Annotated in this window: 92 protein-coding genes and 2 pseudogenes (2 of these 94 only partly in view); 53 read left to right on the top strand and 41 right to left on the bottom strand. The window is 69.7% G+C overall.

Annotated elements, in window-relative coordinates; all coding sequences use genetic code 11:
* A protein-coding gene (locus RHM57_RS18515) for a hypothetical protein (RefSeq protein WP_322189127.1) crosses the window boundary here: on the top strand, positions 1-1,312 show its 3' portion. 1,121 nt of this gene lie to the left of the window's left edge; 1,312 of the gene's 2,433 nt are visible here — the last part of the coding sequence; its start codon lies off the left edge, out of view; it ends in the stop codon at positions 1,310-1,312.
* Between the two features lie 179 nt (positions 1,313-1,491).
* On the opposite strand, the gene RHM57_RS18520 is transcribed toward RHM57_RS18515, so the two are convergent.
* The 3 genes from RHM57_RS18520 to RHM57_RS18530 are packed head-to-tail and all read right to left on the bottom strand — an operon-like array spanning position 1,492 to position 4,307.
* Positions 1,492-2,292 (bottom strand): HAD-IIA family hydrolase, encoded by an 801-nt coding sequence (locus RHM57_RS18520; protein ID WP_134446205.1) that lies wholly within the window; start codon positions 2,290-2,292, stop codon positions 1,492-1,494.
* A gap of 52 nt (positions 2,293-2,344) precedes the next feature.
* The gene (locus RHM57_RS18525) at positions 2,345-3,034 is read right to left on the bottom strand and encodes a metal-dependent transcriptional regulator (RefSeq protein WP_134561951.1); all 690 of its coding nucleotides are present in this window, start codon (positions 3,032-3,034) and stop codon (positions 2,345-2,347) included.
* Positions 3,035-3,044: 10 nt separating this feature from the next.
* Positions 3,045-4,307 (bottom strand): Nramp family divalent metal transporter, encoded by a 1,263-nt coding sequence (locus RHM57_RS18530; RefSeq protein ID WP_322189130.1) that lies wholly within the window; start codon positions 4,305-4,307, stop codon positions 3,045-3,047.
* Positions 4,308-4,394: 87 nt separating this feature from the next.
* Here RHM57_RS18530 and RHM57_RS18535 point away from each other — a divergent pair, with 87 nt between their 5' ends.
* The 4 genes from RHM57_RS18535 (at position 4,395) to RHM57_RS18550 (ending at position 15,316) form a co-directional block, all read left to right on the top strand.
* Complete coding sequence (locus tag RHM57_RS18535) at positions 4,395-5,039, top strand: TrmH family RNA methyltransferase (RefSeq protein WP_322189132.1); 645 nt, start codon at positions 4,395-4,397, stop codon at positions 5,037-5,039.
* Between the two features lie 223 nt (positions 5,040-5,262).
* The gene (locus RHM57_RS18540) at positions 5,263-13,629 is read left to right on the top strand and encodes an isopeptide-forming domain-containing fimbrial protein (protein WP_322189134.1); all 8,367 of its coding nucleotides are present in this window, start codon (positions 5,263-5,265) and stop codon (positions 13,627-13,629) included.
* Between the two features lie 16 nt (positions 13,630-13,645).
* Positions 13,646-14,014, top strand: a complete 369-nt coding sequence (locus tag RHM57_RS18545) for a DUF4440 domain-containing protein (protein WP_134559075.1) — start codon at positions 13,646-13,648, stop codon at positions 14,012-14,014.
* 177 nt (positions 14,015-14,191) lie between these two features.
* Positions 14,192-15,316, top strand: a complete 1,125-nt coding sequence (locus RHM57_RS18550; protein ID WP_322189136.1) for a Vms1/Ankzf1 family peptidyl-tRNA hydrolase — start codon at positions 14,192-14,194, stop codon at positions 15,314-15,316.
* A gap of 17 nt (positions 15,317-15,333) precedes the next feature.
* Here RHM57_RS18550 and RHM57_RS18555 read toward each other — a convergent pair whose 3' ends face one another.
* Together RHM57_RS18555 and RHM57_RS18560 are read right to left on the bottom strand one after the other, a co-directional pair.
* Positions 15,334-17,523: a YhgE/Pip domain-containing protein gene (locus tag RHM57_RS18555; protein WP_241980933.1), complete on the bottom strand. Its 2,190-nt coding sequence runs from the start codon at positions 17,521-17,523 to the stop codon at positions 15,334-15,336.
* Between the two features lie 11 nt (positions 17,524-17,534).
* Complete coding sequence (locus RHM57_RS18560; RefSeq protein WP_322189138.1) at positions 17,535-18,203, bottom strand: hypothetical protein; 669 nt, start codon at positions 18,201-18,203, stop codon at positions 17,535-17,537.
* 257 nt (positions 18,204-18,460) lie between these two features.
* Between RHM57_RS18560 and RHM57_RS18565 the strand changes: the two genes are divergently transcribed.
* The 8 genes from RHM57_RS18565 (at position 18,461) to RHM57_RS18600 (ending at position 26,459) form a co-directional block, all read left to right on the top strand.
* The gene (locus tag RHM57_RS18565; RefSeq protein WP_134561955.1) at positions 18,461-19,138 is read left to right on the top strand and encodes an ATP-binding cassette domain-containing protein; all 678 of its coding nucleotides are present in this window, start codon (positions 18,461-18,463) and stop codon (positions 19,136-19,138) included.
* Positions 19,139-21,271, top strand: a complete 2,133-nt coding sequence (locus RHM57_RS18570) for a YhgE/Pip domain-containing protein (protein WP_322189140.1) — start codon at positions 19,139-19,141, stop codon at positions 21,269-21,271.
* A gap of 38 nt (positions 21,272-21,309) precedes the next feature.
* Positions 21,310-21,882 carry a TetR/AcrR family transcriptional regulator gene (locus RHM57_RS18575; protein ID WP_134446214.1) on the top strand — a complete coding sequence of 191 codons (573 nt, stop codon included), beginning with the start codon at positions 21,310-21,312 and terminating at the stop codon, positions 21,880-21,882.
* A 138-nt stretch (positions 21,883-22,020) separates the two neighbouring features.
* A complete protein-coding gene (locus RHM57_RS18580; protein WP_134446215.1) occupies positions 22,021-22,515 on the top strand; it encodes a DUF3151 domain-containing protein in 495 nt (164 codons plus the stop codon).
* Positions 22,515-23,801, top strand: a complete 1,287-nt coding sequence (locus tag RHM57_RS18585) for an adenylosuccinate synthase (protein WP_322189142.1) — start codon at positions 22,515-22,517, stop codon at positions 23,799-23,801. The genes RHM57_RS18580 and RHM57_RS18585 overlap by 1 nt, the downstream gene beginning before the upstream one ends.
* Positions 23,802-24,103: 302 nt before the next feature.
* Positions 24,104-24,991 (top strand): DMT family transporter, encoded by an 888-nt coding sequence (locus tag RHM57_RS18590; protein ID WP_322189897.1) that lies wholly within the window; start codon positions 24,104-24,106, stop codon positions 24,989-24,991.
* Positions 24,992-25,095: 104 nt separating this feature from the next.
* A complete protein-coding gene (locus RHM57_RS18595) occupies positions 25,096-25,527 on the top strand; it encodes a chorismate mutase (protein ID WP_134446217.1) in 432 nt (143 codons plus the stop codon).
* Positions 25,524-26,459, top strand: coding sequence for an SDR family NAD(P)-dependent oxidoreductase (locus RHM57_RS18600; protein ID WP_322189144.1), 936 nt, complete (start codon positions 25,524-25,526; stop codon positions 26,457-26,459). Before RHM57_RS18595 ends, RHM57_RS18600 begins: the two co-directional genes overlap by 4 nt.
* Positions 26,460-26,710: 251 nt before the next feature.
* Here the strand turns inward: RHM57_RS18600 and RHM57_RS18605 are convergent, their stop codons facing one another.
* Both RHM57_RS18605 and purL read right to left on the bottom strand, forming a co-directional pair.
* Positions 26,711-27,436, bottom strand: a complete 726-nt coding sequence (locus tag RHM57_RS18605; RefSeq protein ID WP_322189146.1) for a hypothetical protein — start codon at positions 27,434-27,436, stop codon at positions 26,711-26,713.
* Positions 27,437-27,798: 362 nt separating this feature from the next.
* Positions 27,799-30,105: a phosphoribosylformylglycinamidine synthase subunit PurL gene (gene purL, locus RHM57_RS18610; protein WP_322189148.1), complete on the bottom strand. Its 2,307-nt coding sequence runs from the start codon at positions 30,103-30,105 to the stop codon at positions 27,799-27,801.
* A gap of 214 nt (positions 30,106-30,319) precedes the next feature.
* Here purL and RHM57_RS18615 point away from each other — a divergent pair, with 214 nt between their 5' ends.
* The 3 genes from RHM57_RS18615 (at position 30,320) to mgrA (ending at position 33,119) form a co-directional block, all read left to right on the top strand.
* Complete coding sequence (locus tag RHM57_RS18615; RefSeq protein ID WP_134446221.1) at positions 30,320-30,670, top strand: YciI family protein; 351 nt, start codon at positions 30,320-30,322, stop codon at positions 30,668-30,670.
* Positions 30,670-32,013 (top strand): RNA polymerase sigma factor, encoded by a 1,344-nt coding sequence (locus tag RHM57_RS18620; RefSeq protein ID WP_322189150.1) that lies wholly within the window; start codon positions 30,670-30,672, stop codon positions 32,011-32,013. Before RHM57_RS18615 ends, RHM57_RS18620 begins: the two co-directional genes overlap by 1 nt.
* An 80-nt stretch (positions 32,014-32,093) precedes the next feature.
* On the top strand, positions 32,094-33,119 hold the full coding sequence (gene mgrA / locus RHM57_RS18625; RefSeq protein WP_134446223.1) for an L-glyceraldehyde 3-phosphate reductase: 1,026 nt from the start codon (positions 32,094-32,096) through the stop codon (positions 33,117-33,119).
* Positions 33,120-33,234: 115 nt separating this feature from the next.
* On the opposite strand, the gene purQ is transcribed toward mgrA, so the two are convergent.
* The 3 genes from purQ to RHM57_RS18640 all read right to left on the bottom strand — a co-directional run bounded on the left by purQ (position 33,235) and on the right by RHM57_RS18640 (position 35,661).
* Positions 33,235-33,933 carry a phosphoribosylformylglycinamidine synthase subunit PurQ gene (purQ, locus tag RHM57_RS18630; RefSeq protein WP_322189152.1) on the bottom strand — a complete coding sequence of 233 codons (699 nt, stop codon included), beginning with the start codon at positions 33,931-33,933 and terminating at the stop codon, positions 33,235-33,237.
* Positions 33,933-34,208: a phosphoribosylformylglycinamidine synthase subunit PurS gene (gene purS / locus RHM57_RS18635; protein ID WP_134446225.1), complete on the bottom strand. Its 276-nt coding sequence runs from the start codon at positions 34,206-34,208 to the stop codon at positions 33,933-33,935. Before purS ends, purQ begins: the two co-directional genes overlap by 1 nt.
* Before the next feature lie 73 nt (positions 34,209-34,281).
* Positions 34,282-35,661: a kynureninase gene (locus RHM57_RS18640; protein ID WP_416173095.1), complete on the bottom strand. Its 1,380-nt coding sequence runs from the start codon at positions 35,659-35,661 to the stop codon at positions 34,282-34,284.
* A 198-nt stretch (positions 35,662-35,859) separates the two neighbouring features.
* Between RHM57_RS18640 and RHM57_RS18645 the strand changes: the two genes are divergently transcribed.
* From RHM57_RS18645 to RHM57_RS18655, 3 genes are all read left to right on the top strand, one after another.
* The gene (locus tag RHM57_RS18645; RefSeq protein ID WP_134446227.1) at positions 35,860-36,561 is read left to right on the top strand and encodes a TetR/AcrR family transcriptional regulator; all 702 of its coding nucleotides are present in this window, start codon (positions 35,860-35,862) and stop codon (positions 36,559-36,561) included.
* Positions 36,562-37,665: a LacI family DNA-binding transcriptional regulator gene (locus RHM57_RS18650; protein WP_322189154.1), complete on the top strand. Its 1,104-nt coding sequence runs from the start codon at positions 36,562-36,564 to the stop codon at positions 37,663-37,665.
* A 73-nt stretch (positions 37,666-37,738) separates the two neighbouring features.
* A complete protein-coding gene (locus tag RHM57_RS18655) occupies positions 37,739-38,740 on the top strand; it encodes an alpha/beta fold hydrolase (RefSeq protein WP_166787245.1) in 1,002 nt (333 codons plus the stop codon).
* An 18-nt stretch (positions 38,741-38,758) separates the two neighbouring features.
* Here the strand turns inward: RHM57_RS18655 and RHM57_RS18660 are convergent, their stop codons facing one another.
* The 4 genes from RHM57_RS18660 to purD form a co-directional block, all read right to left on the bottom strand.
* Positions 38,759-39,595 carry a VOC family protein gene (locus RHM57_RS18660; RefSeq protein WP_322189899.1) on the bottom strand — a complete coding sequence of 279 codons (837 nt, stop codon included), beginning with the start codon at positions 39,593-39,595 and terminating at the stop codon, positions 38,759-38,761.
* A 98-nt stretch (positions 39,596-39,693) separates the two neighbouring features.
* A complete protein-coding gene (locus tag RHM57_RS18665) occupies positions 39,694-40,071 on the bottom strand; it encodes a VOC family protein (RefSeq protein ID WP_134446230.1) in 378 nt (125 codons plus the stop codon).
* A 58-nt stretch (positions 40,072-40,129) separates the two neighbouring features.
* Positions 40,130-41,095, bottom strand: coding sequence for a phosphoribosylaminoimidazolesuccinocarboxamide synthase (locus RHM57_RS18670; protein ID WP_134446231.1), 966 nt, complete (start codon positions 41,093-41,095; stop codon positions 40,130-40,132).
* An 88-nt stretch (positions 41,096-41,183) separates the two neighbouring features.
* Positions 41,184-42,452: a phosphoribosylamine--glycine ligase gene (purD, locus tag RHM57_RS18675; RefSeq protein WP_322189156.1), complete on the bottom strand. Its 1,269-nt coding sequence runs from the start codon at positions 42,450-42,452 to the stop codon at positions 41,184-41,186.
* Between the two features lie 85 nt (positions 42,453-42,537).
* Here purD and RHM57_RS18680 point away from each other — a divergent pair, with 85 nt between their 5' ends.
* Positions 42,538-42,906 carry a sterol carrier family protein gene (locus RHM57_RS18680; RefSeq protein ID WP_134446233.1) on the top strand — a complete coding sequence of 123 codons (369 nt, stop codon included), beginning with the start codon at positions 42,538-42,540 and terminating at the stop codon, positions 42,904-42,906.
* 29 nt (positions 42,907-42,935) lie between these two features.
* Here RHM57_RS18680 and RHM57_RS18685 read toward each other — a convergent pair whose 3' ends face one another.
* Positions 42,936-43,931 carry a ribokinase gene (locus RHM57_RS18685; RefSeq protein ID WP_134446234.1) on the bottom strand — a complete coding sequence of 332 codons (996 nt, stop codon included), beginning with the start codon at positions 43,929-43,931 and terminating at the stop codon, positions 42,936-42,938.
* 83 nt (positions 43,932-44,014) lie between these two features.
* Between RHM57_RS18685 and RHM57_RS18690 the strand changes: the two genes are divergently transcribed.
* Genes RHM57_RS18690 through purM form a run of 3 tightly spaced genes read left to right on the top strand, consistent with a single transcriptional unit; the run spans position 44,015 to position 47,247 of the window.
* The gene (locus RHM57_RS18690) at positions 44,015-44,428 is read left to right on the top strand and encodes a hypothetical protein (protein ID WP_174774615.1); all 414 of its coding nucleotides are present in this window, start codon (positions 44,015-44,017) and stop codon (positions 44,426-44,428) included.
* Positions 44,429-44,449: 21 nt separating this feature from the next.
* Positions 44,450-46,147: an amidophosphoribosyltransferase gene (gene purF, locus RHM57_RS18695; protein WP_241975368.1), complete on the top strand. Its 1,698-nt coding sequence runs from the start codon at positions 44,450-44,452 to the stop codon at positions 46,145-46,147.
* Positions 46,144-47,247 (top strand): phosphoribosylformylglycinamidine cyclo-ligase, encoded by a 1,104-nt coding sequence (gene purM, locus RHM57_RS18700; RefSeq protein WP_134446235.1) that lies wholly within the window; start codon positions 46,144-46,146, stop codon positions 47,245-47,247. Before purF ends, purM begins: the two co-directional genes overlap by 4 nt.
* A gap of 226 nt (positions 47,248-47,473) precedes the next feature.
* On the opposite strand, the gene RHM57_RS18705 is transcribed toward purM, so the two are convergent.
* Positions 47,474-47,707 carry a DUF3073 domain-containing protein gene (locus tag RHM57_RS18705; RefSeq protein WP_134446236.1) on the bottom strand — a complete coding sequence of 78 codons (234 nt, stop codon included), beginning with the start codon at positions 47,705-47,707 and terminating at the stop codon, positions 47,474-47,476.
* A 187-nt stretch (positions 47,708-47,894) separates the two neighbouring features.
* Between RHM57_RS18705 and RHM57_RS18710 the strand changes: the two genes are divergently transcribed.
* Positions 47,895-48,980 carry an FAD-dependent oxidoreductase gene (locus RHM57_RS18710; protein WP_134446237.1) on the top strand — a complete coding sequence of 362 codons (1,086 nt, stop codon included), beginning with the start codon at positions 47,895-47,897 and terminating at the stop codon, positions 48,978-48,980.
* Positions 48,981-49,056: 76 nt separating this feature from the next.
* Here RHM57_RS18710 and crcB read toward each other — a convergent pair whose 3' ends face one another.
* The 4 genes from crcB to RHM57_RS18730 form a co-directional block, all read right to left on the bottom strand.
* Positions 49,057-49,425: a fluoride efflux transporter CrcB gene (crcB, locus tag RHM57_RS18715; protein WP_134446238.1), complete on the bottom strand. Its 369-nt coding sequence runs from the start codon at positions 49,423-49,425 to the stop codon at positions 49,057-49,059.
* Positions 49,422-49,829 carry a fluoride efflux transporter FluC gene (locus RHM57_RS18720; RefSeq protein ID WP_134446239.1) on the bottom strand — a complete coding sequence of 136 codons (408 nt, stop codon included), beginning with the start codon at positions 49,827-49,829 and terminating at the stop codon, positions 49,422-49,424. The genes crcB and RHM57_RS18720 overlap by 4 nt, the downstream gene beginning before the upstream one ends.
* A 4-nt stretch (positions 49,830-49,833) precedes the next feature.
* A complete protein-coding gene (locus RHM57_RS18725) occupies positions 49,834-52,023 on the bottom strand; it encodes an APC family permease (RefSeq protein WP_166790657.1) in 2,190 nt (729 codons plus the stop codon).
* 173 nt (positions 52,024-52,196) lie between these two features.
* Positions 52,197-52,679 (bottom strand): MarR family winged helix-turn-helix transcriptional regulator, encoded by a 483-nt coding sequence (locus tag RHM57_RS18730; protein WP_134559282.1) that lies wholly within the window; start codon positions 52,677-52,679, stop codon positions 52,197-52,199.
* A 93-nt stretch (positions 52,680-52,772) separates the two neighbouring features.
* Here RHM57_RS18730 and RHM57_RS18735 point away from each other — a divergent pair, with 93 nt between their 5' ends.
* On the top strand, positions 52,773-53,057 hold the full coding sequence (locus tag RHM57_RS18735) for a hypothetical protein (RefSeq protein ID WP_134559284.1): 285 nt from the start codon (positions 52,773-52,775) through the stop codon (positions 53,055-53,057).
* A gap of 545 nt (positions 53,058-53,602) precedes the next feature.
* Here RHM57_RS18735 and RHM57_RS18740 read toward each other — a convergent pair.
* From RHM57_RS18740 to RHM57_RS18750, 3 genes and pseudogenes are all read right to left on the bottom strand, one after another.
* Positions 53,603-53,995 (bottom strand): annotated as a pseudogene (locus RHM57_RS18740) (PadR family transcriptional regulator); the annotation flags it as partial.
* Positions 53,992-54,894 carry a DUF4097 family beta strand repeat-containing protein gene (locus tag RHM57_RS18745; protein WP_134446242.1) on the bottom strand — a complete coding sequence of 301 codons (903 nt, stop codon included), beginning with the start codon at positions 54,892-54,894 and terminating at the stop codon, positions 53,992-53,994. The gene RHM57_RS18745 and the pseudogene RHM57_RS18740, both read right to left, overlap by 4 nt.
* Before the next feature lie 154 nt (positions 54,895-55,048).
* On the bottom strand, positions 55,049-55,891 hold the full coding sequence (locus tag RHM57_RS18750; protein WP_322189159.1) for a CPBP family intramembrane glutamic endopeptidase: 843 nt from the start codon (positions 55,889-55,891) through the stop codon (positions 55,049-55,051).
* A 92-nt stretch (positions 55,892-55,983) separates the two neighbouring features.
* Here RHM57_RS18750 and RHM57_RS18755 point away from each other — a divergent pair, with 92 nt between their 5' ends.
* Positions 55,984-56,784, top strand: coding sequence for a MerR family transcriptional regulator (locus tag RHM57_RS18755; RefSeq protein WP_322189161.1), 801 nt, complete (start codon positions 55,984-55,986; stop codon positions 56,782-56,784).
* Here RHM57_RS18755 and RHM57_RS18760 read toward each other — a convergent pair.
* Positions 56,781-57,404 carry a YczE/YyaS/YitT family protein gene (locus RHM57_RS18760; RefSeq protein ID WP_134446245.1) on the bottom strand — a complete coding sequence of 208 codons (624 nt, stop codon included), beginning with the start codon at positions 57,402-57,404 and terminating at the stop codon, positions 56,781-56,783. The genes RHM57_RS18755 and RHM57_RS18760 overlap by 4 nt on opposite strands.
* Before the next feature lie 63 nt (positions 57,405-57,467).
* Here RHM57_RS18760 and RHM57_RS18765 point away from each other — a divergent pair, with 63 nt between their 5' ends.
* From RHM57_RS18765 to RHM57_RS18775, 3 genes are all read left to right on the top strand, one after another.
* The gene (locus RHM57_RS18765) at positions 57,468-58,982 is read left to right on the top strand and encodes a PLP-dependent aminotransferase family protein (protein ID WP_322189163.1); all 1,515 of its coding nucleotides are present in this window, start codon (positions 57,468-57,470) and stop codon (positions 58,980-58,982) included.
* Between the two features lie 77 nt (positions 58,983-59,059).
* On the top strand, positions 59,060-62,455 hold the full coding sequence (locus tag RHM57_RS18770) for an efflux RND transporter permease subunit (RefSeq protein WP_322189165.1): 3,396 nt from the start codon (positions 59,060-59,062) through the stop codon (positions 62,453-62,455).
* Between the two features lie 96 nt (positions 62,456-62,551).
* On the top strand, positions 62,552-64,192 hold the full coding sequence (locus tag RHM57_RS18775; RefSeq protein WP_322189167.1) for an NAD-dependent malic enzyme: 1,641 nt from the start codon (positions 62,552-62,554) through the stop codon (positions 64,190-64,192).
* 47 nt (positions 64,193-64,239) lie between these two features.
* On the opposite strand, the gene RHM57_RS18780 is transcribed toward RHM57_RS18775, so the two are convergent.
* Positions 64,240-64,950, bottom strand: coding sequence for a DUF4232 domain-containing protein (locus tag RHM57_RS18780; RefSeq protein WP_322189168.1), 711 nt, complete (start codon positions 64,948-64,950; stop codon positions 64,240-64,242).
* Between the two features lie 150 nt (positions 64,951-65,100).
* Between RHM57_RS18780 and RHM57_RS18785 the strand changes: the two genes are divergently transcribed.
* From RHM57_RS18785 to RHM57_RS18800, 4 genes are all read left to right on the top strand, one after another.
* Positions 65,101-65,595: an NUDIX domain-containing protein gene (locus tag RHM57_RS18785; RefSeq protein WP_322189170.1), complete on the top strand. Its 495-nt coding sequence runs from the start codon at positions 65,101-65,103 to the stop codon at positions 65,593-65,595.
* A 40-nt stretch (positions 65,596-65,635) separates the two neighbouring features.
* Complete coding sequence (locus RHM57_RS18790) at positions 65,636-66,250, top strand: Dps family protein (protein ID WP_370294943.1); 615 nt, start codon at positions 65,636-65,638, stop codon at positions 66,248-66,250.
* Between the two features lie 168 nt (positions 66,251-66,418).
* On the top strand, positions 66,419-67,522 hold the full coding sequence (locus tag RHM57_RS18795) for an acyl-CoA dehydrogenase family protein (protein WP_134559300.1): 1,104 nt from the start codon (positions 66,419-66,421) through the stop codon (positions 67,520-67,522).
* A gap of 114 nt (positions 67,523-67,636) precedes the next feature.
* Positions 67,637-68,575 (top strand): 5'-3' exonuclease, encoded by a 939-nt coding sequence (locus tag RHM57_RS18800; protein WP_322189900.1) that lies wholly within the window; start codon positions 67,637-67,639, stop codon positions 68,573-68,575.
* 96 nt (positions 68,576-68,671) lie between these two features.
* Here the strand turns inward: RHM57_RS18800 and RHM57_RS18805 are convergent, their stop codons facing one another.
* Both RHM57_RS18805 and RHM57_RS18810 read right to left on the bottom strand, forming a co-directional pair.
* Positions 68,672-69,688, bottom strand: coding sequence for an ice-binding family protein (locus tag RHM57_RS18805; RefSeq protein ID WP_322189172.1), 1,017 nt, complete (start codon positions 69,686-69,688; stop codon positions 68,672-68,674).
* 207 nt (positions 69,689-69,895) lie between these two features.
* Positions 69,896-70,975, bottom strand: a complete 1,080-nt coding sequence (locus RHM57_RS18810; RefSeq protein ID WP_322189174.1) for a M23 family metallopeptidase — start codon at positions 70,973-70,975, stop codon at positions 69,896-69,898.
* Between the two features lie 94 nt (positions 70,976-71,069).
* Between RHM57_RS18810 and RHM57_RS18815 the strand changes: the two genes are divergently transcribed.
* From RHM57_RS18815 to RHM57_RS18835, 5 genes are all read left to right on the top strand, one after another.
* Positions 71,070-71,498 (top strand): hypothetical protein, encoded by a 429-nt coding sequence (locus tag RHM57_RS18815; protein WP_322189176.1) that lies wholly within the window; start codon positions 71,070-71,072, stop codon positions 71,496-71,498.
* Between the two features lie 425 nt (positions 71,499-71,923).
* On the top strand, positions 71,924-78,529 hold the full coding sequence (locus RHM57_RS18820; protein WP_322189178.1) for an SdrD B-like domain-containing protein: 6,606 nt from the start codon (positions 71,924-71,926) through the stop codon (positions 78,527-78,529).
* Entirely contained in the window at positions 78,519-79,919 is a 1,401-nt protein-coding gene (locus RHM57_RS18825; protein WP_322189180.1) for a multicopper oxidase domain-containing protein, read from the top strand. Before RHM57_RS18820 ends, RHM57_RS18825 begins: the two co-directional genes overlap by 11 nt.
* A gap of 5 nt (positions 79,920-79,924) precedes the next feature.
* Positions 79,925-81,289, top strand: coding sequence for a multicopper oxidase domain-containing protein (locus RHM57_RS18830; RefSeq protein ID WP_134560314.1), 1,365 nt, complete (start codon positions 79,925-79,927; stop codon positions 81,287-81,289).
* Positions 81,290-81,326: 37 nt separating this feature from the next.
* Positions 81,327-84,299 (top strand): multicopper oxidase domain-containing protein, encoded by a 2,973-nt coding sequence (locus tag RHM57_RS18835; RefSeq protein WP_322189182.1) that lies wholly within the window; start codon positions 81,327-81,329, stop codon positions 84,297-84,299.
* A gap of 29 nt (positions 84,300-84,328) precedes the next feature.
* Here RHM57_RS18835 and RHM57_RS18840 read toward each other — a convergent pair whose 3' ends face one another.
* The 3 genes from RHM57_RS18840 to hutH form a co-directional block, all read right to left on the bottom strand.
* Positions 84,329-85,675: a sensor histidine kinase gene (locus RHM57_RS18840; RefSeq protein WP_322189184.1), complete on the bottom strand. Its 1,347-nt coding sequence runs from the start codon at positions 85,673-85,675 to the stop codon at positions 84,329-84,331.
* Between the two features lie 14 nt (positions 85,676-85,689).
* On the bottom strand, positions 85,690-86,337 hold the full coding sequence (locus RHM57_RS18845) for a response regulator (protein ID WP_134560427.1): 648 nt from the start codon (positions 86,335-86,337) through the stop codon (positions 85,690-85,692).
* 138 nt (positions 86,338-86,475) lie between these two features.
* On the bottom strand, positions 86,476-88,029 hold the full coding sequence (hutH, locus tag RHM57_RS18850; RefSeq protein ID WP_241984975.1) for a histidine ammonia-lyase: 1,554 nt from the start codon (positions 88,027-88,029) through the stop codon (positions 86,476-86,478).
* A 173-nt stretch (positions 88,030-88,202) separates the two neighbouring features.
* On the opposite strand from hutH, the gene RHM57_RS18855 reads away from it, so the two are divergent.
* Positions 88,203-88,985 carry an IclR family transcriptional regulator gene (locus RHM57_RS18855; protein ID WP_134560431.1) on the top strand — a complete coding sequence of 261 codons (783 nt, stop codon included), beginning with the start codon at positions 88,203-88,205 and terminating at the stop codon, positions 88,983-88,985.
* An 8-nt stretch (positions 88,986-88,993) separates the two neighbouring features.
* On the opposite strand, the gene RHM57_RS18860 is transcribed toward RHM57_RS18855, so the two are convergent.
* The 3 genes from RHM57_RS18860 to RHM57_RS18870 all read right to left on the bottom strand — a co-directional run bounded on the left by RHM57_RS18860 (position 88,994) and on the right by RHM57_RS18870 (position 92,016).
* Positions 88,994-89,368 (bottom strand): hypothetical protein, encoded by a 375-nt coding sequence (locus RHM57_RS18860; RefSeq protein ID WP_134446264.1) that lies wholly within the window; start codon positions 89,366-89,368, stop codon positions 88,994-88,996.
* A 178-nt stretch (positions 89,369-89,546) separates the two neighbouring features.
* Positions 89,547-90,734 carry a hypothetical protein gene (locus RHM57_RS18865; protein WP_322189186.1) on the bottom strand — a complete coding sequence of 396 codons (1,188 nt, stop codon included), beginning with the start codon at positions 90,732-90,734 and terminating at the stop codon, positions 89,547-89,549.
* A 157-nt stretch (positions 90,735-90,891) separates the two neighbouring features.
* Positions 90,892-92,016, bottom strand: coding sequence for an FUSC family protein (locus RHM57_RS18870; protein WP_134446266.1), 1,125 nt, complete (start codon positions 92,014-92,016; stop codon positions 90,892-90,894).
* A 318-nt stretch (positions 92,017-92,334) separates the two neighbouring features.
* On the opposite strand from RHM57_RS18870, the gene RHM57_RS18875 reads away from it, so the two are divergent.
* Positions 92,335-94,575: a DEAD/DEAH box helicase gene (locus RHM57_RS18875; protein WP_322141097.1), complete on the top strand. Its 2,241-nt coding sequence runs from the start codon at positions 92,335-92,337 to the stop codon at positions 94,573-94,575.
* 178 nt (positions 94,576-94,753) lie between these two features.
* Here the strand turns inward: RHM57_RS18875 and RHM57_RS18880 are convergent, their stop codons facing one another.
* Positions 94,754-95,728 (bottom strand): EamA family transporter, encoded by a 975-nt coding sequence (locus RHM57_RS18880; protein ID WP_241975365.1) that lies wholly within the window; start codon positions 95,726-95,728, stop codon positions 94,754-94,756.
* A 117-nt stretch (positions 95,729-95,845) separates the two neighbouring features.
* On the opposite strand from RHM57_RS18880, the gene RHM57_RS18885 reads away from it, so the two are divergent.
* The 10 genes from RHM57_RS18885 to pip all read left to right on the top strand — a co-directional run bounded on the left by RHM57_RS18885 (position 95,846) and on the right by pip (position 107,758).
* Entirely contained in the window at positions 95,846-96,568 is a 723-nt protein-coding gene (locus RHM57_RS18885; protein ID WP_134559205.1) for a hypothetical protein, read from the top strand.
* 100 nt (positions 96,569-96,668) lie between these two features.
* Positions 96,669-97,385 (top strand): YcnI family protein, encoded by a 717-nt coding sequence (locus tag RHM57_RS18890; protein WP_322189188.1) that lies wholly within the window; start codon positions 96,669-96,671, stop codon positions 97,383-97,385.
* 9 nt (positions 97,386-97,394) lie between these two features.
* Positions 97,395-98,129 carry a copper resistance protein CopC gene (locus RHM57_RS18895; RefSeq protein WP_322189190.1) on the top strand — a complete coding sequence of 245 codons (735 nt, stop codon included), beginning with the start codon at positions 97,395-97,397 and terminating at the stop codon, positions 98,127-98,129.
* Positions 98,130-98,160: 31 nt separating this feature from the next.
* On the top strand, positions 98,161-100,218 hold the full coding sequence (gene recQ, locus RHM57_RS18900) for a DNA helicase RecQ (RefSeq protein WP_416173096.1): 2,058 nt from the start codon (positions 98,161-98,163) through the stop codon (positions 100,216-100,218).
* A gap of 225 nt (positions 100,219-100,443) precedes the next feature.
* A complete protein-coding gene (locus RHM57_RS18905; protein WP_134446381.1) occupies positions 100,444-102,534 on the top strand; it encodes an acyl-CoA dehydrogenase in 2,091 nt (696 codons plus the stop codon).
* 173 nt (positions 102,535-102,707) lie between these two features.
* Positions 102,708-103,727: an ABC transporter ATP-binding protein gene (locus tag RHM57_RS18910; protein ID WP_134559208.1), complete on the top strand. Its 1,020-nt coding sequence runs from the start codon at positions 102,708-102,710 to the stop codon at positions 103,725-103,727.
* Positions 103,724-104,602 (top strand): ABC transporter permease subunit, encoded by an 879-nt coding sequence (locus RHM57_RS18915; protein WP_134564023.1) that lies wholly within the window; start codon positions 103,724-103,726, stop codon positions 104,600-104,602. Before RHM57_RS18910 ends, RHM57_RS18915 begins: the two co-directional genes overlap by 4 nt.
* A 97-nt stretch (positions 104,603-104,699) precedes the next feature.
* The gene (locus tag RHM57_RS18920) at positions 104,700-106,058 is read left to right on the top strand and encodes a histidine kinase (protein WP_322189192.1); all 1,359 of its coding nucleotides are present in this window, start codon (positions 104,700-104,702) and stop codon (positions 106,056-106,058) included.
* Positions 106,055-106,783, top strand: coding sequence for a response regulator transcription factor (locus RHM57_RS18925; protein ID WP_322189194.1), 729 nt, complete (start codon positions 106,055-106,057; stop codon positions 106,781-106,783). The genes RHM57_RS18920 and RHM57_RS18925 overlap by 4 nt, the downstream gene beginning before the upstream one ends.
* A gap of 18 nt (positions 106,784-106,801) precedes the next feature.
* On the top strand, positions 106,802-107,758 hold the full coding sequence (gene pip, locus RHM57_RS18930; protein ID WP_322189196.1) for a prolyl aminopeptidase: 957 nt from the start codon (positions 106,802-106,804) through the stop codon (positions 107,756-107,758).
* A 15-nt stretch (positions 107,759-107,773) separates the two neighbouring features.
* Here the strand turns inward: pip and RHM57_RS18935 are convergent, their stop codons facing one another.
* Positions 107,774-108,358: an acyltransferase gene (locus tag RHM57_RS18935; protein ID WP_134559218.1), complete on the bottom strand. Its 585-nt coding sequence runs from the start codon at positions 108,356-108,358 to the stop codon at positions 107,774-107,776.
* Between the two features lie 300 nt (positions 108,359-108,658).
* Positions 108,659-109,645, bottom strand: coding sequence for a DUF389 domain-containing protein (locus RHM57_RS18940; protein ID WP_322189199.1), 987 nt, complete (start codon positions 109,643-109,645; stop codon positions 108,659-108,661).
* A gap of 143 nt (positions 109,646-109,788) precedes the next feature.
* On the opposite strand from RHM57_RS18940, the gene RHM57_RS18945 reads away from it, so the two are divergent.
* Complete coding sequence (locus RHM57_RS18945) at positions 109,789-110,469, top strand: NUDIX domain-containing protein (RefSeq protein WP_134446277.1); 681 nt, start codon at positions 109,789-109,791, stop codon at positions 110,467-110,469.
* Positions 110,470-110,608: 139 nt separating this feature from the next.
* On the opposite strand, the gene RHM57_RS18950 is transcribed toward RHM57_RS18945, so the two are convergent.
* The 3 genes from RHM57_RS18950 to RHM57_RS18960 all read right to left on the bottom strand — a co-directional run bounded on the left by RHM57_RS18950 (position 110,609) and on the right by RHM57_RS18960 (position 112,761).
* Positions 110,609-110,845 carry a hypothetical protein gene (locus RHM57_RS18950; protein ID WP_134559224.1) on the bottom strand — a complete coding sequence of 79 codons (237 nt, stop codon included), beginning with the start codon at positions 110,843-110,845 and terminating at the stop codon, positions 110,609-110,611.
* 105 nt (positions 110,846-110,950) lie between these two features.
* Complete coding sequence (locus RHM57_RS18955; RefSeq protein WP_241984974.1) at positions 110,951-111,793, bottom strand: sigma-70 family RNA polymerase sigma factor; 843 nt, start codon at positions 111,791-111,793, stop codon at positions 110,951-110,953.
* A 65-nt stretch (positions 111,794-111,858) separates the two neighbouring features.
* Positions 111,859-112,761: a LysR family transcriptional regulator gene (locus tag RHM57_RS18960; RefSeq protein ID WP_134446279.1), complete on the bottom strand. Its 903-nt coding sequence runs from the start codon at positions 112,759-112,761 to the stop codon at positions 111,859-111,861.
* A gap of 72 nt (positions 112,762-112,833) precedes the next feature.
* Between RHM57_RS18960 and RHM57_RS18965 the strand changes: the two genes are divergently transcribed.
* Positions 112,834-113,886 (top strand): DMT family transporter, encoded by a 1,053-nt coding sequence (locus RHM57_RS18965; RefSeq protein ID WP_134559226.1) that lies wholly within the window; start codon positions 112,834-112,836, stop codon positions 113,884-113,886.
* Here RHM57_RS18965 and RHM57_RS19645 read toward each other — a convergent pair.
* A pseudogene (locus tag RHM57_RS19645) lies at positions 113,873-114,280 on the bottom strand (GNAT family N-acetyltransferase); the annotation flags it as partial. The gene RHM57_RS18965 and the pseudogene RHM57_RS19645 sit on opposite strands and share 14 nt — an antisense overlap.
* 150 nt (positions 114,281-114,430) lie before the next feature.
* The gene (locus RHM57_RS18975) at positions 114,431-114,844 is read right to left on the bottom strand and encodes a hypothetical protein (RefSeq protein ID WP_134559230.1); all 414 of its coding nucleotides are present in this window, start codon (positions 114,842-114,844) and stop codon (positions 114,431-114,433) included.
* A 207-nt stretch (positions 114,845-115,051) separates the two neighbouring features.
* Here RHM57_RS18975 and RHM57_RS18980 point away from each other — a divergent pair, with 207 nt between their 5' ends.
* Positions 115,052-115,343 carry the 5' portion of a hypothetical protein gene (locus tag RHM57_RS18980; RefSeq protein WP_134559232.1) on the top strand. The gene runs 14 nt beyond the window's last position, so the window shows 292 of its 306 coding nt (coding positions 1-292); its start codon is at positions 115,052-115,054; the stop codon falls past the right edge of the window.

Raw genomic sequence — 115,343 nt, forward strand, 5'->3', positions numbered from 1 at the left:
TGCTGCTGCCGAAGCTGCCGCCGAGCGTGCGGACGCCGTCGCATCCGCGGCCCGAGCTGAGATCGAGACCGAGGCCGCCGCCGAGCGCGCCGTGTTCGAGGCCGCCGCCGCGAGTGCCGCCGCCGCGGTTGCCGCGGCGTCTGTCGCGTCAGCGAGTGCGGCTCCGGCTGCGGCGCTGCCGCTGCTCCCGGCTCCGATCGTTCCCTTCCCGGTCGAGAGCGACCCGTGGGCCGATTCCGGACTCGCCCACACCGAGGTTTTCACTCCTCAGGCTCCGCTCGCCGATTCTGTCGGGCACCCGGCCGACCCTCCGGCTGTCGTCGGCGGCGAGACGGCGGGGGCGCTGAGCGCGTTCGATGCACTGTTCCAGCCCGCCGCCGACGCCGCCGCCGACACCGACGGAGACGCCGCCGCCGGCGCAACGGCCGCTGCCCCGACGACGGTTCTCGCTGCACCGGGCGTCGCGAATGCGCCCGCCCCCGCAGCCTCCGCTGCCGGCTTCTTTTCCCGTCGCTCGAAGGGAACGCCCCCCGGCGACCCAGGAACAGCCGCGGCAGGCACGGGCGGATCCGGGACAAACGGTTCAGAGTCGACACCTGGTTCCGGACCGAAGAGGCCCGGAACGAATGGTCCCACCGTCGGCGGCTCCGGGAACGGGGGCTCCGGTTCGGGCGGCTCCGGGAACGGTGGTTCAGGGCATGGCCCCGGCGGGGCATCCGCCGGGCACAGCGGGTTGCCGAAACCCCTGATCTGGACCGCGGTCGGCCTGCTTGTCCTCGTGGTTCTCGTCGGCCTCTTCCTGCTCGGCCAGCGCCTCGTGGGCTCCCCGGCGTCAACCGTCGCCGCCACAGCCTCGGAGACGCCGACCCCCACCCCGACGCCGACCCCCACGCCGACCCCGGCGCCCACCGCCGCGCAGCCGGTCGGCGTGCACGCCTGGCAGACCCTGTTCGGCGGCGAATGCCTGCAGCCCTACGTCTCCCCGTGGGAGGAGACCTTCACGGTCGCCGACTGCGCGGCCCCGCACCAGGCGCAGCTCGTCTATCGCGGTCTGTTCCCCGGGGACGCGACGACTCCGTTCCCCGGCGAGGCGGCGCTTGCTGCGCAGATCAACCTGCTCTGCAGCGCGCCCGGCGTGATCGACCTCACCGCTGCGGCGGCGTATCCCGATGTGCAGGTTCAGGGCAGCTACCCGATCACTGCTGCACAGTGGGCGGATGCCCCGCACCAGTACTTCTGCTTCGTGAGCCGGTCCTCCGGCGACGGCATCACCGGGAGCCTCGCCGGCCCCGGCCCCGGCCCGACCGCTTAGCCGCAGGAACTCCCGGCTCCTCGTTCGTCGCTGTGCCGAATCCAGGAGTCGAGCCCTGCGAGCCGAGGCAGGGCCCCAGACGAGTGCCGCGCATCCGCCCTGTTCGGGTGGGGACGCGCTCAACTCCTGAATTCGGAACGCGCCAACCGGATGGGCGACGCGGGGTGACGCGGGGTGGGCTAGATCTCGTCGGACTCGACGGGTTCGAGGGACACGAGCTTGTCGACGCCGGAGATGATCTCGTCCGGGCGGAAAGGGTAACGGCTGACCTCGGCCTCGTCGCTGATCCCGGTCATCACGAGCAGCGTGTACAAGCCGGCCTCGATACCGGCGACGATGTCGGTGTCCATCCGGTCGCCGATCATCGCGGTGTTCTCCGAGTGCGCGCCGATCTTGTTCATCGCCGAGCGGAACATCATCGGGTTCGGCTTGCCGACGACATACGGCTCCATGCCGGTCGCCTTCGAGATGAGAGCGGCGATGGCGCCCGTCGCGGGCATCGGGCCGTCCGCGCTCGGCCCTGTCGCATCCGGGTTCGTCGCGATGAAGCGCGCACCGGCGAGCAGCAGGCGGATGGCCTTGGTGATGGCCTCGAAGGAGTAGTTGCGGGTCTCGCCCACGACGACGTAGTCGGGGTTCGTCTCCGTCATGATGAACCCGGCCTCGTGCAGGGCCGTCGTCAGGCCGACCTCTCCGATCACGAAGGCCGTTCCGCCGGGCATCTGGCTCTTCAGGAAGTCGGCGGTCGCGAGGGCCGAGGTCCAGATGCGCTCCTCTGGCACGTTGAGTCCTGAGGCGCGCAGCCGGGCGCTCAGGTCACGCGGCGTGAAGATGGAGTTGTTGGTCAGCACGAGGAACGGCGTTCCCGCGTCGCTCCATTGCTGCAGAAGCTCGGCGGCCCCGGGCAGCGGGCTGTTCTCGTGGACCAGCACCCCGTCCATGTCGGTGAGCCAGCATTCGATCTCGTCACGGCGTGTCATTCGGCGCTCCTCGGGTTCCCCTCCAGAGTAGCGTTCCGGGGTTTGGTCGGTGTCATCGCTTCGATTCCGCGCGGGGCTCGTCGGTGGGCTCCGCATCGAGCCAGATCGACGCGGCCTCCGCATCGGTCAGGTGGCGGATGCTGCCGTTCAGCAGTCGCACGACGCCCGGTCCCAGCAGCGCGAGCACGGTTCCCGGCCCGATGCCGTCGCGTGCGAGGCCTCGGAGCACGACGGGATCCCGGTCGCTGATCCGCAGGACGACGCCGACGAGGCCGGGGCCGGCTTCGGCCGCGACGAGCCCGGCGCGCGCGGTGACGGAGCCGTCAGCCGCGGGGATCGCGTCGCCATGCGGGTCGACCGCCGGCCGGCCGAGGCGTTCGTCGATGGCGTCGAGCAGCCGGTCCGAGAGGGAGTGTTCGAGGATCTCGGCCTCGTCGTGCACCTCATCCCAGTCGTAGCCCATCTCGCGCACGAGCCAGGTCTCGATGAGGCGGTGCCGTCGCACGACCGCGCTCGCGCGCAGCAGCCCGACGGGGGTGAGGGAGAGAGGCCCGTACGGCACGTGCGTGATGAGGCCGGCGGCCGCGAGCTTCTTCACCATCTCCGTGACCGAGGAGGGAGCGATCCCGAGCCGGGCTGCAAGAGCCGACGGGGTGATCGGTTCCGGCTGCCACTCGGTGTGCGCATAGATGGTCTTGAGGTAGTCCTCAGACGCCGGGGTGCTCGTGCCGTTGTGTTTCATGAGCCGCTCCCTATGCTCCGGTGAAGATCAGCACGAGCAGGACGACGTTGAGCGTGACCAGCAGGATGGCGGTGATGATCCCGGCCAGCGTCGTGAACCAGCGGTTGGTGTATTCGCCGAGCAGGCTCCGCCGCGAGGTCAGCCAAACCAGCGGGATCAGCGCGAACGGGATCCCGAAGGAGAGCGCGACCTGGCTCAGCACGAGGGCCTCGGTCGGGTTGAGGCCGAGGCCGAGGATGATGAGCGCCGGGATCAGCGTGACGAGGCGACGGACGAGCAGCGGCAATCGCAGCTGCAGCAGCCCGTGCATGATCTCGGCACCGGCGTACGCGCCGACGGAGGTCGAGGCGAGCCCGGATGCGAGCAGGCCGATCGCGAACACCGTCGCGACGATCGGCCCGAGGCTCGACTTCAGGGCGTCATACGCGCCCGGAAGCGAGTCGGTTCCCGGAATGCCCTGCAGCGCAGAGGCGGCGACGACGAGCAGGGCCACGTTGACGGTGCCGGCGAGGATCATCGCGAGGGTCACATCCCAGCGGGTGGCCCAGAGCAGGCGGTGCGTGGTCGGCCGGTCGTGGGCACCGGGAAACCGGTCGCGGGCGAGGGCGGAGTGCGCGTAGATCGCGTGCGGCATGATCGTCGCACCGAGGATCGACGCCGCGAGCAGCACCGAGTTGCTGCCCTCGAACCGCGGCACGAGGCCGGCGAGCACGCTCGCAGGGTCCGGCGGGGCGAAGAACACCCCGGCGGTGAACCCGATCGTGATCACGCACAGCATTGCGACGATGACCCGCTCGAAGCTCTGTGCCCCACGCCGGGCCTGCGCGGTCAGCACGAGCATCGAGACCGTGCCCGTGATCACGCCACCGAGCAGCAGCGGCAGCCCGAACAGCAGGTAGAGCGCAACCGCACCGCCGATGATCTCCGCGAGGTCGGTCGCCATCGCGACGAGCTCCGCCTGCAGCCAGTACAACCGCCGCAGAAACGGATGCTTGAACCGGCTGCCGATGATCTCCGGCAGGCTCTGCCCGGTCACGATCCCGAGCTTCGCGGAGAGGTACTGGATCAGCCACGCCATCAGGTTGCCCGAGAGCACCACCCAGACCAGCAGGTACCCGAACCGGGCGCCCGCGGTCATATTGCTCGCCACGTTGCCCGGATCCAGGTAGGCAACGCCGGCGACCATGGCGGGACCGAGCAACATCGCCAGCCGGGCGGGTGCTGCCGGCGTCCGCGCCGCATCCGCTACCGTGCCGCCAGCATTTTTAGGCATACCGAAATTATACGCGCGCTCGCCCTGCCCTGGGCACGAGCACGCGCGCGGGGCGGGGGCAGGCGCTGCGCGGGATACGGTGGAGCGGTGACTGAACCGCTGCTCCCCGCTTCCGTACCGACCGTGGAGCTGTCGACGAACGGGGTCGGGCCGTGGCAGGGCGAGTTGCCGGAGGAGGCGTTCTACGACCCCGAGCTCCTCGAGCACGGTGACACCCGCAACGTGATCGACCGGTACCGGTACTGGTCGATGGCCGCGATCGTCGCCGATCTCGATGAGAAGCGCCACCCCTTCCACGTCGCGATCGAGAACTGGCAGCATGACATGAACATCGGCTCGATCGTGCGCAGCGCCAACGCCTTCGGCGCGGACACCGTGCACATTATCGGGCGCAAGCGCTGGAACAAGCGCGGTGCCATGGTCACCGACCGGTACCAGCACGTGCTGCATCACGCGGATGTCGCCACGTTCGTGCTCTGGGCGGCGAACGAAGGCCTGCCGATCATCGCGATCGACAACGTGCCCGGCAGCGTGCTGATCGAAACCTTCGCGATCCCGGAGCGCTGCGTGCTCCTGTTCGGCCAGGAAGGCCCCGGCCTCTCCGACGAGGCGATCGCCGCGGCGGATGCCGTGCTCGAGATCAGCCAGTTCGGATCGACGCGCTCGATCAACGCCTCAGCTGCCGCCGCCGTCGCAATGCACGACTGGGTGCTTCAGCACCGCTTCAAGTAGCCCGCTCACGGAGCCGGAGCCGGAGCCGGAACCGGTGCCGCCCCGTTCTGGGGTGAGCTCCGCCGCGCACTGGGGTCGTCCGAGGGATTGACCGGCGCGATGCGCAACCGGTAGCTTCTAGGAAACGTACTCAACAGGGACGCTTCTGCGTACCCGGGCACCCGAAATGCCCCGCGTACGCCGAAACATCGCTGCTCGCATTGCTTACCCTGGAGTACCCGTCATGCCGCTTTTCCGCCCTGCCATCGTGCCGCGCCACAAAAAGCGTCAGATCCTCTTCGACCACGGTTTCCTCGCCCCGGCCCGGGCGCACATGCGGATCACGGCCAGCGTCCTGGCCGGCCTGCTCGTCGCCGTCGGCCTGACCGTCGGCGCCATTGTCGCCCCGGCGACCGCTGCCGGGATCGTCACCCTCACGGCCAGCAGCACGCCGACCATCCTCGCGGGCGAAAACGCGACCGTGAGTCTCACCGCGACGGCTCCTGCCGGCGGCACAACGGACTACTACAACCTCGCATTCCGGTACCAGCTGCCCGCCGGAGCGAGCTATGTCCCCGGCAGTACGGCAGGGGCAAGCGGCCCGGCCCTCCCTGACCCGACGATCGTGACGATCACCGACGTCGTGGGGCCGCCGGCGGTCACCCACCAGGTGCTGATCTGGCCGAACATCGCCGACCTCGTGCACGGAAGCACCACCGGCCTCACCTTCGGGATCACGCCAGACCCCTCCGTCTTCCTGGTCGGATCTCCCATCCCCGGCAATGCCGCCGTCTACGGTCAGACCGACCCTCGACTGCTCGCCAAGTTCACGCCGACAACCGGCGTCGTCGTCGCAGGCAGCTTCGCATTCACGGATGCCGTCACTCCCGTTTCCACGAAGGTCGCCGCCCTCAAGGTCACCAAGACCGAACCGAGCCCCGAGCATGAACTCATGCGCGGCGCACAGGACCAGGCCACCGTCTACACAATCACCACCAAGAACACCGGGGTCGCCGCCACGACCGGCGTCGTGCTCGTCGACTACCTCCCGGCCGGCCTCGAATTCCTCGGTTGCGGCAGTGTTGACAACAGTGCGGCAGGCACAGAGGAGTACCCGGGCAGCGGCCCGCTCGGCTCCTCCACCGGCGGTCCCTCCTGCGCGACTCCCGCGCTCGTCGAAACGGTCAACGACCGAGCAGGCTTCCTCGGCCAGGTCTTCACGAAGGTCACCTGGAACCTCGGCACCCTCACGGCCGGGTCCACCCGCACCATCACCTATTCGGCCGCGATCCCGCTGAAGGCCAACACGATGTGGCCCGCCGGCCAGGTGCCCAACGCCGCCGCGCGCCTGCAGGCGGCCAACCTGGACAACAACACCGGGGCATCGACTCGCCAGGAGGCGCCAGCCGCCGCCGGCCAGGGCCTCACGAACACCGCAGTCGCCACCGGCACATACACCGGCCCCGTCGCCACTCCCGCGGATGCTGCCGCAACCTCGAGCGACTCCGTGACCGTCAAGGCCATGGACCTGTCGATCGTCAAATCCGTGGACTCCTCGGACTTCGTGGCCGACGGCATCGCGCACTTCACCCTGCTGCTTCGATCGAGTGAGTACACCACCGATTCCGCGATGACGATCACCGACGTCGTTCCCAACGGGCTCTGCCCGATCATGCCCGCTTCCGTCCTGGTGACCGGTCCGCGGGCCGGTCAGCTGCCGGCCGGCTGCACCGGAGGCGGCACGGTGACGGGCGCCACCGTCAACAGCGTCGTCGCCAACGCCGACGGCAGTTTCACGGTCGTGCTCACGCCGAACCCGACGAGCCTCCCGGTGAACACGAGTCGCACGATCGGCTACGACGCCCTGATGTCTTCGACCTACGCCGGAGACAGCCAAAGCGGGCCGACCGTCGCGGGAGACAGCTTCCTCAACACCGTCGGGATCACCGGCACGACAACCGACGTCACCGCCGGCCTCGGCAGCACGCCGGTCACAGACGACTCGTCGGCCGGCCTCGCGTCATCCAGCCCGACCATCACCAAGAAGGTGCTTCCCCGCCCGGCCGCCGGTGGCACCGCCGTTGACTGCGCCGCCGCGGTCAACGCGCCCAACTACACAGACACCCAGGTGCCGACCTACCACCTCGGCGACAAGGTCTGCTTCCAGCTGACCGTGGCGTTCGCAAGCTCAACCCGCACCCGCAACGCCCGCATCACCGACTTCACCCCGGTCGGAACGAGCTTCGACGGCTTCGCGCCCGCGTCAGGAAGCACCGTCGCCGTGACCCCCGCAACCGGCACAGAGTCGGCAACCCCGGCAGGCACCCTGCCCGCCGCCTGGAACCTCGGCACGCCGGACAACGGATCGACCGACCTCTACGTCGCCAAGGGCGCAACCCTGACCCTCTTCGTGAGCGCCATCGTCACGTCGACGTCGCCGACCGCCGTCGTCGACATCACCGCGAACCTGATGAAGTACCGCCAGGAATCCACGGCAGGGGCCGTGCTCGCACTCCGTGACCAGGTCGACTACGCGATCGCCCCTGCCCCCACCGTCTCCCTCGCCAAGAAGATCTCCGCCGTCAACGGTGCAGCCCCGGCCGCGCCGGCAACAGACGTCAAGGTCAAAGAGGGCGACGTCGTGACGTACGCCCTCGACGTCGCGAACACCGGAACGGCCGCCGCAGGCACCGATGTGCCGGTCTCTGCCGTACAGGTCTGGGACGCCCTCCCCGCCGGTTACACCTGCACCACGTGGATCGTCGCGTCGATCACGCCCGCCGGCAGCTGTCTGAATCCCGGTGATGCCGGCTACCCGACCACAAATGCTGTGCCGGCGAACTCTCGCAGCGTCATCGTCTGGACCGTTCCGGGTCCACTCGCCCCAGGAGCGGCAGCCACCCGGCTCAGCTATGCGGTGACGGTTCCCACCGGCGTGAGCGTGTCGACGGTGTTCCCGAATACGGCATCCGTTGTCGCCTTCACCTCGCCGAACACCGCGGGCGGCGACACGGTCTACTTCCCGAAGGGCTCGTTGAACCCTGCCCATGACACCGACGGGAATGCGCTCCCGGCCAACACCACCGCGCAGATCCGCCTCGCCGACGCCGCCGTGGCCAAGACGGGCGTGTCCCGGATCGTGGCGACCGGCAACACCGCCAACCAGGCCGTCGCGGGGGAGCTCGTCGACTACACCTTCTCCGTCACGGTTCCTGCTCATACGACCGTGTACAACGGAAAGCTCTCCGACGCGCTCCCGGCCGGACTGACCATTCCGGTCGGAACCGTCGCGACAGTGTCGAGCGTGCCGGCCGGCGGCTCATTCGACCCGACGAACGGCGCCCTGACCTTCCCTGCAACCTTCGACAACACCGCCGCCGTGGACCAGGTCTTCACGGTGACGCTGCCCGGCGTGCTCGTCGGCGTCGGTCTGGCCTCCGGAACGCTCACCAACACCGCGACCTTCGCGAGCAACGCCACCCTCGGCGGGACCGCGGTGACCCCGCGCACGGCGGCCAAGGCCATCACGGTCGTGACCCCACTGCCGACCCTCGCCAAGATCGTCGACAAGCCCACCGCCCAGGGCAATGACATCGTGACCTTCACTCTCACGGCCGGCAACACCGCCGGCCGCCCCGCAGCCTACGACTCCATCGTCGTCGACTGCCTGCCCGCGGGACTGACCCTGACGGCCTTCCTCTCCCCTGCCGCTTCGCCGACGACGACGAGCGTGCCCGGGGACGGCACCAACGGGTGCGCCACCGGAACCACCAGGCTCGGCTGGGTGCTCCCCGGCACCGGTGCACTCCTGGCCCCCGCCACCACCGTGCTCACCTATTCGGCACGGGTCGCACCCAACTCCGCCGGGCTCGTCACGTACACCAACACGGCGAGCGTTACCGGCTCGACCCTGAGCAGCAACGGGGCGAACAACGCCGCCGTCGAGCGCGTCGTCTCTGCCGCCGCGTCGGCCGTCGTCACGGTCGAAGGCGCCACGACGGTCAAGACGGCCACCCCGAATGCCGTTGCGGTCGGCGGCGCGGTCGCATACACGATCACCGTCACCCTGCCCAAGAACGTCAACTTCTACAACGCATCCATCATCGACACCCTGCCAGCCGGCGTGACCGCGACCGCAGGCTCCGCCACGGTCGCCTGCCGCACCGCCACCGCCGTCGACTGCATCGCCACGCTGCCCAAGGGCCCCGGTTTCACCCTCGCCCCGTCCGGCCAGAAGATCGGCTGGCTCCTCGGGGACGTCGTCGCTGCGACCGAGGACCGCACCGTCACCGTCTCGGTCACCGGCACCGTCACCACGGCGCCCGCCAACACCGCGGGAACGTTGCTGACCAACACGGCCGCTCCGCGCTGGAACGACACGGCCAAGTCCGATCCGGCCAATGCCGCAGCGGGCTTCGACCGCACCGGCCCGGCCGGATCCGCGGGCGTCACCGTGCTCGAACCGGTGCTCAGAATCGCCAAGACCGTCTCCAACGCCACTCCGGAACCCGGCCAGGCCTTCACGTACACCGTCACCGCGACCAACGCGAACACAGCAACGACGTCCGACGCGTTCGCCGTGACCATCGTCGACACCCTTCCCGCCGGGATCGACCCTGCGAGCGTGACGAATATCTCCGGCAATGGTGTGCTCTCCGGCACGACCATCACCTGGACGATGCCGACCATCGCCAAGAACGCGTCCGTCACCCTGACCTTCGACGCCAGGCTGGCCGCGTCACCGAGCCTCACCGGCAGCGCGATCGTGAACAGCGTGAGCGTGACGAGCTACGCCTCCCTGGCGGCCGGCGGCCGGGTCTACACGGCCAACCCGCCGACGGCGACGGCGGCGGTCACCCCGCGCTTCCCGCACATTGACCTCGCCAAGACCGCGACCAACGGTGCGACCGCATACGTGAACACCCCGTTCGGCTGGACGCTGACGCTCACGAACACCGGAGCGGGCACCGCGGCGACCGTCACCCCGACGGATGTCCTTCCCGCGAACTGGGTGTACCTCGCCGGTTCAGGCACGGTCTCGATCGGGAGCGGCGCGGCCGGGCCCCTCGGCGACCCGACGGTGACCACCGCGAGCGGAGTGCAGACCCTGGCCTGGCCCGCGTTCACGGCCGTGGCCCCCGGAACCGTCATCAGCATCCGCTACAGCGCGCAGCCGACCGCTGCGGCAACCGTCACTCCGGGAGCCGGGGCGGGCATCCGCCACACCAACACCCTCTCGGCCTCCGCGACGGATGCCACCGGTGCGACCGGTCACGCCGGCCCCGCCCCGTACGCGGCGAGCCCGGTGACCGCTGACGCGCACATCGATGCGGCCGACGTCACCCTGGCCAAGACGGCCGGCTCGGCCCTCGTCGCCGGGCGCAGCACGCCGGATGCCTTCAGCATCACCGTCAGCAACACCGGACCGGACACCGCGGTCGGGGCCGTCGCCGGACACAACTTCACGGTCACGGACACCCCCACCCAGCCCCTGCCCACCGGCATCACCGTCACGGGGGCGACCGGCACCGGCTGGAGCTGCACGGTTCCGAACGCCGTGACCGGCGCCTTCAGCTGTGAACGTGTCAACGCGAACGAAACCCTCGCCGCAAACGCCGCATTCCCGGCGATCACGGTCGCCGTTTTCGCCGGATCCGGTGTGCCGAACGGCACGGCCGTCGTCAACTCCGCCACCGTCTCCGCCAGCACCTTCGACCCGCTCCTCGGCAACAACACCGCGAGCGCGACGAACACGGTGACCACGAGCGCCGACCTCGGCATCACGAAGCTCGCCAGTGGCGTCTTCGCCGCCGGCGACACGGCGACCTGGACTATCGACGTCACCAACGCGGGTCCGTCGACCTCTGTCGGACCGATCACCGTGACCGACACCCTGCCCGGGCACCTCTCCGCCGTCTCGGTCACGGGAACCGGCTGGACCTGCACCACCGCAGCGACCCCGGTGACCTGTGTCTCCGCGGGCGGCCTCGCGCTCTCCGCGACCTCGCGCCTGACCGTGACCGCCACGATCGACTCCGACTTCACCGGCAGCCTCACCAACACGGTTGCCGTCACCGGGACGACGCCCGACCCGAACCCGGCCAATAACAGCTCCGCACCGACGACCCCGGTCGGGAGCGCAACAACGCTCTCGATCGCGAAGACCCTGCAGGATGCCCAGCTCGTGCCCGGAACGGATGCGACCTACCGCTTCGTCGTCGCGAACACCGGCCGCGCCGACGCCCGCAACGTGCGGATCACCGACGCGCTGCCCAACGGCCTGACCTTCGTGCGGCTCGCGGCCGGTACCCCCGGCGCCTGGACCTGCACCGAGACCAGCACCACTCCCTCGACCATCGGGTGCGTCCTCACGGGCACCCTGAAGCCCGGCGCCGGGGCCACCCAGACCGTCGACGTCGTGGTCGCGGTGCCGAGCGGCCTCACCGGTTCCGTCGTCAACACCGCGACCGCAGGAGCAGGCAACGCCCCCGACGCGAGCGACAACACCAACACGGGACTGACCGGCAAGGCCGATCTGGGAATCACGAAGACCCACCCCGCCGGCGCCGTGACGGCAGGTACCGACCTGACGTACTCCCTCTCGGTGACCAACTACGGTCCGTCGGACGCCCCGGCAGGCACCGTCGTGACCGACCACATCCCGGCAGGGCTGGTCGCCCAGGGCGCGGACGGTGGCGCCGACTGGACCTGCGCTGCACCCGTCGGACAGGATGTGACGTGCACGAGCACGAGCATCCTTCCCGTGGGAGCCACGGCAGGCGTCGTCTCCGTGACCGTCGGCATCCCGGCGAACGCCGGGCCCGCCGGCTTCACCAACGTCGCGGACGTGACCGGGGTTCTCGACGAGCCAACGCCGAACGCGCACCCCAACACCGCGAGCGACCCGACCGACGTGACCACGCACGCCGACGTCACGATCGTCAAGACGATCGTGCCGTCCGCTCGCACCGTCACCGCCGGTGGCAGCATCGGCTACGCCCTGACGGTCACCAACGCCGGTCCGTCGACCGCGGATGCGCTCACGGTCGCCGACACTCTGCCGGCCGGTTTCACCGCCACCGCGATCAGCGGTGCCGGCTGGACCTGCGTCCTGGCCAGCCTCAGCTGCACCCGCGCCCAGCTCGGCGTGACGAACTCCGTGATCAGTGTCACGGCATCCGTTGCCGCAGCGGTGCCTGACGGCACCCGCGCGGTCAACACCGCGACCGTCGGCTGGACCGACAGCCGCTCATCCGCCCACACCGACACCGACGCCGTGCCCGTGACCGTTGTCGCGATCGCCGACCTCGAGCTGAACCAGTCGACCGCGACGGCGACCCCCCTCGCGGGCGCTGACGTCGTCTTCGACTTCGCGCTGCGTAACGTCGGCACCTCGGACGCCATCGGTCCGATCACGATCACCGACACCCTGCCGGCCGGGCTCCGGTTCCGTTCGAACACGGTGGGCTGGACCTGTGTCGCGAGTGCCGTTGCCGCCAGCGCCCCGCAGGTCGTCACCTGCACCCTCGGTGACGGGAGCACCGGCCTCGCCGCCGGCGGCACGGCGACCGCGCTCTCGATCACGGTGAGCACTGACCCGGCTCTCGGTGCCGTCACGCTCAACAACCCCGCGATCGCCGCGACACCGACAACGGAGTCCACGCTCGTCAACAACCCGAGCCCCGTGCGGGTGCTCTTCGCCCGCAGCGCCGACCTGTCCCTCGTGAAGACCCACATCGGCTCGGGCGCGATCGGCGCTCCGACCCCCTTCACCCTCACGGTCTCCAACGCGGGACCGTCCAGCGCCGTCGGGGTCCGGGTGGTCGACACCCTCCCGGTCGGGCTCACCTGGGTCGACAGCGCGGGCAGTGACCCGGCGTGGTCGTGCTCGGCTGCGGCGTCGACCCCCCTTGGCTCGACGGATGTCTCGTGCGCCCTCGCGACGCCCGTCGCCCCCGGCGCGGACGCGCCGACCCTCGTCCTGAACGCCCTCGTCGACGCACGGTCGTTCCCGACGGTCACGAACGCCGCCGCCGTCACCGCGGTCACCCCCGACCCGGACCCGGCAAACAACTCGGCGACCGATCCACTCGTCGTCGCCCCGCTGGTGAGTCTCGCCGTGACGAAGCACCACACCGGGCAGGCCATCATCGGATCGAACCTGGACTACCTCGTCGCGGTCACGAACACCGGAGCCACGGCAGACCCGGGTGGATTCACCGTGGTCGACGTGCTCCCGGCCGGGCTCAGCTACGTCTCCGGCCACGGCGACGCCGTGACCTGCGCCGCTGGGTCCGACGCGGCGCTGGTCACGTGCACCTTCGCCGGCGCGCTGGCCGTCGGGGCGACCCGCACGGTCACGATCACGGTGTCCGTGCTGGCCACTGCGTTCCCGACCGTGGTCAACACGGTCACCGCGCACAGCCTCTACGCCGACCCGGCCGCCCCGGCGGCCCAGGCGAGCGACTCCGCGACCGTTCTGAAGGCCCTCGCGCACACCGGAATCGACCTTCCGGTTGAGCTCCTCGCCCTGCTCGCCCTCCTCGCTCTCCTGCTCGGTGCCGCGCTCGTCCTCACGAGTCGCCGACGCCGCGCCCAGCGTGCCGAATAGGGGCTAGCGTTGCAGTATGACTGCGATCACTGACGATCTGCCCGCCCGCCTGCTGCACGAAGAGCACGAGGGCTGGGACGCGATCCTTGCCCGCCGCGCCGGGGACTACTACTGGCGCACAATGACGCGCGATGCCCTGTTGGTGCTCCCGGGGAACGTGGTCGCCAGGGACGCGGTGGCCGCGTTCTTCGAGGCCCTCGCGCCGCTCGACAGCTACGAGCTGCACGACCCCGCCGTGATCCGGATCAACGATCGCGCGGGCATCCTCGTCTACCGGCTCGTCACCCGCCGCGGCGACGAAACCGTCGAGACGTCCGCCGCGACCACCTACGTGTTCCAGAACGGCGGCTGGTGCGTGGCCCTGCACCAGCAAAGCCCCGTCTAGCCCCGAAGTCCGTCCGCGAAAGCGGGTGATTCGTCGGTTCCGCCTGCCCAGACCGACGATTCACCCGCTTTCGCGGCGGATGCCGGGTGTCTTGTGGGTACACGGGGGCGGGTCTACCGTGACGAGACAGGGTTCCCGCATGTGGGGAACCCGGGTAGCGAGAAGGGACCCGGGTCAATGGCTGACTTTGGAAACGAGGGCCTCGCGGAGCTTTACCGCCGGCCCGGAAGCGCATCCACCGTTTACGTCGACGTCACCCAGGATCGTGAGGATCCGAGACGCACCTCGAGCCTGCGCCATCGCTCCGTGCGCGAGGCACTGGCCGATGCCGGTGCCCCCGAGGCCGACGCCGACATCGTGATCGACCGGATCGAGGAACCGCCCGGCAGGCCGGGCAAGGTGAGTCGGCTGCTCGTGGTGCGGGACGGCCTCATCGAACTCGACGAGCTGTTGCCCGGTGAACCACTCGGCGAGCTGATCGTCTCGCACGGGCCGGTGCCGTGCCTGCTGCCGCTGCTCATCCAGCGTCCGCGCGACCTGACCTACATCATCGCCGAGGTCGGGCGTGACGGCGGCGAGATCCGGCAGTTCCGGCTCAGCCGCACCGGCGCGGTCGCCGAGGAGGAGATCGAGGGCGACACCGAGTACATCACCAAGGTGCAGGGAGGATTCCTGTCCAACTCGCGGTACCAGCGCGACACCGAGGAGATCTGGAAGCGCAACGAGGGCCAGATCGCCGACGCGATCGACGAAATGGTGCGCACGAGCGGTGCGGAGCTGCTGATGCTCACCGGGGACGTGCGCGCGCGGCAGCTGCTGGTCGCCCAGCTCGCCCCCGCGAGCAGGGACATCCTCGCCGTGGTGCCGACCAACACCCGCCCCGGCGGCGCAACGACCGATGAGCTCGAAGCCGACCTCGACCGGCACCTTGCCGCGATCCTCGCCCAGGACGAGTACGACGCTCTCGAACGCCTCGACACCGGGCGCGACGAAGGCCTCGCCGAGGCCGACTTCGCCGCCGTCGTGCGTGAGCTGCAGCAGGGCCAGGTCGAGGTGCTGCTGCTCGCTTCGGGAGCGCTGCCCGAGGCGACCCTGCTCGCGCTCGACCGTGAGCCCTGGGTGGCGTCGACCGAAGCGGATGCCCTCGGCGCGGCCGTTCTCGGAGCCGTGCCTGCCGCAGACGCGCTCGTCCGTGCCGCGTTGCTCACCGACGCGCGCGTGGTCGTGGTGTCGCCGGGGGAGCTGCCCGGCGGGAGCGGGGCCGCCGCGCTGCTCCGCTGGTCGACCCTCTCGACCCACTGAGCCGGCCGGTCAGCCGATCAGCCGATCAGGCTGGGGCGCAGGTCGCGCAGGGTGCGGAAGTGCGTCATCCGGGTGACGCCGACCGCGGCCAGCACGAGGCCGCCGACGACCCAGAGGAGCAGCACCCCGGCATCCGCCCAGGCCGTGGCCGGGTTGCCGCCGTACATCAACTGGCGGATGCCGTCGACCGCGTAACTCATCGGCACCACGTGGTGCAGCCAGGCGAGCGGCGCCGGCAGGGTCTGCCACGGGAAGGTCCCGCCGGCGGTGACGAGCTGGATCACCATGAGCACGAGGCCGACGAACTGGCCGACGCTGCCGAGCCACACGTTGAGCGCGAGGATGATCGCCGCGAACGCGAGGGCGGCGAGCCCCATCATCCCGTAGGTGCCGACCGGGTTGTGCACCTCGAAGTGCAGGATTCCGGCGAGGATGCCGAACAGCGCCGCCATCTGCACGAGGCCGAGGAGGCCGGGGGTGAGCCAGCCGGCGAGGGTGATCTTGAGCGGGGAGTGCAGGGCCGTGATCGCCCGGCGTGACACCGGTTTCACGATCAGGAACAGCGCGTAGATGCCGATCCAGCCGGCGAGGCTTGCGAAGAACGGGGCCATGCCGGCGCCGTAGGTCCCGGCGGAGGTGACGGCAGCGGTCGTGAGCGACACCGGGTCGGCGATCGTCGAGCCCTGCAGGGTGCGGGTCTGGGCGTCCGAATTCGGGATGCTCGTCACCCCGTTCGCGAGGCCGTCGCGCAGTACGCCCGCGCCGGACTGCAGGGTGACGAGCCCGCTGTTGAGGCTCGTCGCGCCGGTCGCAATGCTTTCGGCGCCGGTCGCCGCGGTACTCGCGCCGGTGGCGGCGGATGCTGCACCGTCGTTGACCGTTCCGGCCCCGGCCGCAAGCGTTGCGGCCCCTGTAGCGGCGTCGGTCGCGCCGCTCGCGACGTTGCTTGCACCGGCGGCCGTCTGCGCGGCGCCGGCGGCGAGGGTTGCCGCACCGGTTGCGGCGGCGGCGGCGCCGGCAGCGACGGTTGCCGCGCCGGTGGCGACGCCACCCGCACCCGCGTTGAGGGCCGTGAGCTTTCCGTCCTTCGTGATGAGGCCGTCGAGGCCGGCCTGGACTCCGGCTGCCTGCGCGCTGGCGGTCTTCATACCGGTAGTGACGGTTGTCAACTGGAGGAGCGCAGCGTCAACATCGGCGGTGCTGAGATTGGCCGACGTCAGCTGTGTCCTGATAGCGGTCAGACTCGATTCGAGAGCTGTCGTCGTCGTCGCGTTAAGTGTCGTGACTGCATCGCCAGTAGCCGCGGAAAGGGCAGGCACGCCCTTCTCAAGCAGCGCCTTGGTCCCTGCCGACACGGAGGCCGCTCCTGTGGAGAGCGGGACTGTCCCGTCGGCAAGCTTCTTCGTTCCGGCCGCGAGGTCTGCAGCGCCGCCGGAGACCTTCGTCGCCCCTGCAGACACCTGGCTGGCGCCGGTCGCGAGCGTCGCAGTCCCGGTGGCAAGGCTCGTTGCCCCGCTCGAGAGCTGGCTCGTTCCGGTCGCGAGCTGGCCGAGGCCGGAGGCGAGCACGCCCACGCCGCTGGAGAGCTGGGCGGCACCGGTTGCGAGGCTTGCGCTCCCGTCGGAGGCGGTCGTCGCGCCATCCGTCAGCTTGGTCGCGCCGTCCGCGGCCGTGACGAGGCTCGAGCGCACGTCGGACAAGCCGATCAGGAGCCGGTCGGCCGCTTCCTCATTGACCTTCGAGACGATGGCCTCCCGGATCTTCGTCGCGGCCTGGCCGCCGATCGTCGAAGCGAGATAGCTGTTCGTGTCGTTCGTGGTGAGGGTGATCACCGACTTCCGCGGTGTCGACGTGGCCGAGGATGCGATGCCCTCGGAGAAGTCGGCCGGAATGGTCACGCTGAAGTCATAGCTCGCGTCGGCGACGCCGGCCGCGGCCGTGGCCGCGGAGACACGGTGCCATTGGAAGGCTCCGGCGTCGGTGAGCTGCGTTGCGATGTCGTCGCCGTAGTTGTGGCTCACATCGTCGATGACCGTCCCCGTGTCGGCGACGACGAGGGCGACCGGCACGCGGTCGAGACCCGCATACGGGTCCTGGTTGGCCCACAGGTACAGGCCGCCGTAGAGCACGGGCACGAGCAGCAGGGCGGCGAGGGCGACCCGGGACATCACGGTTGCGGTCAGTCGCGCCAGTTCGGCGCGAATCATGGCGAAAACTTTCACAGGACATCGGCTCCGGGGATGGTGACGGGGAAGCGGGTGAGTCCGGCGGGCAGCATGCCGTCCGGCTCCAGGTTGGCGAGCTCGAGGTCAGCGATGGCGTGCGCCGAGGCGTCGCCGGCGATGACGAGCACCGCATAGCCACGCGCCGCCAGTCCACCGGCGATGTCCCACCAGCCGAGCGGATCGCCGCCGTGGCGGTCGGGAGAGGTGAGCACAAGCCCCAGCACGCCGTCGCGCAGCACGGCCAGTTCGGTCAACAATCGGATGCGGTCGTCGGGCGCGAGGTCGCCCATGTCGCTCCGCGCCCGGTCGGCGAGGCCGAGCCCGGCGAGCAGGTGCTGGGTGGACTTGCGACGGAGGCCGGCGAACATGAGCTCTTCGGCGACGACGTCTTCGACCATGACGTCCGCGGCGGGCTCCGAGACGCCGAGGGCGTCGACGAGAGCGATCTGGCGACGCACTGCGGCGTAGTCGGTGTGACCGTCGATCGTGACGGTCCCGCTGTCCGGGCGCATCCGGCCGGAGGCGATGAGGCCGAGGACCGTGGGACGGCGTTCGGTCTCGGCCCGGGCGAAGGCGACGGCGCCACTGCTGAATTCCAGGGTCGTCGACGGAAGGGCAGAGTCTCTCGGGCCCTTGGTGACGGACGAGAGGTTAACGCGCATGCGAGCGCCTCCGGAGGTGAGAGGAAACCCATACGACGTCGGCACGGGTTCCGGGGGGAAGGAATAGGCATCGCGGCGCTGGGACTGAGGCCACTCTAATTCACCAGCACGTGATTTTCACTGACTAGTCAGTTCTGGTCAGACGCGGGGTCGTCGGGTGATCGAGGTGGACGAAGCCGGACCTGCTTGCGCGGGGCGTTCGACGGATCTATACTGACTAGTCGGTACAAAACGAGTACCGCCACGAAAGGAACGACGTGCAGGCGACACTGGTAGCGGACGAACTGACTGTCAGTTACAAACGAGGCCTGGTCTACGGGCCGATCAGCTTCAGCGCCGACGACGGCCTCACGGTCATCTGCGGCCCGGCCGGCAGTGGGCGCACGAGCCTGCTCCTCACCCTCGCCGGGCGGATGCGGCCAACCTCCGGAACCTTGTCGGTGCTCGGCGAAGACCTTCCCCGCCGCGCCCGCCGGGTCCAGCGCCGCACCGGCGTGTCCGGGTTCCACGGCATCGACTCCCTCGAAGAGTCGGTCACCGTCGGGGCGGCCATCCGCGAGCGCCACGCCTGGCTCGCCCCCTGGTGGTCCTTCATCCGGGCGGTCGACGACGCCGAGGTCGTCCGCGTCTGCGCGCCGGTCTTCGGCGATATCCCGGTTCCGGCCGCGAGCACGATGATCTGGGACCTCGACGAGGTCGAGATGGTGCTCCTCCGCGCGTCGCTGGCCATGATGAGTCGGCCCAGCGTGCTGTTCTTCGACCAGGTCGAGCAGGTGCACTCCCCGGAGGCACGCCGCCTGCTCTGGGCCCGGCTCGGCGCGATCGTCGCAGCCGGCACTCCCGTGATCGCCTCGGCCATCGCACCGGACTACGAAATGTGGGCGGAACTCGGACTCGAACCGACCGTCCAGTACATGAACCAGGAGATTCGCTAGATGTTCGCCTTCCTATCCACGGGCACCGAACTGCGCCGATTCGGCAAGGGCACCCTGCCCAAGATCGCGCTCGTCGTGTTGATGTTCATTCCCCTGATCTACGGCGCCCTCTACCTGTGGGCCTTCTGGGCGCCGGACAAGGAACTCAGCAAGCTCCCGGTCGCCCTCGTCAACTCCGACACGGGCGCCGTCCGTGACGGCACGGACGTGACCGCGGGCAACGACCTCGTCGGCAAGCTCCTCGACGGTCACGACCTGGGCTGGGTCGAAACCAGCGCGGCCGACGCCGCCACCGGGGTGACCGACGGCGACTACTACTTCTCCGTCACCATCCCCGCAGACTTCTCCACGGATGCGATCTCCGCAGGCACAGACACCCCGACCGCTGCCGAGGTGCTCGTCGACTACAACGACAGCAACAGTTTCCTCGCCTCCACCCTCGGCAAGCAGGCCATGATCCAGCTGCGGGACGCCGTGTCCCTGAACATCGGGGACCAGACCGTCAACACGATGCTCGTGGCCGTGAACAAGGCCGGTGACGGCATCCGCACCGCCGCGGCCGGTGCCGGAACGCTCGCAGACGGCCTCAGCACGGCCGAATCCGGCACAGGCACTCTCGTCGCCGGGCTGAACGACCTCTCCGCCGGCGCGTCCACCCTTGACGACGGCGCGGCACAGGTGGCCGACGGATCGTCGACGCTGGCCGCGGGGATAGGCACGCTGTCCTCGGGCGCGGCAACGCTCTCCTCTTCCTCGCTGAAGCTCTCCGACGGCGCGTCGACTGTCGCCGCGGGGACCCAGAAGGTGTCCGATGGACTCGCCTCGGCGGCCACGGGGGCAGCCACCCTCTCGGACTCCTCAGACCAGCTCGCCGCGGGGGCGACCTCGATCGCGACGGGAACCGGACAGCTCGCAACCGGGACGAAGGACCTCGACGACGGCCTCGCGAAACTGGAGGCGGCCATGGCCGCTGCCCCGGCCGGCACGCCGGCATCCGCGTTCCTGTCGACCGTGACGAAGCTCGCGACCGGAGCCGACACCCTCAACACGAAGACGCAGGGCGCTGCCACCCAGGTTTCGGGATACGCGACGCTGAGCGGAAACTTCGCCACCGGCATGGGGACGCTCTCCGACGCGCTGACCGCAGGCGCCCCCGGGGCCGCCCAGGTGGCAGCCGGATCGGCGCAGGTGGCCTCCGGATCGGCGGCCCTCGCCTCCGGAGCAGGCCAGCTGGCCACCGGCGCGGCCACCGCCGCGACCGGGTCGGCCACGCTCGCCACCGGTGCGGACAGCCTCGCCGCCGGAACCGGCACCCTCGTCGACGGCAGCAGCCAGCTCGTCGCGGGCGGCACCGCCCTGCAGTCCGGCACCGTGCAACTCGCCGACGGCAGCCACACCCTGGCCGATGCCCTCGCGACCGGAGCCGCGGACGCACCCAGCCTCACCGACGCGCAGATCTCCGAGAAGGCCGCGGTGATCGCGAACCCCGTCGACCTCAATCAACGGTGGGAGAACGCCTCGGACAGCTTCGGCGAGGGCTTCGCGCCCTTCTTCCTCGCCCTGGCCACCTTCGTCGGTGCACTCATCACCTGGCTCATCCTGCGTGCCCTGCCGACCCGCGCGCTCGCCAGCGCCGCCTCGGGCCTGCGTGCCACGATGACCGGTTTCCTGCCGGCCATGGCGATCGGGTTGAGCCAGGTCATCATCATGGTCCTGGTGCTCGTCTACGGCATCGGGCTGACCCCGGCGCACTGGCTGGGCATGTCCGCGTTCATCTACCTCACAACGCTCGCGTTCCTGGCGCTGCAGCAGATGTTCATCATCCTGTTCGGCACGGCGGCAGGCCGCGTGATCAGCCTGGTGCTGCTCATGCTGCAGCTCAGCTCCTCCGGCGGGACCTATCCCGTCGAGACCACGCCGGAGTTCTTCCAGATCCTGCACCCGTGGATGCCCGCTTCCTACGTCGTCACCGGGCTGCGGCAGCTCATCACGGGCGGGATCGACTCTAGACTGTGGCTTTCCGTGCTCGTTCTCGTAGGCATCCTGGTCGGCTCGATCGCGATCAGCGCCTGGAGCGCGTCTCGGCAGCGGATGTGGACGATCACCCGGCTGCACCCGGAACTGACCATCTAGGGTTGCGACCCGAACCGAGTGCGACGAAGGGACCGACTATGCCACGTGCGACGGGAACAAAACGGGCGATCCTGGACGCCGCGCTGGAGCTGGCCGCCACCCGCGGGATCACCGGCACCACGATGGACGACGTTGCCGAGCTCGCGCACGTGGCCAAGGGCAGCCTGTACTACAACTTCAGCTCGAAGGACAAGCTCTTCGAGGCGCTGCTGGAGGAGGGGGTCGGCTCGCTCTCCGACTCCCTCCGGGCGGCGCGTGACGGGCTGCACGGGCGGGAGGCGCTCGTCGCGCTGATCGCGGTGCTCCTCGACCTGATCGAGTCGAACGCGGGACTCGCCAAGCTCATGGCGGCCGAGATCTTCCGCACCGACCGGGCCTGGCAGAAGACCCTCTTCGCCCTGCGGCACGAGGCCCTCGCCGTCTTCGCGGAGGCGATCGCCGAGGCCCGTCCGGCCACGGCGGCAGCGGGAACGAGCGGGTTGATGGCGTCGAGCGTCTTCGGCGCCGTGCTCATGGCAGGCCTCGAATGGCTGGTGTTCGATCCCGACCGCGACCGCGACGAGGTCTCCGGGGCCATCCTCGAGTCGCTCTCGGGCGGCTTGCTCGCCTGATCCCGCGCCCGGTCGCACTCCGGTTCGCACTCCCGGCCGCGGCGACGCGATGGCGAAACCGGGACATTTCCGGGCATCAGCCCGGGGGTGGCGGCAGGTTCCGTGGGGCTCAGAGTGCTCACCGCGTTAGGATCGAGTGTGACCGGCGAAAACTTGATCGACCAGCCCGAGACCCTCCTTCCCGCGGAACCGGAGGTGATCGCGGCGCTCCGGAGTACCGAAAGCCACGCGTTGCCGTCCCTCGTCGCCGCGCACCCGACGTCCTCCCTGGCCTGGGCGGTGCTGGCGGATGTCGCCCACCTCGAAGGCCGCACCATCGAGGCCTATGCCTTCGCCCGCGTCGGCTACCACCGCGGCCTCGACGCCCTCCGCAAGGCCGGCTGGCGCGGACACGGCCCGATCCCGTGGACCCACGAGCCCAACCGCGGGGTGCTGCGCGCCCTGTATGCGTTGCGCCGCTCCGCCGCCGAGATCAACGAGCAGGACGAGTTCGACCGTCTCACCGTCTTCCTGAACGACGCCGATCCGACCGCGATCGCGCGCATCGACCAGGAAACCATCACGCCAGACGGCTACCGGGCCGATGACCCGGCCCCGATCACCGAGGCGTTTTTCATCCGAGGAGAGAACTAATGCCAGCGATCGTTTTGGTCGGAGCCCAGTGGGGCGACGAGGGCAAGGGTAAGGCCACCGACCTCCTCGGTAGCCGCGTCGACTACGTCGTCAAGTTCAACGGCGGCAACAACGCCGGGCACACCGTGGTGATCGACGGCGAGAAGTATGCGCTGCACCTGCTGCCCTCCGGCATCCTGACCCCCGGCGTCACGCCGATCATCGCGAACGGCGTCGTCGTCGACATCGAGGTGCTCTTCGAGGAGCTCGACGCGCTGATCTCCCGCGGCGTCGACGTGTCCCGGCTGAGGGTGAGCGCCAACGCGCACATCATCACCCAGTACCACCGCACGGTCGACAAGGTCACCGAGCGCTTCCTCGGCAAGCGCCAGATCGGCACGACCGGTCGGGGCATCGGCCCGACCTATGCCGACAAGATCAACCGGGTCGGCATCCGCGTGCAGGACCTCTTCGACGAGAACATCCTCCGCCAGAAGGTCGAGGGCGCCCTCGCCCAGAAGAACCACCTGCTCGTCAAGGTCTACAACCGTCGCGCGATCTCGGTCGACGAGATCGTGACCGACCTGCTCAGCTACGCCGAGCGCCTCCGCCCGATGGTCGCAGACACCGCGCTGCTCCTGCACCAGGCGCTCACTGCGGGCAAGACCGTGCTCTTCGAGGGCGGCCAGGCCACGATGCTGGATGTCGACCACGGCACGTACCCGTTCGTCACGTCCTCGAACGCGACGTCCGGCGGTGCGGTCACGGGATCCGGCATCGGCCCGAACCGGATCGACCGCGTCCTCGCCGTCGTCAAGGCGTACACGACCCGCGTCGGCGCCGGCCCGTTCCCGACAGAGCTCTTCGATGAATCCGGCGAGTTCCTGCGCGCCAAGGGCTTCGAGTTCGGCACCACGACCGGCCGCCCGCGCCGCTGCGGCTGGTACGACGCACCCGTCGCCCGCTACACGGCCCGCATCAACGGGGTCACCGACTTCGTGCTCACCAAGCTCGACGTGCTCACCGGCCTCGCCGCCATCCCGGTCTGCGTCGCGTACAGCGTCGACGGCGTCCGCCACGACGAGGTGCCCGTCTCGCAGTCTGACTTCCACCACGCGAAGCCCATCTACGAGGACTTCCCCGGCTGGACCGAGGACATCACCGGCGTCCGCACCTTCGAGGAGCTGCCGCGGAACGCCCAGGACTACGTGCTCGCGCTCGAGAAGATGAGCGGCGCCCGCATCTCCGCGATCGGCGTCGGCCCCGGCCGCGAAGCGATCGTGTCCCGCCACGACCTGATCAACTGAGAGCTGAGCTGAGCTGAGCCGGGCCGCAAGGGTCTGAACCGACAAGAGCGGATGCGCGGGGCGCATCCGCTCTTGTCGTCTCTTGTCGTCTCACGTCGTCGCGCGCCGCTTCGAACGAGCGGATGCTGCCATTCACCGGCGGGTTCCAGACGTTGCGCTCAGAGGGGGCCGACGCCGACGGCCGCACACGTTACAGTCGGCAGGTGACCGATAGCACCGCCCCGCGCGACGCCCCCACTTCTGCAGTACCCGCTCCCGGCGAGCCTGCTCGTCGCGCCGTCGTCGCGCTGCAGTTCCTCGGCATGGGCGTCGTCTGGGGCTCGAGCTTCCTGTTCATGAAGGTCGCCCTCACCGGAGTGAGCTTCGGGCAGGTCGCCTGGTCGCGCCTCGTGCTCGGCGGCCTCACCCTCGGCCTGATCGTGCTCATCACCCGGCCCCGGGTGAACAACGGCCCCGTGTTGCCGCGCGAAGCGGCCGTGTGGCTGCACTTCCTCGTGATCGCGGTGAGCGGATGCGTCGTGCCGCATCTCCTCTTCGCGTGGGCCGAGCAGTACGTGTCCTCGAGCCTCGCGAGCATCTACAACGCCGTGACACCGATCATGACGGCCCTGATGGCGACCCTCGCCTTCCGCGTCGAACGGCTCGGGCGCGGGCAGGTGCTCGGGGTGGTCGTCGGCATCGCCGGCGTGCTCGTGATCATCGGGCCGTGGCGCTACGCGGCGCTCACCGGGGACCTCTGGGGCCAGCTCGCCTGCCTCGGCGCGGCGGTGTGTTACGGCTTCACGTTCGGGTACACCCGCCGGTTCCTGAGCGGGCGGCCGATCGCGGGGGCGACGTTCGCGTTCCTCAACATCGGGCTCGGCGGGGCGATCATGCTGCTGCTCACGCCCGTGCTGGCCTGGCACCCGGTGTCGCTCAGCCCGGCGATCGTCCTGAGCCTGCTCACTCTCGGCGCCCTCGGCACCGGGCTCGCCTACATCTGGAACATCAACGTGCTCCGCGCCTGGGGCCCGACGAACGCGTCGACGGTGACGTATGTGACGCCCGTCGTCGGCGTCGTGCTCGGGGTGCTGCTGCTCGGCGAGACGCTGTCCTGGAACGAGCCGTTGGGCGCGCTCCTCGTGCTGCTCGGCATCCTGCTCGCGCAGAAGCGCATCCGCTTGCCCCTGCCGCGCCGCGCCCTCGCCTAGCCGCCTGACCACTGCCCGCGAAAGCGGGTGAATCGTCGGTCTGCGGCAGCCATAACGACGATTCACCCGCTTTCGCGCCGGGGTGCGCACGGTATCGTTCAGTCATGGCCGAACACGAGGAATTGCCCGCCGGTGCGGGGCGGGATGCGATCGACGAATTGAACGGCATCCGCCAGAGCATCGACAATATCGATGCCGCCCTTATCCACATGCTCGCTGAGCGCTTCAAGTTCACCCAGCAGGTCGGACGACTCAAGGCCAGGCACGGTCTCCCCGCCGCAGACCCCGCGCGGGAGCTGCAGCAGATCCAGCGTCTGCGTGCGCTCGCCGAGGAGGCCAGGCTCGACCCCGGTTTCGCCGAGAAGTTCCTCAACTTCATCGTCGCCGAGGTCATTCACCATCACGTGGCGATCGCGGGCGGCCAGCCGGGCGTGGGAGACGGGCAGGCACCCGGCGCTGCCATCGGGGTCATGCCCGATTCGGCGATCGGTGCACCGGCGCCTGCGACTGCGGAACCCGCAGGCCCGGCGTCGTGAGCTGGGACCCGCGCCAACTCCCCGACCAGTCCGGCAAGACCTTCGTCGTCACCGGCGCCAACGCCGGCCTCGGCTATTTCACAAGCGAACAACTCGCCGCGACCGGTGCGCACGTCGTGCTGGCCTGCCGCAATCCCGTGAAGGCGGATGCCGCGATCGCGGCCATCCGCGGACGGGTACCCGGGGCATCCGTTTCGACGATCAACCTCGACGTCGCCGACGCCGACAGTGTGCGCGCGGCCGCCGTGCTGCTGCTCGAGCTGCCCCGCCTCGACGGACTCGTGCTCAACGCCGGCATCGTGCACCCGCCCCGGACCCGCGAGTCGAGCGCGGCCGGCAACGAGATCGTGCTCGAGACGAACTACCTCGGGCACTTTCACCTCACCGCGCTCACCCTGCCTGCCCTGTTGCGCACGCCAGGCAGCCGGGTCGTCGCGCTCGGCTCGCTCGCGACGCGGCTCGTCGCCTCGCGCCTGGACAACCTGCAGCTCGAGACGGGGTACAGCGGCTGGGTCGCGTACGCGCAGTCGAAGATCGCGATGCAGGTGTTCGGCTTCGAGCTCGACCGGCGGCTCCGGCGTGCCGGACTCGGCGGCCCCGGCGGGGTGCAGAGCCTCGTTGCGCACCCCGGTTACTCGGTGTCGGGGCTGACGCCGGGCATCCGCGGGGTCAACGAGCCGAGCCGGCCGCAGCGTTTCGCCGACAACCTGCAGGGCCTGATCGGCGCCCAGGGCAAGGACCGCGGCGCCTGGCCGACGGTGCGCGCGACCCTCGACACGGATGCCCGCGGCGGCGAGTACTACGGCCCCCGTTTCCTGACCCGCGGCCTGCCTACTCGTCAGCGCCCCACGACCACGAGCCTCGACCCGCAGGTCGCGGCCCACCTCTGGTCCCGCACCGAGTGCCTCCTGTCCCTCCCCTTCCCCCTCTGACCCTCCCGCCTGTACCCTGTCGCCTGACGACCCGTGCGGTCTGCAGCCAGCCGCGAGAGTACGAATTGTGCCCCTTCGCGGTCGGCGAAGGGGCCGTTTCTCCGCTCTCGCGAACCCGTCAGTGCGGCGCCCCGCCGCGAGAGTACGAATTGTGCCCTCATAGGGCGCACCAAGGGGCCGTTTCTCCGCTCTCGCGGGAGGGGTGAGGGATGCCGGGGGCTGGGTCGGCGCGAATGCGACGGCCGGATGGGTCAGGGGCGCCAGCCGCGGTCCCGAAGTGCGGTGTCGACCTTGCGCACGGCCGACGCGCTCTTGAGTCGAAGATGTGTCTTGTTCAGGCGAACCACCCGCCAGTCGGCTTCCATGATCGCATCGAGCCGATCGATGTCCCAGTGATACTGCTCTTCGTCCGTTCGATGCTGCTCGCCGTCGTACTCAACGAGCACTCGATATTCCCGGTAGACGAGGTCGCCCGTCGCAATCCTCCGTCCCGACCTATCCGTTAGGGGAGCGTTCACTTCCGGCTCGGGAAGGCCGGCCCGCACCAGGAGGAGCCGGATCTCGGTTTCCCGCGGTGAGAGCACGCCGGGGCGGACCCAGTCGAGCGCTTCTCTGAGCCGCCGTGCGCCGCGCTTGCCTGCGTGACGCGCCACGCCGGTACGCAGCTCGGCCATGGTCGCGAGCGGTCGCCTCCCTCCGACCAGGGCGTCTCCCATCACAATGAGTTCATCCAGATTGAGCACGGCAGAGAGCTGGCGCCAGACATCGACCGGTGCGGCCACGCGATAACCGCCGATATCGACCAGGCGTACGGTGCCTGGTCGCGCGTGGTGCGCGACGGTCCCTCTCACTCTCTGCCGTTCCGCCGGGTCGTCGACGCAGATATGAATCACGCCGGACGTCGCGAACCTCCGGGGGAGGGGAAGACCGTGCACGTGCGCTGCCGTCACGTGACTGAAGAACTGGGCCGTCGACATCCGCTCGGAGTATGCCGCTATGAGCGTCGCGATCGTTGCCGGTCCCAATCGTGGTGAGCGGATGCCGTGAAACGGCTGCTCAAGGTCCGCGCCCCTCATTCGCTTCCGCGATACGCCCTCGTGGCGTCCACTGCGGGTGGTGAAGTGTCGGCCACGCAACGCGGGGGGAAGTTCGCGACGTCGTTTCATCCCCCGATGATGCCGATTCCCACGAACGAGCGCGCGTTCTATCCACAGTCCGGCGGCCAGGGACCGCGAGAGTACGAAAATGGCCCCTTCGGATGTCGTGAAGAGGCCATTTTCGTACTCTCGCGCACGACACGCCCGTTCCCGGGGGGAGCGGCGGGGGCGGGAGGCCCGGGCTAGGCGAAGTGGGCGGGGAGGGTGGAGCTGTGGCGGGAGCGGAGGTCCGCGAGGGAGACCGTGAAGACGTCCTGCACCTCAAGAGCGTCGAGGGTGTTGTCGGTGACGCCGATGCGCAGCACCGGGTACCCGCGGCCCTCGCAGAGGCCGAGGAACTTCACGTCGTCCTCGCGCGGCACCGAGACGATGACGCGGCCGGCCGACTCCGAGAACAGGGCGACGGATGCGTCGATCCCGTCCCGCTCGCAGATGTCGCCGAGCCACACGCGGGCTCCGACCCCGAACCGGAGCACGGCCTCGGCGAGAGTCTGCGCGAGCCCGCCGGAAGACAGGTCGTGTGCGCTGTCGATGAGCGCCTCGATCGACGCCGCGTTGAGCAGGCCGGCGAGCCGCGCCTCACCGGGAAGGTCGACGACCGGCGGCATACCGCCGAGGTGCCCGTGCACGACATCGGCCCAGGCCGAGCCGTCGAGTTCCTCGCGGGTGATGCCGAGCAGGTAGATGTTGTGGCCGTCGTCCTGCCAGCCGCTCGGCACGCGGCGGGCGACGTCGTCGATCACGCCGAGCACGGCGACGACGGGCGTCGGGTAGATCGGCTGGTCGCCGGTCTGGTTGTAGAACGACACGTTGCCGCCGGTGACGGGGATCTCGAGCTCGAGGCATCCGTCGGCGAGGGCCGTGACGGCGCGTTCGAACTGCCACATCACCTCGGGGTTCTCGGGGGAGCCGAAGTTGAGGCAGTCGCTGATGCCGACCGGCACCGCTCCGGTCGCTGCGACGTTGCGGTACGCCTCGGCGAGGGCGAGCTGGGCGCCGCGGTACGGGTCGAGCTGGCAGTAGCGGCCGTTGGCGTCGGTCGCGATGACGAAGCCGAGGCCAGACTCCTCGTCGATGCGGATCATGCCGGCGTCGTCGGGGAAGGAGAGCGCGGTGTTACCGAGCACGTAGCGGTCGTACTGGTCGGTGATCCAGCTGGGGTCTGCGAGGTTGGGCGAGCCCAGCAGCGAGAGGAACTGCGCGCGCAGGTTCGCGGCATCCGTCGACCGGGGCAGAGCCGAGGCCGAGTCGGCCTGCAGCGCGTCGATCCAGGTCGGGTAGGCGACCGGGCGGTCGTAGACCGGGCCGTCGATCGCGACCGTGCGCGGGTCGACGTTGACGATCTCTTCGCCGTTCCAGTCGATGACGAGCCGGCCGGTGTCGGTGACCTCGCCGAGCACGCTCGTCTCGACGTCCCATTTGGCGGTCATCGCGAGGAAGCCCTCGAGCTTCTCCGGCGTGACGACGGCCATCATCCGCTCCTGGCTCTCGCTCATCAGGATCTCCTCGGCGGTGAGCGTCGGGTCGCGCAGCAGCACCTTTTCGAGCTGGATGTACATGCCGCCGTCGCCGTTCGAGGCGAGTTCCGAGGTCGCGCAGCTGATGCCGGCCGCGCCGAGGTCCTGGATGCCCTCGACGAGCTTGTCGCGGAACAGTTCGAGGCAGCACTCGATGAGCACCTTCTCGGCGAAGGGGTCGCCGACCTGCACCGCGGGGCGCTTGGTCGGGCCGTCGGCGCTGAAGGTGTCCGAGGCGAGAATGGATGCCCCGCCGATGCCGTCTCCGCCGGTGCGGGCCCCGAAGAGCACGACCTTGTTGCCCACGCCGCGGGCGTTGGCGAGGTGCAGGTCCTCGTGGCGGAGCACGCCGACCGAGAGCGCGTTGACGAGCGGGTTGCCCTGGTAGACCGAGTCGAACCAGGTCTCGCCGCCGATGTTCGGCAGGCCGAGGCAGTTGCCGTAGAACGAGATGCCGGACACGACGCCGTGCACGACGCGCGCGGTGTCCGGGTCGTCGATGCGGCCGAAGCGGAGGGCGTCCATCACGGCGACCGGGCGGGCGCCCATCGAGATGATGTCGCGCACGATGCCGCCGACGCCGGTCGCGGCGCCCTGGAACGGCTCGATGTAGGAGGGGTGGTTGTGCGACTCGATCTTGAAGGTGACGGCCCAGCCCTCGCCGACGTCGAGCACACCCGCGTTCTCGCCCATGCCGACCATGAGGTTCTTCTTCATGGCGGGGGAGACCTTGTCGCCGAACTGGCGCAGGTACTTCTTCGAGCTCTTGTATGAGCAGTGCTCGCTCCACATCACCGAGTACATCGCGAGCTCGCCGCTCGTGGGGCGGCGGCCGAGGATCGTGCGGATCTCCTGGTACTCGCCCTCGGTCAGCCCGAGGGCGCCGAAGGGCTGGTCCTTGTCCGGGGTGGCGATCGCGTTCGCGACGGTGTCGGCGACGCCGCGGGAGGGGGTGGTGGTAACTGCGGTCACGTGGCGTTCTCCCAGAGATAGCGGATGCTTGGCGCGCCCAGTCTACCGGTTGCCTCCCCTGCACCCCCCGTTCCGATCCCGCTGTCACCGCAGCGGAATCAGTTGTCGGAGATTCGGCCGCCGATGTCCTTTCGGGACCGCCCCGTTCGTTCCTAGAGTAGATCCCACCGTTCCCGATGGGTCATTCGATGAAATCCCCGATGAAGGAGTCACCATGCCCAGCTATGTTGCCCTGACCTACACCCGTGACGTCGACTGGACCGCCCCGGAGCAGGCGGCAGAGATGCAGGAGTACCGCGATTTCGGCCGCGATGCCGAGGCGGTGATCCGCGGCGGTGCCGCGCTCTACCCGACCCAGACCGCGACGACCGTGCGGGTCACCGGCGGCAAGGGCGGCGACGTCGTGATCGGCGACGGCCCGTACGCCGAGACCAAAGAGGCCCTGACCGGCTTCTACCTGCTCGAGTGCGACAGCCTCGACGAGGCGATCCGGCACGCGGCCGCGATCCCCGCCGCCTGGAACGGCGTCGTCGAGGTGCGTCCGACGGTCCCGACCCTGATGTGATGACGGCGACGGATGCCGGTGGCACCGACCCGGCCGGGGCCCTCGCCGCGCTCCTGGTCGCGGAGCGGCGCCGGGTGCTGGCCACCGTCATCCGTCTGACCGGTGATCTGGCCCTCGCCGAGGACGCCGTCCAGGACGCCGCCATCAGCGCCCTGGAGACCTGGCGTCGACTCGGCGTGCCGCCGAATCCGCGCGCGTGGCTCACCCTTGCGGCCAAGCGGCGGGTGATCGACCTGCTCCGGCGGGAGGGCGCGCGGCCGAACAAGGAACGGGAGGCGATCATCCTGGCCGTGCAACGGGCACCCGACGAGACCCCGCCCGGCATCGTCCGCGACGACCAGCTTCGGCTGATCTTCACCTGCTGCCATCCGGCGCTCGCGCAGGAGGCCCAGGTCGCGCTCAGCCTGCACGTGCTCTGCGGGTTGAGCGTCGCAGAGGTCGCCCGGGCGCTCCTCGTTTCAGAGGCGACGATGGCCAAGCGCCTCACCCGGGCGCGACGCAAGATCGCCGACGCCGGCATCCGCTACCGCGTGCCCGACGCGGGGGAACTGCCCGGCCGGCTCGGCGCGGTCGCGACGACCGTGTTCCTGCTGTTCACGGAGGGCTACGCTTCCCGGTCGGCGGATGCCCCTGCGCCCGTGTCGGCGCGGCCTGAGTCCTCCGTGCCGCCCGGCTCGCAGGCGCCGCCCGGCTCGGCTGCGCTGCCCCCGCCGACCGTGCCACCCGGGCCGCCCGGCGCATCCGTTGCAGAGGAAGCGATCCGGCTGGGGCGGCTGCTCGTCGAGCTGATGCCGGGCGAACCCGTGCTCGAGGGACTCCTCGCGACGATGCTGCTCCAGCACTCCCGATTACGCGCCCGGTTCGACGGCGACGGCGACATCGTCCTCCTGGCCGACCAGGACCGGAGTCTCTGGGATCGCTCCCGCGTCGCGGAAGGCATCGAGCTCGCCGCGTCCGCGATCCGCGGCAGCAGCATCCGCCCGGAGCGGTTCGCGGTCACGGCCGCGATCGCCGCCTGCCACGCCCTGGCCGCGGATGCCGCGACCACCGACTGGAACGCCATCATCGCCTGGTACGACGTGCTGCTCGCCCTCGACCCGAGCCCGGTCGTGCGGCTGAACCGGGCGGCCGCCCTCGCCGAGAGCGGCGACCCGGCCGCGGCGCTCGCCGTGGTCGACCGGATCGGCGGCCTCGACGACTACTTCTGGTTCCACGCGACCCGGGCCGAGCTGCTCCGCAGACTGGGGCGTCACCCGGAGGCCGGCGCTGCTGCCCTCGTGGCACGCGAGCTCACCGGATCCGCGGCCCAGCTCCGGCTGCTGGACCGTCGGCATCCGTTGTAAGAGGCAACGCACAGGGTGGGTCCTGACCCCCGCGGCGGGCACCCCCTGCGCGAGCGGATGCACCGTGGCACGATGAAGGGATGACCTACCTTCCGGCTGACACCAGATACGAGTCCATGCCCTACCGCCGCACCGGGAAGAGCGGCCTCAAGCTCCCGGCCGTTTCGCTCGGGCTGTGGCAGAACTTCGGCGGGGTCACCCCGCTCGAGACGCAGCGAGCGATCCTGCGACGCGCCTTCGACCTCGGCGTGACGCACTTCGACCTCGCCAACAACTACGGCCCGCCGTACGGCAGCGCCGAGTCCAACTTCGGGATTCACCTGAAGCAGGACTTCCGGCCGCACCGCGACGAGCTCGTCATCTCGACCAAGGCAGGCTACGACATGTGGGCGGGCCCGTACGGCGAATGGGGATCGCGTAAGTCGCTGCTCGCGAGCCTCGACCAGTCGCTCGGCCGGATGGGCCTCGACTACGTCGACGTGTTCTACTCGCACCGCGCCGACCCGGACACCCCGCTCGAGGAGACCATGGGCGCGCTGCACACCGCCGTCACGAGCGGCCGTGCCCTCTACGCCGGGATCTCCTCGTACTCGCCAGAGCGCACCCGGCAGGCCGCGGCGATCCTCGCCGACCTCGGCACGCCGCTGCTCATCCACCAGCCCTCGTACTCGATGTTCAACCGCTGGGTCGAGGACGACCTGCTGATCACCCTCGAGGACCTCGGCGTCGGCTGCATCGCGTTCTCTCCGCTCGCCCAGGGACTACTCACCGACCGGTACCTGCACGGGGTGCCCGCGGACTCGCGGGCGGCGCGGGCCGGGTCGATGAAACGCGACATGGTCAGCGACGAGACGCTCGTCCACATCCGCGCCCTCACCGATATCGCCGGGGAGCGCGGGCAGTCGCTCGCCCAGCTCGCCCTCGCCTGGGTGCTGCGGCGCCCGGAGGTGACGTCGGCGCTGATCGGGGCGTCCTCGGTCGCGCAGCTCGAGGCCAACGTCGCCGCCGTGGAGAACCTGGAGTTCACCGCCGCGGAGCTCGACGCGATCGACGCTCACGCCGTCGACGCCGGCATCAACCTGTGGGAGGCATCCGCCGCCGTCTAAACCGAGCCCCCTGTTCGCGAAAGCGGGTGAATCGTCGTTCTGCGGTACTGAAAACGACGATTCACCCGCTTTCGCGGGACCGGGCGTTGCGGGACCGGGCGTTGCGGGGTGCGGGTTACGCGCTCGCGAGCATCCGCTCGATCGCCGAGGTGAAGAACGTGAGCCCGTCGGTGCCGCTGCGCATCGCGGACGCGGTGTCGGGACCGAAGCCGGCCTCGACCGCGTGTTCGGGGTGCGGCATCAGGCCGACGACGTTGCCGCGGGCGTTGGTGATGCCGGCGATGTCGTTGAGGGAGCCGTTCGGGTTCAGTCCGACGTAGCGCACCACGACGCGGCCTTCGCCTTCGAGCTCTGCGAGGGTCTCGGCGGAGGCGATGAAGCCGCCCTCGCCGTTCTTCAGGGGGATGGTGATCTCCTGGCCGCCCGCGAAGCCGCTGGTCCAGACGGTGTCGGTGTTCTCGACGCGCAGCTGCTGGTCGCGGCAGATGAACGAGCCGTGGTCGTTGCGGATCAGCCCGCCCTCGAGCAGGTGCGCCTCGGTGAGCATCTGGAAACCGTTGCAGATACCGAGCACCGGCATGCCGCTGTTCGCGGCGTCGATGACCTCGGCCATGATCGGCGAGAGGCTCGCGATCGCGCCCGCGCGCAGGTAGTCGCCGTAGCTGAAGCCGCCGGGCAGCACGATCGCGTCGACACCGCGGAGGTCGTGCTCGCCGTGCCAGAGCGCGATGGGTTCGGCGCCCGCGATCCGGATCGCGCGCTGCGCGTCACGGTCGTCGAGCGATCCGGGGAAGGTGACGACGCCGATGCGCATCAGGCGGAGACCCCGACTGTGCTGTCTGCGCCCACGACGTGGATGCCGACGACGTCTTCGATCACGGCGTTGGAGAGCACGGAGTCGGCGAGTTCGCGCACTTCGGCGAGCACGGCCTCGTCGACGGGCCCGTCGACGGTGAGTTCAAAACGCTTGCCGAGGCGAACGCTCGTGAAGCGGGTCTTGCCGAGGCGGCCGAGGACGCCGGCGACGGCTTTTCCCTGCGGGTCGAGCAGCTCGGCCTTGGGCATAACTTCAACGACGATGGTTGGCATGGTTCACTCCGAGACGTCGGGGGCGTGGATGCCTCGATTCTACAGTCCACACGGCCCGGGCCCGGGTCGGCTGTTACGGCCCGTTGCCGGGGCCACTCTGCCCGAACCCCGCCGCGATCCCGGTCCCCGGCGCGAGGCCTGCCTGCCCGAGCAGGACCCCGCGCAGCACGTCGCGGATCGCCGCGACCCCCTCGAGCGTCTCGACGAAGCTCGTGCTGAGCGGCGACAGCCCGATCCGCAAGCCTTCCGGCCCGCGGAAATCGGGGATGACGTCGTGTTCCCAGAGTGTCGTCGTGACTTGCCGCATCGCCGGGTGGTTGACCGTGACGTGGCCGCCGCGGTGGGTGTGGTCGCGCGGCGACGTGAGCCGCACGCCGAGCGGCACGAGCCACTCGTCGACGAGGGTGATCGCGAATTCGGTGAGCGCGACAGACTTGGCCCGCACCTCCTCGATGCCCGCTTCGCCGATCATCGCGATCGTGTCCTGCATCGCGAGCATGCCGACGACCGGCGGCGTCCCGCTCTGAAACCGGCGGATGCCGTCGGCCGGGTGATACCCCGGCCCCATCGTGAACACGTCCTTCGTGCCCATCCAGCCCTGGATCGGCTGGGTGAGCACGTCCTGGAGGTCGCGGCGCACGTAGCCGAAGGCAGGCGCCCCCGGCCCGCCGTTCAGGTACTTGTACGAGCAGCCGACGGCGAGGTCGACGTCGCAGAGGTCCAGCTCGACGGGAACGGAGCCGACAGAGTGGCTGAGGTCCCAGAGCACGAGGGCGCCGACAGAGTGCGCCGCCGCGGTGATCCGGCGCATGTCGGCGAGGAACCCGGAGCGGTAGGCGACGTGGCTGAGCAGGACGAGCGCCGTCTGCTGGCCGATCGCCGCGCGCACCTGGTCGAGTGAGACCCCGCCTGCGGGATCCGAGTGGATCCAGTGCAGGGTCAGGCCGCGCTCGGCGGCGATGCCCTCGATCAGGTACCGGTCGGTGGGGAAGTTGTCGGTGTCGAGCACGATCTCGGTGCGCGCCGGTTCGGAGCCGACCCTGCGGTAGTCCACCGCGGCCCGGGCGAGCTTATAGAGCAGTACGGTCGTCGAGTCGCCGATGAAGACCTGGCCAGGCGCCGCGCCGAGCGCGACCCGCCCGAGTTCGTCGCCGATCCGGAACGGAAGCTCCATCCACTCCTCGTCCCAGCCGCGGATCAGCCGGGTTCCCCAGTTGTGGGTCAGGAACTCGGTGATCCGCCCGACACTCGCGAGGGTCGGCCGGCCGAGCGAATTGCCGTCGAGGTAGACGAACGGATCGGCCGCGGCACCCGCCGCTGTGCCGGCTTCGGTGCCCACGAACTGCCGACGGTAGTGGGCCAGCCCGTCGATCCGGTCCATCCGGCGGGCGAAGACGAGGTGGGCATCCGTGCCCTCGCCGGCGGTGCGGCTCGGATCGGGGGGAGGCGTCATCGGGAGTCCTCGGTTCTCAGGGATGCTGCGGGCCGTCGGTCGGACCACTGCGGTTCTCCGGCGAGATTCACGGGTTCGCATGTGAGACCCGGTTCTCCGGCGAGATTCTATCCCGGACGAGGGATTCCGGGCGCAGGCACAGGCGACGTGGAGGATTCCCTCCGACTCGTCATAGCTGGGGGACTTACAATCGTCTCCATGACTTCGTCCGAACCGACCCCGCAGGACGGCGCTCAACCGCGTCGGCGCGACGCCCGGCAGAACCGAGAGCGCCTGATCGTCGAGGCGCGGGCTCTCATCGCGCAGAACGGGGTCGACGCCTCGCTCGAGGAGATCGCCCGCCGCGCAGACGTCGGCGTGGCCACGCTCTACCGAAACTTCCCGACCAGGGACGACCTCGTGCGCGCTCTTTACGACATCGCGCTTGCCGAACTCGCGACCGTCCGCGATGAGATCGCCGCTGCTCCGACGGCCTGGGCCGGCATCGAGCTCTACATGGAGCGTGTCGCCGAGTGGCTTGTCGCCGATCCGGCGCTCCCGCACATTCTCAAGCGCATGGAGGTCATCGACCCGGGCAGCGGCAAGGGCACCGAGTTCCAGGCCGTGATCGCCGGCCTCGTCGCCCGCGCCAAGAAGGACGGTGCACTCCGGGCGGATGTCGACGCGGTCGATCTCGCGGTTCTGGTCACCATGGTCGGTTCCCTCGGCACGCACGGCGGCGGCCACACCGGCCAGTGGCGCAGGCAGCTTGCGATCGTGCTCGACGGCCTGCGGCTGCCGGCCACGGACCGGCCCCGGCTGCCCGGCCGGCCGCTCGCCGCCCGCGAGTTCCAGGCCGCGGTGCACGGGCTCACCCGGCGCGCCAAGCGCGCGGCATCCGGTGCCGGTTCCGGACGCTGAGTGAAGATTGCGACCGTCTACGACGTAGCCGCCCACGCGGCGGTGTCGATCGCGACGGTGTCCCGGGTGCTGCGCCGTCCGCATGACGTGCGCGAGTCGACCCGGGAGCGGGTCCTCGACTCCGTGCAGGCCCTCGGCTACGTGCCGAGCGCCAGTGCACGGTGCCTCGCGGCCCAGCGCACCGGCGTCCTCGGCCTGTTCTTCCCCGGCATCGACGACGAGGACGACCGGGGAGAAGCCCCGTTCGTGCAGGACCTGTCGGTCACGATGGTCGTCGACAGGGCCGGCGGCAGCGAGGTCGCCCCGCCGAACCTCTCCTTCGACGGGGTGCTGCGCGGCAGCGAGCGCGAGGCCTGGCGCCACGGTTTCGCCCTCATGGTCGGCGTCGGCAGGGATGCCAATCCCGCCGACATGTTGCGGGACATCGCCGGGCGGGTCGACGCGGTGGCCGTGCTCGCCGGAAGCGTCCCTGACGAACTCCTCAAGCACGTCTCGCGGCGGATCCCCGTCGTACTGATCGGCGGCCCGCGCCGATGCGCCGAGATGGAATTCGACCACGTCAGCGTCAGCAACCGGGAAGGCATGCGGGCGCTCACCGCGCACCTCCTGGAGAGCGGCGACACCACCGACCTCGCCTTCGTCGCCGGCCCCGCCGACTCACCCGACAGCTCCGAGCGGTACCAGGGCTTCGTCGAAGCTCTCGAGGGGGCGGGCCTCGACCCCGCCGCCGCGACGATCCTGCAGGGCGACTTCTCCCGCATCCGTGCCCGCCGGCTCGCCGAAACGCTGCTCACCACCGGGCGGATGCCGCGGGCCCTCGTCTGCGCGAACGACCGGACCGCGCTCGGCATGCTCGACGTGCTCGTGCCGGCGGGCGTGCGGGTGCCGGAGGACGTGATCGTGACCGGCTTCGACGGCATCGAGACCGGCCGCCTGTCGACCCCGCGGCTCACGACGGTGTACCAGCCGATGGTCGAGCTCGGGCGGACGGCGATCCGGGCGATGCTCAGCCGGATCGAGCACCCCGACCAGCCGCCGATCACGGCGCGCCTGCCCGTGAAGGTCCTGCTCCGCGAAAGCTCGGAGGGCACCCTCCCGTCCTGACCAGCGTCGCCTAGGCTGGGAATCCGCGGCAGCACGGCGGCAGCCCGGCCGTCAGGCCGGAATGGAGCGCACCATGAGCACGATCGACCCGACTGCCGGCCCGTCCGCCGGCCCGTCCGTGACCGGGCGGCATTCGGCCGAGGCCCGTACGAGCCCGTCCGCCGGGTCGTCCGCCGGGTCGTTCGACGGGTGGCCAGGGGTCCCGCGGTTCGGCACCCTGCCGGTCCCGCTGGCGGATGCGGTCGCCAACGTCGGCATCGACCTTCCCGTCGGGCGCGTGACGGCCCTGCATGCGCGGCCGGAGGCATCCGCTCGCGGTGTCGTGCTGCTCGTGCCGGGTTTCACCGGTTCGAAGGAGGACTTCGGCGGCTTCCTGCCGCTGCTCGCCGAGCGCGGCTGGGACGCCTGGTCGTACAGCCAGCGCGGGCAGGCGGACTCCGCGGCCCCCGCCGGCGCCGAGAACTACACGCTCGAAGCTTTCGCCAGGGACGTCGTCGCCGTGGCCGCACTCGTCGGCGGCGGCGAACCCGTGCACCTGCTCGGCCACAGTTTCGGCGGGGTCGTCACCCGGGCCGCGGCGATCCTGGCGCCGGGGGCTTTCCTCGACGTCACCCTGCTCTGCTCCGGTCCGCACGGCTGGGCGGGGCGGATGGAGCGCGAGGCGGCGATCGTCCGCGAGCGCGGTTCGGCGGCGTGGTGGAACGAGGACAACCCGCACACCGTCGGTCTTCCGGACGCAGCCCTGACCGCCGACGAAGCGTTCCGCCGTCTGCGGATGGGGGCAACGAGCGACGACCAGCTGCTCGGTGCGGCAGCGATCCTCAGCGACGAGAACGACACCACCGGCGAGCTGCTCGCGACCGGTCTCGACACCCTCGTCGCGCACGGAGTCGACGACCCGGCCTGGCCGCAGGACTGGCAGGCGAGCATGGCCGGCCTGCTCGATGCCCGGTATGCGATCATCCCGGAGGCCGCGCACTCGCCGCAGCTCGAGAATCCGGAGGCGACCGCCGACCTGCTCGACGAGTTCTGGGGTCGCGACCGCGCGCATCCGCCGGTCGAGCCCCAGCAGTAGGCCGCGCGCCCGCCTTCGTCAGGCGGGGAGCGCCGTGCGCACCACGATCTGGTTGCCCCAGGGGTCGTCGAAGCCGAGGGTCTGCCCGTCGTGCCGGGTCGCGATGCCGAAGTGGGACATCCGCTCGGTGAGCGCACCGAGGTCGTCGGCACCGGGCAGCACGATGTCGACCTCGCCGAGGCCGAGGGCGAGGCGGCGCCTGCCCGAGCCGGCGCTGTTCCAGGTGTTCATCGCCATGTGGTGGTGGTACCCGCCGGCCGAGACGAAGAGCGCGGACGGGCCGAAGTTCGCGGTCGCCTCGAAGCCGAGCCGGTCGACGTAGAAGGCGCGGGCGGTGGGCACGTCGCCGACGGAGAGGTGCACGTGACCCACGATGGCGTTGCCTGCACCGGGATCGGACACGCCCTCCTCGGTGAGGTGCTCGCCGATGAAGACGTTGGGGTCGAGGGCGAGGGTGGCCATCTCGACCTGGCCGTGGGCCCAGCTCCACTCGGTGCGGTCGCGGTCCCAGTAGAGCTCGATACCGTTGCCCTCGGGGTCGGTGAAGTAGAACGCCTGGCTGACGAGGTGATCGGCGCTGCCGGTGAAGGTGCCCGGATGCTTCGTTGCGACCGAGTAGACCGCCGCGGCGAGCTGCGCCTGGGTCTCGAACAGGATCGCGGTGTGGAACAGGCCGCTCGAGCGGGGCTCGGGGGCTGCGAGTTCCGGCGCGTGCTGGAGGATCACGATCGGGGTCGTGCCGCGCCCCATCACGGCGATGGGGCCGTCCTGGCTGAGCGGGCTCAGCGTGACGGCGTCGCGGTAGTACGCGATCATGCGGTCGAGGTTGCCGACGCGCAGGGTGACGGCGCCCATTCCGGTCGCCGCGGGCAGGAGTTCTGATGCAGATCTGGTCACACCTGCGTCAACGGATGCCCCCGCCCCGGTATTCCGCCCACGACGGGCGGGGGAAGTCAGTCCTGGTGCAGCTGGATCAGGTTGCCGCAGGTGTCGTCGAAGAGGACGGAGGTGCCGAAGGCATCCGTGTACGGTTCGCTCGTGAACTGCACGCCGAGACGGCCGAGGCGCTCGTATTCGGCGCGGACGTCGGGGCTGCCGAAGACGATCGCGGGCAGGCCGAGGGCACGGATGCCCTGGGCGTACTTCGCGGCGACCTTGTTGTCGCTCGGCTCGAGCAGGAGGCCGACGCCGTCCGGGTCCTCCGTGGACTTGACGATGTACAGCTGGTGCTCCGGCATGGCCAGAAGCTTCTCGAATCCGAGGACGGACGTGTAGAAATCGAACGCGGTGGCGGGGTCTTTCACGTGGACGCTGCACATCTTGATTCGCATGTCGGGAGCGTAACATTCGGCGGCGCCGGGCGCCGAGTCCTGTGACCGCGCGCGTCGGTCAGGCGACAGGGGTGTCCCCGGCGAGCCGGGTGAGCAGTTCGCGGTAGCGGGCGGCGGTGCGCTCGATGATGTCCTCCGGGAGCGCCGGGGGTGTGCCGGTCTGGTCCCAGTGCGCGCTCAGCCAGTCGCGGACGATCTGCTTGTCGAAGCTGGACATCCGCTGTTCGGGGGTCGTGCCGGTCTGCCAGAGTACGGCGTCCCAGTAGCGGCTCGAGTCGCTCGTCAGCACCTCGTCGGCGAGGGTGATCTCTCCGGTCGCCCGGTCGGCGCCGAACTCGAACTTGGTGTCTGCGAGGATCACCCCGTTCTGTTCGGCGATGACGGATGCCCGGCGGAAGATCTCGAGGGAGAGGCGGCGCAGCTCGGCGGCGACGTCGGCGCCGACGAGCTCGACGGTGCGCTCGAAGGAGATGTTCTCGTCATGCTCGCCCATCGGGGCCTTCCACGCGGGCGTGTAGATCGGTTCGGGCAGGCGGTCGCCGTTCTGCAGCCCCGCCGGGAGCGGCAGGCCGCAGACCGTCTGGCTGGCCTGGTATTCCTTCCAGCCCGAGCCGGTGAGGTAGCCGCGCACGACGCACTCGATCGGGAACATGTCGAGGGTCCTGCAGAGCATGGCGCGGCCCGCGGCGGCGGCCGGGATGCCCGCGGCGTCGTCTGTACCAGCGGTGGCAGTATTCGCCAGCAGGTGGTTGGGAATCCCGGCGAGCTGCCCGAACCACCAGAGGCTGAGCGTCGTGAGCAGCACGCCCTTGCCCGGGATACCGGGCTCGAGCACGTGGTCGAAGGCGCTGACGCGATCGCTCGCGACCACGAGCACGCGGGAGGCGGCGTTCAGGTCGGGGGCTGCGGCATCCGCTGCCGGATCGGCCGGGACGTACAGGTCGCGGACCTTGCCGGAATAGGCGTGGCGCCAGCCCGGGAGGTCGAGAGGGGTGGATGCGGTCGGCTGGTCGAGTGCGGTCACGGCCCCATTCTCCCGCACCGGCCCGCCCGCGCGCCAAACCCGCCCCTCCGGCCGTGCCTGCGGGGAGGCCGTCTCGCGGAGCGACAGGTCAGGCGACGACGCGGGCGGCGATGTCCGTGCGGAACTGCGCACCCTCGAGGGCGATCTCGGCGAGGGCGGCATACACGCGGGTGCGGGCCTCGGCGAACCCGTCGCCGAGCGCGACAACGCTCAGCACCCGGCCGCCGGTGGAGACGAGTCTTCCGTCGACGAGGGCCGTCGCGGCGTGCGCGACCGTGACGCCGTCGACGGCGGATGCGGCATCGAGCCCTGTGATCGCCCGCCCCGTGACCGGGGTCTCCGGGTAGTTCTCGCTCGCCAGCACGACGGTCACGCAGGACTCTGCCGAGAACACCGGCCGCGCCATCCCGCCGAGCCCGCCGGTGGACGCCGCGAGCAGCAGCCCCGAGAGCGGGGTCACCAGCCGGGGCAGCACGACCTGGGTCTCGGGGTCACCGAAACGCGCGTTGAACTCGATGACCCGGATGCCGGCATCCGTCAGAATCAGCCCGCAGTAGAGCAGCCCGATGAAGGGGGTGTCCTCGGCGGCGAGCCTGCGGACGGTCGGCAGGGCGATCGTGTCGAGGACCTCGTCGACGAAGGCCTGTTCGCTTCCGAAGCCGGCGTCGAGCCAGGGCAGCGGCGAGTATGCGCCCATGCCGCCGGTGTTCGGACCGAGGTCGCCGTCGGCGAGGCGCTTGTAGTCCTGCGCGGGGGAGAGCGGCAGCACGGTGTGGCCGTCGCTCAGGAAGAACAGGGAGACCTCCTGGCCGGCGAGGAACTCCTCGATGAGCACGCCGCCGTGCTGTAGCCAGTACTCTGCGTGGGCGAGGGCGGCGAGGCGGTCCTCGGTGACGAGCACGCCCTTGCCGGCGGCGAGGCCGTCGGCCTTGACGACGTATGGCGCCCCGAAGGCGTCCAGGGCGCTGGTCGCCTCGGCGAGGGTGCCGGCGCGCTCGGCGCGGCCGGTCGGGACGCCGGCCTCGTCCATGATGCGCTTGGCGAAGGTCTTGCTGCCTTCGAGGGCCGCGGCGGCGCGGCCGGGGCCGAACACCGGGATGCCCTGCGCACGCAGCGCATCGGCGACGCCGGCGACGAGGGGAGCCTCCGGGCCGATGACGACGAGGTCGACGCCGTGCTCGATCGCGTACTCCGTGACGGCGCCGGGCACGTTCGGGTCGAGGGCGACGACGGGCACCGCGGCGGCGATGCCGGCGTTGCCGGGCGCGGCGACGACCTCGTGGCGGGGCTCCTCGCGGAGCAGCGCGGTGATGATGGCGTGCTCGCGGGCACCGGAACCGAGGACCAGAATTCTCACCGGTTCAGGCTACCGGATGCCGGTCACTGGAGTTAGGCCACTAGGCGCGGGGCGTCCCTGGCCGGGAAACCGGCAGAATGGGGGGATGGCCAAGGCGAGGATCGACGACGGGGTGGGCCGCGCCGCGGTGCGCGGCTACGCGGCGGACCCGGCGGGCGCGAGCAGGGACATCCGTGCGCTCGCCGTGCGCTACACCCTGCAGTTGCTCTCCGAAGAGGCCAACGGCAACACCCTCGAGGTGCGCGTTCCGCCGTTCGGCGCCGTGCAGTGCATCGCGGGCCCCCGGCACACCCGGGGCACCCCGCCCAACGTCGTCGAAACAGATGCCGCGACCTGGCTCGCCCTCGCGACCGGCGAGCTCGCCTGGTCCGACGGTCTCGCGAGTGGGCGCATCCACGCGAGCGGACAGCGCGCCGACCTCGCCGCGCACCTGCCGCTGCGCCTCACCCCGTAACCGCGCCTCCCGCGTTTCTCGCGAGGGGGTCAGGCGAGGATCGCGGCCACCTCGGCCCGGGTCGGCATCGATGCCGTCGCGCCGGCCCGGGTGACCGAAACGGATGCCGCGACCGTCGCCCAGCGGATGGCGTCGATCATCGCCTCCTCCGAAACCCCGACGCGAGCACCCCCGGTACCGGATTCCGCGGCGCCCGTGACCGCGGCATCCGGAGCCACTTCAGCACCTGCAGCAGCCACAGCACCCCTGGAACCCTCGGCGAGCCGGGCGACGAGCGCGCCGACGAAGGTGTCCCCGGCCCCGGTGGTGTCCACGGGGCGCACCGGCCGGGCCGGCGCGAGCCCGAGTGCGACGCCGCCGCGGGCGACAACGCACCCCTCGTCGCCGAGGGTGACGATCGCCCAGCCGCGGCGCGCGCTCAGGGATTCTGCCGCGCGCGCGGCATCCGCTTCACCCGTGAGCTCCTCGGCCTCGAGACGGTTGGCCACGACCAGGTCGACGCCCGCGAGGAACGCCGCAGGCAGCGGCACGACCGGAGCGGGCGTGAAAACCGTGAACGTGCCCGACGCCCGAGCGACCGCGAGCCCCTCAACGAGCGCTGACACGGGAAGCTCGCACTGCAGCACGAGGAAGTCCGCCGCCGCGATCACCGCGCGCTGCCCCGGGTCGAGTACCGTCACGGCGGCGTTCGCGCCGGAGACGACGACGATCGAGTTCTCGCCGGAATCGAGCACCGTGATGTGCGCGGTGCCTGTCGGCCCGTCGACTGTGTCGAGACCGTCCACGCGGATGCCTTCGGCCACGAGCAGCGCCCGGAGTTCCGTCCCGTAGGCATCGCGTCCGACCGCGCCGAGGAAGTCGACAGCGCCACCCTGCCGGGCGGCAGCGACCGCCTGGTTGAGTCCCTTACCCCCGGGCACAAGGGCGAAGTCGTGGCCGAAGATCGTCTCGCCCGGCCGGGGAAGTCGCGGCTGGCGCACGACGAGGTCCATGTTCGCGCTTCCGAGCACCGCAATCCTGTTCACCCGTCCAGTGTCGCACCCGCGCCACGTCCCGCCCCGTGCCGGCTCCCGGCGCACTCCCGGGGCGCGCGTGCGAGAATGTCCCCATGAGCGCAACCGAGCAGCCAGGGAACGACATCGCCCCCGTGCAGCCCGCCCCGGGCGCGGCCGTCCCCGAAGTCCTCGTCGGCCAGGCCGCGGCGACCGTACGTCGCTCCCCGCGCTACCTCAACTTCATGATCGTCGGCGCCGTCCTCGGGGCGGTCACCGCGCTGATCCTCACCGTCGGCTTCCCCCAGACGGCCGAATTCGGACTCCTCCAGGTCTTCGGATTCCTCCTCCTCGTCGGGGTCGTCGTAGGCCTCGCGCTCGGTGCGCTCGTGGCGATCGTGATCGACCGATTCACCGTTCGCTCGGTCCAGACGATCGTCGTCGATAGACTGGGCGTCTACGGCGTGAGCGAGACGAACGCTCCCTCCGAGGCAGACGACCCCCCAACATCCAGCGCTAATACGCTGTAAAGATAGTTAAGAGGCATCGATTTGGCTGGTGGCGACGGACTTCTCGGTCACGATCTCTTGCAGGGCGAGAAGGGGCCACAGGATGCCTGTGGCGTCTTCGGCGTGTGGGCTCCCGGTGAAGAGGTGGCCAAGCTCAGCTACTTCGGGCTGTACGCCCTGCAGCACCGCGGCCAGGAATCGGCCGGAATCGCGACGAGCGACGGCAGCAAGATCCTGATCTACAAGGACATGGGCCTCGTCGCCCAGGTCTTCAACGAGGCGGCGCTGAGCACCCTCATCGGTCACATCGCGGTCGGGCACACCCGCTATTCGACAACGGGATCCTCGAGCTGGCAGAACGCCCAGCCGACCCTCGGCCGCACCTCGAGCGGAACCGTCGCCCTCGGCCACAACGGCAACCTGACCAACACGGCCGAGCTGCTCCAGCTCGTGCACGAGCGCTACCCGAAGGTCGAGGGCGAACTCGCCCGCGGCAACACCACGGACACCGCCGTCATCACCGCCCTCTTCACCGGGGACCTCGACCACACCCTCGAGGCCACCGCGCTCGAGGTGCTCCCGCGCCTGCGAGGCGCCTACTGCCTCGTCTTCATGGACGAAACCACCCTCTACGCCGCCCGCGACCCCCAGGGCGTGCGCCCGCTCGTCCTCGGCCGGCTCGAGCGCGGCTGGGTCGTCGCCTCAGAGACCGCTGCCCTCGACATCGTCGGGGCGAGCTTCGTCCGCGAGGTCGAACCCGGCGAGCTCATCACGATCGACGAGAACGGCCTCCGCTCGCAGCGGTTCGCCGAGTCCAAGCCCGCCGGCTGCGTCTTCGAGTACGTCTACCTCGCCAGGCCGGACACCACGATCGCCGGCCGCGGCGTGCACGAGGCCAGGGTCGAGATGGGCCGCCGCCTCGCCGCCGAGTACCCCGTCGAGGCCGACCTTGTGATCCCGACCCCCGAGTCCGGCACCCCGGCCGCGATCGGCTACGCCCAGGCATCCGGGATCCCGTTCGGCCAGGGCCTCGTCAAGAACTCCTACGTCGGCCGTACGTTCATCCAGCCGTCAGAGACGATCCGCCAGCGTGGCATCAAGCTCAAGCTCAACCCGCTCAAGGCCGTGATCAAGGGCAAGCGCCTCATCGTCGTCGACGACTCGATCGTGCGCGGCAACACCCAGCGCGCCCTGGTCAGCATGCTCCGCGAGGCCGGCGCCGCCGAGGTGCACGTGCGCATCTCGAGCCCGCCGATCACCTGGCCGTGCTTCTACGGCATCGACTTCGCCTCCCGGGCCGAACTCATCGCGACCGGCCTCGGTGTCGACGAGGTGCGCCAGGCCATCGGCGCCGACTCCCTCGGCTACCTCTCGCCTGAGGGCATGATCGCCGCGACCGAGCAGCCGCGCGAGCGGCTCTGCACCGCGTGCTTCACGGGCGTCTACCCGATCCCGCTGCCCGACGCCCTGCACCTCGGCAAGAACCTGCTCGAGCGCACCGCCCCGGTCGGGTCGACCGATTCGACGCGGTCGACGGCGTCCGCAGGCTCGCCGGTCGTCGCGAGCGACGCATCCGTCGCCGCAGCAGAGGCCTCCCGCACATCAGACGGATGCGACCCGGGCCCCGACGCGGAATACGAACCGCTCCTCGACCCGGCTTCGATGCGGGCGAGCACGCGAACCCCCGTGCGCGGCACCCAGGGACAGTTCATGATCGGCGATCCAGGAAGACAAGAATGAGCAACGCATCGTACGCGGCAGCCGGAGTCGACACCGAGGCGGGTGACCTCGCCGTCTCGTTGATGAAGGCGGCCGTCTCGCGCACCCACGGCGCAGAGGTGCTCGGCGGTTTCGGCGGTTTCGCCGGGCTCTACGACGCCTCGTTCCTCACCGCGTACAAGCGCCCGTTGCTCGCGACCTCGACCGACGGCGTCGGCACCAAGGTCGCGATCGCCCAGGCCATCGACAAGCACGACACCATCGGCCAGGACCTCGTCGGCATGGTCGTCGACGACATCGTCGTGGTCGGCGCCCGCCCGCTCTTCATGACCGACTACATCGCCTGCGGCCGGGTCGTGCCCGAGCGCATCGCCGAGATCGTCGGCGGCATCGCCCGCGCCTGCGCCGAGACCGGCACCGCCCTCATCGGCGGAGAAACCGCGGAGCACCCGGGGCTCCTCGGCCCCGACGACTACGACGTCGCGGGAGCGGCCACCGGGGTCGTCGAGGGCGACCAGGTGCTCGGCGCCGAGCGCGTTCGCGCGGGTGACGTCGTCGTCGCGCTCGCCTCCTCCGGCCTGCACTCCAACGGCTTCTCGCTCGTCCGGCACATCCTCGCCGAACGGGGCATCGGCTACACCGACACGTCCGACGAACTCGGCGGGGTCGTCGGCGAAGTACTCCTCGAGCCGACCCGGCTCTACACCGGACCGCTGCTGAGCGTGCTCGCCGACCCCGAACTCGCCGGCGCGGTGCACTCGCTCAGCCACGTCACGGGCGGCGGCATCGCCGCGAACCTCGCCAGGGTCCTCCCGATCGGCGCGTGGGTCGAAGTGGACAGGTCGACCTGGTCGCCCGCCCCCGTGTTCCGGGTGCTGAGCGCCTTCGCGGGCAGCACCCTGGAGAGTTCTGAAGGCACCTGGAACCTCGGCGTCGGCATGTTCGCCGTCGTCGCAGCGGATGCCGCGTCCTCGGTCATCGCGAGCCTCGCGGCCGACGGCATCCCGGCCTGGGTCGCCGGACGCGTGTCCACGGCCCCGCACGACCTCACCGGCTTCGTGCAGGGTGCCAAGGGCGTCAACGGCGGCGCTGTGCGCCTGGTCGGCGGCTACGCGGCCTGACGCGCCCGCGCCGCGGCATCCGCCGCGGCATCCGCCGGTGCCGAGGGTTACCTTTCCGGTCGAGAGCGACCGGTAGACCGGGAAATCTCGACCGGAAAGGTCACTTTCGCGCAGCGCCTATGAGCGAATGCTGCCAACTCGCTGGGTACCGCGCGGTCAGCGCGGTGCGGATGCCTGCACAGACAAAACGGGCGCCGAGAGTGGCGCCCGGTACAGGGAACGGCGGTCAGGCGCGCTTCTGCTCGTCTTCGGTCGCGTAGGTGTCGACGTATCGGTCGGGTTCCTCGGAGGTACCCGGCTCGTACTCCGGCCACTTGGCCAGATCCTCGTCGAGACGCTCGTCGTCCACGGGATGCCCCGTGAGCTCGCGTTCGAGCGCGTTGTAGTTGGTGTCCGGGCTGAAATACTTCAGCTCACGGGCGACCTTGGTGTGCTTTGCTTTTTGACGGCCGCGCCCCATGCGAGACCCCCTAACGATGCCAGGCCAGGTGAGGAATGAGTCACCCGGGAGTTGCCGAACGGAATGGTGAAAACTAGGCGCTAGTTTAGCATGGTGGGCCTGAAGGCCCGCTTGTGGCTCGGAGGGCGAACCGCGGCGCACACAGTGATCTTACGCCGGACGTACGCTGGTGAAGAGGGGGGACGCGATGTCGAGTGACGCGAGCGTTCCCGTCGTCATCGTCGGAGCGGGGCAAGCCGGCCTCGCGGTCGCCTACTACCTGCGCAAATTCGAGCTGATCCCGGGGCGCGACTTCGTGCTCTTCGACCGCGGCCCGGACGCGGGCGGCGCGTGGCAGCACCGCTGGGCGGGACTCCGTCTCGGGTCGGCGCACCGGGTGAACGACCTGCCCGGCATGAGCGAACTCGGCCTGAGCTTTGCGACGGCTGACCGTGACCGCCCCGCCAGGGACGTCGTCACCGAGTACTACCGCAGGTACGAGGAGCACTTCGACCTCAGGGTCGTTCGACCCGTCACTGTCACCGCCGTGTTCAATCGCAGTGCCGACCTCGTGATCCGAAGCGCGTCGCCTGGGTTCGGCGACCACGAGACGACCGCCCGCCTGCTCGTCAACGCCTCAGGAACCTGGGGCGCCCCGTTCGTGCCGCACTATCCGGGAGCAGCGAGTTTCGCCGGACAGCAGCTGCACACCTCGGGCTACCGGGCGGCCGAGGATTTCGCCGGCCGGAGGGTCGTCGTCGTCGGCGGCGGGACATCCGCCATCGGGTTCCTGCTCGAGCTCGAACACGTCGCCGCCGAACTGACCTGGGCCTCACGGCGCCCGATCGACTGGGTGCACACCGATCAGCTCGACCTCGAGGGGGCGTCGGCCGCGGTCGCCGCCCAGGACGAGGCCGCCCGGTCCGGTCGCGCGCTGCCGAGCATCGTGAGCGGGACCGGCGTGCCCGTGAGTCGCCGGATCGCCGCGGGGATCGAGCGCGGGGTGCTCACCGCCCGGCCGATGTTCGCGAGCATCGAGCCGACCGGGGTGCGCTGGGCCGATGGCAGCTTCACGGAAGCGGACGTGATCATCTGGGCGACCGGGTTCCGTCCGGAGGTGCGGCACCTGGCCCCGCTGAAACTCCGCGCCAAGGGCGGCGGGCTCGTCGTCGGATCAGGGGCGAGCTGGACCGACCCGAGGATCTTCCTCGCCGGGTACGGGCCGCAGGCGAGCACGGTCGGCGCGCACCGGGCCGGCCGGGTGATCGCCCGCCAGGTCGTCGCCCTGCTCTGACCCGCCCTCCTGCTCGCCCCGGAGCACCCTCCCTGACGGCGGGTGCGACGTGGGCGGGAGTCGGGAGGGGGCAGGGTCAGCGGGCGAGGAGGTAGCCGGCGGCGCAGACCGCGATGCCGAGAAGCAGGGTGCCGACGAGGTTGAGCACGGCCGAGCGCCAGCGGCCCTTGAGTGCGAGGTCGATCGTCTCGACGCTCCAGGTGCTGAACGTCGTCAGGCCGCCGCAGACCCCGGTCAGGAGCACGAGCCGGAGGTCGCTGCTGAGCACGGCGCGCTCGGCGAGCCCGAGGATCACGCCGCCGATCAGCGCCCCGGCCACGTTGACGATCAGCACGCCGATCGGCAGGCGGCCCGGTCCCACCGGGAGGGCGCGCGATACGAAGTACCGCACCACGGCTGCCGCACCGCCGCCGGCGACCACGGCGGCGAAGACGAGGGAGTTCATGACCGGGCCCCTGCATCCGCTGCGGGGTGGTGACGGATGCGCCCGCCGAGCCAGACGCCGAGCGCGGCCGCCGGGAACCCCAGCAGCAACGTCGCCAGCAGGTACAGCCCAGCGAGCGGCCACGACGAGGCCGCGCCGAGGGAGACGAGGGACACCATCACGGCCGAGAACGTCGTGAAGGCGCCCAGCACGCCAGGGCCGAGCAGGAGCTTGAGCCAGGCCGGAACCGCGGGGCGGGTCCAGAGGCCGGCGACAAGCCAGCCGAGTACGAACGCCCCGACGGTGTTGATGATCAGGGTGCTGGTCGGGAACTGGGTGTCGCTGTGCGGCAGCGCACGGTCGATGCCGAGCCGCAGGGCCGTGCCGATGATGCCGCCGGCGAACACGGCCAGTGCGTTCCGCACCGGGTTATTTGCGCTTCCGGCGCCGGGCGCCGGGGCGGGCGGGCTGCCCGGGGCGACCCGCGGCGGCTCCCGCCTTGCCAGAGGCTCCGGCAGCGGATGCCGCACCCGAGCCGTTCTTCGCCGCTGCCGCCGCAGCGGCAGCGGCCTGGATCTCGAGAGCAGAGGTCGCCGGGGCGAGCGGGCGCCGGGGGATCGGGCGCGGGCGCACCGGCTCGCCGCGACGGTCCTGGCCCGGGATCGGGCGGGACCGGCGGCCGTAGATGAGTTCGGAGGAGTCGAGCAGCCAGGGCACGAGCGCGATCGTGACACCGTGCACGAGCATCAGCTTCTGGCGGAGGCGACGGGCCTTGTGGTTGTGCAGCAGGTTCTCCCACCAGTGCCCGACGATGTAGATCGGGGTGTAGATGGTGACGACCTCGGAGCCGTGCGCGGCGCGGCGCTCCTTGATATAGCTGATCAACGGCCAGCTGATGTCCCGGTACGGAGACTCGACGATGCGCAGCGGCACCTGGATGTTCTGCCGGACCCAGTCGCGCTGCAACTGTTTGGTCTCTTCTTCGTCGATCGAGATGTGCACGGCCTCGATGCCCTCGTGCCGGGCGGCGATCGCGTAGTCGAGTGCCTTGAGCACGGGCTTCTGCATCTTGCCGACGAGCACGATCGCGTGGTCACCGGTGGAGCCGAAGGTCGTGTCAGGGTCGACTTCGATCTCCTTGGCGACGTCCCGGTAGTAGCGGTTCACGCCGAGCATCAGGGTGAACAGAACCGGCATCATCACGAAGACGAGCCAGGCGCCGTGGGTGAACTTGGTGATCGTCACGACGATGAGCACCACGCCGGTCAGGGCGGCGCCGAAGCCGTTGATCGAGAGGCTCGTGATGATCGAGGCCCGGTTCGGCGGGTTCGTCTTGAGCAGGGTGAGCCAGTGCTTGACCATGCCGGTCTGGCCGAGGGTGAAGGATACGAAGACGCCGATGATGTACAGCTGGATCAGCACCGTCAGGTTGGCCTGGAAGACGACCAGGATCAGGCAGGCGAAGAGGGCGAGGAGTACGACGCCGTTCGAGTAGATCAGCCGGTCGCCACGGGTGCTGAGCGACTTCGGTGCGTAGGAGTCCTTCGCGAGCACCGAGCCGAGCAGCGGGAAGCCGTTGAACGCCGTGTTCGCGGCGAGCAGCAGCACGGCGGCGGTCGCGGCCTGCAGCACGAAGAACATGATCGAGTTGTTCCCGAAGGTCGCCGCGGCGATCTGGGCGATCAGGCTTCGCTGCGGCGACGTGGCGCACTCGGCCCAGCCGATCAGGTCGCAGGGGTTCTCCGCGTAGTGCACCTTCGCGATCAGCGCGAGGGTCGTGAGGCCGATGAACATCACGATCGCGATGCCGCCCATCAGCACGAGGGTGCGCTGGGCGTTCTTGACCTTCGGGTGTTTGAAGGCCGGAACACCGTTGGCGATCGCTTCGACGCCGGTCAGGGCGGAGCATCCGCTCGCGAAGGAGCGCAACAGCAGCAGGATGAACGCCGACTGGGCAAGGTTTTCGGCGTGCACGCCGTAGCTCGCGGACTCCGCGACGGGCGCATCACCGAAGATGACCCGCACGAGGCCGACGACGACCATCAGGATCACGCTCGCGATGAACAGGTAGGTCGGGAAGGCGAAGGCCTTGCTCGACTCGCGCACGCCGCGCAGGTTGACGGCGGCGAGCATCACGACGAAGAAGACGGCGAGTTCGACCCGGAAGTTCACGAGTTGCGGCACGGCCGAGATGATGTTGTCCACGCCGCTCGCGACCGAGACGACGACGGTCATCACGTAGTCGACGAGCAGGGCGGATGCGACGAGCAGGCCTGCGCGTTCGCCGAGGTTCTTGGAGGCGACCTCGTAGTCCCCGCCACCGGAGGGGTACGCCTTGATCAGCTGCCGGTAGGACGCGACGACGACGACCAGCAGGAGCACGACGCAGGCCGCGACCCAGGGCGCGAAGCTCAGGAAGGCGAGCCCGCCGAGGGTCAGGATCATCAGGAGTTCCTGCGGGGCGTACGCGACGCTCGACAGCGGGTCGCTCGCGAAGATCGGCAGGGCGAGGTGCTTGGGCAGCAGCTGACCCTCGAGATGCTCGGTCGAGAGTGGTTCGCCGATGATCCACCGCTTCGCGGAGCGAGTTTCTGGCGCTTGGGAGCCGTCTGGTGTCACGAGGGATGACACTACTCCGTTGGACACGACTGTCAAACTTCCGGGAATAAGCCGAGCCGCCCGCGAGTTGGGTTACCCCCGCTTCCCGCACCCCGCGCATCCCCACCTTCCGCGAAAGCGGGTGAATCGTCGGTATGCCGCAGCGAAAGCGACGATTCACCCGCTTTCGCGGGTCAGGGGGACTGTGCCGCGTCGATCACCCGCCAGAGCGAGGTTCGCAGCGCGGTGAGCTCATCCAGGCTCATGCCGAGCTTGTCGATGATGCGCGGCGGGATCGTGAGGGCGTCCTCGCGGAGTGCTCGACCGGCATCCGTCAGCGTGATGTCGAGCACACGTACGTCGTGCGCATTGCGACTGCGGCCGACGAGGCCGGCGGTCTCGAGGCGCTTCAGCAGCGGGGAGAGGGTCGCGGGTTCGAGGCGCAGCTCGGCGCTGAGGTCAGAGACCGAACGCGGGCTGCGTTCCCAGAGGGCGAGCAGCACGAGGTACTGCGGATGCGTGAGGCCGTACGGCTCGAGGATCGGCCGGTACACCGAGATCACACTGCGGGACGCGATCGCGAGGGCGAAGCAGACCTGGTCCTCGAGGCGGAGCAGGTCGGGCGCGGACGCGGGCACTGTCGCGGAACCGGTCGTGCCCGGGGAATCGTCTGTCATCGGTTGGTCCCGCGCCTCTGCTGTTCCCCGTCGCGACCGTCTCGACGGAATTGATTAGTGCACTAATCGTAATTGATTAGTACACTAACCATTATGACACGCGCATCGAGACGAGGAACCGGCGAACCGGGCGATTCTGACGACAGGCCGTCGGGCGAACACGGCCTCGCGGGCGCCGTGTCCTGGCTGAATCGCACGCTGCTGCCCTGGATCGGGCCGCCGCCGCTCGGCCCGTATACGACGGAGACGACCGAGCAGAAGCAGGCGGAGCGCGCCGAGGCGACCTGCCCGATCTGCGGCGAGCTGATGAGCCGGCACGAGATCGACCGCTCGGGCGAACGCACCCAGATCCACCACCCCGCCCCCGCAGCCCCCTGATCCCGCACGCCGCCCCCGACCCTTCCCCAGAAACGTGCGTACCCTTCCGCGAGAGTACGATTTTGGCCCTTAAGACACTGGTTTAAGGGCCAAAAGTACGCTCTCGCGGACGGGCGAGGCGGGGGTCAGCGGGGCAGGGCGTCCAGGATGCCGGCGCGCACCTCGGCGAGGCGGGCGCGCAGGTCCGAGACGGTCGCGGCGGGCACCCGGGCGTGCACGGCCTGCTTGCGCAGGTCCGCGCGGAGTTGCTGGCGGAACTCGTTGAGCACGAGATCGGCCTCGTGCAGGGCGCGATTGGACTCGAGGCGACGGTCCGTCGAGGTGCCCGACGTGGTCCCGGCCGGCGGGGTCTGGCCGCCTGGAGCCGCCGAGCCCGCGCTCGCGCCGGCGGAACCGGCGGTATCCGCTGGGCCGTCCGCGCCCGGGTAGCTCGCACTGGCACTGGCACTGGCACTGGCATCGGCACCCGCGGCCGTGCCCGGAACGGCGGAACCGGTGGTGGGACTCGAACCCCCACGTGCCCGGCCGCCCGCTCCGAAGCCCGCGTCATCCCTGGCCCGCCTGGCGGCAGCTGCGAGATCGGTGCGCAGGCTCGTCATCGCCGCGGCGACCCCGGACCGGACCTCGTCCGCCAGCCGGCGCACCGAGTCGGTGACCTCGTCCTCGAGTGCGTCGAGGTCGCCCCCGCGCGCGAGGAGCTCGGCGCGTCCGGCGTCGGTGATCTCGTAGACGGTCTTGCGGCCGTCCGTCGACTTCGTGACGAGGCCCTCCTCCTCGAGCTTGGCCAGTCGCGGGTAGATCGTGCCCGCGCTCGGGATATACGTGCCGCCGAACCGGTCGCTGAGCGCCTGGATCAGCTCGTAACCGTGCCGCGGCTGCTCGGCGAGCAGGCTCAGCAGGTAGAGCCGCAGGCTGCCGTGGGCGAAGACGGGAGTCATGCCGAGGCCCCCGTTGCGGTGTCCGCCGGGGCCTCGCCCGGCGCTTCGAACCCGGCGGCTGCGCTCGGGGCGCTCGCCGGGGCATCCGCCGCCGCGGCCGGACGCCGGACGATCGAGATGTCACCGGAGACGGAGTTCGCGTGCAGTTCGAGCCAGCTGCCCGCGAGCACGCCCGTACTCGACTCGTAGCCCTTGCCGAGGGTGCCCTTCACGGTCTGGTCGTCGAGCTGGAGGACCCCCGAGATGGTGTTGAGGTGGTACTTGATCGGGAGGCCGGCCTCGACGCGTGCGGTGAGGTTGCCGCTCACGGTGTTCGTGTTGACGGTGTCCGGCGAGCCCTCGAGGTCGAGGAACACGTTGCTCGCGACGCCGTCGACGCTGAACCGGCGGATGCTGCCGCTCGCGGTGACATCGCCGGAAACGGTGTGCGTGGTGATGTCGCCGGAGTGGTTGCTGACCGAGATCTCGCCGTTGATCGCGTTGACTTCGATGTCGCCCGTGACGCCGTCGACGACGAGGTCACCGGAGACGGTGTTGAGCTTGAGGTCGCTGCGGAGGCCCGTGATGAGCGCGCCGGCCGAGACGACGCCGAGCTTGAGGGCGACGTCGCGCGGGACGGTGATGCTCACGTCCGCCCTGGCGCTGCCGCGGAAGGAGGCGAAGACCTCGATGAAGTTGTCCCAGCGCAGCTGCGGGTGGTCGACCTCGAGGGTGTCTCCGTCGAGGGAGATGCGGAGGTCCTTGCCGCTGACGCTGTGCACCTCGACGCGGGTGAACGGTTCGTCGTGGCCGATGATGTCGACCTTGCCGCCGATCAGCCCGACCTTGAGCCGGTTGACGAGTTCGACGTCGATCACCCGGGTCTGCCCGGGGGCGACCAGCCATTTTTCGAGTGCCATTGTGTGCTCCTTCTGTGGGCGTCCGTTGCGGACGCCGAAACTTTTTCGCGTTATATCGCGTCTGGTGTGATTCACGATATATCGCGTTTCGGCGGTGCGCAACCCCCGAGCACCTTTCCGGTCGCGGGCGCGGGCGCGCGCGGGCGGGTGCGCGTCAGTAGAGGAAGATCGGCAGCCAGGCCGGGGTGTGTGCGTGCACGATCACGAGGAAGACGACGAGGTCGAAGAGCAGGTGCACGACGATGACGTAGCCGAGTGACCTGGTCAGCGCGAAGGTGAAGCCCTGCAGGAGTGCGAAGGGGAAGGTGATCAGCGGGCCCCAGCTGCGGTAGCCGAGTTCCCAGAGGAACGAGGTGAAGATCACCGCCTGGAGCAGGTTCGCGAGCCAGTCCGGGAAGTGCCGACGCAGCAGGGCGAACACGGTGCAGATGAAGAAGAGCTCGTCCCAGATTCCGACGAAACCGACGCCAACGAAGAGCCGCCCGATCTCGTCCGGCGCGGTGACGGTCGGCCAGTTGTGAAAGGCGCCGGAGCGGATGAAATAGGTCGGCAGAATCGCATAGCCGAGCGCGATCGCGACGACGAGGTACCCGAGCGCTGCGGATGTCCAGGGTCGCCCGGTGCGGATCGGGAACCGGATCGCCCGCTCGCGGTAGAGGTAGCGCGAGACCAGGTACGGCAGGAGTACCGCGAGCGTGAGCACGGCCCCCATCAGCGCCATGTTCGGGTAGTCGATGTTGGCCGCGAGCGAGATGGTGCTGATCAGGAGCAGGCCGAGGGCGATGAGGGCGAGGTCGCGGGCGAGCGGGCGGTCGATGACGAGGGCCGTCGCGAGGGCGAGTCCGAGAAGCAGGTAGCCCGCGGGGATCGAGACCGGCGTGTGCAGTCCGAAGAGCAGCACCGCGGACGCAGAGACCAGGGCCGCGGGCACGAGCCGGAGTGCCAGGCGCGCGCGGGGCCGCGCCGCGGCATCCGTTGCCTCGGTCGTGTCGTGCATGCCACATGGTACCGAATCGGATTCGGGAGCCCGCTTGACCTTGACGCAACGTCAAGAATTATCGTGGAGAACACAACGGACGGGGAGTGGACATGGACTGGTCGATCCAGGAGATCGCGCGGCTCGCGTCGACGACGAGCCGCACGCTGCGGCACTACGGTGACCTCGGGTTGCTCCCGCCGAGTCGGATCGGCGCCAACGGCTACCGCTACTACGACGCGGCGGCGCTCGTGCGCCTGCAGCGCATCCTGATGCTGCGCGCCCTCGGGCTCGGGCTGCCCGCCATTCGCGAGGTGCTCGACCACGAAACGGATGCCGCCCGCGCCCTCGGCGCGCACCTCGCCTGGCTGCGCGGCGAGCGTGACCGCCTCGATCGCCAGATCGGCTCGGTCGAGGACACCATCACCACCCTGAACAGAAAGGAACAACTCATGGCAGAGAACATGTTCGACGGATTCGATCCCACGGAACACAGGGAGGAGGTCGAACAGCGCTGGGGAGCCGCGGCCTGGGCGAGCGGCGACGCCTGGTGGCGCGAGATGAGCGCCGCGGAGAAGGTGGCGTGGCAGGAGCGGCAGGCGCAGCTCCTCGCGGACTGGCGCGCGGCGGCCGCCGGAGTCTCCGGTGCCTCCGGAGCCTCCGGAGCATCGGGCCGGCTCGACCCGGCGGGAGCCGAGGCCCAGGCCCTCGCGCAGCGGCAGTTCGACTGGTTGCGGGCCATCCCGGGCACCCCCGGCGGAGGGCCGGGCGGCGCGGGACCCTCGAAGGAGTACTTCACGGGCCTCGGCGAGATGTATGTCTCCGACGAGCGCTTCGCCGCGAACTACGGCGGCCCTGCCGGGGCGGCCTTCGTCCGCGCGGCCCTCCTGGCCTACGCCGACCGCAACCTCTAGCGCGCGTCGGCCAGGGTCGAAGCGGGCGAGGGCGTCCGAGGCGCGGGGAGCGGCAGCGCGAGGCGGGGGATGGTCCACTGGCAGAGCGGGCCGACGAGCGCCGCGAACAGCACGGTCCCGATGCCGACGTTGCCGCCGAGCACCCAGCCGAGCGCGAGCACGGTGCCCTCGATGCCGGTGCGCACGATCCAGATCGGCCAGCCGGTGCGCCGGTGCAGGCCGGTCATCAGGCCGTCGCGGGGTCCGGGGCCGAGGTGCGCCCCGATGTAGAGGCCGGTCGCGACGGCGAGCAGCAGCACGCCTGCCGCGAAGAGCAGCGCGCGCAGCCACAGGTCGAGGCCGGCGGGCACCAGCCAGAGGCCGACATCCACCGACGGGCCGACGAGGAGCGCGTTGATCACGGTGCCGACGCCCGGCTTCTGGCGCAGCGGGATCCAGAACAGCAGCACGACGCCGCTCAGGATGACGGTCAGCAGGCCGAACCCGAGGTGGGTGTGGCCGTCGATGCCCTGGGTGAGCACGTCCCAGGGAGCGACGCCGATCGCGCCGCGCACCATCAGCGCGATCGCGATGCCGTACAGGAAGAGGCCAATAAGCAGCTGAATGAGACGACGGGTCATGGAAACCAATCCAATTGCACGAGTGGACTGTTATCAAGTAGCCAATCTGTCTAGAGTGGCCTCATGTCGGACACCCAGCTCAGCGCCCGTGCCCTCGAGTCGAAGCTCGGCGAGTGGCGCACCGGCGGGAGTGCCTACCGGGGGCTCGCCGATCGCATCCGCTTGCTCGCCCTCGACGGCCGCCTGACCGCCGGCACCCGCCTGCCCGCCGAACGCGAGTTGGGCGTGCGCCTCGGGCTGAGCCGCACGACTGTGACGGCCGCCTACCGCGAGCTGCGCGCCGCGGGGCTGCTCTCGAGCGTGCGCGGTTCGGGCAGCGTGGTGCGGCTGCCGGGCTCCGGCGCGGCGGCCGGCCCTGGCTCAGGGAGCGCGTCGGGCGACAGCGGCGTCCTCGATCTCAGCAAGGCGACGATGTCGGCCCTCGGCGGGCTGGCGGATGTCGCCGCGCGGGCAGCAGAGGACCTCTCGCGTCACCTGAACGGTCCGGGCTTCGATCCGGTCGGCATCCCGGAGTTGCGCGCCGCGATCGCCGAACGCTACCGGGAGCGGGGGCTCCCGACCGACCCGGACCAGATCATGGTGACGATCGGAGCCCAGCACGCGATCTCGCTGCTCGCCCGGGTGTTCGTCAGCCGCGGCGACCGGGTGCTGATCGAACAGCCGAGCTACCCGCACGCGGTTGAGGCGCTCAGCGCGGCCGGGGCGCGGTTCGTGCCGGTGAGCGTGACGGCGCGCGTGGGCGACGGCTCGTCCGGCTGGGACGAGCCCGCCCTGCTCCAGGCCCTCCGGGGCAGCAATCCCGTGCTCGGCTACCTGATGCCCGACTTCCACAACCCGACCGGGCAGACGATGCCCACCGAGCAACGGACCCGCGTCATCGAGGCCGCCGCCCGGCAGGGCACGGTCCTCATCGCGGACGAGACCATGGGAGAGCTCAGCATCGACCGGACCGACGATTTCATGCCGTTCGCGGCATACGCGCAGGGCGAGCCGGGAAATGCAGGAATGAACGGCTATGGAAGCGGGTCTGGCGCCGGCGTCCCCGCCACGGTCGTCACGGTCGGCTCGGTGGGCAAGACCATCTGGGGCGGCCTGCGCATCGGTTGGATCAGGGCGGAGCCCGCGCTGATCCGCCGGCTGGTTGCCGCGCGCACGGCAACGGACATGGGCACGCCGATCCTCGAGCAACTCATCGTCACCCGGATGCTCCCGGAGATGCCGGCGATTCTCGAGCGCCGCAGCCGCGAGCTCCGGGCCGGGCGCGACCACCTCGAGGCGCTCCTCGCCGAGCGCTTCCCCGAGTGGACCGTGCCGCACGTCGACGGCGGCCTCACGGCGTGGGTCAACCTCGGGCGACCCGTGAGCTCCCAGCTCGCGCTCGCCGCGCGCAACCACGGCCTTCTCGTGCCGGCCGGTCCCCGCTTCGGCGTCGACGGCGCCTTCGAGCGCTTCCTGCGGGTCCCGTTCTGCCACGGGGCGTTCGAGATGGAATGCGCTGTGGACGCACTGGGCCTGGCCTGGGGGACGCTGCTGCGGCATCCGCTGCCCGACACCGGGTACCTCGCCGACGTCGTCTGACTCCGAGGCGCCATTCCGCGCCGAACCGGGGGTGCGAAACGCAACACGGGCGTCACACGGCGATGCGATACTGAGCCATGCATTTTCTCGCCGTGCTGAGCATGAAGAACAGGGCCCTGATCGCCCTGATCACGATCGTCGCCGCCATCTTCGGCAGCCTCGCCCTCACGAGCCTCAAGCAGGAACTCATCCCCTCCCTGCAGCTGCCGCAGTTGCTCGTCTCCACGAGCTACCCCGGCGCCTCGCCCGAGGTCGTCAACGACGACGTCTCGACGCCGATCGAGACCGCCATCCAGGGCATCGCGGGCCTCGAATCCACCTCGACGACGAGCAGCACGAACTCCTCGCTCGTGAGCGCGACGTTCACGTACGGCACAGACCTCGTCAAGGCAGAATCCCGCATCAGCCAGGCGATCAACCGCATCAAGACCCGGCTGCCCGACAACCTCGACCCGCAGGTGATCAGCGGCAGCATCGACGACTTCCCGGTCATCTCCCTCGCTGTCTCCGGCGGCGACCAGGCCACCCTCGCCGACGACCTCAAGCGCAGCGTGCTCGGCGACATCCGTGACGTGTCCGGGGTGCGCGAGGCCGCGCTCGTCGGCGATGTCGGCCGCCGGGTGACCATCACAGCGGATGCCGCGGCCCTGGCCGCCCGCGGCCTCAGCACGCAGGCCATCCGTTCGGCCCTGCAGCAGAACGGCGCGCTCATCCCCGCCGGCTCGCTCACCGAGGGCGACAAGACCCTGTCGGTCCAGGCCGGCGGCAAGCTCACCTCCGCCGCGGACATCGCCGCCCTGCCCCTGCTCGCGACCGGCGCCGGCACCGCCCCTGGCGCCGCTCCGGCCACCCCGCCCACGATCGGCGACGTCGCCACCGTCGTGCTCGGTGAGAACCCCGTCGCGAGCATCTCCCGCGTCAACGGCCAGCCGGCCCTCACGATCGCGGTCACGAAGGTGCCCGCCGCCAACACGGTCGACGTATCGACGGCCGTGCGCGCGATCCTGCCGAGGCTTCAGGATGCCGTCCCCGGCACGACCTTCACCGTCGTCTTCGACCAGGCCCCGTTCATCCAGGAGTCGATCAACTCGCTCACCCAGGAGGGCATCCTCGGGCTCGTCTTCGCCGTGCTCGTGATCCTCGTCTTCCTGCTCTCGGTGCGTGCCACGCTCGTCACGGCGATCTCGATCCCGACCTCCGTGCTGATCACCTTCATCGGCCTGCAGGGCGTCGGGTACTCGCTCAACATCCTCACGCTCGGCGCGCTGACCATCGCGATCGGCCGTGTCGTGGACGACTCGATCGTCGTGATCGAGAACATCAAGCGCCACCTCGTGCCCGGGGTGGACCGTTCCGAGACCATCGTCGCGGCCGTGCGCGAGGTCGCCGGCGCGATCACCGCGTCGACGATCACGACCGTCACGGTCTTCCTGCCGATCGCCTTCGTCGGCGGGTCCACCGGCGAACTCTTCCGCCCCTTCGCCCTCACCGTCACGATCGCGCTGCTCGCCTCCCTGCTCGTCTCGCTCACGATCGTGCCCGTACTCGCCTACTGGTTCCTGCGCGCCCCGAGCCCGAGGCCCGCCAGGCCCGCGAAGCCTGCCAAGGCGCCGAATTCTGCTCAGCCGGGTAAGGCTCCCGAGACCGCCCCGGTCCTCGTGACAACGGATGCCGCCGCGTTCGCGGTCGCCGACCCGACCGGCCCCGGCGCGCTCGCGGCCGAGTCCGCGCAAACAACGACCGTCGCCGACGCGGCCGCGGACCACCTTGGCGGGTCCGCACCCGCGGCGACCCCCGCTACCCCTACCGCTGCGGCCGCCGCGTCCCGGCGGACCCGGCGCGCGGCATCCGCCCCCGCGGACGCGATCGTCGAGGAGCCGAGCCGCCTGCAGACCGGGTACCTGCCGATCATCCGCTGGACGCTCCGGCACGCCGTCGCCACCCTGCTGCTCTCCGTGCTCGTACTCGGCGGAACGGTCGCGATCATCCCGTTCATGAAGGTCAACTTCCTCGGCTCGACCGGCCAGACCACGTTCCGGGTCGCCCAGGCTCTCCCGGTCGGCACGAGCCTCGCCGCCCAGGACACCGCCTCGACGACGGTCGAATCGGCCGTGCGCGGCACGCCGGGCGTGAAGATCGTCCAGGTGTCGATCGGCGGCGGCAGCGCCCTCGCCGCGTTCGCCGGGGGAGCGCCGACCACGAGCACCGTGACCTACTCGATCACGACCGACGGTGTGGCCAAGCCCGACGCCGTGCAGGACGCCGTCCGCGGCAAGCTCGCCGCACTCACCGGCGTCGGCGACTTCTCGGTCACGGCCGGCGGCGGCTTCGGCGGCACCTCGGACATCGCCGTCGACATCACCGCGGCCAACGGCGCCGACCTGCAGACAGCGAGCGACAGCATCCTCGCCGCCGTGAAGAAGCTCGACGCGATCAAGGAGAGCTCGAGCAACCTCGCCGCCTCCCGGCCCTACCTCGCCGTGACGATCGACCGCACGAAGGCCGCCTCCGCCGGCCTGAGCGAGCTCGCGCTCGGCACCCTCGTCTCCCAGGCGATGCAGCCGAGCGTCGTCGGGTCGATCGTGATCAACGAGGCGAACCTGTCCGTGTATCTCACCGGGGCCAGCTCGCCGGCCACGACGGCCGAGCTCGCCGCCCTGCCGATCCCGACCCTCGCCGGGCCGGTCGCGCTCAGCACCCTCGCGACCGTCGCACAGGTCGACGGCCCGGCCACCCTCACGACGACGAAGGGCCTGCGCACCGCGACGGTCTCGGCGACGCCGAACAACAACGACCTCGGCACCGCCAACGCCCAGATGGCGACCGTGCTCGCCGACACGACCCTGCCGACCGGCGCGACCGCGACCCTCGGCGGTGTCACGAAGGACCAGACCGACGCATTCCAGCAGCTCGGCATCGCGCTGCTCGCCGCGATCCTGATCGTCTACATCGTGATGGTCGCGACGTTCCGGTCGCTGCTGCAGCCGCTGCTGCTGCTCGTGTCCATCCCGTTCGCGGCGACGGGGGCCATCGCGCTGCAGGTGATCACCGGCATCCCCCTCGGAGTGCCCTCGCTGATCGGCGTGCTGATGCTGATCGGGATCGTCGTGACGAACGCGATCGTGCTGATCGACCTCGTCAACCAGTACCGGCGACGGGGGCTCGACGTGCGCGAGGCGCTCGTCAACGGGGCCTCCCGGCGGCTGCGCCCGATCCTGATGACCGCCCTCGCCACGATCTTCGCCCTGCTCCCGATGGCGGTCGGCCTCACCGGCACCGGCGGGTTCATCTCCCAGCCGCTCGCCCTGGTCGTGATCGGCGGCCTGGTCTCCTCGACCCTGCTCACCCTCATCGTGCTCCCGGTGCTGTACTTCCTCGTCGAGGGCGGCAGGGAGCGCAGGGCTGTCCGTCGCGAGGAGAAGAATGCGGCGCGCGCCGACTCGGCGGCCGATGCAGGGACGAACCTCGGGTAAACGCGGGGTTAAACTGGGTGAAGCGGGGTAGGCAGCAGCCTCAGGCCCGGCACACCGGTCACACCGTCGCGGCCTCCAACTCGCGAGAGGCACTTCATGACCGGGCGTTCCCTGCTCTCCGACCCGTACCGCAACAAGGGCACCGCGTTCACCCGGGCCGAGCGGATGCGCGGCGGCATCACCGGGCAGCTGCCGCACGTCGTGCAGACCATCGAGCAGCAATCGGGTCAGCTCTACCGGCGGTTCCTGGCCCGGCCGAACGACCTCGAGAAGCGCCTGTTCCTGATGGACGTCTGCGCGCGCAACCGCCGGCTGTTCTACTATGCGATGTCCCGGCACCTCGTCGAATTCCTGCCGATCGTGTACGCGCCGACCGTCGCCCAGGCGATCCAGCAGTACAGCGACTGCTACGCGGGCAGCGATGTCGCCTACATCTCCGCACTCGATCCCGAGAGCATCGGGGAGGCGCTCCAGATCTACGCCAACGGCCGGGACATCCGCCTGATCGTCGCGACCGACGGCGAGGGAATCCTCGGCATCGGCGACTGGGGCGTCAACGGGGCCGAGATCCTCACCGGCAAGGTCGCCGTCTACACCGCGGCAGCGGGCATCGACCCCGCCCAGATCCTGCCGGTGTTCATCGACGTAGGCACCGACAATGCCGGGCTGCTCGACGACTCGCGGTACCTCGGGAATCGGTTTCCGCGCATCCGTGGCGCCGACTACGACCGGTTCATCGACGACTTCGTTCAGACGGCGCTCGGGCTGTTCCCGGGCGCGCTGCTGCACTGGGAGGACTTCGGCCGCGCGACGGCGGCGCCGATCCTCGAGCGGTATCGCGACAGCATCTGCACCCTCAACGACGACATCCAGGGAACCGGCGTCACGATCCTCGCCGCCCTGAACACGAGCATCCTGATCTCCGGGTTGACCCTGGGCGACCAGCGCGTGTTGATCTTCGGCGCGGGGACCGCCGGGATCGGCATCGCCGACCAGATCGTCGACGAGCTCGTCGTGACCGGGGGACAGTCCCTCGCCGAGGCCGAGGCCCGGATCTACCTGATGGACCGGCAGGGGCTCATCGTCGACACCCTGCCCGACCTCACCGCCGGCCAGCGCCGGTACGCCCGGCCCGCACGGGAACTGGCCGGCGATGCGTTCGCGCCCGCGCTCGCCGACCCGTGCTCGCTGCACAGCGTGATCGCCGCCGTGCACCCGACCGCGCTCATCGGCACCTCGACCCAGTTCGGCGCCTTCACCGAGGCTGCCGTGCGTGAGATGGCCGCCCACGTCGAACGCCCGCTGATCTGCCCGATCTCCAACCCGGCCGAGCTCGCCGAGGCGACCGCGGCCGACGTAATCGAGTGGACGGCCGGCGCGGCCCTCGTGAGCACCGGCTGCCCGTCAGCCCCCGTGCGGTTCGACGGGGTCGACTACGAGATCGGCCAGGGCAACAACGCGCTCATGTATCCGGGGATCTGCTTCGGAGCGATCGTCGCCCGGGCGACCGTGCTGAACCGGGCCATGCTCCTCGCCGCCGCCCACGCGATCGCCGGCATGGTCGACGTGACCCGGCCCGGCGCGGCCGTGCTGCCCTCGTTCCGGGACCTGCCCGAGGTGTCGCGCCGCGTCGCCGTCGCCGTGGTCACCCAAGCGGTGCGCGACGGCGTCAACGGCGTCGCCATCGCCGACCCAGAGGCCGCGGTCGCCGCCGCGACCTGGCGCCCCGGCTACTAGCCGATCCCGCTCGGACCGGCTGCCAACGGGGCCGGCCCGGTTTGTGACTAGTAGACGAGAGAAGCCGGGGCGAACGGACCGACCTTCACGAGGCCGATGAGCGGGTCGTCGCAACCCTGGATCGGATTGGGCGTCGTCACCCGGCGAGGGACATCCGTGCCGGGCGGTGTCACGTCGAGCTCGGTGACGGCCACGAGCGTGCAGGTGTATGCGCCCGCCTGATTCAGGTGCAGCAGGCTGTAGGCGGATGCCCCGGGAGCGAGTTCGACGGCAGCCTCCGTCACCGTCGGGTAGCGTTCGTGTGCCGCGGCCGGGCCGAGCAGTGCCCCGGTGACCGCATTCACCAGCCGGACACCGGGGTACCCCTGCACGGTGCAGGCCTGGGATCCGGTGTTGGTCAAAGTGAGGTCCCAGTAGAAGCTGCTCATCCCGCTGTCCATCGGCCGCGAGGCCAGGGTGGCGCCGAGCGCGCCGGCGGAGCAGGCTGCGGGAACGTCATCGCCGGGCGTGGGCGTGGGGACCGCTGTGGGTGATCCGGAGGGGGTGCCGGTCGGGGCACCTGTCGCCGTTGGGACGGCCGAGGCCGAGGCCGAGGCCGATGCCGATGCCGTCGCACTGGCCGTCGGCGACGGTGCCGCCGTCCCGCACGCGGAGAGCGTTGTGCAGAGCAGTGCCGCTGCGCCGAGCGCCGCCGCCATTCGGCGCCCGGTGCCGCGCGAAGTCCCCCGCCGCGCTCCCTCGACCCGTGATCCGGTCATGTCGCCCCCCTGTCGCGGTCCGTCTGAGAGGCCGCGTCACCAGTCTCGCACCCGGCTTGTGCGGTGAGTTCGAGCGCGAGGGGGGTTGCGCATCCCGGCAACCGGTGCCGCGGTGGCCAACTCAGGAGATCCGCTGGCTAGGCTCGAAGGATGGCCACCCCCGATTTCATCCTCAAACTGCGCAAGCGCATCGGACACGCCCCGCTCTGGCTCATCGGCGTCACCGCGGTCGTCGTGCGCGGCGACGAAGCGCTCCTCGTCCGCCGCGCCGACAACGGCAACTGGTCGAACGTCGCCGGCGTCGTCGACCCCGGTGAAGAACCCGCGGATGCCGCGGCCCGCGAAATCCTCGAGGAGTCCGGCATCGTCGCCGAGGTCGACGCTCTCGTCGGTGTCTTCGCCCGCGAGCCCCTCCAATACGCCAACGGCGATCACGCCCAATATCTCGACGTGCTCTTCCGCTGCCGGTGGGTGAGCGGTGAGCCGCACCCGGCCGACGGCGAGAATACGGCGGCGGCCTGGTGGCCGCTCGACGCGCTCCCGCCCCTGCCGGGCACGCACGACGAGCGGCTTCAGCTCGCCGTCGACCAGTCCGGGCCCGCGCTCTTCCGCCGCCGCGACACCCCGGCCGACACCCAGGCCTAGCGCCGGTCGAGGCACACCCGAACAGGGGCATCCGCTCGACCTGACACGGCGGCGACACCCCTGCTATCGTGCTGTTCGAAACGAGCGGGACCCTCGCCCGGCATCCGTCGGAGCCGACGTCCCGCGTGAGAGGGGCACACCCATGAAGGCATCGGCTGAACTCGGCGGCAACCTCCAGTCCGTCCTCGTCGACCTGATCGAACTCCACGTTCAGGGCAAGCAGGCGCACTGGAGTGTCGTCGGCCACAACTTCCGCGACCTGCACCTGCAGCTCGACGAGATCATCGACGATGCACGCATCTTCTCCGACGAGCTGGCCGAGCGGATGCGCGCACTCGACGCCCTCCCCGACGGACGCACCGAGACGGTCGCCAAGGACACCCACCTGCCGAAGTTCCCGGCGGGCGAGGTCGACACCGCGGAAACCGTCGTCATGATCACGGAACGGCTCGACGCGACGGTCAAGAACATCCGCAAGGTGCACGACGCCGTTGACGAAGAGGACCCGACAAGCGCCGATATCCTGCACGGCTTCATCGAGAAGCTCGAGCAGTACGCCTGGATGGTCAGCGCCGAGAACCGCCTGCCGCGGAAGGCGACCGCCAAGTCGCCGACCCGCCCCTCCGGCCGGGCCCTCACAGACATCACCGACTGATCCAGGGGCCGGACGGGCACGCTCGGATCCGAACGCGGGTCCGGCGGCGAGGGTGAAACGACGAACACAGCGGAACCGGGGATGCGGCACAGTGGGCTCGGCGAGAGGAGGACGCCGAAACAGTGCACGCGGGTCAAGAATGACAAGCGAAAGAAGGCGAGGCCGCAGATGAACCAGCGGAACTTCGACAGTGAGAGTGCCCCGGTCTGGCTCGGTGCGCCCGGTGATCGCGAGTCGAGTGAGCAACTCCGGGTGGTCGCCGACGAGGCCCTCCTCGTGACCGGCGACACCGGGCGGGCGCTCCGCCTCGCAACGCACCTCGGTTCCCGTCTTCCGGCCATCGGGGAGGGCAATACCCGGCACCTCTTCGAGATGCTCGCGACGGTCTCGGCGGCCGACCTGTCGGCGGCGCGCGTCACCGACGGTCATCTCGCCGCCCTCTCGGTCCTGGGCCAGGCATCCGTCGAACCGGCGCAGCTGCCCGGCGGTGAGACGGGCCGGACCCGCAGCTGGGGTGTCTTCGCGGCCGAAGCGCGCGGCACCCGCCTCGACGCGACCGAGTCGGAGCAGGGCTGGCGACTCGACGGGCTCAAGCCGTGGTGCTCGCTCGCGGGCTCGCTGAGCAATGCCCTCGTCACGGCGCACACCTCGAGTGATGCGCTGCGGCTCTTCGCGGTCGACCTCGCCGCGCCGGGCATCACCGTGCTCGAGGACACCTGGGTCGGCAGGGGACTGCCCTCGATCACGAGCGGTCCCGTTGACTTCCGCGGCGTGCCCGCGGTCGCGATCCGCGAGGACGACTGGTATTTCAACCGGCCGGGCTACGCCTGGGGCGGGATCGGCGTCGCCGCGTGCTGGTTCGGCGGCGCGGTCGGGATCGCCCGTCGGGTATTCCGCGGCGCGCAGGACTGGCCGGCGGACCAGATCGCACTCGCGCACCTCGGTGCGATCGACGTGACCCTGAGCGCGTGCGGAGGCGTCCTCGCGGCAGCGGCAGCGTCGATCGACGACGGCACCGCGACCGGACAGGCCGGGGCGCTCCTCGCGGCGAGGGTGCGGGGTCTCGTCGCGCGCTCGGTCGAGGAGGTCATCGCACGGGCCGGGCATGCGCTCGGCCCCTGGCCGCTCGCCTTCGAGGCCCGTCACTCGCAGCGGGTCGCCGACCTCGAGCTCTACGTGCGCCAGCACCACGCCGAACGCGACGAGGCCGCGCTCGGCGCCCTGCTCCTCGACGGCGGCCCGGTTCCCGGCGGCGGCCCCTCGCCCTGGTGAGCGGGGGCGTTTCGGCCGGCACAACAGCCCGCCACGACAGGGATCCCGCCCCGGTGGACGCACGGGGGTCCGATATGTCAGGATTCCGCCGTGACCACTCCACCGGAGCGCCGGATGCTGCTCGACACCGCTGCCCTGTACTTCCGCGCCTTCTACGGGGTGCCCGACACCGTGCGCGCGCCGAACGGCCAGCCGGTCAACGCCGTGCGCGGGCTGCTCGACATCATCACCCGGCTCGTCACCGAGTTCCCGCCTACTGAGATCGTGGCCTGCTGGGACGACGACTGGCGGCCGCAGTGGCGCGTCGACCTGATCCCGACCTACAAGACCCACCGGGTCGCCGCGGCTGTCGAGTCTCCCGCAGCGGATGCCCCCACCGCGACCGAGGACGTCCCCGACCTCCTCAGCGCGCAGGTTCCGATCATCCGCGAGCTGCTCGCCGCGCTCGGAATCCCGGTGATCGGCGCCCCGCGGCACGAAGCAGACGACGTGATCGGCACCCTCGCCTCGCACGCGGACGTGCCCGTCGATGTCATCACCGGCGACCGCGACCTCTTCCAGCTCGTCGACGACTCCCGCGACGTGCGGGTGATCTACACCGGACGCGGCATGGCCAGGCTGGAGACGCTCACCGATGCCGCGCTGCTTGCCAAGACCGGGGTCACCCCGGCGCAGTACGCCGACTTCGCGGCCCTCCGCGGCGACGCCTCCGACGGACTTCCCGGGGTCGCCGGGGTGGGTGAGAAGACCGCGGCTACGTTGCTTGCCGATTTCGGCGACCTCGACGGGATCGTCGCAGCGGCCGCCGATCCGGCCTCGGCGCTGGCAGCGGGTGTGCGCGGCAAGATCATCGCCGCCGCCGACTACCTCACGGTCGCCCCGACCGTCGTCAACGTCGTGCGCGACCTGAAGCTCCCGGCATTCGACGCCCGGATCCGCCCGAGCACCCCGGAGCAGGATGCCGAGCTCGACCGTCTCTCCGCCGAATGGGGCCTCACGACCGCGATGAAGCGCGTGCGAACCGCCCTGTTCGCTCTCACCGAGCTGCGATGAGCGGCACTCCCCGATACGCAGGCCAGAATCGGATGCCGGTGTAACCGCTGCCCAGTCTGGCGGAAGGGCCGCGTGCCGTTGGGCGCGATGTTGCGGTCAGCGGAGTCGGCGCGCTCGCCGTGAACGCCCGGCCAGTATGAGCACGAGTCCGACGCCGAGCAGCGCGCCGGTTCCGATCAGAGCGGGGGCGATGTTGATTCCGGTCGCGGCAAGCTCCGTGACGGGCCCGGTCGTGCTGGACGGAGTCGTGGCCGAGGGTGTCGGCGTGGCCGTGGCGGCCACGTCTGCTGCGGCCTGGGCGGCGGCGGCCTGCGCCGCTGCGGCGGCCGCCGCGGTCTGCGCCGCCGTCGGCGTGCTCGCGACGATCGCGGTCCGCGCCGCGCAGTCGCTGGGCCGGGTGATCACGTTGGAATCCAGGGTGACTGCGCCGGTGCTCGCGAGAAGTCGGCCTGCGACCGTGGCGCCGGTCTCGGCGGTGATCGACGTCTGGGCGAGAATCGTGCCGGCGAAGACGGATCCGCTGCCGAGCGTCGCCGAGCTGCCGACCTGCCAGAAAACGTTGCACGCGTTCGCGCCGCCGGAGAAGGCGACGGTGCTCGATGACGCAGTGATCAGCGTGCTCGCGGCCTGGAAGATGAAGACCGAGCTTGCACTTCCGGCCAGGGTGACTGTGCCGCTGAGGGAGAGCGCGCCGCCGGCGTAGACGCCGGGGGCGAGGGTCTGGCCGGCGAGGTCGATGAGGTTGGAGACGTCGGGCACCCGACTGGCCGCATCGTTGAAGGCAGTGGTCAGGTCGGCCTGGGCGAGCTCGGACTGGGCGTCGGTGGCGTGGACCACGCCGTTGTCGATCGTGACAGGGGCGATCCCCGTGACGGAGGTTCCCGGGCTGAGGCCGAGGTCACCGTTCGTGATCGTGGTCGCGCCCGTGTTGGTGACCGTCGTGTGTCCGAGCACTCCGAAGCTGTCCAGGGAGCCGAGGCCGATGACGGCCTGGACCGAGCCGGCAGCGTGCGCTGCCCCGGCCCCGCCGACCGCGAGCAGAAGGCCGAGGGTGAAGGCGGCACCCGTCACGAGCACCCGCCGGGGAGATGATTTCAGGTTATGCAAATACATGGGGGCCCCCAGGAAAAGGAAGCCACTGCCCTATCCTGCTGTGCAGGTGCGCGGGAGGGCGGGAGGGCCATTCCCTCCCGTCTACTTCCGATTTCACCCTAGGGGAAACCCCCAGATGTTGTATACAACTTTTCTTTAAGGTCAGGTGATTCCCGGCCAGGCGCGCAGAGGTCGAGTGGTCTGGCGGCGGTCGTGATCGCGACCGATTCAGGTGCCGAGGTTCACGCCGCGGAGGGCCAGGAACGGGACGGCGTCGACGGCGGTCCCGTCGATCCTGACCTCGAAGTGCAGGTGGCAGCCGGTCGAGGCGCCCGTGCTCCCGACCCCGGCGATCACCTGGCCGGCAACGACGTGCTCACCGACGCTGACCAGGGTCTCCCCCGGAGCGATGTGCGCATAGCCGGTCGAGATGCCATTCCCGTGGTCGATCAGGATCCAGTTGCCGTAGGTGCCCAGTACGCCGGCGGCCTCGACGACTCCGTCGGTCGCCGCATAGATGGCCGCGTCGCACCCGGCGCCGATGTCCGTCCCCCGGTGGAAGTCACCGACCCCGGCAACCGGGTGCACGAGACGCGGGCCGAACGCATCGGTGATGCGCCCTGCGGCTGGTCTGGTCCAGCCTTGTTCGCTGAGACGCCCGGTGTCCGCGACGGGCACAGTTGCCGGGAACGGCTGGACCTCGCTCGCCGCCGTGGCTGCCGGAGCTGACCGGGCAAGGTCGGCGAGGGCGGCGGATGCTGCGGTGACGTCGTCCTGCGCCGCCACGACCGCCGCGCGGGTGGCGGAGACCGGCACTGCGGCGATGACGGCCTGAGCGGCGGCATCCTGCTTCTCGAGCGCCTGCTCCCGTTCGACGTCCGCGGCGACGCGACTGCGCACGTCGTCGAGATTCGCGGTCAGCCTGGACAGGGTATCCAGTGTGCCGAGCTGAAACAGCAGGTCATGGTCGGCCCTGTCGTCGAGTAGCGCGTCGAGGGTGCTGTTGCCGGATTGTTGCATCAGGCCGCGAACGAGAGTAGCCAGCACCCGGCGGGACGCGTCGGCGGTGACTCCTGCGCGTTCCCTGAGCGCATGCACGAGGTCGGCCCGACTGACAGCGGCCTCGTAGTCGGCGTGGGCTGAGGCGTCGGCAAGCTTCGCCGCACCCAGCCTGGTTTCCGCAGCGCGCAGGCGGGACTGGGCGGCCGCGACTGCGGCGGCGCGGCGGGCAGAGGCTTGTTCCGTCAGTGCCCTCGCGGCGTCGGCGGCGCGGGCGGCAGCGACTGCCTGTCGTGCGGCCGCCGTCACGGAGGGTGCCGGCGGGCCGAAAGCCTGCTGGGGTTCCGGCGCGACAAGCGCCGGGGCCGGCGGGGACGCCGGCGGGGTAGACGACAGTGTCGGCGTGGGTTCCGCGGTCGCCGTCGCCGCCGGAATCGGAGTGGGCGTTGGTTCCGGGGTCTCCGTCGGTGTCGGTGTCGACGTCGGAAGAGGAGCGGGCGTTGGTTCGGGCGTCGGCGTCGGTGTCGACGTCGGAAGAGGAGCGGGCGTTGGTTCCGGCGTCGCCGTCGGCGCGGGCTCTGGCGACGGTGCCAGAGTGGGCGTGGGCTCCGGTATCGCCGTCGGTGTTGCCGTCGCCGTCGTCGTCGTCGCAGGCGTTGGATCGGGCGAGGGCGTGGGTATCGGATCCGGCGTGACTGCGGTCGTTGCAACCGGAACCGGCTGGTCCACGGGCTGCGCGGCGTCCGCCCGTGCCGGCGTCGGCATCCCCGTGATCACGAGCACGACGATCGCGATCGTTGCGAGCGGAGGCGCCAGTCGGGAGGCCGGGTGAGTTTCCGCACGGCGGCTGATCCGACGGACACCTCGTGGTGCACTCATGAGCCTCCGCAATCCAGCTTCGGGTGATGGACGGGCAGATCGACCGGGTCGATGCCCGGCCATCGTGACACGGACCGGCCCGGGCAACAAGCGCGGCACGGGGGTTTGCCACGCCGGACTCCGGGGAGGATGGGCTCCCATCGTGACCACCGCACCCTGGGCCGACAAGCCTCACGCTGGGGGTGCCCGACCACCCAATTCAGGGGGCAGGGGTGCTCGCCCCCCAATTTTGGGGAGACGAGCATCCCTCAGGTGCGGCTTGGTCGCCAGGTCGCGTCCGACCAGCATGGAGCCTTCCAGACGTTGGAGGTCACCATGGAATCGACGAGAGACTTGTCCGGGTTCACGCCGTCGAGGCGGCCTCTGTGGCAGCGGATTGTGATCGCCGCCACTGCCGTGGTCATGCCGATAGCGATGCTCTCGGCTCCGCCCGCGCTGCCCGCCGAGGCCGCGACGACGAGCAGCCTGACGCTGAACGTGATCAGCGCACGCACGGAGCCTCGCGCCTTCTCGGGTGCGGGAGTCGCCAAGGGTGCCGCCATCCCGAACTTCACCTACATGATCAACGAGGACAACACCGGTTCGACCGTCCAGCGGACGCCGGCGCTCGGTTCCGGCTGCAACACCCTCGACGCCGGGTATCCGGGCTCCTGCGAGTGGACGTCGATCAGGGAGACTCCGCACACCACGAGCCCGATCGTGCGCCAGGGCGACCAAGCCGACTTCGCCAGCGGCCTGGCCCTGCCGAACGGGCGTTACCTGATCTCTGTGCTCTCCGACGGCTACAAGATCGACGGCGCGCACTTCACCGTTCCGCTCGCCGACCCGGGTCTCGTCACCGTCGAACTGCAGCCGACGCCCCTTCCCGACTCGACGCTCCGGGCGCAGATCTTCCAGGACAGCGCGACGACCAACGGGACCCTCGACCAGGGCGAGCCGGGCCTGGCCGGCTTCACCGGCCACATCGCCGACACCCTCGGCGAGGTGCAGACCGACGTCTATGGCAACCCCCTGTGCACCGTGTACCAGGGTGAGGACCCGATCAGCCACGTGATCCCCTTGGCCAGCCTCGACGCGGGCATGCTCCCCGTGCCGATCGCGGGGTCAGGCGGCCACTGCGTCAGCGATGCCGACGGCATCCTGACCATGCCCCACCTGGGAAGCAACCGCTACGCGCTCACCGCCTCGGCCCCGCCCAACCAGACCTGGATCCAGACCACGACCCTTGAAGGAAACCACGACTTCGACGCCTGGGTGATGGAGGGCAGCACCGGATACGACACCGAGGCCCTGCTGGCCGGCGAACCCGTACCCGGGCCGATCTTCGGATTCGTGAAGCCCACGAACACCCTGACCGCCGGCTCGGGCCACATCACAGGCGCGGTCGTCAACGTCAAGCAGTACAGCCCGCCCAAGGGCGGCGACTTCAACCACTGGCTCGGTCTGACCGGGAGCAAGATGGGCAAGCCGATCGTCAACCCGTGGCTCTCGCTCAGCGACCTGCAGGCCGGCGACCAGGCAGTCTGGGTGGGTCACGGCGGCACGGACGGCACCTTCGACATCTCGGGCGTGCCCGACGGCAACTACAGCCTGAGCTGGTGGGACGAGCCGCAGAACCACTTCCTCGACTCGGTCAATGTGACCGTGAAGAACGGCGAGACGGTGAAGATGGGTAATCTGCCGGACAGCGGCTGGTGGACCGAATACGACGGGTACGTCTTCAACGACACCAATCGCAACGGCGTGAAAGACCCGGGCGAGACCGGCATGCCCAACTTCACGCTGACCATGCGCAAGCAGGACAACTCGCTGATGGACAGAGGGACGAACCTCGTCACCACCGACAGCACCGGGTATTACCACTTCGAGAGCGCATACCCCCTCAGCGAGTGGACCGTCATGGAAAACTTCAACAACTCCTTCTACACGACCGGTGTCACCTACCAGTCAGACAACCAGCCGACCCCGACCACGGTGAAAGGCGCCGGCGTCGACGTCAGCGTGCTCAGTATCATCGGCCTCAGCGGCACGATGGACTGGGGCGTTCACTCCTACGATTCGACAGGCGCCAACGGCATCGACCCCCGCAATGGCGGCATCGTCGGCTCGGTCAGCTACGACACGACCCGCAATGAGCTCGACCCGCAATATGCCGCATCAGAGGACTGGCAGCCTGGCGTTTCCGACGTGCCCGTTGAGCTCTGGTCCACGGTCGACTGCGGCACGACGACCGCACCGTGTGGTGGCACGAACGACGCGTTCGAGCTCGCGCCGGACGGGTCGTTGGCCAAGGGGAAGCTGCTGAACACCTACCTCTCCGAACACTGGAGCCGCCCGACCGGATGCGTAGCCCGGGATGTCGACGGCAAGCCTCTCGTCCACGCCGCAGACAACTCCGTGGCCTTCGACGAGAACGTGCTCGCGCCGAATCAGGAGACATCGGGAGAGTGCATCTCAAGCTTCATCCAGGGCGTTCAGTTCGGGCCGTACCCGACTGACCAGGGCACATCGGCGGCCAACTTCGGTGCGGCCGTTGACGGCAACTATGGCTTCGCCGACGCCTGCACAGGCACGTTGATCGCCACAGATCCGGCCAACCCCGTGTGCGACGGCGGAACCTTCCAGCCGCTCGGAAGCGGCGATTACCTGGTCAAGATCGCTATCCCGCAGGATGCCACCGGCGACCCCCTGTACAAGGTGACCAGCGAGACAGACATCAACATCGCCAACGGCGATCAGATTGTTCCGCAGGTGCCGCCGCCGGCATGCGCAGGAACGCTCCACACCGTCGACCTCGCGGGCAGCAAGACGGACAACTACCCCGCAGTGGTCGGCGACGGCACCAACGGGGTCCCCGTCGGGGTCACCGTGCCGGCCTCGACAGCAGTCTCGAACCCCCCGTTCCTGGGCATGGGTGGGTCGCCCTATGAAGGCGCAGCCAAGCCGACCTGCGACACCAAACTGGTGCGGGTGAACAACGGCAAGTCCGTCGTGCCCATGTTCAACATCTTCACGGATGTCCCCGTCCCGGCCCGTCTGCGCGGCCTGATCGTGGACGACATCAACTTCTCCACCGACCCGCGGTCCACGCTCTTCGGGGAGAAGACGGGTGTGTCCTTCGCACCGGTCGGGATCTATGACTTCGCCAACCGGCTGGTCACGACCGTCGAGTCCGATTTCAACGGCGCGTACGACGTGCTGCTGCCCTCGACGAACCACATCAGCTGCCCGACCCCCTCGGGTGTCTGCGCCAACATGTACCGCTTCGTGGGCAACGACCCCGGTGTCCCCGGGCATCTGAACGCAAACTACAACCCCCGATATCGCTCGATCGCGACCGAGTTCGAGGCATTCCCCGGCGTGACCATTCCGACCGACCTCGCCCCGACCCAGGTCGGCGTGTATGTCGGGTCACCGACCACCGGGGTCAACACGGCGGTGACCTGCGCCCTCGACGCCGCCACACCACAGCTGCTGAGCGTGTCGCAACCGTACGTGGCCGCAACGGGCAGCCGCTCCTTCACCATCGCCGGGACCGGCTTCGGCGCGGCCCAGGGCACGGGCCACGTCAATCTGGGCACGACAACGCTCGACATCACCGCGTGGAGCGACACGTCGATCACAGCCAGCGTGCCTGTCGCAGCCCCGGTCGGGGCGCAGCAGCTCACGATCACATCGGGCAACGGGCAAAGCACCATCAACGGGCTCAGCTTCCATGTGCTCGGAACCGGCTACAACCCTGCCGTTCGAGAGGTCGGCCCCGGCCGCACCCACGCAACGATCCAGGCCGCACTGGACGCCGCGTTCGCCAACAACGGCGATGACCTGGTCATCGTGTACCCGGCAACGCCCACCGCGGCCAACCCCCGCGGCGCATACTATGAGAACCTGGTCGTCGCCTCTCCGGTCAAGCTGCAGGGTGTCGGGTCCGGCGGCTTCCAGGGCACCACCTTCGTGCCGGGATCGATCATCGACGCCGGCGCGTTCGGCGGAGACACCGCCCTCGCAACGGCCTGGTTCACCAAGGTCGGCGGCCTGACCTGGGACGGCAACCAGGCGGTGAACGACGGCGAAGCGATCTACGTGCTGGCGTCGGCGAACGCCACAACGGCACCGGGTGCAGCACGCCAGTTCACCAGCGGATTCACGGCAGCAATCGATGGCTTCGACATCCGCGGCGGCGACCAGGTGGGCTTCCCCGGCAACATCGACGCCCTCACCGGCGGGCCGACCGGCCTGCCGCCGAACATCACGACGCAGGGCGGAGCCATCTTCGCCAACGCGTACGTGCGCTCCCTCCAGATCACCAACAACGTCGTGCAGAACAATGGCGGCGGTTACGGGACCATCCGGATCGGAACGCCAGACCTGGCCGCGCCGAACACGAGCAACCACAACGAGAACGTGCGGATCGCCAACAACCGGGTCATTGCCAACGCGGGCACCAACCTGGCGGGCGGCATCGGCCTCTTCGCAGGGTCCGACGGCTATGAGGTCTCCGGCAACGACATCTGCGGCAACTTCTCGCTGGAGTACGGCGGCGGGCTGAGCGCATACGGCCTGAGCCCCGGCGGCAAGATCCACCACAACCGCATCTACTTCAACTCGTCCAACGACGAGGGTGGAGCGATCATGATCGCCGGGCAACTGCCGGCGACAGTCGGTGCGCTCTCGCCCGGTTCCGGTCCGGTGGACATCTACGCCAACCAGATCCAGGCCAACATGGCCAATGACGACGGTGGCGGCATCCGTTTCCTGATGGCCGGCAACTTCCCGATGAATGTCTACAACAACATGATCGTCAACAACGTGTCCACCCACGAGGGCGGCGGCGTCGGCATCAACGACGCCCCGAACGTGCGGGTCTACAACAACACGATCATGAAGAACCTGACGACGGCCACAGCGGTGACCTCGGACGGCCAACCGGCCCCTGCCGGCCTGGCGACCTCGGCCAACAGCGACCAGCTGCAGGCCACACTCCCGGCCGGCTCGCCGACCTTCAGCAACCCGGTGTCGTTCAACAACATCTTCTGGGACAACCGGGCCGGCACCCGGGCAGGCACAACGGTCACCGGCATCGGCCTGGCCGGCGCAGCCGACATCAACAACTGGGATCTCGGTGTGGCCGACGGCACCGGGGTGCTCGCGCCGACCAACTCGGTCGTCCAGCAGAGCGCCGCTTCCCATGCGTACACGACCAGTCCGACTAACAGCTCTGCCGATCCCGCAGTGGTCTCGACCTATGACGTCTCCGTTTCCTTCGCCAGGTGGCGTCAGAACCCTGCGTTCGTGGACGCCACGCTCGTCACCCTGCAAGCGCCGCCGAACCTGCTCGGTAACTACCACCTGGGCGCCTGCCCCGGCTCACCCGCCTGCAACCTCGGCGCGGCAAGCACAGCAGGCGTGAACGCGCCGGCCACGGACTTCGACAACCAGGCCCGGCCGGCACTGGGCGGCTTCGACAGCGGCGCGGACGAGTTCGGCGCGACGACAACGCCTCCGCCTGCCTCGGACCTGTACTTCTCGACAGCAGGAAACACCAACCCGCCCGGCGTGTCCGGCACCGCTGACGACGCCGACATCCACGTCTGGAACGGCACCGCGTTCAGCCGGTCGATCGATCTGTCTGCAGCGCCGTACAACGTCCCGAGCAGTGCTGACACGGATGGTTTCTCCCGAGTGGATGCCACCCACTTCTATGCCTCGTTCTCCGGGAACGTCACCCTGCCCGGGATCGGCAGCGTGTCCGACGAAGACGTCGTGTACTTCGACGGCACCTCATGGTCGTTGTGGTTCGACGGCAGCGCGCACGGGCTCGTGGGCGGCATCGACATGGGCGCGATCAGTGTCATCGGGAACACGCTGTACCTCACGACGAACAACGCGGCCGTTCCTCCGGGCGCGGGCGGCACCGGCGACAATGCCGACGTCTACCGCTGGAACGGTGGCAGCTCCTACGTGCGTGTCCTGGATGCCACGGCGGCGCCGACCAACCTGCCGAACAGCGGGTCGGCCACCGGCGCGACCAACCCCAACGTCGACGGCCTCATCTGGCGGGACGCCACCCACTTCTACCTGTCGTTCAGTAACACGACCACCACGGTTCCGGGTGTCGGCGCGGTGGACGACGAGGACGTGGTCTATTTCGACGGCGCCTGGTCGATCTACTTCAACGGTGGCGCACACGGTCTGGACACGTCGGCCAACCTCGATCTGGACGCGATCTCGTTCGCCGGCGGCGCGCTGCCGCCGGCAGCACCGCCGGCCGGCCAGTCGCTGTTCTTCTCGACGCAAGGGAACAGCAACCCGCCCGGCGTCGGTGGCACCGCGGACGACGCGGACATCTACCGCTGGACCGGCAGCACGTTCGGTCGGGTCCATGACGTGACGACCGCACCATACGGCTTGCCGACCGGTGCCAATGTCGACGGCTACGACCGGGTCGACGACACCCACTTCTATCTCTCCTTCACCGGGCAGGTCGCCGTGCCCGGCATCGGGAACGTGCAGGACGAGGACGTCGTCTACTTCAACGCGGGCACCTGGTCGCTCTACTTCGACGGCAGCGTCCACGGTCTGGGCGGCAACGACAACCTGGACCTCGACGCGATCAGCGTCGTCGGCGGAATCCTGTACTTCTCCACTGTGGGCAACTCGAACCCGCCAGGTGTGGGAGGTTCCGCAGACAACGGCGACATCTACAGCTGGAACGGCACCGCATACAGCAGGGTGATCGACAGGAGCACGGCGCCATACAACCTGCCGACCAACGCCGACATCGATGGCTTCGTGCGGGTGGACGCCACCCACTTCTACATGTCGTTCAGCGCCGGCAACACGACCGTCCCGACGCTGGGGGCGGTTCAGGACGAAGACGTCGTGTATTACAACAACGGCGTCTGGTCGGTCTACTTCGACGGCACGGCGCAGGGCCTCGGCGGCAACGGCGACTTCAATGTGGATGCCTTCGATGTCCCCTGACCCGATCGACAACGCACACCGCAACGGCACCTCCGATCCCAAGGGAGACACGGGAATGATCTTCAAACAGCCTTTCAGCCGACGCGACCTCCTCAAGTTCGCCGGCGGCGCGGTGGCCATCGTCGGGACCGGCGTCTGGGCGGGCAATGTCCTGCTTCCCGAGGCCGCCATTGCGGCCATCGGGGATCCGGACCTCTACCTGGCCGGCACAGACGGGTGGATTTTCCTCCCGAAGACCCCGGCCATCCCACCGTTCCACCCCGACGTCCTCGCGCCGGACCCGTTCACGACCTACATCTTCGGGTTCCGCAACGTCACCGGCCTGAGCGACACGGCGAGGACGAACCAGAAGAACAAGGCCCAGCACTCCGCTCCGATGTTCTGGACGAAGCAATTCGACCCGGCCCACCCGGTCGATTTCACCGTGCAGCTGACCAACCTGGGCCTGGCGTTGCGGCCGGACCTGTTCGACGCCCACACCCTGCACTGGCATGGGTTCCGCAACGTGATCCCGTTCTTCGACGGTGAACCGTCCGGGTCGGTGGCCGTGAGGACCGGACGTGTCTTCTCCTACGTGTACCGGCCCCGCGAGCCGGGGACCTACATGTTCCACTGCCACGTCGAGGATGTCGAGCACGTCCAGATGGGCATGACCGGTCTGGTGTTCGTCCGTCCCCTGCAGGACGGCCAGAACATCGGTGGCCACACCCAGTTCATCTACAACGACGGTGACGGCTCGACCGGCTTCGACCGCGAGTTTGCGATGTTCCTGTCGGAGGTGTGGGCCGAGGCGCACTGGGCGGATGCTCATATCCAGCTGCCGCAGTGGAGCGATTACCGGGCCGACTTCGGCCTCCTCAACGGGCGGGTCTACCCGGACACCATCGCCCCCAATGCCCCGATCGATGCGGCGGCATCCATTCACGCTCTTGCAGTGCAGACCGACCCCGTTTCCGGCGACCTGGTCGCCCCCGTTGGGCATCCCGAGCTGCAATACCAGCCGCAGTCTTCGCTGGTGAACTGCAATGCCGGAGAGACGGTCGCGCTCCGGTTCGCGAACCTCGGATTCCGGGAGCAAGCGATGACCCTGGCCGGGATCCGGATGCGCGTGGTCGGCCGCGATGCCACCCCGATGCGTGGACGCGACGGCACCGACACGTCCTATGAGACCGAGACGATCAACATCGGCCCCGGTGAGAGCTTCGATGTGGTCTTCATCGCACCGGGGCACACGGGGCCGGGTTTCGACACGTACATGCTCTACAACCGCAACTACCCCGCGACGAACAACCTGGCCCCGGGCGGAATGGGTGGCCAGGCCACCGAGATCCGCGTGTACGCTCCCGGCGGCCTCCGCGCGCAGGCCTATCCGAACGACTTGGGAGTCTGAGAGCCATGATGAAAGGGAATGCCGTGTTGCCTGCGAAGATTCGCGCCCGCGGTGTGCGCCGGGCGGCGCTGCTGCTCGCCCTGACCCTGGTCGGGGCCACGATGGCCACGTTCACCCAGCCGGCGATCGCCGTGACCCCACCACGGGTCGGTATCGCCTGCACCACCGGGGTCGGGGGAGGTGCCACCACCCCGATCTTCAACCTGACGACCAGGACCGGATACATCAGCCTGCCCGACGGAAACACCGCCTTCATGTGGGGGTACTCCAGTGGGTTCGGCGCGTTCCAACACCCGGGTCCTGTGCTGTGCGTCAACGCCGGCGACACGGTCACCGTGATCTTGCGCAACACCCTGCCTGAGGCCGCCTCGATCGCCTTTCCGGGCCAGACGAATGTCCTGGCCAACGGGACCCCGGCGCAACCGGAGTCCACAGGCTCAAGCGCGATCACCTCGCTGACCACCACAGCCGCGGCCGGAGGCGGGACCGTCACATACAGCTTCGTGGCCGCCAACCCGGGCACCTTCGTGTACGAGTCGGGGACCAACCCCGAGAAACAGGTCCGGATGGGCCTGTTCGGGGCCCTGATCGTGCGCCCGTCGGCCGTTCCATCGGGTGGAGCGGCCGGCTCGGTCGCGAGCGAGTACGCCAACAACCGGGCGGACAGCCGCTTCAATCCCGCCGAGGAATTCATGGTGCTCCTGAGCGAGATCGACCCCTACCAGCACCAGGCGGTGGAGAACGGCAAGAGCTTCAACATGAACAACTACCACCCGCGGTATTGGCTGATCAATGGGCGCGGTTACCCGGACAGCATCGCCGACAACGGGGCCAGCTGGCTTCCGGCGCAGCCGTACGGTGCGCTCGCGCAGGTGGGTGAATTCGACCGCACGGCAGTCCCGGTCGACCAGCCCGGGATGGCCCGCTACCTGAACGTGGGCACCGAAGACTATCCGTTCCACCCGCACGGCAACAACGGCCTCGTCGTGGCCAGGGATGGCCGCCCGCTGGAGGGCCCGACGGGGGAGGACCTCGCCTTCGAGAAGTTCGCCATCAACATCGGCCCTGGGCAGACCTGGGACGTGATCTTCAAGTGGTACGACGCCGAGAATTACTCCCCGTCCAACCCGGTCCCCGTGACGGTTCCGTCGCTGGCCGACCAATCGATCGGCGTCTTCTACAGCGGAAGTCCCTACCTCGGGACCAAGGAGGCCCTGCCGCCCGGCATCCAGAGCGTGAACCAGTGCGGCGAGTACTACATCATCTCCCACAACCACGCCCTGTTCCAGATCACGTCGTGGGGCACGAACATGACCGGACCGATCACTTACATGCGCATCGATCCGCCGACGCCCAACAGCTGCGGTTGACCAGGAAGGGTGAAGAACCATGTCTCACCGGAAGAGCATGAAGAAAACCGTCTCCGCTCTCGTGACCGGGCTGGTGGCGGGAGGAGGGCTGGCCGTACTGGTGGCGCTCCTCGCGCCGGCAACGGCGGCACAGGCCGCAGCCGCGCCCTGCACCGCGCCGGGTGACCTGTACGCGGCCTCGGGATCCACGACCCTGGGGACCCAGAGCGTCGCTGTCTGGGGCTACAGCGCCACCGCCGGTTCCAGCGTGAGCCGGCCCGGCGGGCCGACACTGTGCGTCAACGCCGGCGACACGGTCACCGTCACGCTGCACAACCAGCTGACGGAAAGCACGGCCCTGCTCTTCCAAGGGCAGCAAATGGTGCCGGACCGCGTTGGTGCCGCACCAGGGGCATCCACCTCGTACACCTTCACGGCCAGCCGTCCTGGCACGTACCTCTATGAGGCCGGACTGGTTCCGAACGGCCAGCACCAGGTGGCGATGGGTCTCTATGGCGCGCTGATCGTCCGTCCCGCGATATCGGGTCAGGCATACGACGCGACCACCGCGTTCGACGACGAGGCAGTCCTGGTCATCAGTGAGATCGACCCGGCACTCAACAACGCCGCCAACCCGGCGGCCTTCGACATGCGCAAGTACGCTCCCCGGTACTCCCTGATCAACGGGAAGGCCTACCCGAACACCGACCCGATCCCGGCGACAGCCGCGGGCAACAAAGTCCTGCTCCGGTACGTCAATGCGGGCAGCCTGTACCACTCACTGGCCTCACTGGGCACAGACCAGAAGGTCATCGCCCTGGACGGCAGTCCCCTGAAGTACTCGCGTCACTACATTGCGGAGACCTTCGGTCCCGGCCAGACGGCGGACGCCGTCGTCACGACCCCTGCCGCGACTGCCTCGCTGAACCGGTTGCCGATCTACGACGGCAGCCTGCTGCTGCACAACAGCAACGCGGCCGGCGCCGGCGGGATGCTCACCTTTGTGACGGTCCCCGCGAGCGGTGTGGCGGGGCCGGACACCAGCGGACCGGCCACCAGCTCTGTCGCTTTCGCGGCAGGCACCCTGAGCGCCACCGTCAATGACACCACCACCGGTGGGTCGAGCATCGCGGGGGCCGAATACTTCATCGACACCGTGACCGGCACGGGCCTCCCGATGACGGGCAGTGGGGCCGGCAGCGTGAACGTCACCGCCTCGGTGTCCATTCCCTCCGGCCAGCACATCGTCTACGTGAGAGGCCAGGACTCCGTCGGCAACCGGGGGTTCTTCAGCTCTGTGCTGGTCACCGGCGGCGACGCCACCGGACCGACCACGAAGTCCCCGTCACTGGCACCCAGTCTCACGAACGGGGCAGGGGCTGCCGTCATCGCCGTCCACGCCACCGGGGACGACACCGCGACAGGCGGCTCGAACATCACTGCGGCCGAGTACTTCATCGATGCCGTCGGACCCAATGGTTCGGGACCGGCGCTGGCGGTCAACACTGCCGCACCGACCGCCAGCCTGGACGCCACCATCCCTGCGGCGACCGTGAACGCGCTCGCCGAAGGCACCCATGTCGTCTCGGTCCACAGCCAGGACGCAGCGGGCAACTGGGGCGCGCCGGTCACCATCAGTCTGGTGGTCGACAAGACCGCGCCCACCACCTCGGGCGTCTCGGTAGCGCCGACACCCAACAACGGCACGCTCGCGTTCAACGGCAGCCCTTCGGCCATCCGGGTGACCGTGGCGACCATGGCCGATCCGATCGCGGCCACCGTGAACAGCACCATCAGTTCAGCCGAGGCATTCCTCGACACGGTCACCGCCAATGGCTCAGGCATCGTGGTCAGGGCAACGGACGCCGTGTACAACAGCCCCTCCGAGGCCGGCTACTTCGAGATCCCACTGGCAACCATCGCCCTGCTCGCAGACGGCAACCACACCATTTCGGTGCATGCGAAGGATGCGGCGGGTAACTGGGGTGCGGTGGCGACGACGACCCTGGTGATCGATAAGGTCAAGCCTGCGGTGAGTGCGGTCACGGTGACACCGAACCCGACCGGGGGTGCCGCTTCGGTGACCCTGACGGCGCAGGCGACGGATGCCGGCACGGGTGTCACGCGTGCCGAGTGGTTCACCGGTGCCGATCCTGGTGTCGGCAACGCGACAGCGATGACGGTCACCGGGACGGGCCCGTGGACCGTGTCTTCGACCATCGATGCGCGAGGGTTCAGCGAGGGTGCCCGCACCCTGACGGTGCGGGTGCGGGATGCTGCCGGGAACTGGAGTGTGACCGCGTCGGCGGTGCTCCAGGTGCAGGCGGCACTGTCGTTCTCCACGCTGGGCAACACGAACCCGGCCGGGGTGGCCGGCACGGCCGATGACGCGGACATCTATTCCTGGAGCGGTACCGCGTTCAGCAGGGTGATCGACGCGAGTATCGCGCCGTACAACCTGCCGGGCGCTGCCAACGTTGATGGTTTCGACCGGGTCAGTCCTACCCAGTTCTATGTGTCGTTCGCGGACCCGGTGAACGTGCCGGGGATCGGCGTTGTGCAGGACGAGGACGTCGTCTTCTTCAACGGCACTTCCTGGTCGCTGTTCTTCACGGGCAGTGCGCATGGCCTGGGCGGTAACAACAACCTGGACGTGGACGCGATCAGCGTCGTCGGTTCCACGCTGTACTTCTCCACACTGGGTAACTCGAACCCGCCCGGTGTGGGTGGTACCGCCGATGATGCCGACGTCTATAGCTGGAACGGGACCGCGTACAGCCGGGTGATCGATGCGAGCGCCGCACCGTACGGCCTGCCGGCCGCCGCGAACGTGGACGGGTTCGTGCGCGTGGATGCCACCCACTTCTACCTGTCCTTCAGCGCTGACACGACGACCGTGCCGGTTCTGGGGGCGGTCCAGGACGAGGACGTCATCTACTACAACGCGGGCACCTGGTCGGTCTACTTCGATGGCACCGCTCACGGCCTCACCACCGCCAACCAGGACCTGGACGCCTTCGATGTCCCGTAGCGGAGAGGCCGTGCGGGGGCCGGTTCTGGTCAGGCCCGGCGAATCCGCACCAGGACGGTGGTTCCCTCTCCGACGGCGGACGTGATGGAGAGGGACCCTTCCGTCATCTGCACCGTGTCGCGCATGATCCGCAGTCCCAGGTGCCCACCGGGGGCCGCCGCCGCCGGGTCGAAGCCACGACCGTTGTCCCGGATCGACAGGCTCGTCGTCACAGCGTCCCCGGTGATGACGAGGTCGACGACGGAGGCGCGGGAATGCTTGACGACGTTGGCGAGGGCCTCCCTGGCGACGCGGTACAGCACGGCGATCCGGTCCTTGTCTGACGGGACATCCGGCGACAACTCGGAGTGCACGACAATGCCGGTATCGGCCACGTGGTCAAGAAGGCGCCGGAGCGCCTCGTTGAGACCGAGGCGCTCCAGGTCCGGCGGATACAGTTCGGTGGTGATGGCGCGCAGGGTACGCAGATTCCGCAGGAGGATCCCACGGGCCTGCCCGGTGAGCGCGCGCCGCTCACTCGCACCATGCCGCTCCTCCGCTTCCAGGGCGTACGACAGGCCGGCGAGGTCCTGGATCACCTCGTCGTGGAGCTCCCGGGCGATTCTTCTTCTTTCGAAGTCGGACGCGACGATGGCGTGTTGTACCAGGCGCCTTCGGGATGTCTGGCCGGCCTGGATCCGGCGGGCAAGTCCGATCGCAGGAAGGAGCTGCGCCATCTGCAGCAGGACGAGCGAGACCACGAGCACCGGGAGCACGTCCAGCATCAGCCGGGATTGGGCGTTCTGAACGGCCTCATCGTCAAAATACGCCTCGAAGATGACCGGCCATCCCGCGGCATCCGTTGCGCGGACGTTGATCTCGACCAGCTCGCCTGCCGCCGCCTCGTTCACGGTGTCCAGGCCGTTCGGCTGGCCGAGCCAGGCGTGTTCCCGCCCCCCGGAGAGGAGGTCGGGGCTCCACGCCGGGAGGGGATACGTGTCGCCGATCAGGTCCGCGCTGTCCGAATACAGGATCTTCCCGTCGCCGCTCCAGATCTTGACCCGCACCAGGGAGCCGTCTGCCATCCACGGCCTGACCCCGGAATCCACACGACTGATCGCCGATGCGTCTCCGGCCCGGACGGCATCGTCCAGGAGCGGGCCCACCGTGAAATCGGCGAGTTGATGAGTGCGCAGTATGGCTTCGGCGAGGGCACGCTGCTCGGCCTGGCCGTGGATCCAGGCGTACACCGGAATCAGTACGGCAACGAGTGTGATCACACCGATGGCGAGGAAACGCAGGACGGCGCTCCGCACCTCCGATGAATCAGCGGCCCCACCCCGGTCGCGGAGCCATCCCCGGTCGCGTGCGTCGCGGCGATGACGGATCTTAGCCATCGTCGCATGCTGGACTACGCATGCTCCCGCACCTCCAGGAGGCCCAGTTTCGTCGCGTTGACCACGGCCTGAAGCTGCGAGTGCGCGTCGAGCTTGGCGAGAATCGACTTCACATAGCCGCGGCAGGTGTTTTCGGAGATTCCGAGGATCTGGGCGTTGACCCGAACCTCAGTGCCCTCGGCCATCAGGGCGAGTACGTCCAGCTCGCGACGTGTGAGCGACGTTGACGGCTGTTCCAGGATCCGGGACTGCCGTTGGGTGCTGAGCTGAACCATGAGGGAGGGGTGTAGCGAGAAGGAGCCGATCCGCGCGTGACGGATCGTGTCGACGAGCCCGGCGAGGGACCCATCCTTGGGGAGGAAGGCGCACACGCCGAGCGCCGCCGCCTGCTCGATCACCTCCGGGCTGGGATCGCCGGTGAGCATCACAATCCGGGTCGACGGCCGCTGGGCGAGGATGAGTGCGACGGCGGCGAGTCCGCTGCCGTCCGTCAGGTGGTAATCGAGGACGATGAGATCGGGCTGGAGCTCCCGGCTCAACTCGACGGCTCTTCGTGCGCTCTGGGCTGTCCCAACCGTGCAGAGATCCGGTTCCCGGTTGAGCGCGCCTGCGAGCAGCTCGGTGAACGTGGTGTGGTCGTCGGCGAGCAGGATGCGAATCATTGTTCCCCCGGGTCGGTCGCTGCCCTGTCGGGAACTGGACTACCTGCGTGATCAGGTGATCATCATGGCCTCACCTGGCCGGTTCGTCCATGCGTCGCGATACCCCCGTTCGGGACGAACCGGGCGCCCGTCGAGCACTCAGGCCAGCGGCCCCGTGACGGATGCCGCGGCATCCGCGACCGCGCCCGTCGCGACGATCTGAACGACGGCTTCGATCTCGGGGGAGAGGAAGCGGTCGTGCCCCGGACCCTCGGCAACGGTGCGGACGAGGTCGCGCACGGCGCCGGTCGCGGCCCCCGGCATGAGCGGCGCGCGCAGGTCGAGCGACCGGGCGGCAGTCATGATCTCGATCGCGAGCACCCGCTCGAGACCGTCGAGGGAGCGGCGGAGCTTGCGGGCTGCGGCCCACCCCATCGAGACGTGGTCCTCCTGCATCGCCGAGGACGGGATCGAGTCGACAGAGGCCGGCACGGCGAGGCGCTTGAGCTCCGAGACGATCCCGGCGGCGGTGTACTGCGCGATCATCAGGCCGGAGTCGACGCCGACCTCGTGCGCGAGGAACGGCGGCAGGCCCTTGTTACGGTGCGCGTCGAGGTGACGGTCGGTGCGGCGCTCGCTCATGCTCGCGACGTCCGCGGCGGCGATCGCGAGGAAGTCGAGCACGTAGCCGACCGGGGCGCCGTGGAAGTTGCCGTTGGACATCACCCGGCCGTCGAGGGTGACCACCGGGTTGTCGACCGCGCTCGCGAGTTCGCGCCCGGCGATCAGGGCGGCGTGGTCTGCGGTGTCGCGGGCGGCGCCGTGCACCTGCGGGGAGCAGCGCAGCGAGTAGGCGTCCTGGACGGTGGGGTCCTCCGGGCCGGCGTGGAAGGCGAGCAGGGGGGAGCCCGCGAGGATCGCGCGGAGGTTGCCGGCGCTCGCAGCCTGGCCGAGCTGGGGCCGCAGCGCCTGCAGGTCGGCGGCGAAGGTCGCATCCGTGCCGAGCAGCGCCTCGACGCTCATCGCCGCGGCGATATCGGCGGTCGTGAGGAGTCGGCTCAGGTCGGTCAGGGCGAGGACGAGCATGCCGAGCATGCCGTCGGTGCCGTTGATCAGGGCGAGGCCTTCCTTCTCGGCGAGCACGACCGGGGTGATTCCGGCCGCGGCGAGGGCCTCCCCGCCGCCCATCAGTGTGCCGCTGGCGTCGCGCACCCGGCCCTCGCCCATCACCGCGAGGGCGCAGTGGGCGAGCGGGGCGAGGTCGCCCGAGCAACCGAGCGACCCGTATTCGTGCACGACCGGGGTGATGCCGGCGTTGAGCACGGCGGCATAGGCCTCGGCCGTCGCGGGGCGCACTCCGGTGCGTCCGGTCATCAGGGTCGAGAGCCGCAGCAGCATGAGCGAGCGCACGACCTCGCGTTCGACCTCCGGCCCGCTGCCGGCGGCGTGGGAGCGCACGAGGCTCGCCTGCAGCTGGGCGCGGCGGTCGCTCGTGATGAACGTCGACGCGAGCGCGCCGAAGCCGGTGGAGATGCCGTAGTGCGGATTCACGTCGCTCGCAAGCCCGTCGATGATGGCACGGGTTTCCGCAACGCCGGCGAGCGCGGCCGGATCGAGCACGATGCGCGCGTCGAGGCGGGCGACGGCGACGACGTCGGCGAACGAGACCGCGCCAGCTCCGACGGTGACCGTGGCTGTGGCTGTGGCTGTGATGCGTGTGGCGGTGGATGCTGCGGCCGGGTGGATGCCCGCGGTGACGGATTCTTCGGTGTGGCTCATGTTTCGATTGCACACCCTGCGCGGCCGCCAGGGGACACGGATACACTCGAATCTGTCCGGTATACCGGACATCTGGCGCACGAGGCCGGCAGGAAAGGGGCAACCGGATGGTGGTCACACCGAAGGTCCCTGCCGCCCGGAACACCCTGCGGCTGCTCTCCCACCTTGCCGCCCAGCGAGGTCCGGCCCGGGCGAGCGCGATCGCGACGGCCCTCGACCTGCCGCGGTCGACGGTGTACCAGCTGCTCGCCGTGCTCGTCGAGCAGGGTTTCGTCGTGCACCTCCCCGAGGAACGCCGCTACGGCCTCGGCGTCGCGGCCTTCGAGCTCAGCACCGGATTCTCCCGCCAGCAGCCGCTGTCCCACCTCGGCCGCCCCCTCGTCGCGCAGCTCGTCGACCGGCTCGGCGAGAGCGCGCACCTCGTCGTGCTGCACGGCCGGGACGTGGTCTACCTCGTCGAGGAGCGCGCGCCGCGGCGGCCCTCCCTCGTCACGGATGTCGGCGTCCGCCTCCCGAGCCACCTCACCGCGAGCGGGCGCGCGCTCCTCGCCGCGCTGCCCGCGGCCCAGCTGCGTGCGCTGTATCCGGACAAGGCGGCCTTCGCGCGTCGGCAGGGGGAGGGGCCGGGGCAGGGGCCGCGGAGCTCGTCCGAGCTGCGTGCGCTGCTGGCGACGGTGCGTGCCGACGGCTTCGCCCGCGAGGACGGGGAGATCACGCCGGGGATGGCATCCGTCGCCGTCGCAGTGCGGGACCACGCGGGCTGGCCCGCCGCCGGGATCGCCGTGACCTTCCCCCGCGAGCGGATCGCCGAAGACCTGTGGCCCGCGCTGGCCGCCGAGCTCGCCGGCACCGCCGCGGAACTCTCCCGCCGCATCCACGGCCGTCCGTGACATCCGCCTCAGTGCGCGAACAGGGCGATCAGCAGGGCAACGTAGACGACGACGAAGACGGCCGGTGTCACGAACCGCACCACGTTCACCCACGGCGCCGCCGACAGGATGCGCAGGGTCACGGCTGACGTGCTTCCCACGGCTCGCAGGTCGGCGATGACAGCGAGGGCCTCATTGGCTGCGTTGATCTGCACGAGGGCACCGAGGATCCCGGAGGCCAGGAGCACACCGGCCGCCGCGACCCGCACGCTCGGTGCGGCTTCGGCCAGGCCCAGGGACAGGAAACCCACCAGTGCCGTGAGCAGGAAGGTCGGGGCGACCTGGGACACGATGACGTGCCAGCGGGTCTTGATCCAGAGGTTGACGAGCTCGGATTCGGTCATGCGGGGCTCCACTCCGGTCGCCGCGGACGGGCGACCTGCGTCCATTCTCGCGCGGCGCATGCACCCGCGGGCCCACCGGTCGCAACTGCGGCCGCTGCCGACAACTGTGGCCGGTGCACGGGCACCAGTTGTCCGCATCGGTCACTCCAGGGAGCCCGTAGCGCAGCGGATGCCCGGCTCAGTACCAGCCGACGCTGACCGAATGCGCCCAGGCGCCGCAGGGCGTTCCGTAGACGGCGGCGATGTAGCCGAGGCCCCAGTCGACCTGGGTCGCGGCGTTCGTGCGCCAGTCGGAGCCGGCGGACGCCATCTTGCTTCCCGGTAGCGACTGGGGGATGCCGTACGCCCCGGAGCTCGCGTTGTAGGCGTCGGCCCGCCAGCCGGACTCCTTGTTCCAGAGCGACACCAGGCAGGTGTACTCGTTGCCGCCCCAGCCGCGCGTGCTGACCGCGCCCGCCGCGTACGCCCGGGCCGCAGCCGGAGACGACACGGTTGCGGTCGGGGGAGCCGTGGTCGAGCCCGCGCCTGAGGAGCCGGAACCGGAGGATCCGCTCGACCCTGAGCCGCCCGACCCGCTCGCCGCCGCCGGTTGAGCGGCCGCCGCGCTCGCCGCAGCCGCCCGCGCGGCCTCTTCCTGTTGCTTCTGGTATGCCGCGGCCGCGGCGACGCCGGCCCGGTAGGAGCGCTCCGTCTCGGCCGTCGTGTTCTTCAGGCTCGCGAGCTGGGCGTCGAGCACGTCCGAGCGTGTGCGCTGCTCGGCGAGCTGCGCATCGGCGGCGCGCTGGGCCTCGGCCGCGGCCGCCGCACGATCCTTCGCCTCGACGGCGAGGCGGTCGCGTTCCGTCGACGCCACGGCGGCTTGTTCCTCGAGGCTCTGCACGAGATTGCGTTGCGCGAGCGCCCGGTCGCGGATGCCGGAGGTCAGTTCGCTCAGCCGGGTCGAGGTGCTGAGGGCCGACAGCAGGTCGCTCGCCTGGCCCGGAACCAGGAGCAGGGTGGCGACGGCGTCGCTCGCCCCGGAGCGGTACAGCTGCGCACCCAGAAGCCCGAGCTGGACATCCGCTGTCTGGGCCTTCTCGGTCGCGGTCGCGAGCTGGCGCGCGAGGTCCCCGGCGTGCGCAGCGGCCGCGCGTGATTCTGTGTCGGCGGTGGCGGATGCCGCGCTCGCGGTGATCGCCGCGTCTCCGAGCGTCGCGGCCTGGGTTTCGAGCCCGGTCAGCAGGGTGCCGATCCGGGTCACCTCCGCCTCGGTCGCAGCGGTCGAGGCGCGGGCGGCCTCGACGTCGGCCCAGCTCGGATAGTCGTCGGCCTGGGCGGGAATGGCGACGGTCACGGACGCACCGAGCAGCGCGATGACGGCCGCCATCACGCTCCATGCCCGCACTCTCGATCGCACCTGTCTCCGCCCGCCGTCTACCGAGTGTAGTTCGCGGTCCTTGGACTGTCCCGGCCGGATTCCCGGGCGGATTCCCGCGCGGCGACATCGGGAGGCCGGGTCCGGGCATCCGCCGGAACAGCCCGCATCAGGTCGCGGTCCGGGCCAGTCGAGGGCGGAGGGCGGCGAGGATCCGGGTCAGGTCCAGCGAAATCGCGGTCGCGGCGCCCATCGCCGTCGCGGGAGTGGCGTCGTGCCGGGTGTCCAACTCGGCCGTCAGCTGGGCCACGGCGGTCTCGGCCGTCTCGAATGCGCCAGAGTCCGTCAGGACGGCGTCTCCGTCCCGGCCGGACTCCCACTCGGTCAGCACTGCGGCGACCGCGAGCAGGGCCCGGGCGAGTGGCGGCCTGAGCTCTGGATGCAGTTCGAGGGCGATCGGAGCCCCCCAGGCGACCCCGGCGAGTACATCGGTGAGGTCGCGCACGTGGAACGTGACGGTCTCGAGCGCGGCGAGGTCGTCCCGGTCACTGGCCAGGTCGCGCCGGTGGATGCGGGCCCGAGGGTTGCCCTTGCGGCTGTCTTCCGCGTGGAACAGGGCATCGTGAACGTCGCGCACGAGTCTGATGAGTTCGTCGCCGCGGCTCGCCCAGTCGTCGCGCTCGGGCGGCCAGTTCTCGGTGAGGGCCTCGGCCAGGTCGGAGAGGTGGCCGGCGAGCCTGCCGCGGTAGTGCGACAACTGGCGGCCGACCGCGTCGAGGGTCAGGGGCGGCAGGATCAGGAGGTTCACGGCAAGGCCGATCACGATGCCCAGGGACACCTGCTCGAGGTAACCGATCGAGTACCCGTCCGCATTCGGTCCCCCGATGATGAGCACGAACAGGGCCGTCACCGGGATGTACTCCCGGTTCGCGCCGAACACCCCTGTCGCGGCGACGAGCGCGCCCACACCGACGGCCAGCGATATGGTCAGCACGTTCGGACCGCTCACGAGCAGCACCGCACCCGCGAGCACGATCGCGACGAAGAGGCCGCCGAGGGTCTGCAGTGAGTTTCGAACCGAACTCATCAGCGTCGGGTACATGCTGACGAGCGCTCCGAGCGGCGCGTAATAGGGATACTCGTTTGCGACCCCCGGCAGGTATCCGGCGACCGTCCACGCGATGGCCACGGCGAGGGCGGCCTTCGCCGCGGCCAGCAGCCGAGCCGCGGTCAGCTGCGATCCCACCCACCGGGGCGCGTGCCGCACGGTCCGCCGTACGCCCGATCGCGTCATCTCCGTCTCCTTCTGTCACGACACGGTACCTCCCGAACCGGTTCTTCTGCCGGTAGGCGACCGAACCCGGGGTGCCCCGAAACTGGTCCGTGACTTTTGGGGGACTATCCGGTAACGTTGACAGGTCGGCTCTTGACACCGTGTGAATTTGTATGCGCGGATGGGTTTGTAAGTCAGGATGGGCCGGTTTCCCAGTAATCCGCTGGTGAAAAATCACTGTATGTGAACGGCCCCGGCCATAGACTGCCCGGGTTCTCAGGTTGCGATGCATGTGCGTCGTTGTTCTGCCATGTACCCAATACAACCCAGGAATTTTCTATGCCTACGAGCAACAATCCGGCTGTCAGCCGATCCAACAAGAACTTCGACCCGAAGTACGCCGCCAAGGGCGGACCCTCCCGCGGAGGATCCAACAACGGCAGCAAGAGCCCGGGCCACCGCGGCTATCAGGCCGATGCGGGCGCCCCCAAGAAGGCCCGCTGGAACGCCGGCGAACGCGCCGACCGCGCCGCAGGACGCCCCACCAACGACCGCCCGGCCTACGGTGACCGTCCGGCCCGCAGCAATGACCGTCCCGCCTATGGCGACCGTCCCGCCCGCGGCAACGACCGCCCGTCGTACAACAACGACCGTCCGTCGTACAACGGCGCCTCGCGCACCGATCGCCCGACGCACAGCAATACCGATCGCCCCACGTACAACGCCCGCTCTGAGCGTCCGTCGTACAACAGCGACCGTCCCCGCACCGACCGTCCGTCGTACAACAACGACCGTCCGTCCTACGGCGACCGCGCCCCGCGCACCGACCGTCCGGCGTATAACAAGGACCGTCCCTCCTACGGTGACCGTCCGGCCCGCACGGATCGTCCGGCGTACAACAACGACCGTCCCCGCACGGACCGTCCGACCTATAACAACGACCGCCCGTCCTACGGTGACCGTCCGGCCCGCACGGACCGTCCGGCCTACAACAACGACCGTCCCCGTACCGACCGTCCGGCCTACAACAACGACCGCCCGTCCTACGGCGACCGTGCAGCCCGCACCGAGCGTCCCTCCTACGGTGACCGTCCGGCCCGCACTGAGCGTCCCTCGTACGGCGACCGTCCCGAGCGTTCGCACTCCGACCGCCCGTCCTACGGCGACCGTCCGGCCCGCACTGAGCGTCCCTCCTACGGCGACCGCCCCGACCGTGCGGCTCGCACCGAGCGTCCCTCGTACGGCGACCGCCCGGACCGTTCGCACTCCGACCGCAGCAACCGTTCCGCGCACGACGACGGCGGCCACTCCAGCAACTTCTACCCGAGCCGCGACACCAAGGCGCACTTCGCCGCCGGTGACGACGTCGTTCTCGAGCGCCTCGAAGCCATCGCGACGACGGCTGCCGAAGTTGTCGGCGTGACCTTCGGCGACCTGGGCCTGGGCGAGAACATCGTCCGCGAGCTCGGCGCCCTCGGTGCCGCCAGCCCGTTCCCGATCCAGGCCGCGACCATCCCGGACGTGCTCGCCGGGCGCGACGTGCTCGGCCGTGGCAAGACCGGCTCCGGCAAGACGATCGCCTTCGGCGCTCCCCTCGTGGAGAAGCTGATGGAGAACAACGGCGCCAAGGACCGCAAGATGGCCCGCAAGCCCCGCGCGCTCATCCTGGCCCCGACCCGCGAGCTCGCGCTGCAGATCGACCGTACCGTGCAGCCCATCGCCCGCAGCGTCGGCCTCTTCACCACCCAGATCTACGGCGGCGTTCCGCAGTACCGCCAGGTCAGCGCCCTCCAGCGCGGCGTGGACATCATCATCGGCACCGCCGGCCGCATCGAGGACCTCATCGAACAGGGTCGCCTCGACCTCAGCGAGGTCGTCGTCACCGTCCTCGACGAAGCCGACTACATGTGCGACCTGGGCTTCCTCGAGCCCGTCCAGCGCATCCTGCGCCAGACCAAGAAGGGCGGCCAGAAGCTGCTCTTCTCGGCAACCCTCGACAAGGGCGTCGCCTCGCTCGTCAAGGAGTTCCTGACGAACCCGGCCGTCCACGAGGTCGCCGGTGAAGACCAGGCCTCCTCCACGATCGACCACAAGGTCCTCGTCATCGAGCACCGCGACAAGAGCGCCATCATCGGCCAGCTCGTCGACCGCCAGGGCAAGACGCTGATCTTCTCCCGCACCCGTGCGTACGCCGAGCAGCTCGCCGAGCAGCTCGAAGACGCCGGCGTGAAGGCGACGAGCCTGCACGGCGACCTGAACCAGGCCCGCCGTACCCGCAACCTGCAGATGCTGACCAGCGGTCGCGTCAACGTGCTGGTGGCAACGGATGTCGCGGCCCGCGGCATCCACGTGGACGACATCGACCTGGTCATCCAGGCCGACGCCCCCGACGAGTACAAGACCTACCTGCACCGCTCCGGTCGTACCGGCCGTGCAGGCAAGTCCGGCACCGTCGTCACGCTGATCCCGAAGCAGCGTCGTCGCCGCATGGACGAGCTCCTCGAGCGCGCCGACATCGAAGCCAGCTTCATGAACGCCGCCCCCGGCGACGCAGCCGTCCGCGAGCTCGCCGGCCTGTAACACCCGCTCCACTCGCACCACCCGCAGGGCACTCACCATCCGGTGGGTGCCCTGCGGCCGTTAACCCCGCCCCCGTGTCCCGCGAGAGTACATTTTTGGCCCCTAAAACGCGGTTTTAGGGGCCAAAAATGTACTCTCGCGAGACGGTTCGGGGCGAGGGGTGAGCGGATGCCGCGGGTCAGGCGAGTGCGAGCATCGCGGCCGCCGCGAGCGCAAGACCGAGGCCGACCCACTGCACCGGCGCGATCCGCTCCCTGAGCACGACCGCTGCGAGCAGGATCGTCCCGGCCGGGTACATCGCCGTCAGCACGCTGATCACGCTGAGGTCGCCGATCCGGATCCCGATGAGCAGCAGGAAGTTCGCGGCGACGTCGACGAGACCGCAGACCGCGGCGAGCGTCAGGCCGATCGTGAGGGTGGACCGGGAGCGCCGACCGGTGTGAGCGGGAACCGCGGCCGGGTCTGTTGCGCGAGCAGTGGCATCCGTCGCCCCGAAACCGGCGACGGCCACGCCCGTACTGCCGGCCCCCGCGAGCACCCGCCGCCGGCGCGCGGCGACGACGGCGAGCACACCCACGATCGAGAACATAATCGCGGCGTTGACCGCCCGGTTGAGCACGAGCGGTACGAGGCCGCTGTCGTCGGGGGTCAGGTCGATCAGGATCAGGAACGCGCCGATCATGACGCCGGACCCGATCGCCATCAGCACCCCGAGAGTCGTCGGCCGCACCGCGCCCTTCTCCGGCACGAAGCCCACGAGCACGACCGCGACGAGCGCGAGACCGAGGGCGGCGTATCCGACCGGCGCGAGCCGTTCGCCGCCGACGAGGCCGGCGGTCATCGGCACGACCGCCGAGACCACGGCGGTCAGGGGCGAGAGGATGCTCATCGGACCGATCGCGAGGCACGCATACAGGAGGGAGATCGCGATCGCACCGGTCACCCCCGAGAGCGCACCCCAGAGCACGGCGTCCGGCGACCAGACGCCTCCCACGAACGGCAGGGCGACGAGCAGGACCAGCAGCCCGGAGCTCGCGGCGACCGCGGTGACGAGCACCGAACTGAGCCGCTTGGCCGCGAGGCCGCCGAGAAAGTCGGCGCTCCCGTAGATGAGGGCGCCGGCGAGTCCGACCAGGGCGGTGAGCATAGGCATCCAGCCTATGCGAGCTGCGCAGCCAGGCCCAGGCTCATGCACCGGGCGCACGCACCGGGCACACGCCGGCGATTCCGGCACAGGTATGGTGGGAGCGACACGGCCGGAGGAGGAACGATGACCGCACGCTGGGCACGGTTCGCTCGCGGCTGGTATATCGCAGGTTTCGCGACCTTCGTCGCGGCACTGTCGCACACCCTCGGTGGCGGCGCAGCCCCCGGTCTCCTTCCCGTCGTCATCTCCCTCGCGTTCGCCGGCATCGTCTGCATCGGCCTCGCCGGCCGCGCTGCCTCCCTCTGGCGTACCACGGCGGCCGTGCTCACGAGCCAGCTGATCTTCCACGGCCTGTTCTCCCTCGGCGCATCCGGCGGTTCCCTGCGAACGGATGCCCCGGCCGGCACCCTGCCCGCCCACAGTCACGCGGCGGGTTCCGCCCTGCTCTCGGTGCAGTCGGGCGCGACGACCGCGCCCGGACTGTCCGGCGTCTCCGGACTGTCCGGCGTCCCCGGACTGTCCGGCGCCCACGCAGCCCTGCCGATGGCCGGCATGACCGGCATGTCCGCAGCCCCCCTCGACGCGGCCCTGATGTCGCTCGCGCACCTGCTGGCGGCCGTCGTGACGATCGTCGCCCTCCGGCATGGCGAACGTGCGTTCGGCATCCTCGTCGCGGCGGCGCGACTCGTCGTCCGCAGGGTCCTGGTCGCCAGCAGCCTGCCGGTCCGCGCTCGCACGGCGCACCGCGTCCCGGCGCCGACGCTCGTCTTCCTGCCCCGAGACCTCGGGGTGCTCCTGTCCGTGATGCGGCACCGCGGCCCGCCGGAGACCCTGCGTTTCGCCTAGACCAGACCGTTTTGCTTTTCGCTCCGAACCAGGGGCAGTCGCGTGCGCTGCAGCCCGATGCCCCGGTTGTTCGGTGCCGCCAACTATCTAAGGAACCACAGTGACGTTCAAGACCACCGCCCTCGCGGCATCCGCCCTGCTCGCCGGCGGCATTCTCGCCCTTGCCGCGCCGCTCTCCGCGAGCGCCCACATCGACATCGACCCGTCCTCGGCCGCGGCCGGCTCGTACTCCGTGCTGAGCTTCGCGCTCCCGCACGGCTGCGCCGGATCACCCACGACCTCCATCAGCATCGCCATCCCGGAGAGCGTCGTCAGTGTCACGCCGACGGTCAACCCCAACTGGTCCGTCGAGAAGACCTCCACTCCGCTCGCGACCCCGCTGACGGACGAGGACGGCACCTCGATCACCGACAGGATCGGCGCCGTCGTATACACCGCGATCACCCCGATGGCCGACGGCCTGCGGACGACATTCGACCTCAGCCTGCAGATCCCCACGGATGCGGCCGGCACGACCCTCGAGTTCCCCGTCGTGCAGACCTGTGTCACCGGTTCGACGAACTGGGACGCCCATACCGTCGACGGTGAGGCCGAACCGGAGCACCCGGCGCCGTCGGTCGCCGTCACAGCGGCCCTCGCCTCCGATGAGCACGGCGCCGCCCACACCGACACCACCACCGAAGCGAGCTCCGAATCGGCCGATGCCGCGGCATCCGCCCCCGACGTGCTCGCCCGGGTGCTCGGAGTCGGCGGCCTTGTCGTCGGCGTCGTGGGCCTCGTGCTCGCGATCACCGCCCGTCGCAAGCACTCGGCTTAGGAGAGAACCATGCGAAGCAACCACGTCCGCGACTGGTCCCTGCGCGCGCTCGGTGTCGCGGCCGTGGTTGCCGCGACGCTGGGGTTCTCCGCCGCCCCGGCGTCCGCGCACAACTATCCGGTCGGGTACGCGCCCGCGGAGAACTCGGTCGTGACCGAGCAGCCAGGCCACTTCACCATCACCACAAACGACGCCCTGCTGAACCTCGACGGCACCGGAACCGGCAACGCCATGCGCATCAGCGGTCCGACCTCCGCACCCCTCTATTACGGCGACGGATGCGTCACCCTGTTCGGCCCGAAGCTCGAGACCACGGCCCAGCTCGGCCAGCCGGGGGAGTACACGGTGACCTGGCAGGTCGTCTCGACCGACGGCCACCCGGTCTCGGGCAGCTACACCTTCACCTGGCAGCCCGCCACCGGCCAGGTGCTCGCGCAGGGCCTCGCCGCCGCCCCGACCTGCGGCGCCGCCACCCCCACGGACACCCCAGGTGCCGCCGCCGACGCGTCCGCCGCCTCCGGCGCCGCGCAAAGCGCGGTCGCCCCCACCGACCTGCTCTGGATCGCCGGCGCCGCCGCTGCCGTCATCCTCGCCGTAGCCGCAACCCTCATCCTCACCCGCCGCCGCCCCACCCCTAACCCGCCCCACCCCGGCTCGCGAAAGCGGAGAAAGTGCCCCTTCCCGCTACGGGAAGGGGCACATTTCGTACTCTCGCGAGACGGGCGGGGTAGGGAAAGCCGGTGAGGGTGTCCGGGGTCGCCGGTAGACTCGCTGGGTGAGTTGGACTGCCGAACTGCCCCGTGAACCGGACGAGTGGGTGCCCGACGACCGCGATGCGCCGGAGGACTACGACGCTCCGCCGCCCCCGGACTACGGAGCGGGCGACGGCCAGGGAAACAGCTCCGACTACGGCTCCCGAGTCGACCCGGGCGCCGGTGCCGGCGGATCCGGACCCATCCGCACGTCGTTCGCGCAGGCATCCGCCCCGCCCCGGCGCGCCACCGCGAAGTTCGCGACCGCCGCCGAGGCGCTGCGCACGGTGTTCGGCTACGACTCGTTCCGCGGCGAGCAGGCCGCCATCATCGACCAGGTCATCGGGGGCGGCGACGCCGTCGTGCTGATGCCCACCGGCGGCGGCAAGAGCCTCTGCTACCAGATCCCGTCCCTCGTGCGCGAGGGCACCGGCATCGTCATCTCCCCGCTGATCGCGCTCATGCAGGACCAGGTCGACGCCCTCACCGCGGTGGGTGTCCGCGCCGCGTTCCTCAACTCGAGCCAGGACTCCGCCGAACGCTCCCGCGTCGAACGCGACTACCTCGCCGGCAACCTCGACCTGCTCTACGTCGCCCCCGAGCGGCTCTCCTCCGAGGCCACCAAGCGCTTCCTCGAGCGCGGCACCATCGCGCTCTTCGCGATCGACGAGGCCCACTGTGTCTCGCAGTGGGGCCACGACTTCCGCCCCGACTATCTCGCCCTGTCCGAACTCGCCGGCCGCTGGCCCGACGTGCCGCGCATCGCGCTCACGGCCACGGCGACGGATGCGACGCACCAGGAACTCACGCAGCGCCTGCAGCTCGAGGGGGCGCGTCACTTCGTCGCGAGCTTCGACCGTCCGAACATCCAGTACCGGATCGTCGCGAAGGCCGAACCGCGCAAGCAGCTGCTCTCCTTCATCAAGACGGAGCACCCGCACGACGCCGGCATCGTCTACGCGCTCAGCCGCAAGAGCGTCGAGGCGACCGCCGAATTCCTGCGCGCCAACGGCCTCAACGCGCTGCCGTACCACGCCGGCCTCGACCAGGCGGTGCGCGCCCGCAACCAGTCCCGGTTCCTCCGCGAGGAGGGCGTGATCATCGTCGCGACCATCGCGTTCGGCATGGGCATCGACAAGCCTGACGTGCGCTTCGTCGCCCACATCGACCTGCCCAAGTCCGTCGAGGGCTACTACCAGGAGACGGGCCGGGCCGGACGTGACGGCCTGCCCTCGACCGGCTGGCTCGCCTACGGCCTGCAGGACGTCGTGCAGCAGCGCCGCATGATCGACGAGTCGCCCGGCGACCTCGCCCACCGCCGCAAGCTCTCCGCGCACCTCGACGCCATGCTGGCCCTCTGCGAGACGGTGCACTGCCGCAGGGTCAACCTGCTGCGCTACTTCGGCCAGGCGAGCGAGCCGTGCGGCAACTGCGACACGTGCCTCGAACCGCCCGTCGGCTGGGATGGCACCGTGCCGGCCCAGAAGCTGCTCTCCACCATCGTGCGCCTGCTGCGCGAGCGCAACCAGCGTTTTGGCGCCGGCCAGATCGTCGACATCCTGCGCGGCAAGACCACACCGCGCACGACCCAGCACCACCACGAACAGCTCGCGACCTGGGGCATCGGCGCCGACCTTTCCGACCAACAGTGGCGCGGCGTCGTCCGTCAGCTGCTCGCCCAGGGCATCCTCGCCACCTCCGGGGAATACGGCACCCTCGTGCTCACCCCGATCGCCACAGAGGTCCTCGCCGGCCATCGCACCGTCGAGCTCCGCAGCGAGCCCGAGCGCGCGGCACGATCCACCTCCTCCGCCCGCACCGGCGCCGCGAAGGCCGCAGCCGCCGACCTCACCCCGCAGCAGGAGGCGTTGTTCCAGGCGCTCCGGGCCTGGCGCTCGAGCGTGTCCAAGGAGCAGGGCGTGCCCGCGTACATCGTCTTCGGCGACGCGACCCTGATCGCGATCGCGGTCGCGAACCCCGGCGGTATCGGCGACCTCGACGGCATCTCCGGCGTCGGCGCCAAGAAACTCGAGGCCTACGGAGCCGGCGTGCTCGAGGTCGTCGCGGCGGCGGGCGCTTAGGATTACTCGTTTTTGTGCCTAAGGGCACTCGTTCGAGCGCGGCGCCTGTGGAAAGCTACAAGACGGATGCCGGGCGCGGCACCCGCCTTTGTAGCCTCGTCATGCACTATTTCCGGCCGTCGCCGAGCCGCCCTAGTGTGTAGAAAAATTCTGCCTACACGATCTTCCGCGCAGGAAGCTTCCATGCAGGAAACTTCGAGTTCGAGCGAGAACAAAGGACCAATGATGGTTGACACTGCCCAGCGCTCCGCACCCTCCGCACCGGCGACGCCCTCCCCGGCCGCCCCCAAGCCCACCGGCACCTTCACCCCCATCCCCACGATCAACGTCCCGGCGCTCAGCCGCCAGCTGCTCGGCAGCTGGCCGGAGATCCGGATCGAGGCCCGCAAGCTCACCGCACGCCCCGAGCTCCAGGGCGTCCCCGGCCTGTCGATGGCCGAGCACCGGCTGCGCGTGCTCGAGCAGTTGAGACTACTCGCCGTCGAAGGCCACGTGCACCGTGCCTTCCCGGTGCACCTCGGCGGCGAAGACAACCACGGCGGCAACATCGCCGGGTTCGAAGAGCTCGTCACCGCCGACCCGAGCCTGCAGATCAAGGCCGGCGTGCAGTGGGGCCTCTTCGGCTCCGCCGTGATGCACCTCGGCACCCGCAAGCACCACGACGCCTACCTGCCCGGCATCATGAGCCTCGCCACCCCCGGCGTCTTCGCGATGACCGAAACCGGCCACGGCTCCGACGTCGCGAGCATCGCCACCACGGCGACCTACGACGCCGAGACCCAGGAATTCGTCGTGCACACCCCGTTCCGCGCGGCCTGGAAGGACTACCTCGGCAACGCCGCGAACGACGGCATCGCGGCCGTGCTCTTCGCCCAGCTCATCACGGGCGGCGTGAACCACGGCGTGCACGCCTTCTGGATGCCCCTCCGCGACGAGACCGGTGCGTTCCTGCCCGGCGTCAGCGGCGAGGACGACGGCCTCAAGGGCGGCCTCAACGGCATCGACAACGGTCGGCTCGCCTTCGACAACGTCCGCATCCCCCGCGAGAACCTGCTCAACCGCTACGGCGATGTCGCCGAAGACGGCACGTACTCGAGCGCCATTTCCAGCCCCGGCCGCCGGTTCTTCACGATGCTCGGAACCCTTGTGCAGGGCCGGGTGTCCCTCGACGGGGCCGCGACCCAGGCATCCGCCATGGCCCTCACCATCGCCGTCACATACGGCAGCCAGCGCCGCCAGTTCACGGCCGGCGGCGAGGCCGAACAGGTCATTCTCGACTACCAGCGCCACCAGCGCCGGCTGCTGCCGCGCATCGCGACGACGTACGCGCAGACCTTCGCCCACGACGAGTTCCTGGTCGCGTTCGACAAGGTCTTCAGCGGCATCGCAGACACGGATGCCGACCGCCAGGACCTGGAAACCCTCGCCGCAGCCCTCAAGCCGCTGTCGACCTGGGCAGCACTGGACACCATCCAGGAGGCCAGGGAGGCCTGCGGCGGCGCCGGCTTCCTCGCCGAGAACCGCCTCGTCGGCCTCCGCGCCGACCTCGACGTCTACGCGACGTTCGAGGGCGACAACACCGTCCTGCTCCAGCTCGTCGCCAAGCGGCTCCTCACCGACTTCAGCCGCAAGTTCGCCGACGCCGGCAGCGGGGTCCTCGCCCGCTATGTCGTGCAGCAGGCCACCGACCGTGCCCTGCACAACACCGGCCTCCGCACTCTCGGCCAGGCCGTCGCCGACTTCGGTTCGACAGCGCGCTCTGTCGGCCAGCTCCGGGAGACGAACGTGCAGCGGGAGCTGCTCACCGACCGGGTCGAGACCATGATCCGCGACATCGCCGGCAAGCTCCGCCCGGCGAGCAAGCTCTCTCCGCAGCAGTCCGCCGACGTGTTCAACGCGCACCAGGACGAACTCATCGAGGCGGCCCGCGCGCACGGCGAGCTCCTCCAGTGGGAGGCATTCACCCGGGCCGTCGAGCACACGACGGATGCCGGCAACAAGCAGGTCCTGACCTGGCTGCGCGACCTGTTCGGGCTCGGACTCGTCGAGAAGCACCTCGCCTGGTACCTGATCAACGGACGCCTGTCCGCCCAGCGCGCCCAGTCGGTCACGGCGTACATCGACCGGATCATCGCCCGCCTGCGCCCCTTCGCCCAGGACCTCGTGGACTCCTTCGGGTACAGCCCCGAGCACCTGCGCGCGAAGATCGCCTCCGGAGCGGAGCAGGAACGCCAGGACGAGGCCCGCGACTATTACACCGCGCTGCGCGCCTCCGGCAACGCCCCGGCAGACGAGAAGGCGCCGCGCAAGAAGTAGCGGCCTGCGCAAACCGGCGCGAGGGCGGGCATCCGTCGTACCGGGGTACTACGCGCCGCGGCCGGTAAGCATCCGTTCGACCGATGTGCCCCGTGAGGCGCCCTGCGTATCGTGAATGCGGGGCCGACGTCCACCGACGCCTGGCCCCGCCAACGATGCGAATGAGGAGACGGATGATTCAGGCACAGTCCCTGACCAAACGCTACGGAAGCAAGGTCGCGGTCGACGCGATCGACTTCACCATCCAGCCCGGAACCGTGACCGGCCTGCTGGGCCCGAACGGCGCAGGCAAGACCACGACGATGCGGATGATCGTCGGCCTCGACCGGCCGGACTCCGGCTCGGTCCTCGTCAACGGCCAGCGCTACCAGGACCTCCGTGCCCCGCTCCGCGAGGTCGGGGTGCTGCTCGACGCGAAGGCGATCCACACGGGCCGCTCGGCGCGCAACCACCTGCTCGCGATGGCCGCGACCCACAACATCCCGAAGAGCCGCGTCGACGACGTGATCGAGCTCACCGGACTCACCTCCGTCGCCCGCAAGCGCGTCGGAGGCTACTCCCTCGGCATGGGACAGCGCCTCGGCATCGCCGCGGCCCTCCTCGGAGACCCGGGCATCCTGATCCTCGACGAACCCGTCAACGGGCTCGACCCCGAGGGCGTGCAGTGGGTGCGCAAGCTGATGCGGCACCTCGCCGGCGAAGGCCGCACCGTGCTGCTCTCCTCACACCTGATGAGTGAGATGGCGCTCACCGCCGACCACATCATCATGCTCGGCCGAGGCCGGGTCATCGCCGACGCCCCCGTCGCCGAGATCATCGGCCAGGCCGGCGGAGCGACCGTCCGCGTGCGCAGCCCGCACGCGACCCGACTCGCCACCCTGCTCGCGCAGGCCGAGGTCACCGTCGTGAACCTCGAACAGGACGTGCTCCAGATCACCGGGATCACGGCCGCCGAGATCGGCGACCAGGCCGCAGCCGCCGGCATCGTGCTGCACGAACTCACGAGCGTCAGCGCCTCCCTCGAGGACGCGTACATGTCCCTCACCCGGAACGAGGTCGAGTACCGCACCGGCGGCACCGGCGACGAGGAATTCGACGACGACGATTCCGACACGACAGACGCCGCAACGGATGCCGCCGCGAACGACGATCCGGACCCGCGCGAGACCGAACTGCAGGAGGCAGCACGATGAGCACCCCCACGATCCTGGTTGCCGGTACCCCGGAAGCCCTCGCCGACATCGGCACGGAATTCGTGCCCGCGACGACACCGGCCGGTCCGCACCTCAGCGCGCTCGGCATCATCCGCTCGGAGTGGATCAAGCTCAGCACCGTTCGCTCGACGATCTGGTGCTTCGCGGTGCTCCTCGTCGTGTCGATGGGGCTCGCCGCGATCATGTCGCTCGCGCTCGACCTCACCGGGACCGACATCACGACGGTTCCGGGCACCGACCAGGCCCGGTTCGTGGCGCAGGCCTCGACCTTCGGCGTGTTCTTCGGCCAGCTCATCGTCGCTGTGCTCGGCGCGCTCGCCGTCACCGGCGAGTTCACGACGGGCATGGTCCGCTCGACCCTGACCGCGGTGCCGAAGCGCCTGCCGGCCCTGTGGGCCAAGGCCCTCGTGCTGTTCGTCGCGACCTTCGTCGCCGGCCTCGTCAGTAACATCGCGGCCTACGTCGTCACGGTCTCGATCGTCTCCGGCCAGGGCCTGCACGCGAGCCTCTTCGCCCCGGAGGTCATCCTCCCCGTGCTCGGTGGTTCGCTGTACCTGGCCCTCGTCGCGGTCTTCGCACTCGGCATCGGCACGATCGTGCGGAGCGGGGCCGGCAGCATTGCCGTCGCGCTCGGCGTGATCCTGCTGCTCCCGGTCGTACTCCAGATGATCCCGGCCACGTGGGCGAGCGACGTGCTCCCGTACCTGATCTCGTCAGCGGGTATCAGCATGTTCGGCCTCATGCAGTTCGCCAAGGTGCCACTCGACTGGTCGGTCGACCTGATCATCGTCCTCGTCTGGGTTGTCGTGAGCCTCGGCACCGCCGCGGTGCTGCTGAAGCGCCGCGACGCGTAACCGGGCGGCAATGAACAGGACCGAGCAGGCAGGGCCGGCTGCCGGCACCGACCGGTGACCGGCATCCGCCCAGTTCGCAGCAAGTAGAGTCCCAAGCATGACCTCCACCAGTCCCAGCCCCGCCGCGACCCCCCTCGCGGACGGGGCTGGCCTGCGTTTGCCGACGCCTCCGGGGGTCACCCGCCGGTTCTGGGCGCGGCACCCCTGGTTCGTCGATTCCCTCGTCGCGGCCGTCTACCTCGTCCCGACCGCGATCGTGCTCCTGGTCGACGCGACCCGTCCGGGCGGCGGACCCGCCCCGGTCGCCATCGTCTCGGCGCTGCTCCTCACCGCGCTGATTGCCGGAGCGTTGCTCTTCCGCAGGCACGCCCCGCTGCTCGCCCTCGCCATTTCCTGCACGGCGCTGCTCCCGTCGTTCCCGAACCACGGCCAGGGCGACACCCTGCCCGTGATGATCGCCCTCTATGCGGTCGCCGTGTACCGCAACGTGCGCAGCGCCTGGATCGGCCTCGCGGCCGCGGTCGGCATCTCCACCCTCGGTGCCTATTTCGGCTCGGGCAACCCCTTCATCTCCTGGGTGAGCGTCGCCTCGCAGGACGCGGTCCTGCTCATCGTGGCGACCGTGATCGGCGTGAGCGTGGGCGACCGGATGCGCTACGTCGCCTCCCTCGTCAGCCTCGCCGCCCAGCTCGCCCACGACCGCGACCGGCAGGCCCAGCTCGCTCGCAGCTCCGAACGCGCCCGGATCGCCCGCGAACTGCACGACATCGTCGCCCACAGTCTCTCGGTCATGGTCGCGCTCGCCGACGGCGCGGATGCCCTCGCGGTCCGCGACCCCGAACGCTCCCGCGCCGCGATGCGTGAGGTCGCCTCCACCGGCCGCGGCTCGATGGCCGAGATGCGCAGGCTCCTCGGCGTGCTCGGCGACGACGACGAGACGGCGGATGCCGCGGCATCCGCCCCCGGGCAGGCCGCACCAGGGCCAGGGGCCGGCACCACGACGGCCGCGGCAACGACCACCGCGACCACCGCGACCGCCGCCCCGCTCGCCCCGCAGCCCGGCGCCGACCAGCTCGTCGACCTCGTGGACTCCTTCCGTTCCGCAGGGCTCCCGGCCCGGCTCGAGCTGAGCGGGCGCGTTCCCGGCAGCCCCGGCGTGCAGCTCACGATCTACCGGGTCGTGCAGGAATCCCTGACCAATGCCCTGCGCTACGCGTCGCAACCGAGCATCGTCTCGGTGCGGCTCTCCTCGTCGCCCGGTCGGGTCGAGGTCGTCATCGACGACGACGGCCACGCGCGGGCCCCCCAGCCGAGCGTGGGCGGCCGGCGCGGCATCATCGGCCTCGGCGAGCGGGTCGCGCTCTACGGCGGCACCCTCGAGGCCGGCCCGATCCGCGGCGGCGGCTGGCGGGTGCGCGCGACGATGAGTCTCGACGAGGGGCAGGCCTCCGCATGACCGGTCTCCACGACCCGGCTCCCCACGACCACACGCCGGCTCCGACCCGGATCATGCTCGTCGACGACCAGGCCCTGCTCCGGATGGGGTTCCGGATGGTGCTCGAGGCCGAGGATGACTTCACCGTCGTCGCCGAGGCCGGCGACGGCGCCGCGGCCGTGCGGCTCGCCGCGAGCATGCTGCCCGACGTCATCCTGATGGACGTGCGGATGCCCGGCGTCGACGGGATCGAGGCGACCCGGCTGATCACCGCGGCGCACCCCGGGATCCGGATCATCATCCTCACGACGTTCGACCTCGACGAGTACGCGTTCGGCGGTCTCAAGGCCGGCGCCCGCGGCTTCCTGCTCAAAGACGCCCAACCGAGCGAACTGACCGCCGCGATCCGGGCGGTCGCCTCGGGGGAGGCATCCGTGTCGCCCCGGGTCACGCGCCGGATGCTCGAGCTGTTCGGGTCCAGGCTCCCCGCCGAGGGGACGGGCGACTCCGAGACCGGCGAGGACCCCGAAGCGGATGCCGCGCGCATCGACGTGCTGACCGACCGGGAACGAGAGGTCTTCTTCGCCATCGCCGAGGGCCTCTCCAACACCGAGCTCGCCGAGCGGTTCTTCCTCTCCGAGTCCACGGTGAAGACCCACGTCGGCCGGATCCTGCAGAAACTCGGCCTCCGCGACCGGGTGCACATCGTCATCCTCGCCTACGAGCAGGGCCTGACCCGCCCCTGAACGCCGTAGGCTCGGGAGATGCGCACCTTCTACCCCGACCTGGAACCCTACGAAACCGGGATGCTCGAGGTCGGTGACGGCCAGTCCATCTACTGGGAGGCATCCGGCAACCCGGACGGCAAGCCGGCGGTCTACCTGCACGGCGGTCCCGGCGGCGGGTCGAGCTCCCAGCAGCGCCGCGTGTTCGACCCGGAGAAGTACCGCATCATCCTCTTCGACCAGCGCGGCTGCGGCAAGAGCACCCCGCACGCGAGCGCAGCGGATGCCGACCTCAGCACGAACACGACGTGGCACCTGGTCGCCGACATCGAACGACTGCGCGAGCACCTCGGCATCGACCGCTGGCAGGTCTGCGGTGGATCCTGGGGCAGTTCCCTCGGCCTCGCCTACGCCGAAACCCACCCGGAGCGGGTGACCGAGCTCATCCTGCGCGGCATCTTCACCCTGCGGCCCGTCGAGCTCGACTGGTTCTACGAGGGCGGTGCCGCGGCGATCTACCCCGACCTGTGGGAGGGTTTCCTCGCGCCGGTCCCCGTCGACGAGCGCGGCAAGCTCATCGAGGCCTACGGCCGCCTGCTGCACGACCCCGACCGCTACGTGCGGGAGCGCGCCGGCGTTGCCTGGTCGACGTGGGAATCGTCGACGATCACACTGCTGCAGCAGCCCGCGACGATCGCCCGGTTCACCGAGCCCGACTTCGCGGTCGCGTTCGCGCGCATCGAGAACCACTACTTCCGCAACCTCGGCTGGTTCGAGCCCGGGCAGCTGATCCGTGACGCCGGCCGGCTGAGCGAGATCCCCGGCGTCATCGTGCAGGGCCGCTACGACATGTGCACTCCGGCGTTCACCGCCTGGGAACTGCACAAGAACTGGCCGGAGGCCGACTTCCGCATGATTCCAGACGCCGGGCACTCCTTCGAGGAACCCGGCAACCTCGACGCGATCATCGAGGCGACCGACCGCTTCGCCGCCTGAACCGCGCGGGGCGGCTCACTCGAGCGTGAGCTGCCCGTCGTGCTGCCGGTAGCGCTCACCGGTGACGGGGCAAACCCATACGCCGTCGCCGACGTGCTCGAGGGTCGCGCCGCTACGGCCGACCCAGCCCACCCTCTCGGCGGGGACCCCGACCATGAGCGCGAAGTCGGGCACATTCGCGGTCACGATCGCGCCGGCGGCCACCATCGCCCAGCGCCCGATCGTCAGCGGGGCGAGGCACACAGCGTGTGCCCCGACAGAGGCCCCTGTCCGCACGGTGACGCCCAGCGTCGACCGCTCACTGACCGGCCTGGCCGAGCCGTCGGCATTGATCGCACGGGGGTGCGGGTCGTTCGTGAACACGGCCGCCGCCCCGACGAAGACCCCGTCCTCGAGCAGCGCGGGTTCGTAGACGACCGCGTATTCCTGCACGATGCAGTTGCGGCCCACCACAACGCCGGGTCCGACGTACGCGCCGCGGCCGAGAATGCTGCCCGGTCCGATCCGGGCGTACTCGCGCACCCGCACCAGGTCGGCGATGAGTGCGCCCGCGCCGATGACCGCGCTCGGGTCGACTTCAGCGGGATCGGTGACGTTCATCGCGGGCCCGTCGTCACTGCGGTGGCGCCCGGAGCGGTGGCGCCCGGTGTGCCGCGACGCGAATCGCGTGCGCTGGTCGTGCCGCGCGGGCGCATGGCCGCGTGTGAGGCGGTGGATCGGGGTCGACGGGGTAGTCGATGCGATGAGGTCGTATTCACGGCAGTCCCTGTGCTCGGGTGTACAGGAGGAAGCGGACGGTACGAGGAACGGATGCGTCGTGGCCGCCGTTCCCGGCGGTCACGAACGGAACGTACCCCGCAACTGCCGCGACACGCTAGTACCCCTCGGGGGGGACATCCGTTAATTTGCGAGCTTCACCGAGTAAAGGGGGACGAGGTTGACCGTGACCTTCCTCGTGTCCACGCCCGCGGCATCCAGCAGCGCCTTGAGGGTCGCCGTGTCGGGCACCGGGAGCGGGCCTTCGAGGCGGATGTAGACGTCGGCGTCCCGTGTGCTCACGGTGTCGACCTCCCAGCCGACCGACTGCGCCCAGGTCTCCGCGACCCGATGGACGCCCTGCTCGACGATGGCGCGCGCACTGATGCCGATGCTGGTGATCGCGAGCGGCACGCCGATCACGAGGAACATGACGGTGAGCAGGGCGATGGTGCGGCCCATTCCCCGGTGCGGTTCACCCGCCAGGGGGTCGCGCGCGAGCCGGGTCACCCCGTAGACCGACATCACGACAACGCCCGTCCCGATGATGGCCACGACATTGGTCACGAAGAGCAGCAGGGCGCCGAGCGACTGGGCGACGGAGCCGGACTCGAGGGCGAGGCCCGCAACGGTGAGCGGCGGGACGAGCGAGATCGCGATCGCAACGCCGGGCAGGGTGTCCGAGATGTCCTTGCGCACGAGTGCGACCGACCCGACAAGGCCGGTGCCGAGCGCCGCGAGCAGGTCGATGAGGCCGGGCGTGACCCGGGCGGAGACCTGTGCGTTCGTCTCCGCGAGCACGTCGTTGACGACGAGGAAGCCGACCAGGTACCCGATCGCGACCGCCGTCGCGGCGCCTGTGACGACCAGGAGCAGCGATCGGAGCAGGTTCGCCCGGTCTCCGATCACCGTCGCGAGCATGGTGCCCATGATCGGCGTCATCAGTGGGGCGACGATCATCGCCCCGATCACGGTCGCCGTGGAGTCGCCGACGATCCCGGCCGAGGCAATGACCGCGGACAGAACGAGCAGCATCCAGAAGCGGCTGTAGCGGCTGCGCACGTCCGGGCCGTCGAAGAACACCGACGCGCGCATGTTCGCGACGGTGTTGAAGCGGGCCTCATCCAGCACGGTGCCGCCCTCCCGCTGTCGCGAGGCCTGGCATGCGGGACGTCGGTGGGGGCATGCAGTGATCCTAGGGAGAATCCCGGGTCAGCGGCAGGGGCACTTCGCTCGATGGTGTCGCCTGGGCGCATCACCGTACGGTTGTAGTCATGACTTCTCTTCCGACCCTTCCCCTGCCCGGCCGGCCCGGCGAGGACACCCCGGACGGCCGGGGCAGAACCGGCCTGGATCGGGTCGGAGCCGACCTGCACGGGAACCCTGACGTCACCGTGGACCGCGTGGAGGTGACCTCCGACGGCTGGCACGTTCTGCGCCGCACCACCTTCCGGTACCGCGGACGCAACGGGAAGCAGACCAGCCAGCAGCGCGAAACCTACGATCGCGGCAACGGTGCCACGATCCTGCTCTACGACCCGGATCGCAGGACGGTCCTGCTGACGCGCCAGTTCCGGTATCCCGCCTACGTCAACGATCACCCCGACGGCATGCTCATCGAAACCGCGGCCGGCCTTCTCGACGAGGACTCGCCCGAGGTCGCGATCCGGAGGGAGACGAGCGAGGAGCTCGGCGTGACGGTCGGGGAGCTGCGGCACGTGTTCGATCTCTACATGAGCCCGGGTTCGGTCACCGAGCGCGTGCACTTCTACGTCGCCGCCTACGGCCCTTCCGACCGGGTGTCGGCAGGAGGCGGCCTCCCCGAGGAGGGCGAGGAGATCGAAGTCCTCGAGATCCCCTCCGGTGAAGCCCTGGCCATGGTCGCCGACGGCCGCATCGTCGACGGCAAGACCGTGCTCCTCCTGCAGTGGGCCGCCCTGGCCGGCCTTCTCTGACTCGCTCGGCGACTCTGGGCGGATGCCGGTTGCAGCAGGGGCGCATGCCGCCGAGCGTCGTCCGTTCATCATCCGCGGGCGTTTGTTCCAGCAGTCCGTCGTCCGCGTTCTGGAGTCAGGTTCGAACGCTATCCAACGGTCACGCCCCTGGGATTTCGGCAAACTCCTTCTTCGCTGAGGTGTACCAATCCATCGACTGCTTCGGATGCCTCCAACGAGCTTTCATCTCATTGTGGGCTTGCTCATGAGTGGCGTCTCCGGCTTTGACCGCGTCCTTGAGATGGCGGTTCTGGGCCTTGATGACGTCATCGGCGGTCTCGCCGTGCAGCGGTTGATCGCACGGTCCACCCAGCTGGCGGCAGGTCATGGTCTTCATCGATTCGGGTCCTCACTGTAAAGGCGGTCCCCGTTTGAGGCCCGCTATCTATATGACGATCGATCGGCTCCAAGTGTGACCGCTGCCGTGGTGGACGGTCGCAGGTCAATCTCGGCTCGCTCCCGCTTCACGCCGGATGATGTGTTCCAGGACCTCCGGGTCTGCGCGGAAGTCGATTCGAGACACGACGCCGTCGAGGACCGTGAAGTCAAACGCAACACGGGGGGAACCGCGATGAAACCATGCGGCCCCGGCGCGCCCGTCAACAAAGACGGGGAGAGCGGCCTTGGCTGCGCCGTTGAACATCGTTGCCACCGCTGTCCGCCCTTCGATCCGCGACGGGGTCCCCGCCGCTATGGCCGCGTCATCGCCGACGACCACTACGTTCGGTGCCAGCAGCTTGAGGAGTTGCTCGAAATCGCCTTGCCGCGAGGCGGCGAGGAATGCGTCCACGACTTTCCAGTCGGCGCGGCCGTGCTCCTGGCCCTGCGGGCGGATCTTGCTTCGCGCCCTCGAAGCGAGCTTGCGTGCAGCGGCTGGAGTGCTCCCGAGGATTGCGGCGATCGTGGGAAAGTCAATGCTGAAGCTGTCGTGAAGGACGAACGCGACACGCTCCGTAGGCGTGAGGCGGTCCAACACCACCTGGAGGGCGATCCCGACCGTGTCGGCGAGGGCGAGCTCATCCGCTGGATCGGCGGTTCGCGACGGGGACTCGAGGTCGTCAACGAGAATGGGTTTCTCGACGCGCAGTCTGTCCAGGCACAGCCGTGTCGTGACCGTGGTCAGCCAGGCCGGCAGATTGTCGATCACGGCCTCTGTGGCGTGAAGCCGCAGCCAGGCCTGCTGGACGATGTCTTCGGCTTCCGCGCCATCGCGCAGGATGCGTCCGGCAATACGCAACAGCCGGGGACGCTCTCGCTCGAAAACTGCTGTCTCGTCCATGATCATCACGCTTTCAGTGGAGGTCTCATGTTATGGCTGACCTGTGGGCGTCGGGCCGTGAAACGGAAAGATCACTGGGTGAGAGTCTCGGTTATCGCCTTGATCTGCGCCAGTACCGCCTGCGCGTTGGCGCGCTCGAGGGTCTCCGGCCGGGCAAGGCAATCGATGTGCCGTCCGAGTCCGGGGTAGGCCAGCGGACGAAGGACCAACCCCGGGTGGTCGCGCAGGTCGGTTGTGTAACGAGGCATCAGGGCGACGCATCCGCTCGCGTCGACGATGGACGCGGCTACCGAGAATTCGTTGATCCGGTGCAGGATCCGCGCCTCGTTCCCTCCGATTCCTGCGATCAGGGCGAGAGCCTGCGTGAGCGGAAAGCCTTCGTGCACCGCGACCCATTCCTCGTCGCGAAGATCCGCCGGCTCGATTGCGGCTTTCGCTGCGAGTCGGTGATCGTGTCGGACCGCGATATCCAGGGGCTCGTACAGGAGGGGTTCCACCCGAACCGACCCCGGCCATGCGGGGCTGCCGACCAGCCGATGGGCGAGCACAAGATCATGATCGATGGTGAGAAGGGGGAAGTCCTCCTGGGCCACATCAAAATCGCTCAGCCGAACGCCGGGCAGGTCGGGCCTCCGGCAGGCCGCGATCAACGATCCGAAGACGGCCAGGCCCACGCTATGGAAGGCGGTCACGGAAACGGTGCCCAGGTGATCGCCCTGGAAACGCGCCACCGCCTGCGCGGCGCGTTCGAGTGCCACCTCGACGTCGATCGCCGCCAGCGCGAGGGCGCGCCCGGCATCCGTGAGTGCCGTCCTTCTGCCGTCCCTGAAGGTCAAGGGAGCGGGCGACTGACGTTGCAGGGCACTGATCTGCTGGGACACCGACGACGGCGTGACGTGCATCGCCGCCGCGACGGCAGCAATGCTGCCCCGGTCACCCAGCTCTCGCAACGCGCGAAGCTGACCGAGTTCCATAAGTTGAAACTAATGCATTCGACACTAAAGTGCTCTCTTGTATTACGTGAAGTCAGGCCGGACGATGGAGGAATGCCCGCCCTCCTCAGTCGATTCCGCGTCGACCTGCTCCTGCTCCTGGTGGCCGCCGCGTGGGGATCCACGTACCTCGTCGCCAAAGAACTGGTCACGCCCCAATCCGTCGTCGCCCTGCTCGCAACACGGATGCTGCTCGCTGCGGTCATCATGGCGGCCCTCGTCGCCGCACGGCGGCACCGGATCACGCAAGCGGAATTGCGATCCGGGATACTGCTCGGGATTGTGCTGGCTGCCGTGTTCGCCTTCGAAACCTTCGGGATCGCCCACACATCGGCCACGAATGCCGGAGTCATCATCAGCCTGACGATCGTATTCACGCCGATTCTGGATTCCGCCGTCTCGGGTCGCCGGCTGCCCGGCAGGTTCTTCCTGGCCGCGCTGATCGCCATCGGTGGAGTCGCCCTGCTCGCCAGCGGCGGTGTCTTCCAGGCGCCGAGCCTCGGCGACCTGCTCATGCTCGCCGCGGCCATCATCCGTGCCATCCACGTCACGTCGATGTCCAGGCTCACGGGCAACACTCCGATGAACTCGCTCCACCTCACCACGGTGCAACTCTCGACCTGCGCGATGATCTTCTCGGCGGCGTCACTGTTCTACGGCGACTCGATCCCGCACTTTCTGGCTCGTCTCGACCCCGGACGTACGGTCCTGTTCCTCTACCTCGTCGTCGCGTGCACCGTCTTCGCGTTCCTGATCCAAACCTGGGCCGTCCGACGCACCTCGCCCTCCAGAGTGAGCCTCCTCCTCGGAACTGAGCCGGTCTGGGCTGCACTTGTCGGAATCGCCGTCGCCCATGACCCGGTGGCCGTCGCCGGATACGTCGGTATCGCCCTCATCCTCGCCGGAACCGCCTGGGGCCGGTCCGTCGAGCAACGGCACCGCCTGGCGTCATCGTTCTCGCGTCAACGGATCAGCCCTTCGCGCGTGAATCCAGGTCGAGCGCATAGGTTTGCGCAGGCCTCTTCAGAAGTGAGTGTTGGAACGGCTCTCCCAACGGCCGCCATCCCTCATGCCGATAGAGATCGACAGCAGGGTGGTTGTCCGTGAGGACGTGCAGGACAGCGTGCTTGTGACCGTGGTGCTTGAGTTCCTCGGCAACACTGACCAGAAGCGCTCTCCCGAGCCCACGTCCCTGCGCGTCTGGTGCAACGGCGAGCAGGCTCACCACCGCAGCGTCGGGTGGATCGGTCGGTAGCCCTCTCTTCGGCGTTGTTGCGAGAACGAAGCCCCGGATTCCGGCACCGGTTTCCTCAGCCACGATCCAACTCTCGGCGTGGTCGAACTTCGGTCGAGCCCGTTCGGCCACTCCTGCGACGGCCGCCCCATCGCGCGTGGCGCAGGCCCGGACCCACAGCGCGACGCACTCCGCGGTGTCAGCAGCACTACCGGTGCGGAACGCGGGGGACTGGCGGGCGCTCGCCCCTCGAAGCCGGATACTCATGAATCGAGCCTAGCGACGGCCCGCCCTGCCATCCGGTGACGGGGCCTCTCGACGAGCCGATGTTGCGGCAGATCCACCGAGCGCTCGCGTCGGCCTTCCCGCCGGCCTGAGCGCTTGAACTGTTATTGAGTACCGCTGGGCCCGGGTGAGTCAGTCAGGCATCGGTCGAAGGCTTTCCAAAGACCCGGCCGATAGTGGCTGCTTGTGCTCGTTCACTGCTGGTGCGCATGCCAGAACCGACCACACGACTTCGCCTCGGTTGCGGATTGTGAGGTCAACGAGTGGCCCCGAGAGAGGCCATAGGGTCCATTCCATCTCGGCGTCCGTGCCCGTGCCGCCCGATGTCTTACGCATGATAGACAGCTTGGCTCCGCCTGTATTGGTGGCCTGGACCGACCAGTCTGACATTCGCAGACTTGCCGCCTGATCTTCGAACCGTCCGTCACGCAGTGCTGCCTCGAAGAATTCCTTGGCGCGATTGAATTCATCGTCCTCGACGAGCCAGACCTCGACGAATAGTTGCCCGTCGAGAGTCGAGACGATGACCCTATCCGTTGCGCACATATCCGTAGTGTCGCACTCTCGGGCGCCGATCGGGCCTTGCAGGTGGGCAGAATAGTCTCAAGCCAAAGGCCCGGCCGAATGCTCTGTGGAACCGGAGGAGTGACCGGGGCGATCTGATGCGCGGAGTGTGTCCGTCCGCCGCCCATCGAGGCTCAAGTACACGGGGGAGTGCATCGTATGAGCGTTCGGAGAGCCGAGTGGGGGAATGTGATTCTCGCACTGGCAATGCTCGCCGTCATTGGCGCCGGAATCCAACGCTGGTCCGTGCATGACGCGACAGGCGACTGGGACTTCTGGCCCCACGCCGTCCCCTCGAAGGTCTCATTCGCCGGACGCCACTTCGACTGCATGCCTGAGCAGACGTTGTGGGGCGAAACGGTCGACGGGCTCAGCTTGCGTGGGCTCACCGCCGGCGGCGGTGAGATCTACTCTTCGAGCGCCGAGGCGACAACGACCATCCGGGTAAAGACAAGCGACGGCGTCTACACCTGCAGCCTCA

Origin of the sequence: Cryobacterium sp. 10S3, assembly GCF_034344045.1 — a bacterium.
GTDB lineage: Bacteria > Actinomycetota > Actinomycetes > Actinomycetales > Microbacteriaceae > Cryobacterium > Cryobacterium glucosi.

Bases quoted from the DNA above. Each gene is read 5' to 3' on its own strand.
- RHM57_RS18520 (WP_134446205.1), bottom strand. From the start codon at position 2,292: ATGACACGCCGTGACGAGATCGAATGCTGGCTCACCGACATGGACGGG.
- RHM57_RS18525 (WP_134561951.1), bottom strand. From the start codon at position 3,034: ATGAAACACAACGGCACGAGCACCCCGGCGTCTGAGGACTACCTCAAG.
- RHM57_RS18530 (WP_322189130.1), bottom strand. From the start codon at position 4,307: ATGCCTAAAAATGCTGGCGGCACGGTAGCGGATGCGGCGCGGACGCCG.
- RHM57_RS18540 (WP_322189134.1), top strand. From the start codon at position 5,263: ATGCCGCTTTTCCGCCCTGCCATCGTGCCGCGCCACAAAAAGCGTCAG.
- RHM57_RS18545 (WP_134559075.1), top strand. From the start codon at position 13,646: ATGACTGCGATCACTGACGATCTGCCCGCCCGCCTGCTGCACGAAGAG.
- RHM57_RS18550 (WP_322189136.1), top strand. From the start codon at position 14,192: ATGGCTGACTTTGGAAACGAGGGCCTCGCGGAGCTTTACCGCCGGCCC.
- RHM57_RS18555 (WP_241980933.1), bottom strand. From the start codon at position 17,523: ATGATTCGCGCCGAACTGGCGCGACTGACCGCAACCGTGATGTCCCGG.
- RHM57_RS18560 (WP_322189138.1), bottom strand. From the start codon at position 18,203: ATGCGCGTTAACCTCTCGTCCGTCACCAAGGGCCCGAGAGACTCTGCC.
- RHM57_RS18570 (WP_322189140.1), top strand. From the start codon at position 19,139: ATGTTCGCCTTCCTATCCACGGGCACCGAACTGCGCCGATTCGGCAAG.
- RHM57_RS18575 (WP_134446214.1), top strand. From the start codon at position 21,310: ATGCCACGTGCGACGGGAACAAAACGGGCGATCCTGGACGCCGCGCTG.
- RHM57_RS18585 (WP_322189142.1), top strand. From the start codon at position 22,515: ATGCCAGCGATCGTTTTGGTCGGAGCCCAGTGGGGCGACGAGGGCAAG.
- RHM57_RS18590 (WP_322189897.1), top strand. From the start codon at position 24,104: ATGGGCGTCGTCTGGGGCTCGAGCTTCCTGTTCATGAAGGTCGCCCTC.
- RHM57_RS18595 (WP_134446217.1), top strand. From the start codon at position 25,096: ATGGCCGAACACGAGGAATTGCCCGCCGGTGCGGGGCGGGATGCGATC.
- RHM57_RS18605 (WP_322189146.1), bottom strand. From the start codon at position 27,436: ATGTCGACGGCCCAGTTCTTCAGTCACGTGACGGCAGCGCACGTGCAC.
- RHM57_RS18615 (WP_134446221.1), top strand. From the start codon at position 30,320: ATGCCCAGCTATGTTGCCCTGACCTACACCCGTGACGTCGACTGGACC.
- RHM57_RS18620 (WP_322189150.1), top strand. From the start codon at position 30,670: ATGACGGCGACGGATGCCGGTGGCACCGACCCGGCCGGGGCCCTCGCC.
- mgrA (WP_134446223.1), top strand. From the start codon at position 32,094: ATGACCTACCTTCCGGCTGACACCAGATACGAGTCCATGCCCTACCGC.
- purQ (WP_322189152.1), bottom strand. From the start codon at position 33,933: ATGCGCATCGGCGTCGTCACCTTCCCCGGATCGCTCGACGACCGTGAC.
- purS (WP_134446225.1), bottom strand. From the start codon at position 34,208: ATGCCAACCATCGTCGTTGAAGTTATGCCCAAGGCCGAGCTGCTCGAC.
- RHM57_RS18640 (WP_416173095.1), bottom strand. From the start codon at position 35,661: ATGACGCCTCCCCCCGATCCGAGCCGCACCGCCGGCGAGGGCACGGAT.
- RHM57_RS18645 (WP_134446227.1), top strand. From the start codon at position 35,860: ATGACTTCGTCCGAACCGACCCCGCAGGACGGCGCTCAACCGCGTCGG.
- RHM57_RS18655 (WP_166787245.1), top strand. From the start codon at position 37,739: ATGAGCACGATCGACCCGACTGCCGGCCCGTCCGCCGGCCCGTCCGTG.
- RHM57_RS18660 (WP_322189899.1), bottom strand. From the start codon at position 39,595: ATGGGCGCCGTCACCCTGCGCGTCGGCAACCTCGACCGCATGATCGCG.
- RHM57_RS18665 (WP_134446230.1), bottom strand. From the start codon at position 40,071: ATGCGAATCAAGATGTGCAGCGTCCACGTGAAAGACCCCGCCACCGCG.
- RHM57_RS18680 (WP_134446233.1), top strand. From the start codon at position 42,538: ATGGCCAAGGCGAGGATCGACGACGGGGTGGGCCGCGCCGCGGTGCGC.
- RHM57_RS18690 (WP_174774615.1), top strand. From the start codon at position 44,015: ATGAGCGCAACCGAGCAGCCAGGGAACGACATCGCCCCCGTGCAGCCC.
- purM (WP_134446235.1), top strand. From the start codon at position 46,144: ATGAGCAACGCATCGTACGCGGCAGCCGGAGTCGACACCGAGGCGGGT.
- RHM57_RS18705 (WP_134446236.1), bottom strand. From the start codon at position 47,707: ATGGGGCGCGGCCGTCAAAAAGCAAAGCACACCAAGGTCGCCCGTGAG.
- RHM57_RS18710 (WP_134446237.1), top strand. From the start codon at position 47,895: ATGTCGAGTGACGCGAGCGTTCCCGTCGTCATCGTCGGAGCGGGGCAA.
- crcB (WP_134446238.1), bottom strand. From the start codon at position 49,425: ATGAACTCCCTCGTCTTCGCCGCCGTGGTCGCCGGCGGCGGTGCGGCA.
- RHM57_RS18730 (WP_134559282.1), bottom strand. From the start codon at position 52,679: ATGACAGACGATTCCCCGGGCACGACCGGTTCCGCGACAGTGCCCGCG.
- RHM57_RS18735 (WP_134559284.1), top strand. From the start codon at position 52,773: ATGACACGCGCATCGAGACGAGGAACCGGCGAACCGGGCGATTCTGAC.
- RHM57_RS18745 (WP_134446242.1), bottom strand. From the start codon at position 54,894: ATGGCACTCGAAAAATGGCTGGTCGCCCCCGGGCAGACCCGGGTGATC.
- RHM57_RS18750 (WP_322189159.1), bottom strand. From the start codon at position 55,891: ATGCACGACACGACCGAGGCAACGGATGCCGCGGCGCGGCCCCGCGCG.
- RHM57_RS18755 (WP_322189161.1), top strand. From the start codon at position 55,984: ATGGACTGGTCGATCCAGGAGATCGCGCGGCTCGCGTCGACGACGAGC.
- RHM57_RS18760 (WP_134446245.1), bottom strand. From the start codon at position 57,404: ATGACCCGTCGTCTCATTCAGCTGCTTATTGGCCTCTTCCTGTACGGC.
- RHM57_RS18765 (WP_322189163.1), top strand. From the start codon at position 57,468: ATGTCGGACACCCAGCTCAGCGCCCGTGCCCTCGAGTCGAAGCTCGGC.
- RHM57_RS18770 (WP_322189165.1), top strand. From the start codon at position 59,060: ATGCATTTTCTCGCCGTGCTGAGCATGAAGAACAGGGCCCTGATCGCC.
- RHM57_RS18775 (WP_322189167.1), top strand. From the start codon at position 62,552: ATGACCGGGCGTTCCCTGCTCTCCGACCCGTACCGCAACAAGGGCACC.
- RHM57_RS18780 (WP_322189168.1), bottom strand. From the start codon at position 64,950: ATGACCGGATCACGGGTCGAGGGAGCGCGGCGGGGGACTTCGCGCGGC.
- RHM57_RS18785 (WP_322189170.1), top strand. From the start codon at position 65,101: ATGGCCACCCCCGATTTCATCCTCAAACTGCGCAAGCGCATCGGACAC.
- RHM57_RS18795 (WP_134559300.1), top strand. From the start codon at position 66,419: ATGAACCAGCGGAACTTCGACAGTGAGAGTGCCCCGGTCTGGCTCGGT.
- RHM57_RS18800 (WP_322189900.1), top strand. From the start codon at position 67,637: ATGCTGCTCGACACCGCTGCCCTGTACTTCCGCGCCTTCTACGGGGTG.
- RHM57_RS18805 (WP_322189172.1), bottom strand. From the start codon at position 69,688: ATGTATTTGCATAACCTGAAATCATCTCCCCGGCGGGTGCTCGTGACG.
- RHM57_RS18825 (WP_322189180.1), top strand. From the start codon at position 78,519: ATGTCCCCTGACCCGATCGACAACGCACACCGCAACGGCACCTCCGAT.
- RHM57_RS18830 (WP_134560314.1), top strand. From the start codon at position 79,925: ATGATGAAAGGGAATGCCGTGTTGCCTGCGAAGATTCGCGCCCGCGGT.
- RHM57_RS18835 (WP_322189182.1), top strand. From the start codon at position 81,327: ATGAAGAAAACCGTCTCCGCTCTCGTGACCGGGCTGGTGGCGGGAGGA.
- RHM57_RS18840 (WP_322189184.1), bottom strand. From the start codon at position 85,675: ATGGCTAAGATCCGTCATCGCCGCGACGCACGCGACCGGGGATGGCTC.
- RHM57_RS18845 (WP_134560427.1), bottom strand. From the start codon at position 86,337: ATGATTCGCATCCTGCTCGCCGACGACCACACCACGTTCACCGAGCTG.
- RHM57_RS18855 (WP_134560431.1), top strand. From the start codon at position 88,203: ATGGTGGTCACACCGAAGGTCCCTGCCGCCCGGAACACCCTGCGGCTG.
- RHM57_RS18860 (WP_134446264.1), bottom strand. From the start codon at position 89,368: ATGACCGAATCCGAGCTCGTCAACCTCTGGATCAAGACCCGCTGGCAC.
- RHM57_RS18865 (WP_322189186.1), bottom strand. From the start codon at position 90,734: ATGGCGGCCGTCATCGCGCTGCTCGGTGCGTCCGTGACCGTCGCCATT.
- RHM57_RS18870 (WP_134446266.1), bottom strand. From the start codon at position 92,016: ATGACGCGATCGGGCGTACGGCGGACCGTGCGGCACGCGCCCCGGTGG.
- RHM57_RS18875 (WP_322141097.1), top strand. From the start codon at position 92,335: ATGCCTACGAGCAACAATCCGGCTGTCAGCCGATCCAACAAGAACTTC.
- RHM57_RS18880 (WP_241975365.1), bottom strand. From the start codon at position 95,728: ATGCCTATGCTCACCGCCCTGGTCGGACTCGCCGGCGCCCTCATCTAC.
- RHM57_RS18885 (WP_134559205.1), top strand. From the start codon at position 95,846: ATGACCGCACGCTGGGCACGGTTCGCTCGCGGCTGGTATATCGCAGGT.
- RHM57_RS18895 (WP_322189190.1), top strand. From the start codon at position 97,395: ATGCGAAGCAACCACGTCCGCGACTGGTCCCTGCGCGCGCTCGGTGTC.
- RHM57_RS18905 (WP_134446381.1), top strand. From the start codon at position 100,444: ATGGTTGACACTGCCCAGCGCTCCGCACCCTCCGCACCGGCGACGCCC.
- RHM57_RS18910 (WP_134559208.1), top strand. From the start codon at position 102,708: ATGATTCAGGCACAGTCCCTGACCAAACGCTACGGAAGCAAGGTCGCG.
- RHM57_RS18915 (WP_134564023.1), top strand. From the start codon at position 103,724: ATGAGCACCCCCACGATCCTGGTTGCCGGTACCCCGGAAGCCCTCGCC.
- RHM57_RS18920 (WP_322189192.1), top strand. From the start codon at position 104,700: ATGACCTCCACCAGTCCCAGCCCCGCCGCGACCCCCCTCGCGGACGGG.
- RHM57_RS18925 (WP_322189194.1), top strand. From the start codon at position 106,055: ATGACCGGTCTCCACGACCCGGCTCCCCACGACCACACGCCGGCTCCG.
- pip (WP_322189196.1), top strand. From the start codon at position 106,802: ATGCGCACCTTCTACCCCGACCTGGAACCCTACGAAACCGGGATGCTC.
- RHM57_RS18935 (WP_134559218.1), bottom strand. From the start codon at position 108,358: ATGAACGTCACCGATCCCGCTGAAGTCGACCCGAGCGCGGTCATCGGC.
- RHM57_RS18945 (WP_134446277.1), top strand. From the start codon at position 109,789: ATGACTTCTCTTCCGACCCTTCCCCTGCCCGGCCGGCCCGGCGAGGAC.
- RHM57_RS18950 (WP_134559224.1), bottom strand. From the start codon at position 110,845: ATGAAGACCATGACCTGCCGCCAGCTGGGTGGACCGTGCGATCAACCG.
- RHM57_RS18955 (WP_241984974.1), bottom strand. From the start codon at position 111,793: ATGATCATGGACGAGACAGCAGTTTTCGAGCGAGAGCGTCCCCGGCTG.
- RHM57_RS18960 (WP_134446279.1), bottom strand. From the start codon at position 112,761: ATGGAACTCGGTCAGCTTCGCGCGTTGCGAGAGCTGGGTGACCGGGGC.
- RHM57_RS18965 (WP_134559226.1), top strand. From the start codon at position 112,834: ATGCCCGCCCTCCTCAGTCGATTCCGCGTCGACCTGCTCCTGCTCCTG.
- RHM57_RS18975 (WP_134559230.1), bottom strand. From the start codon at position 114,844: ATGTGCGCAACGGATAGGGTCATCGTCTCGACTCTCGACGGGCAACTA.